113 protein-coding genes, 2 tRNA genes and 11 pseudogenes (2 of these 126 only partly in view) are annotated in these 111,039 nt (G+C 64.9%); 87 read left to right on the forward strand and 39 right to left on the reverse strand.

The genetic code is table 11. The annotated features are described in order from the left end of the window. The 40 genes and pseudogenes from AUC68_RS11995 to AUC68_RS17870 all read left to right on the forward strand — a co-directional run. A protein-coding gene (locus tag AUC68_RS11995; RefSeq protein WP_069437876.1) for a phage portal protein crosses the window boundary here: on the forward strand, window positions 1–599 show its final stretch. The gene continues 619 nt to the left of window position 1, outside the view; 599 of the gene's 1,218 nt are visible here — the last part of the coding sequence; its start codon lies off the left edge, out of view; its stop codon occupies window positions 597–599. A 74-nt stretch (window positions 600–673) separates the two neighbouring features. After that, window positions 674–874 carry a hypothetical protein gene (locus tag AUC68_RS12000; RefSeq protein WP_069437877.1) on the forward strand — a complete coding sequence of 67 codons (201 nt, stop codon included), beginning with the start codon at window positions 674–676 and terminating at the stop codon, window positions 872–874. 82 nt (window positions 875–956) lie between these two features. After that, a complete protein-coding gene (locus AUC68_RS12005; protein ID WP_083240749.1) occupies window positions 957–1,556 on the forward strand; it encodes an HK97 family phage prohead protease in 600 nt (199 codons plus the stop codon). 531 nt (window positions 1,557–2,087) lie between these two features. Continuing rightward, window positions 2,088–3,383 carry a phage major capsid protein gene (locus AUC68_RS12010; protein WP_425283232.1) on the forward strand — a complete coding sequence of 432 codons (1,296 nt, stop codon included), beginning with the start codon at window positions 2,088–2,090 and terminating at the stop codon, window positions 3,381–3,383. Between the two features lie 427 nt (window positions 3,384–3,810). Then, a pseudogene (locus tag AUC68_RS17850) lies at window positions 3,811–4,372 on the forward strand (head-tail connector protein). Window positions 4,373–4,423: 51 nt separating this feature from the next. Beyond that, on the forward strand, window positions 4,424–4,693 hold the full coding sequence (locus tag AUC68_RS12020) for a phage head closure protein (RefSeq protein WP_083240702.1): 270 nt from the start codon (window positions 4,424–4,426) through the stop codon (window positions 4,691–4,693). Further along, window positions 4,690–4,878, forward strand: a complete 189-nt coding sequence (locus AUC68_RS16905; RefSeq protein WP_069437878.1) for a hypothetical protein — start codon at window positions 4,690–4,692, stop codon at window positions 4,876–4,878. The genes AUC68_RS12020 and AUC68_RS16905 overlap by 4 nt, the downstream gene beginning before the upstream one ends. Window positions 4,879–4,886: 8 nt before the next feature. Further along, a complete protein-coding gene (locus AUC68_RS18770) occupies window positions 4,887–5,039 on the forward strand; it encodes an HK97-gp10 family putative phage morphogenesis protein (protein WP_425283233.1) in 153 nt (50 codons plus the stop codon). A gap of 67 nt (window positions 5,040–5,106) precedes the next feature. Next, the gene (locus AUC68_RS12030) at window positions 5,107–5,529 is read left to right on the forward strand and encodes a DUF3168 domain-containing protein (RefSeq protein WP_069437879.1); all 423 of its coding nucleotides are present in this window, start codon (window positions 5,107–5,109) and stop codon (window positions 5,527–5,529) included. Window positions 5,530–5,659: 130 nt separating this feature from the next. Beyond that, window positions 5,660–6,124, forward strand: coding sequence for a tellurite resistance TerB family protein (locus AUC68_RS12035; RefSeq protein ID WP_069437880.1), 465 nt, complete (start codon window positions 5,660–5,662; stop codon window positions 6,122–6,124). 108 nt (window positions 6,125–6,232) lie between these two features. Further along, window positions 6,233–6,639, forward strand: a pseudogene (locus AUC68_RS12040) (phage major tail protein, TP901-1 family); the annotation flags it as partial. A 15-nt stretch (window positions 6,640–6,654) separates the two neighbouring features. Next, complete coding sequence (locus AUC68_RS12045; protein WP_069438166.1) at window positions 6,655–7,047, forward strand: gene transfer agent family protein; 393 nt, start codon at window positions 6,655–6,657, stop codon at window positions 7,045–7,047. Between the two features lie 32 nt (window positions 7,048–7,079). Further along, entirely contained in the window at window positions 7,080–7,226 is a 147-nt protein-coding gene (locus AUC68_RS12050) for a phage tail assembly chaperone (RefSeq protein WP_342027481.1), read from the forward strand. 77 nt (window positions 7,227–7,303) lie between these two features. Then, a pseudogene (locus AUC68_RS12055) lies at window positions 7,304–7,818 on the forward strand (phage tail tape measure protein); the annotation flags it as partial. 30 nt (window positions 7,819–7,848) lie between these two features. Next, window positions 7,849–8,482 (forward strand): annotated as a pseudogene (locus AUC68_RS12060) (phage distal tail protein, Rcc01695 family). Further along, the gene (locus tag AUC68_RS12065) at window positions 8,479–9,363 is read left to right on the forward strand and encodes a DUF2163 domain-containing protein (RefSeq protein ID WP_069437882.1); all 885 of its coding nucleotides are present in this window, start codon (window positions 8,479–8,481) and stop codon (window positions 9,361–9,363) included. Before AUC68_RS12060 ends, AUC68_RS12065 begins: the two are co-directional and overlap by 4 nt. 120 nt (window positions 9,364–9,483) lie before the next feature. Continuing rightward, window positions 9,484–9,981, forward strand: a complete 498-nt coding sequence (locus AUC68_RS12070) for a hypothetical protein (RefSeq protein ID WP_069437883.1) — start codon at window positions 9,484–9,486, stop codon at window positions 9,979–9,981. A 372-nt stretch (window positions 9,982–10,353) separates the two neighbouring features. Beyond that, window positions 10,354–10,824, forward strand: a complete 471-nt coding sequence (locus AUC68_RS16495; RefSeq protein ID WP_141701258.1) for a hypothetical protein — start codon at window positions 10,354–10,356, stop codon at window positions 10,822–10,824. Window positions 10,825–10,863: 39 nt separating this feature from the next. After that, the gene (locus AUC68_RS12080; RefSeq protein ID WP_069437885.1) at window positions 10,864–11,706 is read left to right on the forward strand and encodes a C40 family peptidase; all 843 of its coding nucleotides are present in this window, start codon (window positions 10,864–10,866) and stop codon (window positions 11,704–11,706) included. A 307-nt stretch (window positions 11,707–12,013) separates the two neighbouring features. Continuing rightward, window positions 12,014–12,325, forward strand: coding sequence for a complement resistance protein TraT (locus AUC68_RS18870; RefSeq protein WP_244500513.1), 312 nt, complete (start codon window positions 12,014–12,016; stop codon window positions 12,323–12,325). Next, a complete protein-coding gene (locus AUC68_RS12085) occupies window positions 12,226–14,973 on the forward strand; it encodes a baseplate multidomain protein megatron (protein WP_244500514.1) in 2,748 nt (915 codons plus the stop codon). Before AUC68_RS18870 ends, AUC68_RS12085 begins: the two co-directional genes overlap by 100 nt. Continuing rightward, window positions 14,931–16,085, forward strand: a complete 1,155-nt coding sequence (locus AUC68_RS18875; protein WP_280138557.1) for a GTA baseplate fiber-binding domain-containing protein — start codon at window positions 14,931–14,933, stop codon at window positions 16,083–16,085. The genes AUC68_RS12085 and AUC68_RS18875 overlap by 43 nt, the downstream gene beginning before the upstream one ends. A gap of 15 nt (window positions 16,086–16,100) precedes the next feature. Further along, on the forward strand, window positions 16,101–17,414 hold the full coding sequence (locus tag AUC68_RS12090) for a DUF2793 domain-containing protein (protein WP_069437886.1): 1,314 nt from the start codon (window positions 16,101–16,103) through the stop codon (window positions 17,412–17,414). Window positions 17,415–17,419: 5 nt separating this feature from the next. Then, the gene (locus AUC68_RS12095) at window positions 17,420–17,848 is read left to right on the forward strand and encodes a hypothetical protein (protein WP_069437887.1); all 429 of its coding nucleotides are present in this window, start codon (window positions 17,420–17,422) and stop codon (window positions 17,846–17,848) included. 43 nt (window positions 17,849–17,891) lie between these two features. Further along, on the forward strand, window positions 17,892–18,155 hold the full coding sequence (locus AUC68_RS12100) for a hypothetical protein (protein ID WP_083240703.1): 264 nt from the start codon (window positions 17,892–17,894) through the stop codon (window positions 18,153–18,155). Between the two features lie 93 nt (window positions 18,156–18,248). Beyond that, on the forward strand, window positions 18,249–18,500 hold the full coding sequence (locus AUC68_RS12105; RefSeq protein ID WP_069437889.1) for a hypothetical protein: 252 nt from the start codon (window positions 18,249–18,251) through the stop codon (window positions 18,498–18,500). Window positions 18,501–18,570: 70 nt separating this feature from the next. Then, the gene (locus tag AUC68_RS12110; protein WP_141701259.1) at window positions 18,571–18,870 is read left to right on the forward strand and encodes a PepSY domain-containing protein; all 300 of its coding nucleotides are present in this window, start codon (window positions 18,571–18,573) and stop codon (window positions 18,868–18,870) included. A 107-nt stretch (window positions 18,871–18,977) separates the two neighbouring features. Further along, a complete protein-coding gene (locus AUC68_RS12115; protein WP_069437891.1) occupies window positions 18,978–19,649 on the forward strand; it encodes a response regulator transcription factor in 672 nt (223 codons plus the stop codon). 4 nt (window positions 19,650–19,653) lie between these two features. Continuing rightward, window positions 19,654–21,015 carry an ATP-binding protein gene (locus AUC68_RS12120; RefSeq protein ID WP_069437892.1) on the forward strand — a complete coding sequence of 454 codons (1,362 nt, stop codon included), beginning with the start codon at window positions 19,654–19,656 and terminating at the stop codon, window positions 21,013–21,015. Window positions 21,016–21,147: 132 nt separating this feature from the next. Next, window positions 21,148–21,522, forward strand: coding sequence for a hypothetical protein (locus tag AUC68_RS12125; RefSeq protein WP_069437893.1), 375 nt, complete (start codon window positions 21,148–21,150; stop codon window positions 21,520–21,522). Window positions 21,523–21,642: 120 nt separating this feature from the next. Further along, window positions 21,643–22,794, forward strand: a complete 1,152-nt coding sequence (gene ccmI / locus AUC68_RS12130; protein WP_069437894.1) for a c-type cytochrome biogenesis protein CcmI — start codon at window positions 21,643–21,645, stop codon at window positions 22,792–22,794. After that, window positions 22,791–23,246: a cytochrome c maturation protein CcmE gene (ccmE, locus tag AUC68_RS12135; protein WP_069437895.1), complete on the forward strand. Its 456-nt coding sequence runs from the start codon at window positions 22,791–22,793 to the stop codon at window positions 23,244–23,246. The genes ccmI and ccmE overlap by 4 nt, the downstream gene beginning before the upstream one ends. After that, the gene (locus tag AUC68_RS12140) at window positions 23,243–25,231 is read left to right on the forward strand and encodes a heme lyase CcmF/NrfE family subunit (RefSeq protein ID WP_069437896.1); all 1,989 of its coding nucleotides are present in this window, start codon (window positions 23,243–23,245) and stop codon (window positions 25,229–25,231) included. Before ccmE ends, AUC68_RS12140 begins: the two co-directional genes overlap by 4 nt. A 2-nt stretch (window positions 25,232–25,233) precedes the next feature. After that, window positions 25,234–25,731 carry a cytochrome c-type biogenesis protein gene (locus AUC68_RS12145; protein WP_069437897.1) on the forward strand — a complete coding sequence of 166 codons (498 nt, stop codon included), beginning with the start codon at window positions 25,234–25,236 and terminating at the stop codon, window positions 25,729–25,731. 167 nt (window positions 25,732–25,898) lie between these two features. Further along, a complete protein-coding gene (locus AUC68_RS12150) occupies window positions 25,899–27,464 on the forward strand; it encodes a Do family serine endopeptidase (RefSeq protein WP_069437898.1) in 1,566 nt (521 codons plus the stop codon). A gap of 121 nt (window positions 27,465–27,585) precedes the next feature. Further along, a pseudogene (locus AUC68_RS12155) lies at window positions 27,586–28,265 on the forward strand (response regulator transcription factor). Further along, window positions 28,249–29,706 carry a sensor histidine kinase gene (locus AUC68_RS12160; RefSeq protein ID WP_069437899.1) on the forward strand — a complete coding sequence of 486 codons (1,458 nt, stop codon included), beginning with the start codon at window positions 28,249–28,251 and terminating at the stop codon, window positions 29,704–29,706. Before AUC68_RS12155 ends, AUC68_RS12160 begins: the two are co-directional and overlap by 17 nt. Beyond that, window positions 29,703–30,062 (forward strand): hypothetical protein, encoded by a 360-nt coding sequence (locus AUC68_RS16500; RefSeq protein WP_069437900.1) that lies wholly within the window; start codon window positions 29,703–29,705, stop codon window positions 30,060–30,062. Before AUC68_RS12160 ends, AUC68_RS16500 begins: the two co-directional genes overlap by 4 nt. After that, window positions 30,029–30,718: pseudogene (locus AUC68_RS18775) on the forward strand (bifunctional [glutamine synthetase] adenylyltransferase/[glutamine synthetase]-adenylyl-L-tyrosine phosphorylase); the annotation flags it as partial. The gene AUC68_RS16500 and the pseudogene AUC68_RS18775, both read left to right, overlap by 34 nt. A gap of 160 nt (window positions 30,719–30,878) precedes the next feature. Next, window positions 30,879–32,606, forward strand: a complete 1,728-nt coding sequence (locus AUC68_RS17870; RefSeq protein WP_280138558.1) for a bifunctional [glutamine synthetase] adenylyltransferase/[glutamine synthetase]-adenylyl-L-tyrosine phosphorylase — start codon at window positions 30,879–30,881, stop codon at window positions 32,604–32,606. 18 nt (window positions 32,607–32,624) lie between these two features. Here AUC68_RS17870 and AUC68_RS12180 read toward each other — a convergent pair whose 3' ends face one another. From AUC68_RS12180 to AUC68_RS12190, 3 genes are all read right to left on the reverse strand, one after another. Further along, entirely contained in the window at window positions 32,625–34,916 is a 2,292-nt protein-coding gene (locus AUC68_RS12180; protein WP_083240704.1) for an ATP-binding protein, read from the reverse strand. Between the two features lie 149 nt (window positions 34,917–35,065). Continuing rightward, a complete protein-coding gene (pepN, locus tag AUC68_RS12185; protein WP_069437904.1) occupies window positions 35,066–37,717 on the reverse strand; it encodes an aminopeptidase N in 2,652 nt (883 codons plus the stop codon). A gap of 15 nt (window positions 37,718–37,732) precedes the next feature. Further along, window positions 37,733–40,057 (reverse strand): heavy metal translocating P-type ATPase, encoded by a 2,325-nt coding sequence (locus AUC68_RS12190; RefSeq protein WP_069437905.1) that lies wholly within the window; start codon window positions 40,055–40,057, stop codon window positions 37,733–37,735. Between the two features lie 121 nt (window positions 40,058–40,178). Here AUC68_RS12190 and AUC68_RS16515 point away from each other — a divergent pair, with 121 nt between their 5' ends. The 6 genes from AUC68_RS16515 (at window position 40,179) to dusA (ending at window position 43,912) form a co-directional block, all read left to right on the forward strand. Beyond that, the gene (locus AUC68_RS16515) at window positions 40,179–40,571 is read left to right on the forward strand and encodes a hypothetical protein (protein WP_141701263.1); all 393 of its coding nucleotides are present in this window, start codon (window positions 40,179–40,181) and stop codon (window positions 40,569–40,571) included. Then, window positions 40,505–41,131, forward strand: a complete 627-nt coding sequence (locus tag AUC68_RS12195; RefSeq protein WP_069437906.1) for a c-type cytochrome — start codon at window positions 40,505–40,507, stop codon at window positions 41,129–41,131. The genes AUC68_RS16515 and AUC68_RS12195 overlap by 67 nt, the downstream gene beginning before the upstream one ends. An 87-nt stretch (window positions 41,132–41,218) precedes the next feature. Further along, entirely contained in the window at window positions 41,219–41,566 is a 348-nt protein-coding gene (locus tag AUC68_RS12200) for an ArsR/SmtB family transcription factor (RefSeq protein WP_069437907.1), read from the forward strand. After that, the gene (gene arsC, locus AUC68_RS12205) at window positions 41,563–41,973 is read left to right on the forward strand and encodes an arsenate reductase (glutaredoxin) (RefSeq protein ID WP_069437908.1); all 411 of its coding nucleotides are present in this window, start codon (window positions 41,563–41,565) and stop codon (window positions 41,971–41,973) included. Before AUC68_RS12200 ends, arsC begins: the two co-directional genes overlap by 4 nt. Window positions 41,974–42,033: 60 nt before the next feature. Beyond that, window positions 42,034–42,765, forward strand: coding sequence for an arsenical resistance protein ArsH (gene arsH / locus AUC68_RS12210; protein WP_425283234.1), 732 nt, complete (start codon window positions 42,034–42,036; stop codon window positions 42,763–42,765). Between the two features lie 130 nt (window positions 42,766–42,895). Next, window positions 42,896–43,912, forward strand: coding sequence for a tRNA dihydrouridine(20/20a) synthase DusA (gene dusA, locus AUC68_RS12215; protein WP_083240705.1), 1,017 nt, complete (start codon window positions 42,896–42,898; stop codon window positions 43,910–43,912). A gap of 64 nt (window positions 43,913–43,976) precedes the next feature. Here dusA and AUC68_RS12220 read toward each other — a convergent pair whose 3' ends face one another. The 10 genes and pseudogenes from AUC68_RS12220 to AUC68_RS18785 form a co-directional block, all read right to left on the reverse strand. Next, a complete protein-coding gene (locus AUC68_RS12220) occupies window positions 43,977–44,996 on the reverse strand; it encodes a TerC family protein (RefSeq protein WP_069437909.1) in 1,020 nt (339 codons plus the stop codon). A gap of 36 nt (window positions 44,997–45,032) precedes the next feature. Further along, window positions 45,033–45,971 carry a LysR substrate-binding domain-containing protein gene (locus AUC68_RS12225; protein WP_069438169.1) on the reverse strand — a complete coding sequence of 313 codons (939 nt, stop codon included), beginning with the start codon at window positions 45,969–45,971 and terminating at the stop codon, window positions 45,033–45,035. Window positions 45,972–46,300: 329 nt separating this feature from the next. Beyond that, window positions 46,301–46,924 (reverse strand): methyltransferase family protein, encoded by a 624-nt coding sequence (locus AUC68_RS12230; protein WP_069437910.1) that lies wholly within the window; start codon window positions 46,922–46,924, stop codon window positions 46,301–46,303. An 84-nt stretch (window positions 46,925–47,008) separates the two neighbouring features. Next, complete coding sequence (locus AUC68_RS12235) at window positions 47,009–48,511, reverse strand: phosphomannomutase/phosphoglucomutase (RefSeq protein ID WP_069437911.1); 1,503 nt, start codon at window positions 48,509–48,511, stop codon at window positions 47,009–47,011. 136 nt (window positions 48,512–48,647) lie between these two features. Next, on the reverse strand, window positions 48,648–49,205 hold the full coding sequence (locus AUC68_RS12240; protein ID WP_158008305.1) for a retropepsin-like aspartic protease family protein: 558 nt from the start codon (window positions 49,203–49,205) through the stop codon (window positions 48,648–48,650). Window positions 49,206–49,255: 50 nt separating this feature from the next. Then, window positions 49,256–49,654 carry a retropepsin-like aspartic protease family protein gene (locus tag AUC68_RS16090; RefSeq protein WP_083240708.1) on the reverse strand — a complete coding sequence of 133 codons (399 nt, stop codon included), beginning with the start codon at window positions 49,652–49,654 and terminating at the stop codon, window positions 49,256–49,258. After that, window positions 49,651–49,956: a hypothetical protein gene (locus AUC68_RS16095; RefSeq protein WP_083240709.1), complete on the reverse strand. Its 306-nt coding sequence runs from the start codon at window positions 49,954–49,956 to the stop codon at window positions 49,651–49,653. The genes AUC68_RS16090 and AUC68_RS16095 overlap by 4 nt, the downstream gene beginning before the upstream one ends. Further along, window positions 49,953–50,147, reverse strand: a complete 195-nt coding sequence (locus AUC68_RS12250) for a DUF1289 domain-containing protein (protein WP_069437913.1) — start codon at window positions 50,145–50,147, stop codon at window positions 49,953–49,955. The genes AUC68_RS16095 and AUC68_RS12250 overlap by 4 nt, the downstream gene beginning before the upstream one ends. Before the next feature lie 93 nt (window positions 50,148–50,240). Then, on the reverse strand, window positions 50,241–50,687 hold the full coding sequence (locus AUC68_RS18780) for a sensor histidine kinase (protein ID WP_425283235.1): 447 nt from the start codon (window positions 50,685–50,687) through the stop codon (window positions 50,241–50,243). Window positions 50,688–50,865: 178 nt separating this feature from the next. Continuing rightward, window positions 50,866–51,789, reverse strand: a pseudogene (locus tag AUC68_RS18785) (sensor histidine kinase); the annotation flags it as partial. Between the two features lie 233 nt (window positions 51,790–52,022). Between AUC68_RS18785 and AUC68_RS12260 the strand changes: the two are divergent. From AUC68_RS12260 to AUC68_RS12270, 3 genes are all read left to right on the forward strand, one after another. Next, window positions 52,023–52,766, forward strand: a complete 744-nt coding sequence (locus tag AUC68_RS12260) for an MBL fold metallo-hydrolase (protein WP_069437914.1) — start codon at window positions 52,023–52,025, stop codon at window positions 52,764–52,766. 38 nt (window positions 52,767–52,804) lie between these two features. Next, window positions 52,805–53,416, forward strand: coding sequence for a uracil-DNA glycosylase family protein (locus AUC68_RS12265; protein ID WP_069437915.1), 612 nt, complete (start codon window positions 52,805–52,807; stop codon window positions 53,414–53,416). Between the two features lie 113 nt (window positions 53,417–53,529). Further along, window positions 53,530–54,009, forward strand: coding sequence for an Lrp/AsnC family transcriptional regulator (locus AUC68_RS12270; protein WP_069438170.1), 480 nt, complete (start codon window positions 53,530–53,532; stop codon window positions 54,007–54,009). Between the two features lie 6 nt (window positions 54,010–54,015). Here AUC68_RS12270 and AUC68_RS12275 read toward each other — a convergent pair whose 3' ends face one another. From AUC68_RS12275 to AUC68_RS12290, 4 genes are all read right to left on the reverse strand, one after another. Then, the gene (locus AUC68_RS12275; protein WP_069437916.1) at window positions 54,016–54,897 is read right to left on the reverse strand and encodes an NAD(P)-dependent oxidoreductase; all 882 of its coding nucleotides are present in this window, start codon (window positions 54,895–54,897) and stop codon (window positions 54,016–54,018) included. A gap of 121 nt (window positions 54,898–55,018) precedes the next feature. After that, window positions 55,019–55,717 carry a 2OG-Fe(II) oxygenase family protein gene (locus AUC68_RS12280; protein WP_244500516.1) on the reverse strand — a complete coding sequence of 233 codons (699 nt, stop codon included), beginning with the start codon at window positions 55,715–55,717 and terminating at the stop codon, window positions 55,019–55,021. A 291-nt stretch (window positions 55,718–56,008) separates the two neighbouring features. After that, window positions 56,009–56,188, reverse strand: coding sequence for a hypothetical protein (locus tag AUC68_RS12285; RefSeq protein WP_069437917.1), 180 nt, complete (start codon window positions 56,186–56,188; stop codon window positions 56,009–56,011). A 104-nt stretch (window positions 56,189–56,292) separates the two neighbouring features. Beyond that, window positions 56,293–57,057 carry a DUF1045 domain-containing protein gene (locus AUC68_RS12290; RefSeq protein WP_069437918.1) on the reverse strand — a complete coding sequence of 255 codons (765 nt, stop codon included), beginning with the start codon at window positions 57,055–57,057 and terminating at the stop codon, window positions 56,293–56,295. 173 nt (window positions 57,058–57,230) lie between these two features. Between AUC68_RS12290 and AUC68_RS12295 the strand changes: the two genes are divergently transcribed. From AUC68_RS12295 to AUC68_RS12320, 6 genes are all read left to right on the forward strand, one after another. Beyond that, window positions 57,231–57,860 (forward strand): glutathione S-transferase N-terminal domain-containing protein, encoded by a 630-nt coding sequence (locus AUC68_RS12295; protein WP_069437919.1) that lies wholly within the window; start codon window positions 57,231–57,233, stop codon window positions 57,858–57,860. 79 nt (window positions 57,861–57,939) lie between these two features. After that, the gene (locus AUC68_RS12300; RefSeq protein WP_069437920.1) at window positions 57,940–58,878 is read left to right on the forward strand and encodes a c-type cytochrome; all 939 of its coding nucleotides are present in this window, start codon (window positions 57,940–57,942) and stop codon (window positions 58,876–58,878) included. Between the two features lie 86 nt (window positions 58,879–58,964). Next, complete coding sequence (locus tag AUC68_RS16830; protein WP_158008307.1) at window positions 58,965–59,807, forward strand: hypothetical protein; 843 nt, start codon at window positions 58,965–58,967, stop codon at window positions 59,805–59,807. Further along, a complete protein-coding gene (locus AUC68_RS12310) occupies window positions 59,762–60,430 on the forward strand; it encodes a caspase family protein (RefSeq protein ID WP_069437922.1) in 669 nt (222 codons plus the stop codon). The genes AUC68_RS16830 and AUC68_RS12310 overlap by 46 nt, the downstream gene beginning before the upstream one ends. After that, window positions 60,427–60,762: a hypothetical protein gene (locus AUC68_RS12315; protein WP_069437923.1), complete on the forward strand. Its 336-nt coding sequence runs from the start codon at window positions 60,427–60,429 to the stop codon at window positions 60,760–60,762. Before AUC68_RS12310 ends, AUC68_RS12315 begins: the two co-directional genes overlap by 4 nt. Window positions 60,763–60,896: 134 nt before the next feature. Continuing rightward, on the forward strand, window positions 60,897–62,090 hold the full coding sequence (locus tag AUC68_RS12320) for a type III PLP-dependent enzyme domain-containing protein (RefSeq protein ID WP_069437924.1): 1,194 nt from the start codon (window positions 60,897–60,899) through the stop codon (window positions 62,088–62,090). A 109-nt stretch (window positions 62,091–62,199) separates the two neighbouring features. On the opposite strand, the gene AUC68_RS12325 is transcribed toward AUC68_RS12320, so the two are convergent. Next, window positions 62,200–62,397, reverse strand: coding sequence for a DUF2735 domain-containing protein (locus AUC68_RS12325; protein WP_069437925.1), 198 nt, complete (start codon window positions 62,395–62,397; stop codon window positions 62,200–62,202). A gap of 416 nt (window positions 62,398–62,813) precedes the next feature. Here AUC68_RS12325 and AUC68_RS12330 point away from each other — a divergent pair, with 416 nt between their 5' ends. The 3 genes from AUC68_RS12330 (at window position 62,814) to AUC68_RS12340 (ending at window position 64,766) form a co-directional block, all read left to right on the forward strand. Next, window positions 62,814–63,845 carry a glutamine synthetase beta-grasp domain-containing protein gene (locus tag AUC68_RS12330; RefSeq protein WP_069437926.1) on the forward strand — a complete coding sequence of 344 codons (1,032 nt, stop codon included), beginning with the start codon at window positions 62,814–62,816 and terminating at the stop codon, window positions 63,843–63,845. Between the two features lie 180 nt (window positions 63,846–64,025). Next, window positions 64,026–64,424, forward strand: coding sequence for a DoxX family protein (locus AUC68_RS12335; protein ID WP_069437927.1), 399 nt, complete (start codon window positions 64,026–64,028; stop codon window positions 64,422–64,424). Window positions 64,425–64,526: 102 nt separating this feature from the next. Next, a complete protein-coding gene (locus tag AUC68_RS12340; RefSeq protein WP_141701265.1) occupies window positions 64,527–64,766 on the forward strand; it encodes a hypothetical protein in 240 nt (79 codons plus the stop codon). Window positions 64,767–64,813: 47 nt separating this feature from the next. On the opposite strand, the gene AUC68_RS12345 is transcribed toward AUC68_RS12340, so the two are convergent. The 5 genes from AUC68_RS12345 to AUC68_RS12365 all read right to left on the reverse strand — a co-directional run bounded on the left by AUC68_RS12345 (window position 64,814) and on the right by AUC68_RS12365 (window position 67,531). Continuing rightward, a complete protein-coding gene (locus AUC68_RS12345) occupies window positions 64,814–65,413 on the reverse strand; it encodes a cysteine hydrolase family protein (RefSeq protein ID WP_069437929.1) in 600 nt (199 codons plus the stop codon). Between the two features lie 157 nt (window positions 65,414–65,570). Continuing rightward, entirely contained in the window at window positions 65,571–65,972 is a 402-nt protein-coding gene (locus tag AUC68_RS12350) for a hypothetical protein (protein ID WP_069437930.1), read from the reverse strand. A gap of 149 nt (window positions 65,973–66,121) precedes the next feature. Further along, window positions 66,122–66,197 (reverse strand) — tRNA-Val (locus AUC68_RS12355). Between the two features lie 229 nt (window positions 66,198–66,426). After that, a complete protein-coding gene (locus tag AUC68_RS12360) occupies window positions 66,427–66,732 on the reverse strand; it encodes a hypothetical protein (RefSeq protein ID WP_069437931.1) in 306 nt (101 codons plus the stop codon). A gap of 115 nt (window positions 66,733–66,847) precedes the next feature. Beyond that, complete coding sequence (locus tag AUC68_RS12365; RefSeq protein ID WP_069437932.1) at window positions 66,848–67,531, reverse strand: HAD-IA family hydrolase; 684 nt, start codon at window positions 67,529–67,531, stop codon at window positions 66,848–66,850. A gap of 55 nt (window positions 67,532–67,586) precedes the next feature. Between AUC68_RS12365 and AUC68_RS12370 the strand changes: the two genes are divergently transcribed. The 4 genes from AUC68_RS12370 to AUC68_RS12385 are packed head-to-tail and all read left to right on the forward strand — an operon-like array spanning window position 67,587 to window position 71,941. After that, window positions 67,587–69,038 carry an NAD-dependent succinate-semialdehyde dehydrogenase gene (locus AUC68_RS12370; protein ID WP_069437933.1) on the forward strand — a complete coding sequence of 484 codons (1,452 nt, stop codon included), beginning with the start codon at window positions 67,587–67,589 and terminating at the stop codon, window positions 69,036–69,038. Next, window positions 69,035–69,754, forward strand: a complete 720-nt coding sequence (rpiA, locus tag AUC68_RS12375) for a ribose-5-phosphate isomerase RpiA (protein ID WP_069437934.1) — start codon at window positions 69,035–69,037, stop codon at window positions 69,752–69,754. The genes AUC68_RS12370 and rpiA overlap by 4 nt, the downstream gene beginning before the upstream one ends. A 53-nt stretch (window positions 69,755–69,807) precedes the next feature. Next, complete coding sequence (gene gor, locus AUC68_RS12380; RefSeq protein WP_069437935.1) at window positions 69,808–71,199, forward strand: glutathione-disulfide reductase; 1,392 nt, start codon at window positions 69,808–69,810, stop codon at window positions 71,197–71,199. Beyond that, a complete protein-coding gene (locus AUC68_RS12385) occupies window positions 71,186–71,941 on the forward strand; it encodes an SDR family NAD(P)-dependent oxidoreductase (protein ID WP_069437936.1) in 756 nt (251 codons plus the stop codon). Before gor ends, AUC68_RS12385 begins: the two co-directional genes overlap by 14 nt. Before the next feature lie 12 nt (window positions 71,942–71,953). On the opposite strand, the gene AUC68_RS12390 is transcribed toward AUC68_RS12385, so the two are convergent. Then, on the reverse strand, window positions 71,954–73,129 hold the full coding sequence (locus tag AUC68_RS12390; RefSeq protein WP_141701267.1) for a carboxylate-amine ligase: 1,176 nt from the start codon (window positions 73,127–73,129) through the stop codon (window positions 71,954–71,956). A 97-nt stretch (window positions 73,130–73,226) separates the two neighbouring features. Continuing rightward, complete coding sequence (locus tag AUC68_RS12395; RefSeq protein WP_204377032.1) at window positions 73,227–73,934, reverse strand: VIT1/CCC1 transporter family protein; 708 nt, start codon at window positions 73,932–73,934, stop codon at window positions 73,227–73,229. Window positions 73,935–74,063: 129 nt separating this feature from the next. Between AUC68_RS12395 and AUC68_RS12400 the strand changes: the two genes are divergently transcribed. From AUC68_RS12400 to gltX, 3 genes are read left to right on the forward strand one after another with little or no spacing between them, the layout of a single operon-like run. Continuing rightward, window positions 74,064–75,455, forward strand: a complete 1,392-nt coding sequence (locus AUC68_RS12400) for a class II 3-deoxy-7-phosphoheptulonate synthase (RefSeq protein ID WP_069437937.1) — start codon at window positions 74,064–74,066, stop codon at window positions 75,453–75,455. 57 nt (window positions 75,456–75,512) lie between these two features. Beyond that, the gene (locus AUC68_RS12405) at window positions 75,513–77,198 is read left to right on the forward strand and encodes an NAD+ synthase (RefSeq protein ID WP_069437938.1); all 1,686 of its coding nucleotides are present in this window, start codon (window positions 75,513–75,515) and stop codon (window positions 77,196–77,198) included. Further along, complete coding sequence (gltX, locus tag AUC68_RS12410; protein ID WP_069437939.1) at window positions 77,199–78,536, forward strand: glutamate--tRNA ligase; 1,338 nt, start codon at window positions 77,199–77,201, stop codon at window positions 78,534–78,536. A 320-nt stretch (window positions 78,537–78,856) separates the two neighbouring features. Here gltX and AUC68_RS18790 read toward each other — a convergent pair. Next, window positions 78,857–79,123 (reverse strand): annotated as a pseudogene (locus tag AUC68_RS18790) (DUF2865 domain-containing protein); the annotation flags it as partial. A 346-nt stretch (window positions 79,124–79,469) separates the two neighbouring features. Between AUC68_RS18790 and AUC68_RS12415 the strand changes: the two are divergent. The 6 genes and pseudogenes from AUC68_RS12415 to AUC68_RS12435 all read left to right on the forward strand — a co-directional run bounded on the left by AUC68_RS12415 (window position 79,470) and on the right by AUC68_RS12435 (window position 84,120). Then, window positions 79,470–79,898, forward strand: a complete 429-nt coding sequence (locus AUC68_RS12415) for a hypothetical protein (protein ID WP_069437940.1) — start codon at window positions 79,470–79,472, stop codon at window positions 79,896–79,898. A gap of 89 nt (window positions 79,899–79,987) precedes the next feature. After that, the gene (gene cysS, locus AUC68_RS12420; protein WP_069437941.1) at window positions 79,988–81,433 is read left to right on the forward strand and encodes a cysteine--tRNA ligase; all 1,446 of its coding nucleotides are present in this window, start codon (window positions 79,988–79,990) and stop codon (window positions 81,431–81,433) included. Then, on the forward strand, window positions 81,430–81,936 hold the full coding sequence (locus tag AUC68_RS12425; RefSeq protein WP_069437942.1) for a GNAT family N-acetyltransferase: 507 nt from the start codon (window positions 81,430–81,432) through the stop codon (window positions 81,934–81,936). The genes cysS and AUC68_RS12425 overlap by 4 nt, the downstream gene beginning before the upstream one ends. Further along, a complete protein-coding gene (locus tag AUC68_RS18195) occupies window positions 81,933–82,055 on the forward strand; it encodes a hypothetical protein (protein ID WP_280138555.1) in 123 nt (40 codons plus the stop codon). The genes AUC68_RS12425 and AUC68_RS18195 overlap by 4 nt, the downstream gene beginning before the upstream one ends. A gap of 3 nt (window positions 82,056–82,058) precedes the next feature. Continuing rightward, window positions 82,059–83,656, forward strand: a pseudogene (gene cimA / locus AUC68_RS12430) (citramalate synthase). A gap of 44 nt (window positions 83,657–83,700) precedes the next feature. Continuing rightward, entirely contained in the window at window positions 83,701–84,120 is a 420-nt protein-coding gene (locus tag AUC68_RS12435; protein WP_204377033.1) for a GFA family protein, read from the forward strand. 2 nt (window positions 84,121–84,122) lie between these two features. Here the strand turns inward: AUC68_RS12435 and AUC68_RS12440 are convergent. After that, a pseudogene (locus tag AUC68_RS12440) lies at window positions 84,123–84,735 on the reverse strand (LOG family protein). Between the two features lie 182 nt (window positions 84,736–84,917). On the opposite strand from AUC68_RS12440, the gene AUC68_RS12445 reads away from it, so the two are divergent. From AUC68_RS12445 to cysN, 6 genes are all read left to right on the forward strand, one after another. Beyond that, window positions 84,918–85,394, forward strand: coding sequence for a hypothetical protein (locus tag AUC68_RS12445; protein WP_141701268.1), 477 nt, complete (start codon window positions 84,918–84,920; stop codon window positions 85,392–85,394). 256 nt (window positions 85,395–85,650) lie between these two features. Then, window positions 85,651–87,627 carry an ABCB family ABC transporter ATP-binding protein/permease gene (locus tag AUC68_RS12450; RefSeq protein ID WP_069437944.1) on the forward strand — a complete coding sequence of 659 codons (1,977 nt, stop codon included), beginning with the start codon at window positions 85,651–85,653 and terminating at the stop codon, window positions 87,625–87,627. Between the two features lie 20 nt (window positions 87,628–87,647). Next, window positions 87,648–88,352 (forward strand): phosphatidylserine decarboxylase, encoded by a 705-nt coding sequence (locus AUC68_RS12455; protein WP_069437945.1) that lies wholly within the window; start codon window positions 87,648–87,650, stop codon window positions 88,350–88,352. 6 nt (window positions 88,353–88,358) lie between these two features. After that, complete coding sequence (gene pssA, locus AUC68_RS12460; protein WP_069437946.1) at window positions 88,359–89,243, forward strand: CDP-diacylglycerol--serine O-phosphatidyltransferase; 885 nt, start codon at window positions 88,359–88,361, stop codon at window positions 89,241–89,243. After that, on the forward strand, window positions 89,240–90,148 hold the full coding sequence (gene cysD / locus AUC68_RS12465) for a sulfate adenylyltransferase subunit CysD (RefSeq protein ID WP_069437947.1): 909 nt from the start codon (window positions 89,240–89,242) through the stop codon (window positions 90,146–90,148). Before pssA ends, cysD begins: the two co-directional genes overlap by 4 nt. Further along, window positions 90,148–92,067 (forward strand): sulfate adenylyltransferase subunit CysN, encoded by a 1,920-nt coding sequence (gene cysN, locus AUC68_RS12470; protein WP_069437948.1) that lies wholly within the window; start codon window positions 90,148–90,150, stop codon window positions 92,065–92,067. The genes cysD and cysN overlap by 1 nt, the downstream gene beginning before the upstream one ends. On the opposite strand, the gene AUC68_RS12475 is transcribed toward cysN, so the two are convergent. Both AUC68_RS12475 and AUC68_RS16840 read right to left on the reverse strand, forming a co-directional pair. Continuing rightward, the gene (locus tag AUC68_RS12475; protein ID WP_069437949.1) at window positions 92,045–92,653 is read right to left on the reverse strand and encodes a hypothetical protein; all 609 of its coding nucleotides are present in this window, start codon (window positions 92,651–92,653) and stop codon (window positions 92,045–92,047) included. The two genes, cysN and AUC68_RS12475, sit on opposite strands and share 23 nt — an antisense overlap. A 265-nt stretch (window positions 92,654–92,918) precedes the next feature. After that, entirely contained in the window at window positions 92,919–93,953 is a 1,035-nt protein-coding gene (locus AUC68_RS16840; protein ID WP_069437950.1) for a CFI-box-CTERM domain-containing protein, read from the reverse strand. Window positions 93,954–94,144: 191 nt separating this feature from the next. Between AUC68_RS16840 and AUC68_RS12485 the strand changes: the two genes are divergently transcribed. Together AUC68_RS12485 and AUC68_RS18200 are read left to right on the forward strand one after the other, a co-directional pair. Further along, window positions 94,145–95,266 carry an OprD family outer membrane porin gene (locus AUC68_RS12485; protein WP_069437951.1) on the forward strand — a complete coding sequence of 374 codons (1,122 nt, stop codon included), beginning with the start codon at window positions 94,145–94,147 and terminating at the stop codon, window positions 95,264–95,266. Continuing rightward, complete coding sequence (locus AUC68_RS18200) at window positions 95,191–95,583, forward strand: OprD family outer membrane porin (RefSeq protein ID WP_280138556.1); 393 nt, start codon at window positions 95,191–95,193, stop codon at window positions 95,581–95,583. Before AUC68_RS12485 ends, AUC68_RS18200 begins: the two co-directional genes overlap by 76 nt. 178 nt (window positions 95,584–95,761) lie before the next feature. On the opposite strand, the gene AUC68_RS12495 is transcribed toward AUC68_RS18200, so the two are convergent. Then, a complete protein-coding gene (locus AUC68_RS12495) occupies window positions 95,762–96,553 on the reverse strand; it encodes a class I SAM-dependent methyltransferase (RefSeq protein ID WP_083240715.1) in 792 nt (263 codons plus the stop codon). A 141-nt stretch (window positions 96,554–96,694) separates the two neighbouring features. Further along, window positions 96,695–96,768 (reverse strand) — tRNA-Gln (locus tag AUC68_RS12500). A gap of 249 nt (window positions 96,769–97,017) precedes the next feature. Between AUC68_RS12500 and AUC68_RS12505 the strand changes: the two genes are divergently transcribed. The 3 genes from AUC68_RS12505 to AUC68_RS12515 all read left to right on the forward strand — a co-directional run bounded on the left by AUC68_RS12505 (window position 97,018) and on the right by AUC68_RS12515 (window position 100,219). Further along, window positions 97,018–97,653 carry a hypothetical protein gene (locus AUC68_RS12505; protein ID WP_069437954.1) on the forward strand — a complete coding sequence of 212 codons (636 nt, stop codon included), beginning with the start codon at window positions 97,018–97,020 and terminating at the stop codon, window positions 97,651–97,653. Window positions 97,654–97,746: 93 nt separating this feature from the next. Then, complete coding sequence (locus tag AUC68_RS12510) at window positions 97,747–98,658, forward strand: leucyl/phenylalanyl-tRNA--protein transferase (protein WP_158008310.1); 912 nt, start codon at window positions 97,747–97,749, stop codon at window positions 98,656–98,658. A 445-nt stretch (window positions 98,659–99,103) separates the two neighbouring features. After that, on the forward strand, window positions 99,104–100,219 hold the full coding sequence (locus AUC68_RS12515; RefSeq protein ID WP_342027483.1) for a Ppx/GppA phosphatase family protein: 1,116 nt from the start codon (window positions 99,104–99,106) through the stop codon (window positions 100,217–100,219). A 71-nt stretch (window positions 100,220–100,290) separates the two neighbouring features. Here the strand turns inward: AUC68_RS12515 and AUC68_RS12520 are convergent, their stop codons facing one another. Beyond that, window positions 100,291–101,718 carry a DHA2 family efflux MFS transporter permease subunit gene (locus AUC68_RS12520; RefSeq protein WP_069437956.1) on the reverse strand — a complete coding sequence of 476 codons (1,428 nt, stop codon included), beginning with the start codon at window positions 101,716–101,718 and terminating at the stop codon, window positions 100,291–100,293. Between the two features lie 136 nt (window positions 101,719–101,854). Between AUC68_RS12520 and AUC68_RS12525 the strand changes: the two genes are divergently transcribed. After that, the gene (locus AUC68_RS12525) at window positions 101,855–102,622 is read left to right on the forward strand and encodes an RlmE family RNA methyltransferase (RefSeq protein WP_069437957.1); all 768 of its coding nucleotides are present in this window, start codon (window positions 101,855–101,857) and stop codon (window positions 102,620–102,622) included. Here AUC68_RS12525 and AUC68_RS12530 read toward each other — a convergent pair. Beyond that, complete coding sequence (locus AUC68_RS12530) at window positions 102,609–103,391, reverse strand: hypothetical protein (protein ID WP_069437958.1); 783 nt, start codon at window positions 103,389–103,391, stop codon at window positions 102,609–102,611. The genes AUC68_RS12525 and AUC68_RS12530 overlap by 14 nt on opposite strands. 275 nt (window positions 103,392–103,666) lie before the next feature. Here AUC68_RS12530 and AUC68_RS12535 point away from each other — a divergent pair, with 275 nt between their 5' ends. Then, entirely contained in the window at window positions 103,667–104,719 is a 1,053-nt protein-coding gene (locus tag AUC68_RS12535) for a methyltransferase domain-containing protein (RefSeq protein WP_069437959.1), read from the forward strand. A 17-nt stretch (window positions 104,720–104,736) separates the two neighbouring features. Continuing rightward, a complete protein-coding gene (locus AUC68_RS12540) occupies window positions 104,737–105,420 on the forward strand; it encodes an MIP/aquaporin family protein (RefSeq protein WP_069437960.1) in 684 nt (227 codons plus the stop codon). Here AUC68_RS12540 and AUC68_RS12545 read toward each other — a convergent pair. The 3 genes from AUC68_RS12545 to AUC68_RS12555 are packed head-to-tail and all read right to left on the reverse strand — an operon-like array spanning window position 105,417 to window position 107,122. After that, entirely contained in the window at window positions 105,417–105,848 is a 432-nt protein-coding gene (locus AUC68_RS12545) for a TerB family tellurite resistance protein (RefSeq protein ID WP_083240717.1), read from the reverse strand. The genes AUC68_RS12540 and AUC68_RS12545 overlap by 4 nt on opposite strands. A 24-nt stretch (window positions 105,849–105,872) precedes the next feature. Beyond that, window positions 105,873–106,487 (reverse strand): pyridoxamine 5'-phosphate oxidase family protein, encoded by a 615-nt coding sequence (locus tag AUC68_RS12550; RefSeq protein ID WP_244500517.1) that lies wholly within the window; start codon window positions 106,485–106,487, stop codon window positions 105,873–105,875. Between the two features lie 32 nt (window positions 106,488–106,519). Next, complete coding sequence (locus AUC68_RS12555; RefSeq protein WP_069437963.1) at window positions 106,520–107,122, reverse strand: glutathione S-transferase family protein; 603 nt, start codon at window positions 107,120–107,122, stop codon at window positions 106,520–106,522. Window positions 107,123–107,233: 111 nt separating this feature from the next. Between AUC68_RS12555 and AUC68_RS12560 the strand changes: the two genes are divergently transcribed. Both AUC68_RS12560 and guaB read left to right on the forward strand, forming a co-directional pair. Beyond that, complete coding sequence (locus AUC68_RS12560; protein WP_069437964.1) at window positions 107,234–108,169, forward strand: LysR family transcriptional regulator; 936 nt, start codon at window positions 107,234–107,236, stop codon at window positions 108,167–108,169. Window positions 108,170–108,347: 178 nt separating this feature from the next. Further along, window positions 108,348–109,796 carry an IMP dehydrogenase gene (guaB, locus tag AUC68_RS12565; protein ID WP_069438175.1) on the forward strand — a complete coding sequence of 483 codons (1,449 nt, stop codon included), beginning with the start codon at window positions 108,348–108,350 and terminating at the stop codon, window positions 109,794–109,796. A 7-nt stretch (window positions 109,797–109,803) separates the two neighbouring features. Here guaB and map read toward each other — a convergent pair whose 3' ends face one another. The 3 genes and pseudogenes from map to AUC68_RS12580 all read right to left on the reverse strand — a co-directional run. After that, the gene (gene map, locus AUC68_RS12570; protein ID WP_069437965.1) at window positions 109,804–110,583 is read right to left on the reverse strand and encodes a type I methionyl aminopeptidase; all 780 of its coding nucleotides are present in this window, start codon (window positions 110,581–110,583) and stop codon (window positions 109,804–109,806) included. A gap of 1 nt (window position 110,584) precedes the next feature. Then, window positions 110,585–110,790 (reverse strand): annotated as a pseudogene (locus AUC68_RS12575) (ParD-like family protein). Between the two features lie 107 nt (window positions 110,791–110,897). Beyond that, on the reverse strand, window positions 110,898–111,039 hold the 3' portion of the coding sequence (locus AUC68_RS12580; RefSeq protein ID WP_069437966.1) for a tetratricopeptide repeat protein. The gene runs 737 nt beyond the window's last position; only the last 142 of its 879 coding nucleotides appear in the window; its start codon lies beyond the right edge, outside the window — the gene reads right to left on this strand; its stop codon occupies window positions 110,898–110,900.

Raw genomic sequence — 111,039 nt, forward strand, 5'->3', positions numbered from 1 at the left:
AGGCGCTGCTCGACAATTCGGCCTGCCCCTCCGGCGCGCTTGTCTACACCGCGAAAGACGGGCAGCTGTCGCCGGAACAATACGAGCGGCTGAAGACCGAGCTCGAGGACGGGTTCGCGGGCGCGGCCAACGCAGGCCGGCCGCTGCTGCTCGAAGGCGGGCTCGACTGGAAGGCCATGGGCCTCAGCCCCCGCGACATGGATTTCATCTCCGCGAAGCACGTGGCCGCGCGGGAGGTGGCGCTGGCGCTGGGCGTGCCGCCCATGCTGCTGGGCATCCCCGGCGACAATACTTATGCGAACTACGCGGAGGCCAACCGGTCCTTCTGGCGGCAGACCGTGCTGCCGCTGGTGGCGCGCACGGCCAAGGCGCTGTCGGCCTGGCTTGCGCCCGGGTTCGGTCTCAATGCGGGGCCGGATGCGCCGGCGCTGGAGCTGAAGCCGGATCTCGACGCGGTCGAGGCGCTCTCCACCGAGCGCGAGGCGCTCTGGGCGCGGGTTCAGGCGTCCGACTTCCTGACGATCAACGAAAAGCGCGCGGCCGTCGGCTACGGTGCCATCGATGGTGGCGACGCGTTGTCCGGCGCGCCGCCGCCGTAAGCTGGGCGGTTGCCACCGCGCATGCTAGCCTCCTGCCGGGACTCACTTGATGAGAATCGGCAAGGAGAGGGGCTATGGCAATCCGACTGACACCACCGACCAAGAACGTCTTCTATATTTCCGTCATCTGCGCCGTCGTTGCGTTCGTGCTCTATGTGCTCGGCGTGCTCGGCGTTATCGACGGGGGCTTCGCGACCGTTTCGCATTTCGCCTTTTGGGCGGCCATGCTCGGCTGGGGCATGATGACGGCGGGCGTCGCCATGAAGGGCGTCTGACACAGTTTCAAGCGTGACCCTTGGTCTTCCCTTTGTTGGGCTAGTCCTTCGGGTGGCGCGCCCAACGGGAAAGACCATCACCATGCTGCAACGCTTTGGCGAGCTCGCGCCGGAGCGCGAGGTCAAGTTCGCGCCCGTCAATCTGCAGACCGTCGAGGCGGACGGCACCTTTTCCGGCTATGCGAGCGTGTTCGGCCAGGTGGATCTCGGCCAGGACCTCGTCATGCCCGGCGCGTTCCGGGAGAGCCTTGCAACGCGCGGGGCACGCGGCGTGAAGCTGCTGTTCCAGCACGACCCCAACGAGCCCATCGGCGTGTGGCTGGAGCTGGCCGAGGACGCGCGCGGGTTGTTTGCCAAGGGCCGGCTGATGCCGGAAGTGACGCGCGCGCGCGAGGTGCTGTCGCTCATGCGGGCCGGGGCGCTGGACGGGCTGTCCATCGGCTTCCGCACGGTGCAAGGGCGCACGGACCCGGCGAGCGGTGTGCGCCGTCTCGACAAGATCGATCTGTGGGAAATCTCCGTGGTGACGTTTCCCATGCTGCCGGATGCGCGGGTGAGCGCCGTGAAGCGGCACGCGGCCTCGCCGCTTCCTGACACGCGTCCCCGGCTCCGGGCGCCCGACAATCTGCCCGCCTTCGCCCGGGCCCTGCGCCGCGGCACGCGCATGATGCGCGGATATTAGTCCGCCGACGGACCGCTGACACGGCAATCGAATGGTTTGACCGAGAGACCGGCATGTCCTGTGCCGGCGCCTGACAGGCGTTCGGTCTTTTCGTCATGCCCGGCCATCGTGCCGGGCATTTTTATGTGCGCTAACGGCCTAGCGATCTGCTTGAGCGCTTGTTTGTTTGCGCACCCGCGCGTCGCGCAACTTGAGCGCGGTTTCATTTTCCACCAGCCCCTGACGGTGTCGTCCGTGGTGCGTTTTCCGCGCCGCGGCGTTGCCGCATGGGGCGCTTTCCCGCCCCTGAGAAACAGAGGACTGACCATGGACGAAATGCACGAAAGATTTGCGCCTGAAGACTTGAAGACCGGGGCCTCGGCGCCGGAGGTGCTGGAGACGAAAGCGGTGCTCCGCGCGCCTGAGCCTGACGAGGACCGTGACGACGGCCTGGAGACAGCTTCGCTGGAGACTTCATCTCTGGAGACAGCGTCGTTCGAGACCGCGTCTCTGGAAACCCCTTCGCTCGAAACAAAAGGCCGTTACGGCAAGATGGATGTCGTGGACCCCGGCGCCCTCGGCACCACCATGCCCGCCACCACCGTGGTGACCGCGACGCCGGGCGGCACCGGCGACGACGTGGCGCTTGCCTTCGAGCGCTTCCTGCAGTCCTTCGAGATCTTCAAGCAGGAGAACGACGAGAAGATCCGGGCGCTTCAGCAGGGCATATCCGTCGATGTGGTGACCACCGACAAGATCGACCGCATCAACCAGGCGCTGGACGAGCAGAAGGCGCTTGTGGACCGGCTGACCCTGAAAGGCGCGCGCCCGCGCTTGTCCCATTCGCCGCATTACTCTTCCGGCGCCTCGCTGCAGCACAAGGCCGCGTTCGACGGCTATATGCGCCGGGGCGAGGCGGGCGGCTTCTTGCGCTCGAGCAGAAAGGCTCTGGCGATCTCGACCAATGACGGCGCCGACGGCGGCTATCTGGTGCCGCCGGAAGTGGAGGCGGCGGTGCTGCGCGGCGTGAAGGAGATCTCGCCGATCCGCGCCATCGCCGGCAACCGCACGGTGAGCGCGTCGGTCTACAAGAAGCCGTTCTCCGTCACCGGTCCCGCGACCGGCTGGGTGGCCGAGACCACCACGCGCGACGAGACCAACTCGCCGACGCTGGCCGAGCTCGCCTTCCCGACCATGGAGATCTACGCCATGCCGTCGGCGACCCAGAGCCTGCTCGACGATTCGGCCGTCAATATCGACGAGTGGCTGGCCGAGGAAATCCAGGTGGCGTTCGCTGGGCAGGAAGGTGCGGCCTTCGTCTCCGGCGACGGCAACAACAAGCCCCGTGGCTTCCTCGACTACGACAAGATCGACAACGGCTCCTGGGCCTGGGACAAGATCGGCTACGTGGCCACTGGCAACGACGGCGCCTTCGACGCCTCGCACCCGAGCGACGACCTGATCGACTTCATCTATACGCTGAAGTCCGAATACCGCGCCAACGCCCATTGGGTGATGAACCGGGCGACCCAGGCGACGATCCGCAAGTTCAAGGACACGGACGGCAACTATCTGTGGCAGCCGCCGGAGCGCGCGGACCTATCGCCGACGCTGATGAACTATCCCATTGCTGAAAGTGAAGACATGCCCGACATCGGCACGGACACGTTCTCGATCGCCTTCGGCGACTTCGGCCGCGGTTATCTCGTGGTCGACCGGGCGGGCATCCGCGTGTTGCGCGATCCGTTCTCGGCCAAGCCTTACGTCCTGTTCTACACGACCAAGCGCGTGGGCGGCGGCGTGCAGGACTTCGACGCCATCAAGCTTCTGAAGTTCGGCGAGTCGTAGGCCTCTCTGACGTCACCCCTCGATCGTCATGGCCGGACTTGGCTTGAGCCTGCGCCCGGGCCGGCCAAGCCGGACCCGGGTGGCCATCCACGACTTTCGTCGCTGAGAGTCCCGCGTGGATGCTCGGGTCAAGCCCGAGCATGACGAGGTTCTTGGTCTGGCATCGCGCCTCATCGGTACGAGTCCAGGCCACGCCCGAGAGTCTGAGTTGTGCCCGGCCGGCCGGCGGCCGCTTCGCGCGCCCACCCCCTCCCTCGCGTGAGCGGCCGCCACTTCTTTATTTGCCCTATCGCCTAGCGGCTACTTGAGCGCTTGTTTCGTTGCGCTACCGGCCTAGCGGCCTGCTTGAGCGCTTGTTTCGTTGCGCTACCGGCCTAGCGGCCTGCTTGAGCGCTTGTATCTCCGAAGGCATGTCATGGCACTTGTGATGACGGCTGCGCCGGCCGCCGAACCCATCGGCCTGGCCGAGGCCAAGGCGCATCTGCGCGTAGATGCATCCGACGAGGACACGTTGATCTCCGCGCTGATCGTGGCCGCGCGCCTGCTGGTGGAACGGACCTTGGGTCTCGCACTCATCACGCAGAGCTGGTCGCACTTTCTCGACGCGGTGCCGCAGCGGGGCTGCGTGGCCTTGCCGCTCGCGCCGGTTCAGTCCGTAAGCGCAGTGACCGTGCGACGGTCGGCGGCGCGCGACGGAGGTCGATGCGGGCGGCTACAGCGTGGACGTGCTGTCGGATCCGGCGCGCATCGTGCTGACCGCCATGGTGCCGTCGGTCGGCTTCCGGCCCTTCAGCGGGTTCGAGGTTGCCTTCGTCGCGGGCTTCGGCGATGCGGCGGCGGACGTACCGCAGCCCATCCGCCAGGCGCTGCTGCTGCTCGTGGCCCATTGGTTCGAGCGGCGCGAGCCGGTGGAGCTCGGTCCCGGTCCCCAAGGCGTGCCCGCCGTCGCGGCGGGACTGCTTCAGCCCTATCGCCGGGTGCATCTGTGACGAGCCCCGGCGATTTGCGGCACCGGCTGACGCTCGAAGAGGTGCAGCGCGTTGGCGACGGGGGCCGGCGGCTTCACCACGAGCTGGGCCGGCGTTGCCGATCTGTGGGCGGCGCTGACGCCCACCGGCGGGTCCGAAGGGGTCGAGGCCGGCCGGATCGCGGGGAAGCGCGCCTACGAGATCGTGCTGCGTTACCGGGCGGGCGTCCGGCCCGCCATGCGGTTTCGTCTGGGGTCGCGCATCTTCGAAATCTTGACCGTGACGGACATGGGCGAGCGGCACCGTTGGCTGCGCTGTCTGTGCGAGGAGCGGGACCTGTGACCGCGGTGACGGTCACCGGTCTTGCGGCGCTGCGGCAGCGTCTGACCGCCAAGGGGCTCGATGAGGCCCTGGGGCGGACGCTTGGCAGCGAGGCCGAGGGAATCGCGGCCGGGGCCGCGCGGGCCGCGCCCGGCCGGCTTGGCGAAACGCTGGAGACGGTTGACGAAAGCAAGGCGACCGGCTGACATTCGCGATCGGCACGCCCCACAGGGCCGGGCGTTTCTTGGAGTTCGGGACGCGTCACATGCGGGCACGGCCGTTTCTTTGGCCGGTTTTCCGGGCGCGTTTACCGCGCATTAAGCAAGAGATCACAAATTCTTTACGTGCGCGCTTGGCGAAGCAATGAGGCCAACCATTGCATTCGGCACTGGCGTCCCTACATGCCTGTTAACGTTTTTCCGTGGAGGACAGCAATGACTGCCGCAAGTTGGGCTCTCCAACGCAGCATCTATCAGACGCTTTCCAACGCGCCCGCGCTGACGTCGCTGCTCGGCGGAGCGGCCATCTACAGCAAGGCCCCGCAAGGGCAGGCGCTGCCTTACATCACGCTCGGTCAGACGGTGACTCTCGACTGGAGCACCGGCACGGACGACGGGACCGAGCACGACCTCACGCTCCATGTCTGGACCGACGCGGACAGCGCCGAGAAGGTCCACGAGATCATGGACACGGTGAAGACGCTGCTGCACGACCGGCCGCTCAGCGTGGAGGACCACTACCTGGTCAATCTGCGCCATGAGTTCGCCGAGGCCCGGATCGATCCGGACGGCGAGACCATGCACGGCATCGTGCGCTATCGCGCCGTGACGGAGCCGCTGCAGCAGGCCGCGGCGTAAGTTTCCGATACAGAATTTCGATGCGAAGGCCGGGCTTGTCCCGGCCTTCGTTGTTTTATAGGGATGCGTGCGGAAGGACCGCGCTCCGAGGCGCGGCGTCAGGCAACGCGTTTCTCCGGGAGAGTTTTGAATGTCGCTTTGGACCAGGCTGGTGAATTTCGTCGAGGGCGTCGACGAGGACTCGCAGCTGAAGGATTTGCGCGAAGAGGAACTGCGCATCGCCTCGGCCGCGCTTCTGATCAACGCGGGCAGCATCGACGGCAAGTTCGACAGCACCGAGAAGCAGAAGGTGAAGGCGCTGCTGCAGCGGCGCTTCGACCTGACGCCCGACGAACTGAAGCGCCTGTTCCAGGAGGCGAGCGCGGAGGAGCGCGAGGCGGTGGACCTCTACCGTTTCACCAAGGTGCTCTGCCGCGATCTCGACCAGGACGGCCGCAAGCGCATCGTCGAGATGCTGTGGGAGGTCGTCATGGCCGACGGCGTGATCGACGAGTTCGAGTCGAACCTGGTGTGGCGCGTGGCCGAACTGATCGGCGTGTCCACGCGCGACCGGGCGACCTTGCGCAAGATGGTCGAGGCGCGCCTGACGGGCTGACGCGCCCCACAACAACACGCGCATTTCTTAAGAGCGGTTTTGGAGCGGTCCTTGGGGCCGCTCTTTTTGTTTGTCTCGAACATTCCTGCCAGGACACGAGGAGCCAACATGACGGCGCAAAAGGGCAAGGACCTCTTGTTGAAAGTGGATAGCGACGGCGGCGGCACCTTCGTCACCGTCGGCGGTTTGCGGGCGCGGTCGCTCGCCTTCAACGCGGCCACGGTGGACACGACCGATCAGGAATCCGCCGGGCGCTGGCGCGAGCTGCTGGAGGGTGCAGGGCTCAAGACGGCGCGGATCAGCGGCAGCGGCATCTTCAAGGACGCAAGTTCCGACGAGACGCTGCGGCAGTATTTCTTCGCCGGCACGGTGCGCGACTGGCAGGTGATCGTACCGGATTTCGGCACGGTCGAAGGCGCCTTCCAGATCGTGACCCTGGAATATGGCGGGCGCACGACGGGGAGGTGAGCTTCGAGCTCGGCCTCGAATCCGCCGGCGCGCTGACCTTCACCGCGGCTAAGGGGGCTCCGATGGTCAATCTTCATCGCGGCGAGATCGAAGCCGTCCTGGACGGCAAGAGCTACCGGCTGTGTCTGACGCTCGGCGCGCTCGCGGAGCTCGAACACGCGTTCGGCGAGGACGACATGCTCGCGGTCGCCGAGCGCTTCGAGGCCGGGCGCATCGCCGCGGCCGACGCCATACGCATGATCGGGGCGGGGCTGCGCGGGGCGGGCTACGACATCGACGATGGTGCGGTGGGTGCCATGCGGATCGAGGGCGGTGCCGCGGGCGTCGTCGACATCGTCGCGCGGCTGCTGGCGGCCACCTTCACCGCTTTGCGCGATACCGGCGAGGACGTCGATCACTCAGAAGACAACGCCCAATCGGAGGGCGGCCTCCCTTTGGACCGGCAGACCGCGTAAGCGCCCGCGACCCGTTTTCCTGGCGCACAGCCATGGAGGCGGGGCTCGGCGCGCTTCGCCTCAGCCCGTGCGACTTCTGGGCCATGACCCCGCGCGAACTGGACGCAGCGTTGAAGGGCGCCTTCGGCCCGCGCGCGCGGTATCCGAGCCCTTGTCGCGCGGTGACTTGGCCGCGCTGATGCAACGCTATCCCGATGGAGACCCCCATGGCCGATGATCGCGACGGGCTCTATGTCGTCATCAGCGGCGACATCGCGCCTTTGCGGGCGCGCTCTCCGAGGCGAGCCGGCTCAGTTCCAGCTTCGCCGGAAACCTGACGAGCGCCTTCACCGATGCCACCCTGAAGGGCCGCGAATTGTCGGACGTGGTGCGTTCGCTCGCCCTGTCGCTGTCGCAGGACACGCTGGCGGCCGCGCTCGCACCTCTCAGCAAGACATTCGGCGATGCGCTGGCCGGGCTTCTCACCGGCGCAGGGCTCGGCACCACCTTTCCCGTGCCGTTTGCCAAGGGCGGGGTGATCACCTCACCCGTGACCTTTCCGCTGGGGCAGGGCGGCGGCCGCGGGCTTGCGGGCGAGGCGGGGCCGGAAGCCGTGCTGCCGCTGGCCCGCGGGGCCGACGGGCGGCTTGGCGTGAAGACCCAAGCGCGGCCGGGGGCGTGCATGTGACGTTCAACGTTACCACCCCGGACGCGGAGAGTTTCCGGCGCTCCGAAGGGCAGATCGCGGCGCTGCTCTCGCGCACGGTGGGCCGGGGTCAGCGCAACCTATAGCGGCACGGCATTTGAGCGGAGTACGGACGAATGGCCTTTCACAATGTGCGCTTTCCGAGTGCGGTGGCGCGCGGCGCCCGCGGCGCCGGAGCGGCGGACCGAGATCGTGGTGCTCGGCTCCGGGCACGAGGAGCGCAACAGCCGCTGGGCGGATTCCAAGCGCCGGTACGACGCGGGCTATGGCATCAAGAGCCTGGACGATCTGCACGCTGTCATCGCCTTTTACGAGGAACGGCGCGGACGGCTGCATGCGTTCCGCTGGAAGGACTGGAGCGACTGCAAATCCTGCGCGCCGACGGCGGCACCGTCCGCGCTCGACCAGTTCATCGGCACAGGTAACGGCAGCACCGCATCGTTTCAGCTGAAGAAGACCTATGGCAGTGCCTATGCGCCCTGGACCCGCACGATCTTGTTGCCGGTCGCAGGGACCGTGAAGATCGCCGTCGGCGGGGTGGTCCAGGACGCGGGCGACTTTGGGGTCAATACGGCCACCGGCCTCGTCACCTTCGTGCCCGGGGCGGTGCCGCCCATGGCTGCGCCCGTGACGGCGGGGTTCGAATTCGACGTGCCCGTGCGGTTCGACACGGACCGGCTCGAGATCGACCTCAGCGATTTCGAGGCGGGATCGATCCCGCAAGTTCCGATCGTGGAGGTGCGCCTGTGAGGACGCTGGCGGCGGGGCTGCAGGACCATCTCGACTCGGGCGCCACCACGCTGTGCTGGTGTTGGCGCATCACGCGCAACGACGCGGTCGCTTTCGGGTTCACTGATCACGACCGCGACCTTGCCTTCGACGGCACCACATTCGAGGCCGCGAGCGGCTTCACGGGCTCTGAGATTTCCGGCGCGGTGGGGCTCAACGTGGACACGCTCGACGTGGACGGCGCGCTGAAATCCGACCGGCTGAACGAGGCGGATCTCGCCGCAGGCCTGTTCGACAACGCCCTCATCGAGATCTATCGCGTGAATTGGGCGGACCCGGCCATGCGCGTGCTGATGCGCTACGGGAACCTGGGGGAGGTGTCGCGCGGGGCCCATCATTTCCGCTGCGAGGTGCGCGGGCTCGCCCACGAACTGCAACAGCCCAAGGGCCGCATGATCCAATATGGCTGCGACGCGGATCTCGGGGACGCGCGCTGCGGGGTGAACGTGAACCAGGCGGTCTATGCGGCCAACGGCGGCGTGGCGAGCCTCGGGGCCTCACCCCGGCGCTTCATGGCCTCGGGGCTTGGCGCCTACGCCACGAACTGGTTCACGCGGGGGCTGCTGACCTGGGACTCCGGCGCGAACGACGGCACGACGAGCGAAGTGAAGCTTCACGCCAAGGCTCGAGCGGGGCCATCGAGCTGTGGCAGAGGCCGTCCGAAGCCATCGCGCCCGGCGACGTTCCGCGTCACGGCCGGCTGCGACAAACAGTTTGCGACGTGCCGCGCCAAATTCGCCAACACGGCGAATTTCCGCGGCTTCCCCCACGTGTCCGGCAACGACTTCATGCTCCGCGTCGCGAGCCGGTCGGACCGGAATGATGGAGGGAGGGTGCGGTGAGAGTGCGGGATACCAATAATTCTTGGTTGCGCGGTGCAAGAGACGTGTTTGTTTGGTTGATTTACATTCAGTAACCTGCAGTAGTGGTGGGGACTGGTAATCTCATGGTTGTTGACATATATGCCAACATTGACCAATCTCGTTGACGCTGGGGAATTAGTGCGTGTCGAGGTGGAGCTTGAGGGGGAGTTGCCGTGGAGAACTCTGCTAGGGACCCCGGCTTTTGTTGATTGGATGGCAAACGTTCTGCCAACGCTCGAAAGCACAATTGTTGGGGGCGACATAACGCCCGAAGAGCAAGTATATTCAATTTTCGTCGATTACGTTATTGGCGAACATATACAATTTCACACAGAAGATAGGCGTTTTAAGAAGTTGAACCCTCTCCAGCGTCACGTCTGGGAGTTCAAGACTCTTGATATTAGAGTGATCGGCTGGGTGGCTAGTCGAGATGTATTTATTTGTACATATGGCGAAATGAAGGACGAAATGGAATTGATGCGCTTGTACGATAGATACATTGCATTGACGTTTGGTTTTCGCAATAGACTTGAACTTGATGAGCCTAAGGCAGTTACGGGAGACCAATACGATGACGTCCTATCAGATGCGAATTAGTCCGAAATCCAGGCGTATCGCTCGTTTTGTGACACGTGTGCACAAAGAAATTCAGAAGGCATTCGCTGAATCGGGACTCACGCAGCAAAATGTGGCGAATAGGCTTGAGCTGGAACGCTCGACGGTCAACAAGCGCCTTACGGGGCAGTCCAATCTCACATTGCGTTCGGTTGGGGAGTTGGCGTGGGCTCTCGACAAAAAAATAGTGTTCAGGTTGGTGGACGAAGATGAAGGACACCACAACTACCACTCTGACAGGCATGACCTCAGGATGAAGAGGGCATCTCATTCCATTAGTATGCCAGCCGACTATAGTACTAAGTCTATAGTGCAAAAACACAGCGACACGACTCAGTTAATTGATGAATGTCTATGATGTATCAGCCGTACGGAAATACGCTTTTCTGCGATGATATACGACAGGAGGTCGGCGGAAAGTTCAGTCTTATGGGTGTGTTTGCGGACCATCTTGTTATTAATTCCTCACCTCCTACAGGGGATGATCCTGTTGTCTTGAGCAAAATTGCTGTTTCCTCAATCATCGTAGTGCCCCATGAGTACCCAAGCTATAGCTTAGGAAGGCTGAGAGTTTCTTTGTATGGTGGCGAAAAATCGGAACCTGAGGTTCTTTTCGAGAGGGAGCTTCCAAAGAGAGACTTCGAGACCCCGCCAAGAGGAGATATTTCCAAGTTTGTTGCAAATATCGTTATGTCTCCGGTGGTATTTTCGTCTAGTAATTCGTCTATAAAGGTTAGAGCTTATCTTGACGACATAGAGATTAGGTTGGGAGTTCTAAGAGTATCGTTTTCTGATACAGTTCCAGAAGCAGAATTGACTGAATAGATAGATCTCCATCCACAGCCAGCATCTAACGATGAACGTATGCCCCAACCCGATGCCATCGTTTCGTGCGCGCGCGGCTGGCTCGGCACGCCCTATCACCATCAGGGGAGCGTGCGCGGGGCCGGCTGCGATTGCCTCGGTCTCATTCGCGGGGTGTGGCGCGCGCTGTACGGGCCCGAGCCCGAAACGATGCCGCCTTACTCCCGCGACTGGGGGAACGCGACCGGCTCGGAGACGCTGATCGCGGCCGCGTGCCGGCATCTGGTGCCGCTCGATAGCGTTGGCGATGCGCGGCCCGGCGACGTGCTCGTGTTCCGCATGCGCGACAAGGGCGTCGCCAAGCATGCGGGGATCTTGTCTGCGCTACCGGACGCCACTTTGCCCTACCGGCCTTCGGCCTACTTGAGGGCGGGCCTACTTGAGCGCGAATTGAGCGCCGTTCCGTGCTCATCGTCCGGCTACGAACCATTCTCTGCTCGTGACCCCCGGGCTTGTCCCGGGGGTCCACGTCTTGGAGATGATGCACAGCCTTTCGTGGATGCCCGGAACAGATTCATTAGCGCTACCGCTTCGCTACTTGAGCGCACATCCGGGCATGACGAGGGTGGGGGCGTTGGAGCCGGCGCGCGTGGTACGAGGCCCGGCCGTCCTTCGAGGCTCGCTGCGCTCGCACCTCAGGATGACGGCCGGGCCTCGAAGGATGGCCGGGCACCTCACCATGACGATGCGCATGAGGGGCCTCAGATGATCCACGCCCAGGAGGGGCTCGGCGTGGTCGAGATCCCCCTGGCGTCTGGTGGCGCCGTCGCGCGGTGGCTGCGTTTCGGTTTCCGGGCGACAACGAACATCGTCATCGCCCGGCTTGACCGGGCGATCCAGTAACCACCGGTCTTCGTGATGCGATAGGGCGCTCATTACTGGATGCCCGCCTGCGCGGGCATGACGAGGGTGGTGATCGCCGCTCCCAATTGGATGCCCGGATCATCTTGATTTGCGCTACGGGCTTCTCCTTTGTCCTATCGCTTCGCTGCTTGAGGACGAAAGCCTACTTGAGCGCATTTGTGTTTGCGCTACCGGCCTAGCGGCCTGCTTGAGCGCAAGTCCGGGCATGACGAGTCTGAGATTGTTGCCGGGCTCTGCCTGGACGCGCCCGCGGGCATAGTCAGCATAGAACGAGAGAGACACTCGCATGGCGACACTGGTTCTCGGTGCCGTGGGATCGGCTATTGGCGGCGCGATCTTTCCCGGCAGCGTGCTCGGCACGGCCTTGACCGGCGCGACCATCGGCGGCGCGGTGGGCTCGATCGCGGGCTCGCTGGTCGATAAGGCGCTGCTGGCGCCGCTGGCCGCAAGTTCCGGCGAGACGCGCGTGGCCGAGGCCCGCGCCTGTCCGATGTACAGGTGGGCGCGTCCGCTGAGGGCGTGCCGCTGCCGCGCGTCTATGGGCGCGCGCGCCTGCCGGGCCATCTCATCTGGGCCACACGCTTCAACGAGGTGGTGACCGTCACCACCCAGACCACGGGCGGCGGGCAGACCTCAGGCGGCGGCAAGAATCTGTTCGGCGGCGGCGGGTCCGGCCAGTCGAGCCAGTCCAGCCAGGGCGCGCAGAGCACGGTGAAGACGGTCGAGTACAGCTATTTCGCCAACGCGGCCTATGCGGTGTGCGAAGGGCCGGTCACGCGGATCGGGCGCATCTGGGCCGACGGCAAGGAGCTGCGCCAGTCGGACTACACGATCCGCGTCTATCTCGGCACGGAGTCCCAAGCCCGCGACGGGCTGATCGTGGGCAAGCAGGGCGGGGCGGCCCAGGTGCCCGCCTATCGCGGCACGGCCTATGTCGTGTTCGAGAACCTGGCCCTGGAGCGCTTCGGCAACCGGCTGCCCCAGTTCAATTTCGAAGTGTTCCGCGCCGTGGACGATTTCGAGAAGGAGGTCAAGGCCGTCAATCTGATCCCGAGCGCGGGCGAGTTCGTCTATGACAACGACCGCGTGGTGCGGATCGAGAACGGCACATCGGTCTCCGAAAATCTGCATACGGCCCTTGGCGGCACGGATTGGACGATCGCGCTCGGCCAGCTCGAAGCGCAGCTGCCCAATGTGGGAGACGTGTCGCTGGTGGTGAGCTGGTTCGGCACGGATTTGCGCATCGGTCTGTGCGAGGTGAAGCCCGGCGTGGAGGTCGCGAACAAGAAGACCTGGCCCTACGAGTGGTCCGTCGGCGGACTGTCCCGCGCAGGCGCGCATGTGGTCAGCCAAGAGAACGGGCGCCCGGCCTATGGCGGCACGCCTTCGGACGCCGCCGTGGTCGCCGCCATCCAGGACCTGAAGGCGCGAGGGCTGCGGGTCACCTTCTATCCCTTCATCTCGATGGACGTGCCGTCGGACAATGCGCTGCCCGATCCCTATTCGGACGCCTCGAGCCAGCCGCCTTATCCCTGGCGCGGGCGCATCACCTGCGATCCGGCGCCGGGCGAGGCGGGCAGCCCCGACAAGACATCGGCGTGTGCGACCCAGGTCGCAGGCTTCGTGGGCGCGGCCCAAGCGGGCCATTTCGCGATCGCCGGCGAGAGCGTGTCCTATGCGGGGCCGGCCGAATGGTCCTTCCGCCGCTTCATTCTGCACTACGCGCATCTGTGCAAGGCGGCAGGGGGCGTCGATGCCTTCCTGATCGGCTCGGAGATGCGCGGGGCGACGTCACTGCGGTCGAACGGGAGCAACTTTCCCTTCGTCAATGCGCTGGTGACTCTCGCCGCCGATGTGAGCGGTGTGCTGGGCGGCGGCACGCTGATCACCTACGGCGCGGACTGGACCGAGTATCGGGGCTATCAGCCGCAAGACGGCACGGGCGATGTCTATTTCCACCTCGACCCGCTCTGGAGCTCGCCCCATATCGACGCGGTCGGGATCGACGTCTATTGGCCGCTTGCGGACTGGCGCGACGGAGAGACCCATATCGACCGTCAGGCGGGCTGGGAGTCGATCTACGACCTCGATTACTTGCGGAGCAACATCCGCGGCGGCGAGGGCTTCGACTGGTACTACCCGGCGGCGGGTGCGACCGGCAACGAAGCGAGCCCCGAGCGTCTTGCCCAAACACGCCTGCCCATCACCGACGGCGCCTACGGCAAGCCGTGGATCTACAAGACCAAGGCGATCTTGGAGTGGTGGCAGAACGTCCATCACAATCGTCCGGGCGGCGTCGAGAGCGGCGGGCATACGGCCTGGGTGCCCCAATCCAAGCCGATCTGGTTCACGGAGGTGGGATGCCCCGCCGTGGACAAGGGCCCGAACCAGCCCAACGTCTTCATCGATCCGAAGAGCTCGGAGTCCTTCGCGCCGTATTTCTCGCGGGCCGTGCGCGACGATCTGGTGCAGCGCCGCTACATCCAGGCGATCCAGAGTTATTTCGATCCCGCCCACGAGGACTACGTCGCCGGACAGAATCCGGTCTCGAGCGTCTATGGCGGGACGATGGTCGATGCCTCGCGCATCTTCGTCTACACCTGGGACGCGCGGCCTTACCCTGCGTTCCCGTACGCCTCGTCGGTCTGGGCCGACGGCGGCAATTGGGAGCTCGGCCACTGGCTGACCGGGCGTGTGGGCGGCGGCGCGCTCGCGGCGATCGTGCGCCAGATCCTCGAAGACTACGGCTTCTTCCGCTACGACGTGACGAAGCTCTACGGTTTCCTCGACGGGTTCGTGATCGACCGCATCATGTCGGTGCGCGAGGCCTTGCAGCCGCTCGGGCTCGCCTTTCTGTTCGATGCGTCCGAGTCCGGCGGGCTGATCCAGTTCGCCCATCGCGGCACTCTGGGCTCGGTCGCCTCGCTCGTTCCCGACGCGCTCGTGGAGACGGATCCGGAGGCGCCGCTCTACACGCTGACGCGCGGCCAGGAGACGGAGCTGCCGCTCGCGGCGAAGATCACCTTTATCGACGGCAATCACGACTACGCTCAAGGCGCGGTCGAAGCGCGGCGGCTCGGCAGCCGGAGCGACCGGGCGGCAGCGGCGGAACTGCCGATCGTCATGGGGCAGGGCAAAGCGCTCGCGATTGCCGAGAGCTGGCTGCGCGATGCCTGGGCCGCGCGGGAGCGGGCGCCTTCGCGCTGCCGCCGAGCCGGCTGGCGCTGGAGCCGGGCGACGTGGTGACGCTGTCGTCGGGGGGCCGGGACAGGCTTCTGCGGCTGACGGAAACGCGGGACGCCACGTTCAAGGATATCGACACACGGTCCGTCGAGCCGTTCAATCTCGACGCGGTGGTGGCGCCGGACAAGGAGCGGGCGTTCGATCCGGTCGTCGTGTTCGGGCCGACCGATGCGGTGTTCATGGACCTGCCGCTCCTGCGGGGCGACGAGGTTCCCTACACGAGCTACGTGGCGGCCAATGCCGATCCGTGGTCGGGGGCGGTCGCCATATACCGTTCGCCGTCGACGAGCGGCTATGAGCTGAACACGTTCGTGCCGGCGCGCGCGACCCTGGGCCGAACCGTGTTCGATGTCTATTCGGGACCGCTCCACCGCTTCGACAAAAGCAACGTCTTGCGCGTCGCGCTGGACCATGGCGCGCTCGAGTCCGTGAGCGAGGAGGCGCTGCTCAACGGCGCCAACTATGCCGCCGTACAGAATGCGGACGGCGCCTTCGAGCTGATCCAGTTCCAGATGGCGACGCTGGTCGAGGTGGGAACCTACGAGCTGTCGATCCTGCTGCGCGGCCTGAACGGGACCGAGGGCGCCATGCGCGATCCCGTTCCGGCGGGCGCGCGCTTCGTCCTGATCAACAGTGCCGTGACGGCGCTGAACCTGCGTCCCGACGAGATCGGCCTCGCGCTGAACTACAAATACGGGCCCGTGAGCGAAAGCCTCGAGTCCGACACGTATGAAAGCACGGTCTATGCCGCGCGGGGCCTCGGGCTGCGGCCCCTCTCGCCCGTGCATCTACAGGGCAAGCGCGATCCGGCGACCGGCGACTGGACGCTTCTGTGGATCCGGCGGACGCGCGTCGGCGGCGATAGCTGGGAAAGCTACGAAGTGCCCCTGGCCGAGGCCGCGGAACGCTACCGGCTCCACATTCTCGACGGGCCGGGCGGCGCCGTCCTGCGCTCGGTCGAGCTGACCGTGCCGACGTTCCTCTACACGGCGGCGATGCAGACGGCCGATTTCGGGGCGCCGCAGTTCAACGTCTCGATGCGCGTGGCGCAGGTGTCGCCCTATTACGGGCCGGGCCCGGCCGCCGAACAGCTCACCTACGATTATCAGCACTGAAGGAGCGAGGGTTAGATGGCCGAAGAAAGCGCGAAGCTACGCATCCCGTATATCGCGGCCGCGCAGGCGCAGAAGCACGTCACCCACAACGAGGCGATGACGTTGCTCGACACGCTGGTGCAGCTCAGCGTGATCGACAAGGACTTGCTGGGCCCGCCGGGCGGCCCGTCGGAAGGCGACTGCTACATCGTCGCCGGCGGCGGCGGCACGGCGACCGGCGCTTGGGCGGGCTGGGAGAAGCGCGTCGCCCGCTACATAGACGGCGAATGGCGGTCCTATCTGCCCGGAGAGGGAAGCGGCGACGGCTGGCTGGCCTGGGTCCAAGACGAAGACGCGATGTACCGGTTCGACGGCGCCGCGTGGGCGCTGGCCGGCATCGAGGGCCCGCAAGGGCCGCTCGGTCCCGCCTACCAGCCCAATGCCGTGGTCGATGCGATCGCCGGGCGCGCGGCCTATGACGACGAGGCGGCGGCCTTCTCCGTCGTCGTCGTGGCCGATAGCGGCAACGACGATCTGCCGACGCTCTATTTCAAGCTCTCGGCCGGCAGCGCCGATTGGTCCGCCGGGATCACCTGGCTGCCGGAAGCGATCGTGCCCCCGCGCGGGCATCTGTTCGGCGGAACCCTGTCCTATGTGAACGCGGCGACGTTCGGCGTCGGGGTGTGCGAGGCGGCATCGGACGACGCCGTGCCCGTGCGCCTGGCGCTGGCGACCGCCATGACGAAGACGCTGGCATCCTGGTCCGCCGGCACCGGCAACGGCGCGCTCGACACCGGCTCTGAGGCAAATTCGACGTTCTACTTCGTGTTCGTGATCGCCAAGCCGGACGGCACGACGGACATCCTCGCCTCGACGAGCCCGACCGCACCGGCGATGCCGAGCGGCTATACGTACAAGAGGCGCCTGCCGGGAGCGATCTGCAACGACAGCGGCGGTGACATCAAGAACTTCGCGATGTTCGGGCGCATGCTGCTTTGGGTGTCCCGCGTGGTGGAGTTCAACTCGGTCGCTGCACAGGCAGAGACCTTATGGACACTGAGCGTGCCGACCGGGATCGTGGTCCAGCCGTGTCTCGACTTCTTGATCTATTCGCTCTCTGTGCAGCTTAACGTTCAAGTCAAGATTGGGAGCGCGTTTTCCGGGACGGCCTTGACCATGGCAGCACGGGCTTTGTCCTCGAGCGCAAGTCACAGCACTGCGCAGCAATCCTTCTTCGGCGGCATCTTCACGAATACAAGTGGCCAAATCTATTTCAGCCAGACGCTCCTGTCCGGCGCACCGACGCTCAGCCAGATGTTTTCGACCGGCTTTATCGACCACGGAGCTTAAGACCCATGCCTTACGTGAAACGCGACACAGCCGGTGCCGTCACCGGCTATTCGGAAACCAAACAGCCCGGCATCATGGACGAGTTCGTCGCCGACGACGATGCGGACCTGCGCGCGCTGCGGCAGGTGCAAGATCGCGCCGCATCCGTACCGGCCACCATCACCCCGCGCCAATTGCTGATCGGGCTCGTCTTGCATGGGACGATCACGGACGAAGAGGCGGTCGATGCGGCGCGCACCGGCGCCGTGCCCGGCAAGGTCCAGGCGATCTTCGATGCGCTGCCAACGCCGCAAGAGAAGACGGCCGCCGCGATCACTTGGGCGAAGATGGGCGTCGTCGAGCGCGATCATCCCTTGGTCGCCGCGCTTGCTTCGGCCAACGGCATGAGCGACGCGGACGTGGACGCTTTCTTCGCGGCCTGCGCCGATATCTGAGAGGCGCGAGGACCCACATGGCGGCAGCGGACTGCAATACCCATTGGTCTTTGGACCGGCGCGTTCCCGTGGCCTGATTCTGTCCATCGTGCTCCAATCGGCGGGGCTGTTCATGTGGGTCGGGGCTCTGACCAGCCGCGTCTCGGAGCTCGAGACAAAGGCCGTCCGTGCCATCGACGCCGGTGAGCGGGTGATCGGCCTCGAGGCCGAGATGCGCGAGGTGCGCCGCGTCTTGCAGCGTATCGAGGCCAAGCTGGACCGGCGGGCAGCGAACGCGGACGCCGGTCCGCCGCCGCCGCTGCCCTGACACGAGCGAGGCTCTCGCTCGGCCCCGTGAATGGCCGGCACGCGACCGCGGCACCGACTCGCCTGTTCTTCCCCGACCAAAAGGAGACGACCCATGACGACTTTCGCTTGGCTGATCACCGGTGGCTTCGCCAAAGGCTATCGCACGCAGATTCTCGGGATCACGGCCGCACTGTCCGCCGTCGGCCTATGGGCGGCCGGCGATCTGACCCTGGCCCAACTCCTCAGCGAGATTCCGATCATTCTGGGCGGCTTGGGGCTTGCGGCGCTGGGCGCCAAGGTGGACGATGCTGCCGCGAAAGGGCCCCGAGACCCGCGCGACGGCGATACGCGCGGACCAGCCTAGGGGGGTGTTCAGGCGCCGTTCATGGGCGCTGCCGTAAGGTGGCGTCCATGATGAGATGTGTGGGGCTGAGATGACCTGTCAGGCGTTTAAGACCGTAGCGGCGATCGGGCTCGCCGCGTTTGCCAGTTTCGCGGCAATGGCACCAGCCCATGCGGGGTGCATGCCCTTGGGCGCGGCCGGCGGGCTGATCGCCAAGAACAAGCTGATTCCGGGCACGGTCGCGGTGAACAAGGCTCAGGCCAAGGGCGGCGGGAAGGTGATCAAGATCGTCCTTTGCCAGAACGGCAATAGTTTCGTTTATCGGGCCACCGTCCTCGGCAATCAGGGGGCCGTAAAGACGGTTACGGTGAATGCGAAGACGGGCCAGTAGAACTTTCGTCCGGCACGCATCGGTGCGGGCGTCCCAAGAATCGCCACGGGTCTGATGCACATCTTGTAGAAACCGCTGCAACGAAGACGCCAAGGGAGGGCAGTTCTTTGAGGCTTCTCGTCGTCGAGGACGATCCAGATCTCAACCGTCAACTTGTGACCGCGCTCGGTGAGGCCGGCTATGCCGTCGACACCGCGTTCGACGGCGAGGAAGGACATTTCCTCGGCGATACGGAGCCCTATGACGCGGTCGTTCTCGATATCGGGTTGCCGAAAAAGGACGGCCTGTCCGTGCTGGAGGAATGGCGGCGCGACGAGCGCAAGATGCCGGTTCTGATCCTGACGGCGCGCGAACGCTGGAGCGACAAGGTCGCGGGCATGGACGCGGGCGCGGACGACTACGTCGCCAAGCCGTTCCACATGGAGGAAGTGCTTGCGCGATTGCGCGCGCTCCTGCGCCGCTCTGCGGGGCATGCGAGCAACGACCTTGTCTGCGGCCCGCTCGTTCTCGATACCAAGGCCGCGCGGGTCACGGTCGACGGACAGGCCATCAAGCTCACATCGCATGAATACCGCGTGCTGCATTACCTGATGATGCAGCGCGACCGCGTGGTGTCGCGCACCGAACTCGTCGAGCATCTCTACGAGCAAGACTTCGACCGGGACTCGAATACCGTCGAGGTCTTTATCGGCCGCTTGCGTAAGAAGCTGCCCGCGGATCTGATCAAGACCGTGCGCGGGCTGGGCTACCGCCTCACGGAAAATCCCGACGGGGCCTAGCCCGATGGGGCCGAAATCTCTCGCCTTCCGACTGTTCGTCTCCGCCGCCGCGTGGGTGCTCGTCGTCATTCCCATCGCCGCGATTCTGCTGACCTCGCTCTACCGCCAAAGTATCGAGCGCAATTTCGATGCGCGCCTGGACGTCTATATGACGAGCCTCGTGGCCGCGAGCACGGCCGAGGGCGGCGACGTACCCGAAACGCCGGAGAGCCTGGGTGCGCCCATCTTCGACATCCCGTTTTCCGGCTGGTACTGGCAGATCAAGGCGCTGAAGGGGGCCGAGCGTCCGCTGTTCGTGTCGGATTCGCTGCTCGATCAGCAGCTCGACCTGCCGAGCCAGGAGGGGGTTCCCCCCGACGACACATTGACGCGGCGCAGCTACGGGTCGGGGCCGGAAGGCGAGCGCCTGCGCATGGTCGAGCGCGAGATCAGACCAGGCGGCGATCAGTCCCCCGGCTACTCCTATGCGGTCGCCGGCGACTCGGCCGAGATCGACGCCGATCTCGCCCAGTTCACGACCATGCTGGTCCTGGCGCTGGTCATTCTCGGCGTCGGCCTCACCGTGGCGACCTTCTTCCAGGTGCGTTTCGGGCTTCTGCCCTTGCGGGCCATCCGTCACGACCTGGCGGCGATCCGCTCGGGCGACGCCGAGAAGCTGGAAGGCGAACTCCCCGACGAGATCAAGCCGCTGCAGACCGAGCTGAACGCGCTCATCCAATCCAATCGCGACGTGGTGGAGCGGGCGCGAACCCATGTGGGCAATCTGGCCCATGCCCTGAAGACGCCCCTCAGCGTGATCAGCAACGAAGCGCGGGCCCATGACGGGCCTCTGTCCGACAAGGTGGTCGAGCAGGCGGAGATCATGCGGACCCAGATCACGCACCATCTCGACCGGGCGCGGGTCGCGGCGCGGTCCGGCGTCATCGGCGGGGTGACGGACGTCGAGCCCACGCTCATGGCGTTGAAGCGGGCGCTCGGCCGCATCTACGGCGAGAAGGGGATCGCCTTGCGCGTCTCCGTCGACAAGGGCCTCAAATTCCAAGGCGAGAAGCAGGATTTCGAGGAGATGACCGGCAACCTCATGGACAATGCCTGCAAATGGGCCAAGGGGTCCGTGGCCGTCACCGCGAGGCGCCTGAGCGACGACACGATCTCCGTGTCCGTGGACGACGACGGGCCCGGCCTGACCAAGGCCGAACGGGAAAAGGCCGTCGAACGCGCCCAGCGCCTCGACGAAAGCAAGCCCGGGTCGGGCCTCGGCCTTTCTATCGTCGCGGACCTGGCCCATCTCTACAAAGGGCGCTTCGCCCTTGAGAAGGCTGCTGGCGGCGGGCTGAGCGCCCGCTTAACCTTGCCTGCTGCTTGAGTTTTTCAGCGCAGCCAAAGGCAACCTAATTTGGCCAGATTTGTTATTCTTAACACTCTAATGAGAGGTTACACTTATATGTTCAGCCTCTAGCAAAGGGACTGCGACGTCCTTTTGCGCTGGGGAAGACCGATGAGAGTTATTTTTGCGATTGCCTTTTTGCCGCTTGGACTTGCGGCCTGCGGAACCGGCGGGAACCTCGGCACCGATGCCCTGTGGGGCTCGATGACGGGCAATTCCGGGCCAGCGGCCATGGACGCGCAAGACCAAAGACTGGCCGCGGAGGCGCAGCAGAAAGCCCTGGAATTCGGCCAGGCGGGTCAGGCGACTTCGTGGAGCAATCCGGCGAACCAGCACAACGGCCAGATCGTGCCCGGCACGCCTTACAAGAAGGGCAGTTCCTTCTGCCGGCCGTTCACCCATACGATGTTCATCGACGGGCAGCCCAATACGACCAACGGTACGGCTTGCCGGCAGCCTGACGGGCGCTGGAGCCAGGTCGGCTAGGGCCCGGTTGGCGAAACATTGCCGCGATTTCATCTTTCCAGCCGCGCCTTCGTCTTGCTCTGGCAAGCGCCCTTGGCCTATGCCTAGCGACCGTTTGAATTCTGAGGTTAGGACCTCCTCGTGCTGCTGTGGGTCATCCTGGCGGCCCTTACCGCCGTCGTCTTGTCCTTCCTGCTGTATCCGCTCGTCGGCGGCCGGGCGGCCGACGATGAACGCGATGCTTTCAACGCCGCGGTCTATCGGGATCAGCTCGAGGAGATCGAGGCGGACCGCGCCCGCGGGCTGATCGGCGAGGCAGAGGCGGAGGCCGCGCGGCTCGAGGTCGCGCGCCGGTTACTCGCCGCGGACGAAAACGGGGCCTCGGCCTCCGGAGGGGGCGCGCGCCGCGCGCTTCCCAGAGCCGCCTTCCTTGTCGTCGCGGTCTGCCTGCCGCTCGCCGTGCTCGGCATCTACCTGTTCTACGGCTCACCCCGACTTCCCGACCAGCCTTTGGCCGCGCGCCTGACCGATCCGGCGAAAGAGAAAGACATCGCCGTTCTGGTCGCCCGCGTGGAAGCGCGTTTGCGCGCCCATCCCGACGAGGGCGCCGGCTGGGACGCCATCGCGCCGATCTATCTGGGCGGCCGGCGCTACGCGGACGCGGCCGAAGCCTACCGCCAGGCGATCCGGCTGCTCGGCCCGTCGGCCACGCGCCTGTCCGGCCTCGGCCAGGCGCTCGTGCTGGAACAGCAGGGGCTGGTGACGGAACCGGCCCGCATTGCGCTCGCCGAAGCGCTGAAGCAGGACGGGACGCTGGTGGAGCCCCGCATTCTCCTTGCAGTCGCCAAAGAGCAGGACGGCAACTTGGCCGGCGCGCTGGCGGACTGGCGCGGCCTGTTGGAGCTCAAAGGCGGCGACGAGCGTTGGCGCGCCATGGTCGAGGCGCGGATCGCGAGCGCCGAGGGGCGGCTCTCAGGCGATGCGCCCGCAGGCGTGACGGCGCAGACGCCTAAAGGGGGCCCCACGGCGGCCGATGTCGCCGCCGCGCAATCCATGAGCCCGGCCGAGCGCCAAGCCATGGTCGACGGCATGGTCAAGAAGCTCGCCGCCCGGCTCGATGCGAACGGCGACGATTTGCCGGGCTGGCTCCGTCTCGTGCGCGCCTATACGGTTCTGGGCCGAAGCGGCGATGCGAAGGATGCCCTTGCCAAGGCAAAGGATCAGTTCGCCGGAAATGCACAAGCGATCGAGCAGCTCGACACGCTGGCGGCGGAGCTAGGATTGACGTCATGACACGGAAACAACGCAGAGGCGTCTTGATCGGAACCTGCCTCGTGGTTCTGGGCGTGGCCGTGGGCCTCGTGCTCTACGCCATGCGGGATTCGATCGTGTTCTTCTACAGCCCGAGCGACATCGCCAAGATGGAGATCGCGCCAGGCCAGCGCATCCGCCTTGGCGGCCTCGTCGAGACAGGCAGCGTGACGCGCGACCAAGCACCACCGTCCACTTCGCCGCCGATGGCGCAAGCGTTGCCGGTGACCTTTACCGGAGTTCTGCCCGACCTGTTCCGGGAGGGGCAGGGGGTGGTGACGGAAGGCGCGCTTCAACCCGACGGGACCTTCAAAGCCGACAGCGTGCTGGCCAAGCATGACGAGAACTACATGCCGCCGGAGGTTGCCGCGAAGCTGAAAGAGCAAGGCGTTTGGCGCGAGGGCGCCGCCGCCGGCGGGGTGACAACCCAATGATCGCGGAGACCGGCCACTACGCTCTCATTCTCGCGCTCGGTGTCGCCATCGTTCAAATGGTGTTGCCGGTGATCGGCACGCGTTTCAACGATCCCCGCCTGGCTGCGGTCTCCGTCCCCGCGGCGCAAGCGCAGTTCATCCTCATCTGCATCGCCTTCTCGGCTCTGACCGCCGCCTATGTCACGTCCGACTTCTCGATCCTGAACGTGTGGCAGAATTCCCATTCGGCCAAGCCGATGCTCTACAAGATCTCGGCCGTGTGGGGGAACCACGAAGGCTCGATGGTCCTGTGGGTGTTGATCCTCGCCCTGTTCGGCGCCGCGGTCGCGACATTCGGGTCCAACCTGCCGCGTCAATTGCAGGCGAACGTGCTGGCGGTGCAGGGCTCGATCGCCGTGGCGTTCCTGCTCTTCATCGTCACCACGTCCAATCCGTTCCTGCGCGTCGACCCCGCGCCGTTCGACGGGCAGGGGCTGAACCCCGTCCTGCAAGACCCCGCGCTCGCCTTCCATCCCCCCTTCCTCTATGCGGGCTATGTGGGATTCTCCATGGCCTTCTCCTTCGCGGTCGCCGCGCTGATCGACGGGCGTATCGATGCGGCCTGGGCGCGCTGGGTGCGGCCGTGGACGCTGCTTGCCTGGATGTGCCTGACGCTTGGAATCGCGATGGGCTCCTGGTGGGCCTATTACGAGCTCGGCTGGGGCGGGTTCTGGTTCTGGGACCCGGTCGAGAACGCTTCGTTCATGCCGTGGCTTGCCGGCACCGCCCTGCTGCATTCGGCGCTGGTGATGGAGAAACGCGACGCGTTGAAGGTTTGGACGATTCTGCTCGCCATCATCACCTTCTCCTTGAGCCTCATGGGGACGTTCCTGGTGCGCTCGGGCGTGCTGACCTCCGTGCACGCCTTTGCGGTGGATCCCGCGCGCGGCGTGTTCATTCTCGGCATCATGTCCGTTTTCATCGGCGGCTCCTTCGCGCTGTTCGCCTGGCGCGCGCCGCTTCTGTCGCAAGGCGGATTGTTCGCGCCCATCAGCCGCGAAGGTGCCTGGGTACTCAACAACCTTCTGCTGACGGTGGCCTGCGCGGCCGTCTTTGTCGGTACGCTCTACCCGCTCGCCTTGGAGGCCGTCACCGGCGAGAAGATCTCTGTGGGAGCGCCGTTCTTCAACCTGACCTTCGTGCCGCTGATCGTGCCGCTTCTCATTGCCGTGCCGTTCGGCCCGCTACTTGCGTGGAAACGCGGCGATCTGCTTGGCGCCGCGCAGCGGCTGACGGTTGCGGCGCTCGTCAGCCTCGCAGCGATCATTGGCGTGCTCGCCCTGCACCAAAGCGGCCCCTGGCTTGCTCCGCTCGGCATCGGGCTCGGGCTGTGGCTGATCATGGGGGCGCTAACGGAGCTCGCCACGCGGTCGAAACTGTTCGAGGCGTCCTGGGCCGAAAGCCGGCGGCGCCTGCGCAACCTGCCCCGCGCCGCCTACGGCACGGCGCTCGCGCATGCGGGGCTTGGCGTCATGGTGCTTGGGCTCGTGGCGACGACCGCCTGGCGGAGCGAACGGATCGAAGCGCTGGCGCCGGGCGGGACCGTGGACATCGCCGGCTATCAGCTCACCTTCGAAGGGGTGAAGGAAGGGCAGGGCCCCAACTACAAGGAGCTGGCCGGCATCTTCCAGGTGACGCGGGACGGTCAGCCCGTCACGACGCTTGTTCCGTCGAAGCGCGCCTATTCGGTGGAGAAAAGCGCGACCACGGAAGCCGGCATTCACAATAGCTGGCGGGGCGACCTCTATCTGGTCCTCGGCGATCCGCTCAAGGACGGTGCGTACAGCGTGCGGGCCTATTTCAACCCGATGGTGCGGCTGATCTGGCTCGGCGCCTTGTTCATGTTCTTCGGCGGCGCCGTGTCGCTGTCGGACCGCCGCCTGCGGGTCGGCGCGCCAAAACGTGCCAAGGCGAAGACGCCAACGGCCGTGGCGGCGGGCGAGTGACGATGCGCTTCCGCCGGTTCGTGCTCGCCGCTCTTCTTGCGGTTTTTGCACTTCATGCATCGAGCGCGCACGCCGTACAGCCGGACGAGGTGCTGGACGATCCGGCGCTTGAGGCGCGGGCACGGGCACTGTCGGCGGGGCTGCGCTGCCTGGTGTGTCAGAACCAGTCGATCGACGACTCCGATGCGCCGCTGGCCAAGGACTTGCGCGTGCTCGTGCGCGAACGGCTGAAAGCGGGCGACAGCGACGCGGAGATCATCGCCTTCGTGGTTTCGCGTTACGGGGAGTTCGTGCTGCTGAAACCGCGTTTCACGCCCCACACCTGGTTGTTGTGGCTCGCAACGCCACTGCTGTTCCTCTTGGCCCTTGGCGGCATTGTCTATGCCTACCGCCGAAGGTCGGCCTCCTCGGCGGCGCCCCGGGCCCTGACCGCGAGCGAACAGGCCCATCTTGCGCGCCTCCTGGACGAGGAAACGCCGCAGGACGGCGGCAAACTCTGAACCCCCCGTTTTTGCGGGGCGGGTCACGCGCACCGAACCTTACCGAAAATTAATGCCGCTGAAACCGCAGCGTAATTGGCGGCTCCCTATATTCCGATTCACATGATCGCTCTGCACTGCCGGAGCATGACCGGAACAGATTTGCCGTCCCAAGAGAGGGGAATCGAATGACAACTGATACGAACCCAGCAGCAAACGAGAGCAAGCGGCCGCGGAAAAGCGACCGGAGGCCCGCGCTCCTCGCCGCGGCTGCACTGGTTGCCGCCGGGGCGATCGGGCTTTCGTTCAACTCGGCCGTGCCGGAAGCCGTTGCGGAAACGGTTCAGACGCAGCAGACCATCGAGACGCCCTATGGCCGGGCGCCGCTCTCCTTCGCCGATCTCGTGGCCAAGGTGAGCCCCGCCGTGGTCAGCATCAATGTGAAGGGTGAGCTCAAGACGGCGCAAAATGACGGTTCGCCCATTCCCGGGATGCCGAACGTGCCCGAGGACAATCCGCTGCACGACTTCTTCGAGCAGTTCCGCAAGGGTATGCCGAAGCCGCCGTCCAAGCATACGCCGAGCCTGGCGCAAGGGTCCGGTTTCTTCATTTCGGAAGACGGTTACGTCGTCACCAACAACCATGTGGTTGAGGACGCCGAGAATATCACCGTCACCATGGAGGACGGCGAGAAGTTCGATGCCAAGCTGATCGGAACCGATCCGCGCACGGATCTTGCGCTCATCAAGGTGACGGAAGAGACGAGCAAGAAGTTCCCGTTCGTCGAGCTGTCCGACAAGCGCCCGCGCGTTGGCGATTGGGTTCTGGCGGTCGGCAATCCGTTCGGCCTCGGCGGGACGGTGACGGCCGGCATCATCTCGGCCCACAACCGCGACATCGGCTCTGGTCCATACGACTATCTCCAGATCGACGCGGCGGTGAACCGCGGTAACTCCGGTGGACCGAGCTTCGATCTCGACGGCCATGTGGTTGGCGTCAACACCGCGATCTTCTCCCCGTCCGGCGGCAATGTCGGTATCGCGTTTGCCGTTCCGGCCGCGCTTGTGAAGCAGGTGGTGGCCGACCTCAAGGACGACGGTAGCGTCGATCGCGGCTGGCTCGGTGTCGTGATCCAGAACGTCAACGACGACATTGCCGATTCGATCGGACTGGCAGCGCCGAAGGGTGCCATGATCACCAAGGTGACCGAGGACGGTCCTGCCGCGAAGGAGGACATCAAGGCCGGTGACGTCATTGTCGAGGTGAACGGCAACGAAGTGAAGGACTCGCGCGACCTTGCCCGCAAGATCGCCGATCTCGAGCCTGACACCGACGTGAAGCTCGCCATCGTCCGTTATGGCGACAAGCGTGAAGTCGCCATGAAGTTGGGCTCGTTCCCGAGCGCAAAGAAGCTGGCCTCGCTCCAGAAGGAAGAGCCCGCCGACCAGATCGAGCAGATGGACAAGCTGGGCCTGTCGCTTGCGCCCTCGGCCACGATCCCGGGCGCCGGCGAGGAGGGTGTCGTCATCACCGAAGTCGACACCGATAGCGATGCCGCCGACAAGGGCCTGAAGCCTGGCGACATCATCCTCCAGGTGGCTGGCGTCGACGTCTCGACCCCGAGCGATGTCGCCAAGGGCCTCGCCAAGGCGACCGAATCCGCCAAGGGCGACAAGGACACGGTCAAGGTCCTGTTGCAGGTCAAGACCGGCGACCAAACGCGGTTTGTCGCGCTTTCGCAGAAGAAGGGGTAATATCGCCTTCTTCTGCTGGAGGGCGGCGCGGTTTTCCCCCCAAACTGCGCCGCCCGCCCCTTTTTTATTTCCGGCCGTGTTTCCGGATGTCTTTCCGAACCAACGAGCGAGCAGAGGCGATATGCGGGTCCTGGTGATCGAGGATGATCAAGAGACGGCAGCCTTTCTCAAGCGGGCGCTCAAGGAATCGGGGCATATCGCCGAGCACGCGCCGATGGCGAGGCCGGTCTCGACTCCGCCAGAACGAATGCCTACGACGTGCTCATTGTGGATCGCATGCTGCCGAAACTGGACGGGCTCGGCGTCATCAAATCCTTACGCACGGAAGAGATCCATACGCCGGCGCTGATCTTGTCGGCTCTGGGCGAGGTGGACGACCGGGTCAAGGGATTGCGGGCCGGCGGCGACGACTATCTCACCAAGCCCTACGCGTTCAGCGAGTTGTTGGCGCGCATCGAAGTGCTGGCGCGCCGCACCTCGCCGGAAGAGGGCTCGACGCGGCTCGCCGTTGGCGATCTCGTGCTCGACCGTCTGTCCCACAAGGTCACGCGCGCGGGCGAGGCCATCCTGCTGCAGCCGCGTGAATTCCGGCTGCTCGAATATTTGATGAAGCACGCGGGTCAGGTGGTGACGCGCACGATGTTGCTCGAGAACGTTTGGGACTATCACTTCGACCCGCAGACCAATGTCATCGACGTCCACATTTCGAGACTCCGGTCGAAGATCGACAAGAACTTCGAACAGCCGCTCCTGCATACGGTTCGCGGTGCCGGTTACACGATCCGTGACAGCGCTCACTAAGCTCTTCCGCACGACCACCTTCCGCCTGTCGCTGACCTATTTCGCGCTGTTCAGCGCGGCCGCCATCGTTGCCATCGTCTATCTGTACTGGAACACGACGGTCCTGCTCTCGCGGCAGCTCAATCAGACCATCGATGCGGAGCTCAAGGGCCTCGCCGAGCAGTACAGGGCCGGCGGACGCGACCAGCTCGTTCGCACCGTCGCGCAACGGAGCCGCACGCCCGGCAACAGTCTTTATCTCGTCGCCGACAGGAACGAGAAGCAGCTCGCTGGAAACTTGCGTGCCGTGTCGCCGCAGCTTTGGGACAGTGTCGGGCCGGTCGAGTTCTTCTACAGCCGGCCTGCGCCCGGAGGCACGGAGCAGCGGCTGGCCTTTGCGAATGTGTTCCGGCTTCCCGGCGGCGACCGTCTGATCGTCGGCCGCGACATCGAGGACCGGCGCGAGCTGTCGCGCCTCATTCGCTCGACCATGCTGTGGGGCCTGGGCGTCATGGCGCTGGTCGGGATTGGCGGCGGCTATTGGGTGAGCCGCAGACTGCTCGCCCGGGTCGACAACCTCTCCGACACCACGCGGACGATCATGGCGGGCGACCTCTCCCGCCGCTTGCCTGTGAGCGGATCGGGCGATGAGTTGGATCGCTTGGCCCAGAGCCTCAATCTGATGCTCGGCCGCATCGAGCAACTCATGGCCGGCATGCGGGAAGTCTCCGACAATATCGCGCACGACCTGAAGACGCCCCTGAACCGCCTGCGCAACCGTGTCGAGGAGGCGTTGCGCGAACCGCCGGACGAGGTCGCCTACCGGGACGCGTTGGAGCGGACCATCGAGGAGGCCGACGGCCTCATCAAGACGTTCAACGCCCTGCTTTCGATTGCCCGGCTCGAAGCCGGGGCGGGCGGGGACGACCGCGACAGTCTCGATCTTTCGGCGCTTGTGAGCGACGTGGCCGAACTCTACGAACCGGTCGCCGAGGAGCGCGGCATCACGCTAAGAGCCGATGTGGCGGCCTTCGTTCCCGTGCGCGGCAACCGGCAGCTTCTGGGGCAGGCGCTCGCCAATCTCATCGACAATGCTCTGAAATATGGCGTGCCCCCCGCCGCCAAAGGCAATGGCCATGCGGCCGAGGTCGTTGTCCGGACGTCCCAACATGACGGGATCGCAGAAATCGCCGTCACCGACCGCGGACCCGGCGTTCCGGCCTCGGAACGGGAGCGCGTTCTGGCCCGTTTCGTGCGCCTCGAGGCCAGCCGTTCGGAGCCCGGAAGCGGTCTTGGATTGAGCCTTGTCGCGGCTGTGGCGAGGCTGCATGGTGGGGCCGTGAGGCTCGAGGACAATGCACCCGGCCTCCGCGTCGTCGTCAGCCTTCCGCTGGAGACGAACGCGCAGGGAACAAAGACGGCAGACAGACCGTCGCCAGGAGGAGAGCTGAGGCCGACGTGACGGCGTTCGCCGAACGGATTCGCGAAATCCCCGAAATCTTCGACGCCGAGCGCGGCGGCGACGTTCTTGCGTCGGTGCAAAAGGCGCTGGAGCAGGATTCCGGCTGCGCGCGGGCGGTGGAGATTCTGCGCGCGCCCAAGGTCGCGGCGTTTCTGACCGCCGTCTTCTCCGGCTCGCCCTTTCTCGCCGCTCTCTGCGAGCGCAACCCCACGCTTCTGGCTGCGTGCCTCGCCGAGGATCCAGAGACCTCTTTGCCCGAGGCCGCGGCACGGCTGGAGGCCGCCATGGCGCAGGCGGCGTCCGAGGCGGAGGCTTGGCGAGTTTGCGCACGTTCAAACAGCACAGCGCACTACTGACGGCGCTCGCCGATCTCGGCGGCGTCTGGACGACGGCCGAGACGCTGACCGGTTTGAGCGAAGCGGCCGATACGGCGATCCGGGCCGCGGTCGGCTATCTGTTCCGCAAGGCCTTTGCCGCCGGGAAGGTCACGTCGCACGAGCCGGACGGCTATTTCGTGATCGCCATGGGCAAGCTCGGCGCCATGGAGCTGAACTACTCGTCCGACGTCGACTTCATGGTGTTCTACGACCCCGAACGGGCACGGCTCGCCGAGGGCGTGGAGCCGTCGGCCTTCTTCGTGCGGCTGACACGCGACCTGGTGCGCCTCCTGCAGGAGCAGACCAAGGACGGCTATGTCTACCGGACGGATTTGCGGCTCAGGCCCGATCCCGGCGCGACGCAGATCGCGCTCTCGACCGAAGCCGCCTTGATCTACTACGAGAGCTTCGGCCAGAACTGGGAACGGGCGGCGCTGATCAAGGCGCGTATCGCGGCGGGCGACCGCGCCCTCGGCGAGGCCTTTCTCGAGCACCTGTCGCCCTTCGTCTGGCGGCGATATCTGGACTTCGCCGCGGTGGCCGACATCCATGCCATGAAGCGGCGCGTGCACGAGTTCAAGGGCCATGGGGCGATCGCCGTGGGCGGCCACGACATCAAGCTGGGCCGGGGCGGCATCCGCGATATCGAGTTCTTCGCGCAGACGCAGCAATTGATCGCGGGCGGGCGCCATCCGGAGCTGCGCATGCGCGGGACGCTGGAAACCTCGCGGGGCTTGCCGAAGGCGACTGGATCGAAGCCGGCGTGGCGCAGGAGCTCTCGGAAGCTATCTGTTCCTGCGCCGGGTGGAGAACCGCATTCAGATGGTGGGCGATCAGCAGACCCACATTATTCCGGCCGAACAACGCGAACTCGACCGGCTCGCACGGTTGTGCGGTTTCGCCGATACGGACGCGTTCGGCGATGCGCTCCTGGCGCGCTTCCGGTGCGTGGAGAGGCATTACGGTGCCTTGTTCGAGAAGATTCCCCTGCCGCCATCCTCCGTACCCGGACTTGTGTTCGGGGACGAGGCGGATCCGGAAACCCGCGCAGCGCTGGAGGATCTCGGTTTCGAAAATCCTCGCGCGGCCATCGAAGCGATCAAGGCCTGGCAGGCGGGCCGCTATCCGGCGACGCGCAGCGCCAAGGCGCGCGAGCGCCTGATCGAATTTCTCCCCCATCTTCTGGAAGCCTTCAGCCGGACGGCGCAGCCCGATCTCGCTTTGTCGACCTTCGACAAGGTCATGGCCAACATGCCGGCGGGTTTGCCGCTCTTCTCGTTGCTGGCGGCCAATCCCAGCCTGTTGCGCCTCGTTGCCGACATCATGGGGACCGCGCCGCGGCTTGCGAAGATCATCGGCCGCCGTCCAAGGCTGCTGGATGCCGTGCTGGATCCCGGCTTCTTCGGAGACACGCCGACCAAGGCGCAGTTGAAAGAGGTCGTCGGCGGCGCGCTTGCGCTCGCCACCCACTATGAGGATGCGCTGGACCGGGCGCGCATCGTCGGACGCGAGCAGAGCTTTCTCATCGGCGTGCGCGTGATCTCCGGGACCATCTCCGCCGGGCAGGCCGGCGAGGCCTATGCCGCGCTCGCCGATACGCTGATCCAGGCCCTGTCCGATCGTGTCAGCGACGAACTGACGGCGCAGCACGGGCATCTGCCGAACGGCATGGCGGCGGTGCTCGCGATGGGCAAGCTGGGCGGCGAGGAGATGACGGCCGCGTCCGACCTCGATCTCATCACGGTCTACGATTATGCCGGTCAGGACGCGAAGTCCGACGGGGAGCGCAGCCTTCCCGGCCCGCAATACTACACGCGGTTTACGCAACGGCTGATCGCGGCGCTCTCGGCCCAGACGTCGGAGGGCGCGCTCTACGAAGTCGATATGCGGCTCAGGCCATCGGGCAGTCAGGGCCCGGTCGCCACCAAGCTCTCCGGCTTCATCGACTATCAGGAGCGGTCCGCGTGGATCTGGGAGCACCTGGCGCTGACGCGCGCGCGGGTTGTCTCGGGACCCGAGGCCATGCGCGAAGCGATCGAGACGAGCATCCGCTCCGTGCTCACGAGGCCGCGCGACCGGACTGCCGTCGCCGGCGAGGTTCACGAGATGCGCCGCAAGATCGCGGCCGAGAAAGGCACGGAGGACATCTGGGATCTGAAACAGGTTCGGGGCGGAATCGTCGATCTCGAATTCATCGCGCAGTACCTCCAGCTCGTGAACGCGGCAGAGCGGCCCGACGTGCTCGATCAGAACACGGAAGCCGGTCTCACCAAGCTCGCGGAGGCGGGCATCCTCGACCGGGCGGATGCGGAACTGTTGATCCCGGCGGCGCGGCTCTACCAATCGCTCACGCAGATCTTGCGGCTGTGCCTCGAGCAAGGCTTCGATGCCAACGATGCGCCGCAAGCCTTGCGGGAGCTCTTGGCCCGGTCGGCGGACATGCCCGATTTCGCAACGTTGGAGGCAACGCTGAAGGAGACGTTGTCGGGCGTGCACAACGCCTTCAACCGTCTCGTGGCTTGAGTCCCGTTGGACGCTCCGTCAAGCGCTCTGCGCAAGCGGCTCTTCAATGTCGGCGGGGCGGGGCGTGCGAATGGGCAGCGCGCAGGTCACGGTCGTGCCGGAGCCCTCGCGGCTCTTGATCTCGAGCGTGCCCCCGTGCAGTTCGACCAGGGCGCGCGAGATGGCAAGGCCAAGGCCACTGCCCTGATGGCTCTTGGAGAACTGGTTCTCGACCTGCTCGAAGGGACGGCCGAGCTTGGCGATGTGGGCCTGAGCGATGCCGATGCCCGTATCCTTGATGGCGATTTTGAGCTTGCCGTTGGCGCGCGCCAGATGCACGTCGACGCGCCCGCCCTCGCGCGAGAACTTCACCGCGTTGGAGAGCAGGTTGAGGAAGATCTGCTTGAGGTAACGCCGGTCCGCTTCGATGGGGAAGCGCTTCGGGCCGTGGCGCTCGAGCACGATGCCGCGTTCGGCGGCCGTCTGGCTCACGACCTTCATGCTGTCGTCGACGATCTCCGCCACATCCACGTTGCCGAGATCGAGCGTCATGCGGCCGGCTTCGATCTTCGACATATCGAGAATGTCGTTGATCACTTCCAGCAGATAGGCGCCGCTCGAATAGATGTCGCGTGCATATTCCTGATATTTCTCGTGCCCGAGCGGGCCGAACAGCGATTGCTGCATGACCTCGGAGAAGCCGATGATGGCGTTCAGAGGCGTGCGCAGTTCGTGGCTGATATTGGCGAGAAACTCGGACTTGGCCCGGTTCGCCGCTTCCGCGCGATTCTTTTCGAGCGCGTATTTCTCGGCCAGGTCCACGAGCTGTTGCTTCTGGTGTTCGAGCTCGCGCCGCGACAGGCGCAGCTCGGCGACGGAGGCGCGAAGCTGCTGCTCGCTCTCGGCGTTCTTGGTCTGGCTTTCCTTGAGATCGGTGATATCGGTGCCGACGCTCACATAGCCGCCATCGCGCGTGCGGCGCTCGTTGATGTGCAGCCAGCGGCCGTCTTCCAGCTGCGCCTCGTAGGTGCGCGATTGCCGGTCGGCCTTGCCGGCCACGGCGTAGCGCTTGGAGACGATGGGTTCGGACGCCGCCGCGATGACCTCGTCGTAGGAACTGCCGGGCTGCACCATGTCGTCGGCAAGGCCGTGGAACTGCTGGTACTTGCTGTTGCACATGACCAGCTTGTTGTGATTGTCCCACAGCACGAAGGCCTCTGAGATGGTCTCGACCGCATCGCGCAGCCGCGCATTCGCATCGGCGGCGCCCGGGACCGCGTTGGGATCGGCGAGCACGGCCATGCCGGTGAGGTAGGGCTCGCCGGTGCTCACGTCCCGGGTGATGTGGCCGCGCAGGCGGATCGTGACCCAATGCCCATCCGCATGGCGCATGCGGAAGCACTGATCGAACACGCTCATGCCGTCGCGGAGGTGAGCGTCGATTTCGGCACGCAGATCGTCGTCTCGGTGCAGCCTGTTGGCGAGCATGCCGTAAGACACGACCCCGGATGCGGGCTCCAGGCCGAGTAGCGCGTACATCGGCCGGGACCACTCCACGTGACCGCGTGCGAGGTTCCAGCGCCACACGCCGCAGCCGGGCAGGGCCTCGGTGAGCTCGCGCGTAAGCGTGTTGGAGTCCTCCGGGCGCCCGAACGGCGTCAGATACCAGAAGGCTCCCGCGAACAGCATCAGGATCAGCCCGCCGGCGACGAGCAGCGTCACTTCGAGAAGCGTATGGCTTTGCCATCCCGCGAGCGCGCTCGCGACGGGCTGGATGAACGTGAGTTGGGCGTCGGTGCGGGGGACATTGCGCACGGTCACCAAGGCATCGGTGCCGTCGTTCAAGGTCACGCGCATCACGCCGGCATCGGCGCCCATGATCGTCAGGGGCTGACCGGGACCGAGGACCGTGAGGAGATTTCCGCGGAAATCGCTGCCGAACGGGACCCGCGCCTGGATGCCGCCTTCGGCGTCGGACAAAAGGACCACGCGGCCGTCGCGGGCGGCGCTGTAGGGAAGGCTCCGCGCCAGCTCTCCCTGCCAATCGGCGCTGGAGGCGAGGACTTCGCCGCTGAGTTTCAGCGAGGCGACATCGGCGTTCAGGGCGAGCTGCCGCCGCGCCCCCGTCAGGGCCGCGTCCTTCCCGCTACTGATCTGATAGTAGAAGCCCAGGCACGCGACCAGGGCGAAGCAGACCAGGAAAACCGGGACGAGCTGGCGCAACCTCTCCGGCGAGGGGATATGTTGGTCGACGAGCGCGCGGATGTCCTGCCATCGTGGCCCTGCGATGGAATAGATTCCCGCACCTCGCGCAGGACGAGCCCGCGCCATTCGGTCCCCCTTCTTCTCCTAATCATCGTCCCGGAGAAGTTGCCGCATCTCCGAATCGCTTCTGTCCATGGAATCGAGGACTGAAGCTTCTGTCTAGTAAAAACCTGTGGAAATTACGTTAACAAGTCGTTGACAGGAGAAGGCCGATTCTAGGCCGTGCCCAACGTCTTGGTGACGATTTCGTATGCGTCTGTGGACAGTTCCTGGCGGGCGAGGTCCTGAAGGGCGGCTCTTGCGAGGGCTTGCCGTCGCGGTTCCAGGGTTTTCCAGCTTTCGAACGCGCCGAGCAGGCGCGCGGCCACATGCGGGTTGAACCCGTCGATCTTGAGGGCCTGGTCGGCGAGAAAACGGTAGCCCGCGCCGTCGGCCCGGTTGAAGCCGGACGGGTTGGCCATGGCGAAGGACCCGATCAGCGCCCGGACGCGGTTGGGGTTCTTCAGCGAGAACTTCGGATGGCTGAGAAGCTCATGCACGGTCTCGACCGAATCCGGCCGTGCCGCGCGGGCCTGTACCGCGAACCATTTGTCGAGCACGAGCGGATCGTCCTGCCAGCGCGCATAGAAATCCGCGAGGGCCTCGTCGCGGGCGGCCGACGGGATCTGCGACAGGATCGACAGGGCGGTGATCGCGTCCGTCATGTTCGTGGCGTCGCGATAATGGCGCAAGGCGCGGTCCGTGGCTTCGTCGGTTCCGGTGGCGCTCATCAGGTCGAGCGCGGCGTTCCGGAGCGCGCGCAAGCCCGCGCTGTCCGGGTCCGGCGAGAACGCACCGTCCGTGGCCGTGGTGTCATAGATCTCCGACAGCGTGTCCGCCATGGCCGCGCTGACATTGGTGCGTAAGGTGTCGCGCGCCGTCAGGATGGCGTCGGTGTCGACATTGCGCCCGAGTTCGCGTGCGATGTCGGACTCGCTCGGGAGCTTCAGCGTTTCGGCGCGGTAGGTGGGTGCGAGAGTCTCCGTCGCGCAAGGTCGGCTCCAGGCCTTGCGCAAGGCGGCCGGCCTGGGTCGGGCCGACCGGGCCGAGGTCGAGCCCGTCCCGCGCGCCGATGCGATCAGATCGGTGGCGTAGGTCTGCGCCGCCTGCCAGCGATTGAACGGATCGCTGTCGTGGATCATCAAGAACTCGATCTGCTCCGGCTTGAGGCTCGTGGTCACGCGTACGGGCGCCGAGAAATCCCGCAGGATCGACGGGGTCGGCGGGGCGGGGATGTCCTCGAACTCGAACACCTGCTCGCGTTCGGTGACCTCCAGTAGCCCGTCCGGAACCAGCTCGCCCTTGAGCTTGAGCGGCAGTTCGTCGCCATTGGCGCCGATGAGGCCGACTTTCAGCGGGATATGCATCGGCTCCTTGCTGCCTTGACCGGGCGTGGGCGGGACGACCTGGTTCACCCTCAGCCGCGCGGTCTTGGCGTGGGGATCGTAGTCGAGCGAACAGGCGATCTCCGGCGTGCCGGCTTGCGTGTACCAGCGCATGAATTGGGAGAGGTCGCGGCCCGAAGCGTCGGCCATAGCGTTGACGAAGTTCTCGACCGTCGCCGCCTCGCCGTCGTGACGCTCGAAGTAGAGCGCGATGCCGTTGCGGAAGGCGTCCTGCCCGAGAAGCGTCTGCAGCATGCGGCAGAGTTCCGCGCCCTTCTCGTAGACCGTCGCCGTGTAGAAATTGTTGATCTCGATATAGGAGGCAGGACGCACCGGGTGGGAGAGGGGGCCCGCATCCTCCGGGAACTGTCGTGCTTTGAGCAGCCGCGCGGTCAGAATCCGCATGACGGGCCCCATGCGCACGTCGCCCGTGAATTCCTGATCACGGAAGACGGTGAGGCCTTCCTTCAGGCAGAGCTGGAACCAGTCGCGGCAAGTGACGCGGTTGCCCGTCCAGTTGTGGAAATATTCGTGGGCGATCACGCTCTCGATCGAGGTGTAGTCCGCGTCGCTCGCCGTATCGGGCCGCGCGAGTACGAGCTTGTCGTTGAAGATGTTGAGGCCCTTGTTCTCCATCGCGCCCATGTTGAAGTCGGACACGGCGACGATGTTGAACACGTCGAGATCGTATTCGAGACCAAACCGTTCCTCGTCCCAGCGCATGGCGCGCTTCAGCGACTCCATGGCCCAATCGCAACGGTCTTCCTTGCCGGGTTCGACATAGATGCCGAGCGCGACCTCGCGGCCGGACGCGGTCGTGAAGCTGTCGTGGATCGAGGCGAGGTTGCCGCCGACCAGCGCGAACAGGTAGGACGGCTTGGGATGGGGATCGTGCCAGACGGCGTAATGCCGGCCGGTCCCTTCGATCGCGCCGCTCTCGACCGGATTGCCGTTGGACAGGAGCACCGGCGCGGTCTCGCGATCCGCCTCGATGCGAACCGTGTACGTGGCCAGAACGTCCGGGCGGTCGACGAAATAGGTGATGCGGCGAAAGCCCTCCGGCTCGCACTGGGTGCAGTAGGTGCCGTTGGACAGGTACAGCCCCGACAGTTCCGTGTTGGCCTCGGGGTCGCAGAGCGTGACGATGTCGAGGGTGAACGGCCCCACGGGCGGATTGGTGATGGTGAGTTTGCCGGGTGTCACCGTGTAACGGTTGGCCTCGAGATCGTCTCCGTTGAGAGCGATGCTTTCGAGCCTGAGCGCGTCGCCGTCCAGAACCAGCGGCGTTCCGGCCACCGTGCTGGAATTGGGCTCGATCGAAAGCAGCGAGGCGATACGGGCGCCTTTCGGCGCAAGCGTCACGTCGAGCGAGACGTCCTTGATGAGATAGTCCGGCGGCGCATAGTCCTTGAGGAACTTCGTGCTTCGGCTCTCGTCGTTCATCCTTGGGGTCTCCGGTTACAGTTCAACACGGCGCAGGCGTAACGCGTTCCCCACGACGGAAACGGACGACAGACTCATCGCGGCTGCGGCGATCATCGGCGATAGCATAATTCCGGCGACAGGGTAGACCACACCGGCCGCCAGGGGCACGCCAATCGCATTGTAGAAGAATGCGAAGAAGAGATTCTGCTTGATATTGGCCATGGTCGCGCGGGCAAGTTTCACCCCGCGCACCACGCCGCGGAGATCGCTCTTGAGCAGGGTCATGTCCGCGCTCTCGACGGCGACGTCGGCGCCCGTCCCCATGGCGATCCCCACATCGGCCTTGGCCAGCGCCGGTGCGTCGTTGATCCCGTCTCCTGCCATGGCCACGACGGCGCCGGATTTCTCCAGCTCCTCCACCAATTCGAGCTTTTCGCCGGGGGTGAGCCCCGCATGAACCTCGTCGACACCGAGCTGGTCCGCCACGGACCTCGCCGTCGTGACGTTGTCGCCCGTCGCCATCACGAGGCGCAGGCCGAGACCGTGCAGGGCGGCGACCGTCTCCTTGGCGCTCTCGCGGATCGGGTCGGTGACGGCGAGGATACCCGCGAGCCGGTTGTCGACGGCCAGATACACCACGGTCTTGCCCTCCTTGCGCAGGCGCGTGACCGTGTCCTCGACGCTGAGAATGTTGATGCGGTGGTCGTCCATCAACTGGGCGTTGCCGAGCCGCACCGCGTGTCCGCCTATGGTGCCGCCCACGCGCCCGACGACGCCCTTGCCGGTCACGGCCTCGAAGTCGCGCGCCTTCTCGACTTTGACGCTTCGGTCCTCGGCGCCCTTCAGGATCGCGGCCGCGAGCGGATGCTCGCTGCCGGCCTCGAGCGCCGCGGCAAATCCGAGAACCTTGGTCTTGGTGTAGCCGTTCGCCGCTTCGACGTCGGTCAGCGTGGGCTTGCCCTCGGTCAGCGTGCCGGTCTTGTCCACGACGAGGGTGTCGACCTTGGCGAGGCGCTCCAGGGCTGCCGCGTTGCGGATGAGGACCCCGGCCTGAGCGCCGCGGCCCGTTGCGACCATGATCGAGATCGGTGTCGCGAGCCCCAGCGCGCACGGGCAGGCGATGATCAGGACGCTGACCGCGGCGACCAGGGCATAGGCGAGCGGGGGCGCGGGTCCGACAAGGAGCCACACGACGAAGGCGACGACGGCGACGGCGATCACGGCCGGGACGAAGTAGCCGGCGACGGCATCGGCCAGGCGCTGGATCGGCGCGCGAGAGCGCTGGGCCTCGGCGACCATATGCACGACCTGGGACAGGGTCGTCTCGGCGCCGGTCCGGTCCACGCGCATGTCGAAGCTGCCCGTGCCATTCAAGGTCCCGCCGGTGACCGTATCGTTCGCCGTCTTGGCGACGGGAACCGGCTCGCCGGTCAGCATGGATTCGTCGACCTGGCTGCGGCCGTCGATCACGGTGCCGTCGATGGGCACCTGGTCGCCGGGCCGGACGCGGAGGACGTCGCCAACCTGCACTTCGGCGAGCGGAACGGTTTCGGTCTCGCCGCCGTCGCGGACGCGCAAGGCGGTCTTGGGGGCGAGGTCGAGCAGGGCGCGGATGGCGCCGCCCGTCTTCTCGCGGGCGCGCAGCTCCAACACCTGACCCAGCAGCACCAGCGCGACGATGACGGCGGCGGCCTCGAAATAGACCGGCACCAGCCCGTGCGCGTCCCGCATGCTTTCCGGGAACAGGCTTGGCGCGAACGTGCCGACCACGCTGTAGAGATACGCCGCGCCCGTGCCGAGGCCGATCAGCGTGAACATGTTCAGGTGACCGGTGCGCAAGGACTGCATGCCGCGTACGAAGAACGGCCAGCCGCACCACAGAACGACGGGGGTGGCCAGTGCGAACAGCAGCCATTGTTTGGCGGGCGGCGACAGGAATGGCAACAGGTCCAGCCCGAAGAGATGTCCGCTCATCTCGATCGCGGCCACGACAAGCGCGAGCGGGGCCGCAACCCAAAGGCGCCGGGTGAAGTCGATCAGCTCTTCGTTGGGCGCATCTTCCGCGGGAATCCCCATGGGCTCCAGCGCCATGCCGCAAATGGGACAGGCGCCCGGGCCCTCCTGGACGACCTCCGGATGCATGGGGCAGGTGTAGAGCGTGCCGGGCGGGGCCGGCTCCGGCGCGCCGTTCAGATAGCGCTCGGGATCCGCAGTGAACTTCTCCCGGCAACCGTTCGAGCAGAAGTGATATGTTGTGCCGTCATGCTCGGCGCTGGGCTTGCCGGCCTGGAGGTCGACCGTCATGCCGCACACGGGGTCGACGGCGGTCTCGGCGGGTTGGGGGGGTGTGTCAGTCATGCTTTCAAGATCGTGATCGCGTTAGGCTCATATACTCGTTCACGAGCGTCCGTGCATCTGCTAGGCGGAAAGGGGACGCGCGTCATGCTGACCCTACTGGGGTGATGGGGGACCGTTCAGCTTGAGAACAGTTGCATGGGAATTGTGCATCGCCTTGGCGGCGGTGGTCGGCGTCGGCGCAGGATATCTGCTCTCGGAGGGAAGCACCACGGCGGGCTACCCCTCCAACCTGGCAGATGAGCTTGCCAAGTTAAAGCCGGGACCCGAGACCGATCTGATCCGCTATGGCCGGGATCTGGTCGAGGATACGCCGCGCCTGATCGGCAGGAGCGCGCTCAATCCCGCCATGGCCTATGGCGGCAACGATCTGTCCTGCCAGAGCTGCCATTTGAACAGCGGCCTCAAGCCCTACGCGGGCCCTTTGTCTCGACGGCCGCGACGTTTCCGATGCTGGTGGACAACAAGGCCGTCACGCTGCCCGACCGCATCAATTCGTGCATCCGGCTCGGCCTGAACGGAAAGCCGCTGCCCGAAGACAGCCGCGAGATGACGGCCTTGATCGCCTATCTCGAATTCGTGGGCAAGGACGTGCCCGAGGGCGTGCGGCTGCCGGGCTCGGGGCTGCTGCCGGTCGCGCTGCCGGGCGAGGTGCCAAGCGCCCGGCGCGGCGCGGACGTCTATGCGCAACACTGCGTGAGCTGTCATGGTGAGGACGGGCAGGGCGCGCCGAGGCTTCCGCCGGAAGTGGGCTATTACGTTCCGCCGCTTTGGGGGCCTGACAGTTTCAACGGCGGTGCGGGCATGGGCCAGATCGCCTATGCCGCCGCGTATATCCGCGCCAACATGCCCGTGGGCGTCGACTACAAGAACCCGCTCCTGAGCGTGCAGGACGCCTGGGACGTCGCCGCCTATATGATCGCCCATCCCCGGCCGATCGCGCCCGCGAACCCGCCCGTCGTGCCGATGGTGATCGAAGATCTGCCGATCGAGCCCCCGCCGGACGCAGAAGCCGCGCTGCCGGGCCAAGAACTCACGCCGGATTTGACGACCCAGCCGGGTGGCCGCGCGCCCTAGCGCGGTGCCCCGCGGTGCGGTGTCGCAGGCGCCATCGGACCCGCGGACAATCCTTGCATTGGCTCTTAGTTCGAATATTCTCGATATATGGATTTCAATCAGAGTCTCGTCGCGCTCTCGGCTCTCGGTCAGGAGACGCGATTGCACGTGTTCCGCCTCCTGATCAAGGCCGGCCCTCAAGGGTTGCAGGCCGGGGAGATCAGCGACGCGCTGAATGTGCGGCAGAACACGATGTCGGCCAATCTCAGCGTCCTGATGCGGGCGGGCCTCATCCGCAATACGCGCGAGGGCCGGACGATCCGGTATTTTGCCGACTTCGACGGGATCCGGGGCCTTCTCGAGTTCCTGATGGAGGATTGCTGCGGGGGCAATGCGGATCTGTGCAAATCCGTCCTGGACGAGATCGCGTGCGACTGTTGGGAGCGCGTTCCGTGACCGCCATTATCTATCACAACCCGGACTGCGGCACGTCCCGCAACACGTTGAAGATGATCGAGGCCTCTGGCGAAGAGGTTGAGGTGATCGCGTATCTGGACACGGGCTGGACCCGGCCGCAGCTGCTCGCGCTGTTTGCCGGCGCCTCGCTGACGCCGCGTACGGCCTTGCGCGTCAGCAAGTCTCCGGCCGAGGAACTCGGCCTGACGGATCCTACGGTGTCCGACGAGGACCTGCTGGAGGCCATGATCGCGCATCCGATCCTGGTCAACCGCCCCATCGTCGTGACGCCCAAAGGCATTCGTCTGTGCCGTCCGAGCGAAACCGTTCTCGAGCTCCTGGAGAATCCGCATTTCGGCGTTTTCACCAAAGAGGATGGCGAGCGGATCGATACGGGAAGGGCCTGAGCTTTGACGAAGAAGGCCAACGGGCAAGACTTGCCCAACCAAGACTTGCCCAACCAAGACTTGCCCAACCACGACCTGCCCAACGTCGACCTGCCCAACGTCGATTTCACGCAGATGCAGCCGGTCGACGCGGACTACTATGCCGGCGCCGACGATCCGGGGCACCCGCCGCGCATCCTCCTGCTCTACGGTTCGCTGCGGCCACGCTCGTTTTCGAAGCTCGTGGCCCTCGAAGCCGAACGCCTCCTGAAGTGGCACGGCTGCGAAACCCGCATGTTCGATCCGCGCGGGTTGCCGCTGCCGGACTCGGAGGACATCGATCATCCGAAAGTTCAGGAGCTGAGGGAGCTCGCCGCGTGGTCCGAAGGGATGGTCTGGGTCTCGCCGGAACGCCACGGGGCCATGACCGGCATCATGAAGGCGCAGATCGACTGGATTCCGCTCGCGCTGGGGGCCGTGCGCCCGACGCAAGGCAAGACGCTTGCCGTGATGCAAGTCTGCGGCGGCTCGCAGAGCTTCAACACGGTCAACCAGATGCGCGTGCTCGGGCGCTGGATGCGCATGGTCACGATTCCGAACCAGTCGTCCGTGGCGAAGGCGTTCCTGGAGTTCGACGACAACGACCGCATGAAGCCGTCGGCCTATTACAACAGGATCGTCGACGTGATCGAGGAACTGGTGAAGTTCACCTATCTGGTGCGCGGGCGCGCGGGGCCGCTCGTCGATCGGTATTCGGAACGGGTCGAAAGCGCCGAGGCGTTGTCAAAGCGGGTCAATCAGCGCAGTCTTTAAGACGTTCTTCGTAAGGACGTGCTTTGTAACGACTTGCGCATATTCCCTCGCAACGGCCAATTGCTGCCTTGCGATTGCCGCACTGCATCACCACGTTTCGGACTTGTCATCAGTCAGTGAGCCTAAGTCGTTGAAACCAGACTCGCATCGTTTCTGCGTCGCACCGATGATGGAGTGGACCGACCGTCATTGCCGCGCATTCTTGCGGCTGATCTCCGCGCGCGCGTTTCTCTACACCGAGATGGTGACGGCCGATGCCGTTCTTCACGGCGATCGCCTGCGCGTGCTCGGCTTCAATGCGGTCGAGCATCCCGTCGGACTCCAGCTGGGCGGCAGCGATCCGGCCGGGCTCGCCGAGGCCGCGCGTATCGGCGCCGACTGGGGGTACGACGAGATCAACCTGAATGTCGGCTGCCCGTCGGACCGCGTGCAGTCCGGCCGCTTCGGTGCCTGTCTCATGGACGAGCCTGCGCTGGTCGCCGAGTGCATCCACGCGATGGCGGAAGCGGTTCGCGTGCCCGTGACCGTCAAATGCCGGATCGGCATCGACGATCAGGATACGGAAGAAAGTCTCGATCGATTCATCGACACGGTCGCCGATGCCGGTTGCACGATGTTCATCGTCCACGCCCGCAAGGCCTGGCTCGACGGCCTGAGCCCCAAGGAAAACCGGGACGTCCCGCCTTTGGATTACGATCGCGTGCATCGCCTGAAGACGCGGCGCAGCGATCTCGCCATCATCATCAATGGCGGTCTCACGTCGCTGGCGAACGCGGCGCCGCATCTCGTTCATGTGGACGGCGTGATGCTGGGCCGGGCGGCCTATGCCGACCCGTATCTCTTGGCGGAGGTGGACCGGACCCTCTACGGGGAGGCCGAGCCGCCGCTCTCACGCCTCGCCGTGCTCGACCGGTTCATCGATTACGTTCAGGGCGAACGCGATCGCGGCGTTCGGCTGAATGCCATGACCCGCCATGTGCTGGGTCTGTTTCACGGTCAGCCGCGTGCCCGTGCGTTCCGGCGCCATATCGCCGAACACGCGCACCTTCCCGGCGCGGGCATCGAGGTGCTTCGGCGGGCCCGCGATATCGTCAGTGGCGATGCCCCGGCCGCGGACGCGGCGGAGAAGAGATCCGCCGCCGCTTAGGACCGCGTCCTGTGCGTTGTGCCGCCCGCGTAACACGGGATTTTCAAGGTTTCCGCTCCCGCGCCTAGAGGTCGCCCGTCTTCGCGTCTTGCACCTTGTCGTCTCGCTGCGTATCCGCGGGATCGCGTTGCGTGCGCCATAGCGAGTAGAGGATGCCGCCCGCGATCAGGGCCACGGTCACGCTGAGCGAAACCGTTGAGGGAAACTTCTCCCATCCCGCCAAATCCGCAACGAAGATCTTGGAGCCGATGAACACCAGGATCATGGCCAGGGCGGGCTTCAGGTAGACGAAACGGTCGATGACGGCCGCAAGCGCGAAATAGAGCGCGCGTAAGCCAAGGATGGCGAAGATATTGGACGTGTAGACGACAAACGTATCGGTGGTGATCGCGAAGATGGCCGGGATACTGTCGAGGGCGAAGATCACGTCGACGATCTCGATCAGGATCATGGCGACGAACAACGGCGTCACCCAGGTTACGATCGCGCCTGTCTTCGTGTCGGGCTCGCGGACGAAGAAGCGTTGCTCGCGCAGCTTGGGCGTGATGCGCAAGAAGCGCCGCATGAGCTTCAGCGCGGGGTTGTCCTTGATGTCCGGCTCGTCGTCGCCGGGAAGCAGCATCTTGATCCCGGTAAAGATCAGCAGCAGCGCGAAGATGTACAGAACCCAGTGGAAGCTTGCGACCAGCCACGCGCCGATGCCGATGACAATGCCGCGCAACACGATGACCCCGAGAATGCCGTAGAACAGCACGCGATGCTGATAGAGTCGGGGGATGCCGAAATAGGTGAAGATCAGTGACATGACGAAGATGTTGTCCATGGACAACGTCTTCTCCACGAGGAAACCGGTGAGATATTCTTTGCCGCTGGTGGGGCCCGCATAGACCCAAACCCAGGCGCCGAAGGCGAGACCGATCGTGATTGTAAAAGGCGCTGAGGACGAGGCTTTCCTTGACCCCGATCTCGCGGGCCTGCGGTGAAAAAGCCCCAGGTCGAGGGCGAGTAGAATGACCACGATGGCCATGAAAATACCCCACATCCATAGGGGCGTGCCCATGACCAGGGTGTCGGTAAACTCCATCAAGAAAAACTCCGGAAAGTCGGGATAGTAGCGCCTCTAGGCGACAGGCTGTGCCTGTGTCTTAGCATGGTTGGCGCCAAATTCATCCGTTACGATATTCCGGATTAATACGGCAAGATTGTCGAAATTGTGCTGCGCGTTTTTGGTCTTCCGCCAGAGCATGCCGATGGTCCGGCTGAGGCCGCGGTTGCCGATGTCGTAGGTCTTGAAGCGCGGGTCCTTGCTGACGACGCTGCGCGCGTAAAGCCCCGGCATCAAGCTCACGCCAAGACCCGTGGCCATCATTTCGCGCAAGGTGTCGAGGCTGGTGCCTTCGTAGTCGTAGCGGAGGTTGGCGCCGCACTCGGCCGCGAGATTGACAACGATATCGCGGAGTTGGTGCCCAGGTCCGAGCGCCAACAGGTCGACGCCCTCGAGGTCCGCCGCCGTGATGCTGGGCTTGTTCGCCAGCTCATGGTCGACCGGGACGGCGAGATAAAGCGGCTCGTCGAAGAGGACGGCCTCCTTGAGACCGCTCTGGGTCACGGGGAGAGGGGCGATGACCACATCGTGCAGGCCCTCGGCCAGTTCGCGGGGCAGAGCATGCGGGAGTTCCTCACGCACGTAGAGCTTGAGTTTGGGATAGGTGGCGTGGAGGCTGGGCGCCACACGCGGGAGCAGGTAGGGGCCGATCGTGGGCGGAAGGCCGAGCCGGACCACACCGGCGATGCCCGCGCCGAGCTGGCCCGTGATGTCGACGATGCGCTGGGCGTCGCGCAGCATGCGCCGCGCGATCTCGACGACTTCGAAGCCAAGCGGAGTCACGACGACGTTGGAGCGGGAGCGTTCGACGAGCTGAACACCGAGGCGTTGCTCCAGTGTCCGCAACTGCTCGCTTAAGGTCGGCTGTGTGACATTGACCCTCTCGGCGGCCCGTCCGAAATGACGGTTGTCGGCCACGGCCACCAAATATTCCAATTGCCTCAATGTCGGCATGGCGTTTCCCCATTCCATACGCGGATGTAGGGTACCGTTTTTTCTATGGAACGATCATCGAAAATTCCTATCAGCGTTATGGATTTTTCCTCTCGAAGGCCTGCCGCGCCATCGAAGACGGGCGACGCCGCGTCCCGGGAGCCATCCAGCCGCCGTTGCCGTCATAGGGATGACATGGCCGCGGGCGCTCCCATGGCCGCGGATGCTCCCATGGCCGCGGGCGCTCCGTGGACCGCGATGCTCCGATCGTCAGGACCGACATCCCTGCCGCAACGGCAGACTTATGCTTCGGATGGCTTCCGGCTTCGCGCGGCGCTTGTCGGGATGGCTTAGCTGGTACGGCGGGACGGCTGGGTCTTGTCGAGCAGATACTGCATGAAGCCCGGCAGGTCGAAGAAGCGCGCCGTGCGCTGCTTATATTCTTCGTAGGTCGCGCCGTAGCGGTCTTCGAGCCATTGCTCCTCGGTCAGCGCCATCAGCACGTACACGCAGCTCGCCGAGAAGGCCAACGGGATCGTGAGCCACGAGTCGGCCATGATGACGGTGCCGATCAGCCCCAGGATCGACGAGGCATATTGCGGGTTCCGGCTGAAGCGGTAAAGGCCGTGGCTCACCAAGCCGTCGGCCCCGCAATAGGTGTTGCCGAGGCCGAGGTTGAAATAGCCGAAGACCGTAATGCCGAAGCCAACAAGGAACAGCGGAAGGCCAATGATCAGTCGACTGAGGTCGATGAGGCCAGCGCTATTCCAATCCAAAATCGCGATGACGAAGGTCAGCACCATGCCGGCGCGGAACAACGTCCAGAAGGTGACACTCTGCCAGGTTCCCGGCCCAGGCGTCGGCCAGATCCGGAAGGGCGGGAAGAAGAGGGTCCTCAGCATCAGAGCGTTCAGCGTGATGCCGACGATCAGACCCACTACGAAAACGGCGTGTGTGTAGGTGAAATCAATCATGACAAGCGCGGAACAGACCAGACTCGGATTGCAAATTTGCGACAGTACGCTAACGGTTTTGTTGCGTTGTCGCGCGACGGTTTTCTAGATCTTCTGGTTATATTCGCCCACTTCGGGCTGTTTGGCGAGTTCCTTGTCGATCTCGGCGAAGATCGCGCGCATGTTGGCCTCCGACGTGGGGCTCTCGACCACGACCACCAGTTCCGGCTTGTTCGAGGACGCGCGCACCAGGCCCCAGGTCCCATCCTCCAGGACGATGCGAATCCCGTTCACGGTGATCAGTTCACGGATTTTCTGACCGGCCAGCGTCTCGCCGCGCTCCGCAGCCCCTTCGAAGTGTTTCACGATCCGGTCGACCACGCCGTATTTGGTCTCGTCCTCGCAATGGGGCGACATGGTGGGGGATTGCCAGGTCTTCGGCAGCGCGTCCTTGAGTTCGGCGAGTGTCTTGCCCGGGTTCCGCTCGAGCATGTCAAGCACCGCGATGGCCGAGACGAGGCCGTCGTCATAGCCCCGGCCGATCGGCTTGTTGAAGAAGAAGTGCCCGGATTTCTCGAAGCCCACCAGCGCGCCGTGCTCGTGGCTGTAGCGCTTGATGTAGGAGTGCCCCGTCTTCCAATAGGCCGTCTCGGCGCCGTTCTGGATGAGCACCGGATCCGTTTTGAACAGGCCGGTGGACTTCACGTCCACGACGAAATGGGCGTTGGGGTGAAGGGCCGAGATGTCCCGCGCGAGCATCACGCCGACCTTGTCGGCGAAGATCGCTTCGCCCGTATTGTCGACCACGCCGCAACGATCACCGTCCCCGTCGAAGACGAGGGCCAGATCGGCCTTGTGCTCCAGGACCGCATCGCGCGTGGCGTTCAGCATGGCGAGGTCTTCCGGATTGGGATTGTGTGCCGGAAAGCTGTGATCGAGGGTGCAGTTCAGCGGGACGACATCGCAGCCAAGCTCGGCAAGCACGTGCGGCGCGAACGCGGCCGCCGTGCCGTTGCCGCAGGACACGACCACCTTCATCTTGCGCTCGTATTTCGGATGCTGCAGCAGGTCCGCCATATACCGCTCCGGCAAATCCGGGACGTAGATGTAGCTGCCGCCGCCCCCGTTGTGGCTGAAGTCCGCGTTCATCACGATCTCTTTCAGCCGGCTCATGTCTTCGGGCGCGAAGGTCAGCGGACGGTCGATGCCCATCTTGATGCCCGTCCAGCCATTGTCGTTGTGGCTCGCCGTGACCATCGCCACACCTTCCACGTCGAGCTCGAACTGGGCGAAATAGGCCATGGGCGAGAGGGCGAGACCGATGTCGTGGACTTCCGCGCCGCCCGCCAGCAGGCCGGTCATGAGCGCGGATTTGATGGCCGAGGAATAGGAGCGGAAGTCGTGCCCGACAACGATCCGCAAAGGTACGCCGCGTTCGCGCATCAGCGTCGTGAGCCCCATGCCGACCGCTTCCATGCCGAGAAGGTTGATCTCGTCCGGGAACAGCCAGCGGGCGTCGTATTCGCGAAACCCGGTGGCTTTCACGAGGGGAAGGCGCTCGAACGCGGCGGTGTTGGGAACGAGATCCTGGCGGGGCTTCGGGAACATTCTGTCTCCTTGGGAATGGCGGGCAGGCATGGCGGCCCGGAGGAAAGGCCGGATTGGGAAAGGCCATAGCAGATTTACCCTCGCGTTCACTAGCCCTGTCCGCGCGACGGGTGCGAAGGTGCCGATTGGATGGCGCCTATTGGATCAGGATCAGCTCGTCGCCGCGGAGGTTGAAGCTGTCGAGACGGCCGAGAAAGCTCATGCCGAGGAGATTGACGTCGAGCGCGCCCTTCTCGGCGATGGCTGCCTGGACGTTGCGGAGCGTGATGCTGCCCACGCGGACGCGCGACAAGATCACGGGCGCGACCCTGGCGGTACCGTTGGCCGTGGCCACCCGCGCGCTGAAGTCGAGCGTGGCGGGCGACAGGCCGGCCCGCCGCGCGTCCTCGTAGGTGAGGGCAATGACCGAGGCGCCGGTATCGGCCATGAAGGTCAGCGGGCGACCGTCCACGTCGCCCGTGAAAACGAAATGGCCGCGCTTGTCGGCCTTGAGGCGCACTTCGCCGGAAAAGCCCGGTTTCGCGTTCGGCTCAGGCCTGGTTTGCGAGGCAAAGACGAGCGGCGCATCGCCCTCGGACGGAACGACTAAGCTTTTGATATCGTTATAGAAGTATGCGCATACCGAGAGCGCCGCGCCGACCAGGATCCACTGCGCCGCCTCTTGGAGCAAATGTCTGTTCGCCGACCGCAACACGCGCCTCGCCGTCTCGAGTGTCCGGTTTCGGGGGCTGCCTGCGGCTTTGGTCAGCCGCGCAAGGTCAGAAAGTCCCCGGAGAACTCATAGGAGCGCAGGCGGCTTAAGAAACTCATACCAAGCAGGCTCTGGGACAGCGCCCCGGGCTGGGCGATGAGGGCCTCGACGCGGGTGCGGTCCAGCGGGCCGATGGCGACGTCCTCCAGCCAGATGCGCGCCGCCATGGTGCGGCCGTTGGCGGTCAGCACGGGCACGCGAAAGGTCATCTCGTCCACGTCGATCCCGGCGGCTTGTGCATCCTCCGGGGTCAGAACGATGGAGGAGGCGCCCGTATCCACAATCATGGACACCGGCATGCCGTTGACCTCGACCTTGGCGGTGAAATGGCCGTTCAACCGCTTGCGGATCTTGACCTCGGTCAGGCCACCCGCGCTCGTCTCGACCGTCATGGCGGTGCCGGGGAGGAGTTCGCCGAGACCCGCGTCGCGATCGGCGTCAGTTCCTCTTTGTAGGCATAGAGCGTGACCAGGCCGAGACCGAGCGCGAGCCAGGTCACCGCGTCCCGCACGATGGTCGCCGCTCCGCCGCCGTAATGGCTGAGCAGGCCGCTGGCCAGGTAGACCAGGAGCGCCAGCAGGAACGCGCCGTAGCCGAACGTCGTGACGTCGAGGCCCGCGATCATCCCCGAGTCGTTGCTGACCAGCATCATGCCGCCAAGCGCGAGGATGAACAGGGCGACCCACGTGGTCATGACGCGGCCTCGCTGGGTGCGGCTTCTTCTTCCAGCCGCTTCAGTCGCTCGGGCAGCGTGTCCATGATCGCCCGCCGCTCGGCGGGTGTCATGCCGGCCCAGCCGGCGATTTCGTCGCCGCTGCGGCCGCAGCCGATACAAAGCCCCGACTGAGGGTCGAGCATGCAGATATTGACGCAAGGCGTTTCCAAGCGGTCCTCGCCTGATAAGGGTCTGAACTCTCTATGTAGTCTGTGGGAAGACGCAGGGCAATCGGCGGAGGGTCGGCCGGGGCCCTGCAGGTCCTAGCTCGCGCGCTTGTGGGCGTCGGGCTGTCCGCCCTCGTCGGGTGCGGGTTCGCCGGGTTCGGTGAGCCTCGGCAGCGCCTCCATGATGCGGCTCGGCGGCAGGGTGACCGTCACTTCGGTGCCGTAGCGCAGCTTGCTCTTGAGCTCGAAACTGCCGCCATGCAGCTCGATCAAGCCCTTGGTGATGGGCAGACCGAGCCCGGTTCCGCCCTCGGCGGTCTGGTGCGCGAGCGAGCCCTGACCGAAACTCCGCAAGACGCGGGGGATCTCGTCGTCGGGAATGCCCGGCCCCGTGTCCTTGACGCTGAGCGCCAGGCCGCCGGCCTTCGTCCGCGCGACCTTGAGCGTGACGGTCCCGTTCGATGGCGTGAACTTGATGGCATTGGAGAGGAGGTTGAGGCAGACCTGCCGCAAGGCCCGTTCGTCCGCCCACGCTTTCGGCAAGCCCTCCTCGAGGCTGGGTGATCTTGAGGCCCTTGTTGTCGGCGCGCACCCGCATGAGCCGGTGGCATTCCTCGGCGATCTCCGTGAGCGAGACGGGCGTCTCGTTGAGCTCGTAGCGCCCGGCTTCGATCCGGCTGATATCGAGGATCTCGTCGATCAGGGTGAGAAGGTGCTGGCCGCTCTCGTGAATGTCGTTCGCATATTCCTTGTAGGTCGGATTGGCGTGGGGGCCGAAGGCCTCGTCCCGCATGATCTCGGAGAATCCCAGGATCGCATTGAGCGGCGTGCGCAATTCGTGGCTCATGGTCGCCAGGAACCGCGACTTGGCGAGGTTGGCTTCTTCGGCGCGCAAACGCGCCTCGTCGGAGATGGCCTTCGACTGTTCGAGTTCGCCGATCAGAGCGTCCTTCTCGGCGCGAAACTCGAGCATGGACACGACGGTGCTGTTGAAGCCGTTCATCAGCCAGATGAAGTAGAGGTGGACGGCGACGGCCATGGCGGCCATGGCCCAGTAGAACGGATCGTTGAGCAGCGCGAAGCGGATGACGATCGCCGCCGTCATGGGCAGCGTGCCCGCGTAGACGATCGGCATGACGGTCGAGGCGAACAGCATGCGCATCGAGATCACGACCAGCACGGCCGCGAAGATGAACGTATAACCGGCGACGCCTTCCGTCAGTGGACTGATGAAGACCACCGACGCCCAGGTCACGCCGTAGAGGAATTCAGCCGCCGTGATCTTGGCGCGCCAAGTCGCGACATTCACCTCGTCGCGGGGCTGCTTGGCGAACTGCTTGCAGATGCCGACCAGGATGCCCTTGGTGACGAAGATGCAGCACAACCACAGCAGCAATTCGTCGACCGGGGACCAGAACATCGCGCCCACGGCGACGACGACGGCGAGGAGCGGGGTGGTGATCGCGGCCGAGAGCTCGTTCTTCACGAACATCATCAGCAGTTCGTAGTCGAACTCCAATCCGCCGGAGGACTTGTAGGTGAGCTTCTCGCGGGCTTCCTGAACGCTGCGGAAGGCGCGCCGCTTCTGCCCGCTCACCGAGCTGGAGGCGGCCACGGGGGCCTCGGCTGACGCACCACTCACCATCACTTATGAAACCCGCAACCCGACCGCAGACGACAACACACGCGGGACGGCGTGGACAGCCGATTGCGGCCAGCCCGCCCCCCGAACTTAGGCTTAACAAGAAGTATCCGGCCAAAGTCCTAACGAGGCGTTTACCCACGCCCCGAGCTGGCACCGGTCTTGACGTATGTGATCGAGAAACCACATGAATTCGATACCCGAGATTCGGGCAGGGGGGATGAAATGGAAGAACAATGCAACTGACCGTTGTCGGGTGCGGCGATGCGTTCGGGGCCGGAAACCGCCTTCAAACCGCGTATTTTGTCAAATCGAAAGCGTCGACGTTCCTGATCGACTGCGGGGCGACAACGCTGATCGGCCTGCAGAGGCTGGGCCTGTCGCCGAACGATATCGACACGGTGTTCGTGTCGCATCTGCACGGGGACCACATTGGCGGTCTGCCGTGGCTGCTGATCCACGCCAAATATATCGGCCTGCGGACGCGGCCCTTGGTCGTGGTGGGGCCGGAAACGATCGAGGAACGTTTCGTGACGCTGACCGAGGCCGTCTATCCTGGCACGCTGGACAGCGGCATCAATTTCGATCTCGTTTTCGTGGAGCATGAGAAGCGGGTGCCGCGCGAGCAGGACGGCGTCACGGTCACGCCCTTCGAGGTGTACCACCCGTCCGGCGCGCCGCCCTATGCGATGCGCTTCGACATCGAGGGCAAGGTCCTCTCCTTCACCGGCGATACCGGCTGGGTGGATGTCCTGCCCGAGGTCTCGCGGGACGCCGATCTCTTCATCTCCGAGTGCTTCCAGTACGACCACGCAATGCCGATGCATCTCGACTACAAGACCATCGATGCGAATTACGAGCGCTTTGCGGCCAAGCGGGTCTTGTTGACCCATATGGGCCAGGAGATGCTCGATGCGCGTTCGGAAGTGGATCTCACGCGCTATGCGCTTGCCGAAGACGGTATGATCATCGATCTCTGATCGATGCGGCCTCTTGGCTGCGGTGGCCCAGGTGCCCGATGCCCGAATTGACCGCGATTGTGCGTGCCATCCGGCGTTGCCGCGTTTGCGTGACGGCGCCGCGCGGCCAGCCGCTGCCCCATGAGCCGCGTCCGGTGCTGCGCGCGAGCGCGACGGCGCGCCTTGCGATCTGCGGTCAGGCGCCGGGGACGCGCGTGCACCGGTCGGGCAGGCCCTTTTCCGACCCATCGGGCGACCGGCTGCGATCCTGGCTGAACATGCCGGCCGACTTGTTCTACGACGAGGCGCGCGTCGCCATCGTTCCCATGGGGTTCTGCTTTCCGGGACACGATGCGAAAGGGGGCGATCTGCCGCCACGGCGCGAGTGCGCCGCTCAATGGCATCGCGATCTGTTCGCCGCGATGCCGCAGGTCGAACTCGTCCTGGCGGTCGGCGCCTATGCGCAGGCCTTTCATCTGGGCGCGGCGCGCGGCAAGACCTTGCAGGAGACGATGCTGAACTGGCGGGCGCATCTCGAGGCGCCCCGGTCCCCGCGGGTGTTCCCGCTGCCGCACCCGTCCTGGCGCAACAATGCCTGGCTCAAGAAGAACCCCTGGTTCGAGGTGGAGCTGCTTCCGGCGCTGCGCCGCGAGGTCGGCAAAGTCTTGTGAGCCGGCTTGCGGGGCGTGGAACAATAATCTACCTTCACCATCCAATCAGCCGATATTTAGAACGAGGTTTCTTCTGCGGCTGCGTTTCTTCAAAATTTTGTCGGATGGTTTGGATGCTGGATCGGATGGACCGTAAGATCCTGGAAATCTTGCAGGAGGACTGCACCTTGCCGGTCGCCGAGATCGGCAAGCGGATCGGCCTGTCCACGACCCCGTGCTGGCGGCGCATCCAGAAGCTCGAAGAGCAGGGTGTGATCGAACGGCGTGTGGCGCTGCTCGACCCCAAGCTGGTCAATGCCGGGGTGACGGTTTTCGTCTCCATTACGACCAGCAACCACACCAAGGAGTGGCTCGAGCGCTTTCACGCGGCGCTCGCGGATTTCCCGGAGGTGGTCGAGTTCTACCGCATGAGCGGCCAGATCGATTATCTGCTGCGCGTGGTGGTGCCGGACATCGAACGCTACGACGCGTTCTATAAGCGGCTTATCGCCAAGATCGAACTCTCCGACGTGAGCTCGGCCTTCGCCATGGAGCAGATCAAGTTCACGACATCCTTGCCGCTCGGCTACGCCGCCGAGGAGAAGCGCGCTTAAGCGCCGCTAGCGCTTCGGCCGGTCGCGGTTCAGCCGGGCGATGAGGCTCGACGTATCCCAGCGCCGACCGCCCATCTCCTGAACTTCGGCATAGAACTGATCGACCAGCGCGGTCACGGGCAGGCTCGCGCCGTTGCGGCGCGCCTCGTCGAAACAGATGCCGAAGTCTTTGCGCACCCAATCGACGGCGAAGCCGTAATCGAACTTGCCGGCGATCATGGTCTCCCAGCGATTGTCCATCTGCCAGGACTGCGCGGCGCCCTTGGAAAGGGTGGCGATGACCTTCTCCATGTCGAGACCGGCGCGCATGCCGAAATTGAGCGCTTCGGCCAGGCCTTCGATCAGTCCGGCAATGCAGATCTGGTTGACCATCTTGGTGAGCTGGCCGGCTCCCGCGGGGCCGATGAGATTGACGGCATGGGCGTAGGACTCGATCGCGGGCTTCGCCTTGGAGAAGTCCGCCTCCTCGCCGCCGACCATCACGGTGAGCTTGCCGCTCTCGGCGCCCGCCTGTCCGCCCGAGACGGGGGCATCGAGCGCAGATGCGTTGTGGCGCGTTGCCGCCTGGGAAAGCGCGCGCGCGATCTCGGCCGAGGCGGTGGTATGGTCCACATGGACCGCGCCCGGCTTCAGACCCGGATAGACTCCGTCGGGGCCAAGGGTCACCGCGCGCAGATCGTCGTCGTTGCCCACACAGGTGAAGACGAAGTCCGCGCCGGCGGCGGCTTCCGCCGGGGTGGGCCTGTGGGCGCCCCCGTATTCCGCCACCCATTTTTCGGCTTTCGCAGGGGTGCGGTTGAACACGGTCACGTCGTGTCCGGCAGCCTTGAGATGGCCGGCCATCGGATAGCCCATCACGCCCAGTCCGATCCACGCGACTTTGCTCATGCGGTGTCCTCGTTCCTTCAATCCCGTTTCGTGGCGACCCTAAAGGAAATGGCCGGGGCGAACCCGGCCATTGTCTTCTGCCGCGCAAGCGCTGCGGCCGGCAGCCCCGTCGTTCGCTCCGTTAGGCGATCGGAGTCTCGGGAAAGGCGAGTTGCTCGCGGGCGCGCCACTCGTCGGTGACGTAGTTGATGATCAGCGACTTGCGGACGCCCTTGATCGGCCGTCTTTCGAAGCCGTGATAGGTGTTGTCGCCCGGCACGAAGATGAAGGCGAGGTTCGGCGCGAACGGCGAACGCGCGACATGGCTCTTGTCGGCGTCGTAGACGTCGGTGCCGAGATTGTCGTGCCCTTCTTCGTCGGAGAGGTACAGAAGCATGGTGAAGGACTTCACGCCGAGATCGGTGTGCGGCTCAAGCCAAAAACCATCCGTATCCTGAGCGAATTCGATGCGCAGATAGGTGCCGGCGAGATCGGTGCCGAACGTGTTCTCGATCAGGTCGGTGATGCGCTCGTCCTGGAACGCCTCGGCAACGGCGTTCACCGATGCGAACGCTTCCCGGTTCTCGACGTCGAAATATTTGCGCGTGTTGTTGTGCAGTTCGCGCTTGCCCGATACGCCCTCGAGCGAGGGGGCGGGGAAGGGAAGGCCGAGAATGTCCGCGATGGTATCGTCGGGGAAACATTTCTTCAGCACCCAATGCGGATACGGCGCGTCGCTGTGATCGCCATTGGCCACACTCTCGGTGAAGGTGCGAACGATGTCCTCGGAGGAACTCTTCGCGTCGACATCCGCCTGCTTCAAGGCTGCGCTATCCCTCATAATGTCGGTCAACTCCTAAAGATTGGGTCGAAACATGCTGGTTTCTCCAGCGCCCAGGCGATCCCATCCAGTTGCTCAGTTAGCACTCTAAGGCCCTTACGTGCAAACGAACCCGTCCGTACGATCGAGGAGCTTGCGCGCAGGCATGCGCCTCGGGGTGCGGATCGAAGCCTCCGGCGATTGGAGCGGGCAAGCGTTGATGCGGCTCAAACCCCGCGAAAAAGAAGACCCCGTCAGGACCCGCCCCGTCAGGACCTATGGCGTCGGGGCCGCGGCCGCACCCGCCCGGGCTCAGTTGATCGAGATTCCGGTGATATCCCCGAAATCTGCGAAATCGTCATCGGTGACGACCTGCTCGTTCCGCAGGCATCTGGCCAGTAGTTCCAGCAGCGAAGCGTGAAGTTCGCACTCGCCTTCAAGCTGTGGAGGGTTTTCGGCGAGAAACGCCAGTATTTCCGCATAATTCGGCATTGGAATCCCCTGTGCCCCCATTGGCCCGAAATTGGCGGACGCCTGTGTCAAAACTGAGGCTGGTAGGCGGGGGCCCACACCCGTCCCGGCAGGGCTTAGGGGGATTATCCTGCCAGGGGGTAGCGGCCGAGGAGACGGGCGGATGGGCCGGGATTTTGGCCGCTTCCGGCGGCGCTCCGTGTGCCGATCAGCGACAGCCCATCGACGCAAACGCCCTCGGCGCAGAGTCCGGCAATCAGGGGGGCCAGGGCCTCGGACAGGCGGTCGAGTTGCTGGGGGTCGAGGGGCCCGGCAAGCCTCATGGAGAAGCGGTACTCGCTCATCACGTTGGGCTGGCCGAAGCTCTTGAGAAGCAGCCGCTGATAGGGGCTCAGATGGGGGTGTCCGTCTTCCGCGGTTTCGGACATCGCCGCAAACGAATCGAAGGCGTTGAAGCACTGAAGCGCAAGCCAATCGAGCTCGGGACGCGGGTTCGCGGGCCGGAGCACGAGGGCACGGCGGGCGCGCATCAGTTTCAGCGGGCCGGTCTCGATGGCTTTGCGGTGGGCGGCGAAGTGCGCAAGGCGCGTTTTGATGTCCTCGAGGCGCGCATGCTCGCGGAGCGTCAACGGCGAGAAGAACGGTGCGTGCAGTCCCAGATAACGATCGGGGGTTGTCGTGATTCCATCCGGAGCGCCGCTGCCTAGCCCCGACAAGGAGAACGCTTGAAGCGTCGTCCCATCATTGGCCCGGCCGAACCAGGACCGGCCGAAGGAGGCAAGCGCGCTTCCGGGGCGCGGCGTGTAGCAAATTGAAAACTGCGTCAGGCGCGGCTCGTCGGACAGCGGCTTTGCGTCGTGCTGCAGGGCATGTTGCGTGGCGTCGAGCATTCCGTCTCCCTCAAGACTGCCGTCCCGTCATCGGGCCGTGACCAACACGTAACGAGCCGCTGTGACCTTGACGCGACCGGTTTCGGGCGATAGGGCGGCGCTGCCATGAAGACTTGGTGACTCAAGGCGCAGGTTTGTGAATCGATGGCTGAGACGTGAAAGGAAGTGACCGCGTGATCGACCTCTACACATGGATGACGCCGAACGGACAGAAGGTCTCGATCATGCTCGAGGAAGTGGAACTGCCCTATCGGGTGCACCGCATCGACATCGAGAAGGGCGCGCAGTTCGACCCCGAATTCCTCAAGATCTCGCCGAACAACAAGATCCCAGCCATCGTGGACCATGACACCGGCCTGCAACTGATGGAGTCGGGGGCGATCCTTCTCTATCTCGCCGAGAAGACGGGCCGGCTGCTGCCGCAGGACTTCGAGGCCAAGTGGCGCACCATTGAATGGCTGATGTGGCAGATGGGCGGCGCGGGACCGTTTCTCGGCCAGGTGCATCATTTTGTGGCCTACAATCCGGGCAAGAGCCCTTACGGCGAGGCGCGGTATACGAAGGAGGCGCGCCGCCTCTGGCGGGTTCTGGAGACCCGCTTGGGCGACGTCGAGTATGTGGCCGGGGACTATTCCATTGCCGACATCTCGATCTGGCCCTGGATTGCGCGCTACCCGATCCAGCCCGTGGAGATGGACGAGCATCCCAACATCAAGCGCTGGTACCATGCCATTGCGGCGCGCCCGGCGGTGCAGCGCGGCTGGGACGTGGTCGGCGCGGGGCGGAAGCTGCCGTTGCCCTAGCGGTCGTTGCCGCAGCTGTGGTTGCCGCAGCTGTGGTTGCCGTACGTGACGCGTGCCGGGCTTGATGGAGGCGAGAGAGATGGTACGGAAGGCTCTTCTTCTTGCGGTCGCGCTGTTGTTGGCGGCCGGTCTCGCCTTCTACCTGCTCACAAGGCCCGTGACGTTTTCCGCAAGCGACCTGCCCGATCACACACCGGATGTGGCCAACGGCAAGCTCATGTTCACCGCCGGCGGGTGCGCGGAGTGTCATGCGGCGCCCGCAAAAGGCTGCGACGATCTCGAGATCGAGGACGAGACCCGGCTCGCGGGCGGCCGCTGCCTCAAGACCGATGTGGGGATCTTCTACGTGCCCAACATCTCGCCCGACGAAGAGAGCGGGATTGGGGGCTGGTCGACGCTCGACTTCGTCAATGCGATGAAGCGCGGCGTGGCGCCCGGCGGCGTGCATCTCTACCCGGCCTTTCCCTATACGTCCTATCAGCGCATGCGCTTCGAGGACATCATCGACCTCAAGGCCTATCTCGATACGCTGCCGCCTGTGCGCAGCACGGTGCCTGCGAACGATCTCCGCTTCCCCTACAGCGTCCGCCGCGGCGTGGGCCTGTTTCAGCGCCTCTATGTGGACGGCAAGACGTTTGCGCCGGACCCGAAGGCGAGCGAGGCGGTGAACCGGGGCGGGTATCTCGTCGAGGGGCCGGGCCATTGCACCGAGTGCCACAGCCCCCGCAACGCGCTTGGCGGCATCATCGCCCATGAGGCCTTTGCCGGTGCCGTCAGTCCCGAAGGGAAGGGCGATGCACCCAACATCACCCCGAGCGAGGATGGCCTCGGCGATTGGAGCGCCGAGGACATCGCCTATTTCCTGGAGACTGGATCGACGCCGGATTTCGATGTGGTGGGCGAATCCATGGTGCCGGTCCAGGAGAACATGGCGCAGTTGCCGCCCGGCGATCGCGAGGCCATCGCCGCCTACCTGAAGACCCTGCCGCCCCGGCCGGACCCAAGCAGCACGCCATGACGGCGATGCGCTTTGACAGGACTTTCCTTGAAGAGTTGGGGCCCGCGATCTAGCGTGGGCGCTTCAGTACCGTGTTGAGGATTGGAATGGCGGGGAAATTTCGAAGCCGGTCTCGGCTGGCGATGGGGCTCGCTTTCGCCGTTGCCGTTGCCGCCGGGGCACCGGGTTTGGCGCATGCCGCACCGCCGGCGCGCACCGGCGCGATCGTCGTCGCGGTGGCGACGCCGGAGAACGAGGCTGCCGCGCCGCGCCACCCCGAACCGCTCGACAAGAAGTCCCTCACCGAAAAGGTGCAGCGCTGCTACGCCAAGCTCGGCTACTACAAGGGTCCTATCGACGGGAAGGCCAACAAGGCAACCTGGACGGCCCACTGGCATTTCAAGAACGAGCACGGGCTGAAGGCCCACGGGGACTTCCTCGCCAAGCCGGTCCTCGCGAAGATCGGGGCCCTCTGCAAGGACGAGGAACCGCAAATGGCCGGGACGGAGGGCGCGGTCAGCGGCGAGGCGGCGACCGCGACGGTCGTGGCGGAGCTGGCGTCTGAAACGGACTCCTTGATGGAACCAACGCCGCAAGCTCTGTCCGAGGCGGTCACCGCGTCCGAAGTCACCGCGTCCGAAGTCGCCGTGTCCGAAGTCGCCGCGTCTGAAGGGGCCACGCCTGAAGGCTCCGCGCCCGACGACTCCGCCCCCACGCCCGCGAGCGATGTGGCCCCGCCGCGCGCGCGCAGCGACATCGAATGTCTGCCCGAAGACCTGCTTGCGGCCCTGCGCGCGGCCCATGGGCCGGGCGTGACCGCAAGAGCCTGTGCGCCGGGATGTCTGCCGGCGCGTCGGGCCTCAGTCAACAGCAGCTGGACGAGCTTTACGGCCGCTACGGGGTCGTGTGGTGCCGCTCCTGCGTTCAGATCGAGGGGCATCTTTCGCTGAAGGATATCCGGCGTATCGAGCGGGCCGGCAATCTCGATCTGTGCACGACGCCGCCGCGCCAGATGCCGCGGCCCGGCAGCGCCCACGGGAATGTGGTGAAGTCGTTCAGCCGCATTCGCGAGTTGTATCGGGCCTTGCCGACCATGCCCGAAGACGAGAATGCCATTGCCGTCATCATCGGCAATACGACCTATGACAATCTGCCGGCAGCGCGGACGGCCAGGAACGACGCCGGCGCCATGTACTTCTTCCTGACCGAGCATATGGGCTTCCGGCAGGACCAGGTGATCGATCTGCGCAATGCGGAACGGGCGGACCTGGAGCGTGTCTTCGGCCCGGTGCCCGGCTCCGACGGGGAGTTGAAGCGCTTGGTCCAGGCCCGGCCCAATGCCAAGGTCGTCGTCTTCTATTCCGGTCACGGCGCCGTCAACGCCACCCAGGACGAAGCCTATCTCCTGCCCGTGGACGCCGAGCCCTATCGCGAAGAGCGGCGCGGCTACCCGCTGTCCACGCTCTACGCCAATCTCGCGGGCCTCGGCGCAGATCAGGTCCTGGTGCTCCTCGAGAGTTCGTTCGGCCGGGACCACGGGACTATATTCTGCCGCCCAATATTCCGGAGATGAAACGCAGCGCGCTGCCCGAGCAGCCTCGCGCCGACATGACGGTTCTGGCTTCCGCCGATCGCGGTCAGCGGGCGCTGATCGACCCCGACTACGATGTCGGGCTGTTCACCCGCTATCTGATCGAGGGCCTTGCGGGCAGCGCCGATCTCGCGCCCGTCGGCAACGGGGACGGGGAGATCGACAGCGCCGAGCTCTATGCCTACACGGCCGCCTTGGTCCGGCTCGGGGCGCGCAAGACCTTCGGCCTGCTCCAAAGCCCGGTGCTTTCGAGCGCCGAAACGGAGGTCTTGAAGGCGCCGAAGGCCGCTGACGAGAGCGCCAAGCAAGGTTAGCGCCGCAGGCGCCGAAAGTCTCTTTACAAGGTGGGCCGAACCCCATACGCAAAGCAGCCCCGCGCGCCGGTATGTGCACCGGTGAGTCCGGCCGGCAGTTTCGTGTCTTGGTCCGCATGGATGAGAGTTGTTGGATGAAGGCTTACCCGACGGCCGCGGAATATCTGCGCCATCACCGCCCCGAACGGCCGGTGCTCGCCCTGCGGCCGCATGCGTTGGCGCGCGCGGCCGATTGGTTCGTGGCGAATTTTCCAGGGCGCGTGCTCTACGCGACCAAGGCCAACGACGCGCCGCCGGTCCTCGCCGCGCTTGCCGAGGCTGGCATCCGGGCCTTCGACGTGGCCTCGCTGCCCGAGATGGAACGGGTTCGGCAGGTCGCCGACGCCGAGCTGTATTACATGAACCCGATCAAGTCCCGCAGCGCGATCGCGCGCGCCTATGGCGACTTCGGCGTGCGCTGTTTCGCGTTCGACTCGCATGACGAGCTGGAGAAGATCCTGGCCGAGACGAACGGCGCGGACGATCTCACGCTGTTCCTGCGCATCGCCTGTCCCAACACCCATAGTCTCATCCCGCTGGAGGGCAAGTACGGCGCGAGCGCCGAGGAGGCCCCGGCGCTGCTCTTGAGGGCGCGGCAGCGTGCCACGCGGCTCGGCATCACCTTCCATGTGGGCTCCCAGGCCGTGGTCCCGGCCGCGTTTGGCGAGGCGTTGACCCAGGTGGGCCAACTCATCGTGTCGTCCGGCGTGCTGGTGGACGCCGTCGATATCGGCGGCGGCTTTCCGGCCCGCTACCCTCACTCGGAGCCGCCTGGCCTCGATTGCTACATGGAGGAGATCGTGCGGGCGGCGGATGCGCTCGCGGTCAAGCATTCTTGCGAACTCCTGTGCGAGCCGGGCCGCGCCCTGGTTGCGGACGCGGAGGCCGTGATCGTCCGCGTCGACGCACGGCGCGGCAACGCGCTTTACATCAATGACGGCGCGTTCGGCGCGTTGTTCGACGCGGCCTTCTCGGGCTTCCGGTTTCCGGTGCGCTGCGTGACGCCGGGGCGCGAGGATCTGGGGCCGGCGGACCGGCGTTCGCGTTTTTACGGCCCACCTGCTGACATCGCCGACTATCTCCCAGGTCCTTTCGTCTTGCCGGAGCGGATCGGGGAGGGCGACTATTTGGAGATCGGCCAGGTGGGCGCCTATGGCCGCGTACTGGCGAACCGGTTCAACGGTTTCGGCGCCTTCGACGAGATTGTCCTGAGGGACGAGCCCATGCTGTCGATGTTCGGTGAGCGCCAGCGCGACGATGGGGAGGATGCGCGCTCCATACGTCTCTAGGACGTCGTTAGGGCCTGCGGGCGCGCGCCGACAAACCCTACAAATGAAAAGAGGGCCTCACTTCGTCCGAAGCGGGCCCTCTCAGCCGGTCGTACAGTCTGTCTGTCCGTCAGTGCTCATGGGACCGCTGCGCGTCACGGATGGCGGCGTCGTGATAGGAGCCGCTGCCATAGTCCACATACCCAACCTGCAATGACGTCAGGAGATCGTCTGCGCGTGGGCCGTAATGGCTTCCGCTCAGTCCCGAGCGGCCGCCCTTCGGGAACGGAATGACCTTCGCCGTCCCTTCATGCGTATTTGCCGTCATGGCTTACTCCTCTGTCTTCTGTGCGCCACCGCAGAATCGCGATCGCGTACCTTGAGTCTCCTATATAGAAACGCTGCAGCGCCTTGCATAAAAAAAACGCTAAGTGACGAACATTTAAGCAGCAATTCTTCTGCCGCTTTGCGTGGCATCGCCGGACTGCCTTCGGATTGACCATCTCGCGCCGAATGATCGTAGAAAAGGCGCATCCGGAGCCGATGCCTTAAGCCGCTAAGATTATTACCGAAAAGTGTACATGCATGCGGTGCCGCATGGGCCCGTGGCCTAGCGCTGCGGCCGGCCCCGCCCGAAATGTTCGCATTGGCACAAAAACTGCTTTCAGGAGGTATTGGCCGCCAGCCTCTCGCGGCCTCGGAGGGATTCATCCGTACAGTCGCTAAAACTCAAAAGGACTCACAATGACCAAGTACAAGCTCGAGTACATTTGGCTCGACGGTTACACACCCGTGCCGAACCTGCGTGGTAAGACACTGATCAAAGAGTACGATAGCTTTCCGACACTGGAAGACCTTCCCGATTGGGGTTTCGACGGCAGCTCGACCATGCAGGCCGAAGGCAGCAACTCCGACTGCGTTCTGAAGCCGATCCGCGTTTTTGCAGACCCCGCGCGCACGAATGGCGCCTTGGTTCTTTGCGAAGTGATGCTCCCGGACGGCACCCCGCACCCCTCGAACAAGCGCGCGACCATCCTGGATGACGACGGCACGTGGTTCGGCTTCGAGCAAGAGTACTTCTTCTACAAGGACGGCCGCCCGCTGGGCTTCCCGGAGCACGGCTATCCGGAGCCGCAAGGCAAGTACTACACCGGCGTCGGCTACAAGCAGGTCGGTTCGGTCGCCCGTCAGATCGTCGAGGAACATCTCGACCTGTGCCTCGAGTGCGGCATCAACCACGAAGGCATCAATGCCGAGGTCGCCAAAGGCCAGTGGGAGTTCCAGATCTTCGGCAAGGGTTCCAAGAAGGCCGCCGACGAGATGTGGATGGCCCGCTACCTGCTGGAGCGCCTGACCGAGAAATACGGCGTCGACATCGAGTATCACTGTAAGCCGCTTGGCGACACGGACTGGAACGGCTCCGGCATGCACGCCAACTTCTCGACCCAGTATCTTCGTGAAGTCGGCGGCGAGGCGTACTTCAAGGCGCTGATGGCCCAGTTCGAGAAGAACCTGCAGGACCACATCGACGTCTATGGTCCGGACAACCACATGCGTCTGACCGGCAAGCACGAGACGGCGCCGTGGAACGAGTTCAGCTACGGCGTCGCCGACCGTGGCGCTTCGATCCGCGTGCCGAACAGCTTCCCGAAGAACGGCTACAAGGGCTATCTCGAGGACCGTCGTCCGAACTCGCAAGGCGACCCCTACCAGATCGCCTCGCAGATCCTGAAGACCATCTCCGAGGTTCCGACGGCTGCAAGCGCGGCGGCGTAAGGCCCGTCCGTGCCGTTTCGGCGCGGGTAACGCTTCAGAAGACTGCAAGGGGGAGTCCTTCGAGGCTCCCCTTTTTCATGTCGGATTTGCCTGAACCTCTCAAGGTCGTGACATGACGGTCCCCTTCCGGCGCGATAAGCTCGCCCGCCGCTTTATGGACCAACGGGAGGAAACGCCGAAATGGCAGATCGACTTCAAACGGAATGGGCACCGCGCATCTTGAGCATCGTGCGCATCGTGGCCGCGCTGATCTTCATGGCGCATGGCACCGCGAAGCTGCTCGGATTTCCCGCAACGGAAATGCCGACACCCGAATTCATGTCTCTGTCCTGGATCGGCGGGATGTTGGAATTGGTCGGCGGCGCGTTGCTCGCCATTGGCCTGTTCACACGGCCGGTCGCCTTCATCCTCTCCGGCGAGATGGCGGTCGCCTATTGGATGTTCCATGCGCCCAACAGCGTCTTCCCGCTCGTGAACCACGGGGACGCGGCGATCCTGTACTGCTTCCTCTTTCTGTACATCGCGTTCGCGGGCGGCGGACCCTGGAGCGTCGACGAGATGTTGCGGCGCAAAGCCTGACGGTCTCGGCTCAGCGTAAATGGATTATTAAGCAAGTCTCTAAACTGGCTGTTCATCGGAGCCGAATCACACTCGGCGGCGATGAACACAGGCCGGCATATCATGGTGGGAGTCTTGGCCGTCACGCTGACGGGCCTGCTCGGTGCGACTGCGGCCAAGGATCTGGCGCCCGGGTCCGGTGCCGAGCAGAGCGAAAACGAGTTCTGGATCAAGACCAAGCTCGCGGACGATTTGCTGGCCGGGCGTCTCAACGTGACCAATGTCGCCAAGTCGCCGGCCGGAATTCCCGTTCCCGTCCGGTCGCCCCGCAAGCGCGCACGCACGGCGCAGCTGACGCGCTAGGCGGGCGTGTAGAGAAATCTTTCCTTCATGCGCGTTGCGTGCGCGTCCTAGTCCGGCACGCTCTTACCGTCGGCGACGACAACCGCAAACATGTCGCCGAGCGCGGACAGGCTCGCGCCTTGCAAGTCTTTCGCAGGCACGTCCTCGCCGGTCGCGGGATTTGGGATCGCACGCGTCGCCGTGGCCCCGGCGACCACGGTGTTCGCGTAGCCACGGTTGAACGAGGCCCGGGCGGTCGAGTTCACGCACATATGGGTCATGAAGCCCACATACACGACATTCTCGATTCCTTGCTTCTTGAGTTCCCAATCCAGTTCCGTCTGCTCAAAGGCCGACGGGAAATGCTTGACGATGACCGTCTCACCCTCGAGGGGAGACACGATATCGGCGATTTGGCCGATCGGCGCTCCGACGTCGTAAGGCGTTCCGGCACCGGCATCGTGCACGATGTGGATGACCGGGCGTCCCGCCTCCCGGAATCGCCGAAGGAGCTCCGCCGCTTCCTTCAGCGCCGCCTCGACGTCCTCGAGCTGCATGACACCCTCGCGATAGGTCTGCTGACAATCGATCAGCACCAGCGCGCTTTCAGAGATGGGCGCGGGGTCCGGGTTCATGCCTGTGAGTTCGCGAAGCGTCGGATTCGACATTTGTTTCCTCCTTTGGATCAGCCCGTGCGCCGTGGCGTCCGCTCAGGTGCCGATGTGGCCTGTCATGGCCGGCCCCGCGCTTGGCCCATGCCGCACGAGGTCGAGGATGGCAGGACGCCAGCCGGTGCGCCAGTGTCGTCGAGCGGCGGCGGGCCGCTTACGGGCGCAACGGGAACGGGATCACGGTCTGCATGCGCGCTTCGAGCTCGGGGGAACGCGCATCGACGTGATGCCAAACGATCTCGGAGTCCGTGCGATACCCCGCCTCGGCAAGCCGGATGCCGCAGCTCCGCGCCATGTGCAGCGCGTCCAGTTGGCAGTTGATCGTGTTGGCGCGCACTTCGCCATGCGCAATGACGTAATGCTCCTTGAGGCAATCGATCATGGTCTCGACTCTCCCGGCGGGGCGCCCCGTGAAGTCGGCCACTTTCCGAACGGGTAGCCCGTTCACGCGCCAGGATCTCTCGTCGGCGGACCAGATCAGGAAAGCGCCGACGGCCTTGGCCTCGGTCGGCAGTTCCCGGGTGGAAAGCCAGAACAGCAGGACTTGCTTCAACATCGGGTTCGTCTTCCTCCTCGGTCCGGGGCGCTGCGACAGGCTTGTCGTCCCGGCACTATACGCGCTCCGGCGCCGGTTGTGCCGCCGGCATGATCGGCGGTCTCGCCAGCGCGCCATGGGCATTTCATGCATCGGAACAAAGGAAGGAATGGTGGGCGGTACTGGACTTGAACCAGTGACCCCTGCGATGTGAACACAGTGCTCTACCAGCTGAGCTAACCGCCCGTGCGGGGCGCTCTTGGGAGTCGCGCCCAGGCCAAATCGCGTCCTCGCCTCGGAAGGTTCGAGGGGCCGCGACGGCAAGCGCGCATTTAGCGAACGGGTCCCTTCGAAGTCAAGGAGACTTAACCCGAGGAGACTTGAGCCGAGAAGATCTGAGCCGAGGAGCCCTAAACCAAAGAGTCTTGAGTCATGCCGCGTTGCCGGCGCAACGCGGCGCGGTCCGCGACGAGGTCTACTGGGCCGTCTCTTCCGCCGCCGCCGCCGGGGCCGGGGCCTCCTTCAGCATGGTCTTGACCTTGGCCAAGGTCGTCTTGGCCTTCTCGTAGTCCCCGTTGGTGCAGGCCGTGTCCGCCTCGTCGAGAAGCCAGTTCACCTCTTCGACGTCGCCCTCGTCGAGCGCCTTGGAGTTGACCGTCTCGTCCACGAGGCTTTCCGTTTGGGAAAGCTGGTCCACGCAGGCCTGTCCGGCATCTTCGGCAAGGGCGGGTCCGCCCATCAGCAAGACGATGCAAGCGCTGATCACAATGCGTTCGCGCATTCCATTTCTCCTTGGCGCAACAAGCTCAGTTCCCTACCTAGCGCGCAATTATGGCTGTTGGTTGCGGTCGATATGGCGATTGGGGCGGCATTCTGGCGCAATAGCCCGGGCGCTATTAGGAGGGGGTCGGATCGTGTTCTGTCAAGCGTTTGAGGAGGATTTCGGCTTGCGCCTCCAGGGCCGCGAAACCGTCGATGACCGCGCTGGGGTGCGGGCCCTCCGGCGGCGGCGGGCTGTAGCCGAAGGAGACGAGGATCGAGGGGATGCCCGCCCCTTGGGCCGCCTGAATGTCGACGGCGCTGTCTCCGACCATGACCGCCTGCGTCCGGTCGCCGCCACTCGCGGCAATGGCGCCGAGAAGATGTCCCGGATGGGGCTTGGACGTTTCGAACGTGTCGCGGCCCGCGACCGCCGCGAAATGGTGGTGAATCTCGAGCGCTTCGAGCAGGAGATTGGCCAGGTGCGCGCGCTTGTTGGTGCAGACCGCGAGCCGCGCGCCGCGCGCCGTCAATCGATCCAGCATGGCCACGGCACCGGGAAAGGGGCGGCTCTCGGCGGCGATATTGGCCTCGTAGTGGACGAGAAAGTCGTCGAGCATCGTCTGCGGATCGGGCTCTGTGCCAAGCGCCTCGCGGATCATGGCCAAGGCACCGCGACCCACCGCCTCGCGGACGCGTGCCGCCTCAACGGGGCGGTGTCCGTGCAGCCTCAGGGCATGGTTGAGCGCGTTGGTGAGGTCGGGCGCGGTGTCCACCAGCGTGCCGTCCAGATCGAAAACAATTGTCGCACCTTCGAGCATGCGCCTCTCCACACGTGACTTGCCGTTGCGCAAGCAGCGGCGTAGAGAGCGGGACATGCAGCTCAAAACACCGACCCTCATCAAGGACCAATGCTTGATCGGCGGCGTGTGGACCGGCACGCCGAAAGACGACGTGACGAACCCGGCGACGGGCGCGGCGGTCGGACGGGTGCCCCGTCTGGGCGCCGCGGAGACCCGCGCGGCCATCGAAGCGGCGCATGGTGCGTTCGCCGCCTGGAGCGGTTTGCTGGCCAAGGAGCGGGCGCAAATTCTGCGCGCCTGGTACGAGCTCCAGCAGGCCCATGCCGAAGACCTTGCACATCTCATGACGGCCGAGCAGGGCAAGCCCCTGGCCGAGGCGCGCGCGGAAGTGGATTACGGGTCCGCGTTCACCGAGTTCTACGCCGAGGAGGCGCGGCGCGTTCTGGGCGAGATCATCCCTACGCCGAAGCAGAGCGGCCGCATGCTCGTCCTGAAACAGCCGGTCGGGGTCGTCGGCGCCATCACCCCGTGGAACTTCCCGTTCGCCATGATCACGCGCAAGATCTCGCCCGCCTTGGCGGCGGGGTGCACCGTGGTCGTGAAGCCCGCGCCCGAAACGCCGCTCACCGCGCTTGCGCTGGCGGAACTGGCCTGCCAGGCCGGGTTCCCGCCCGGTGTCCTGAACGTGGTCACGGGCGATGCCGAAGCCATTGGCGGCGAGCTGACTTCGAACCCCCTTGTCCGCATGATCACCTTCACCGGGTCGACCGCGGTGGGCAAGCTGCTGATGCGCCAGTCCGCCGACACGGTGAAGAAGCTCTCCTTGGAACTCGGCGGCAACGCGCCCTTCATCGTCTTCGACGACGCCGATCTCGATGCGGCGGTGGCCGGCGCGGTCGCATCCAAGTTCCGCAATTCCGGACAGACCTGCGTCAGCGCCAACCGCATCCTCGTACAGGGCGGCATCTATGAGCGCTTCGCCGAACGGCTCACGGAGGCCGTCTCGGCGCTCAAAGTGGGCGCCGGCACCGAACCGGGCGTGGCGCAAGGGCCCCTCATCAACGAGGCGGGGCTTGCGAAAGTCGAGGCCCATGTGCGCGACGCGGTCGCCCAAGGCGCCAAGGTTCTGGCCGGCGGCGTGCGCCACGAACTGGGGCGGACCTTCTTCGAGCCCACGGTCTTGACCGAGGTGACGCCTCGAATGCAGATCGCGCGCGAAGAGACCTTCGGCCCCGTCGCGGCGCTGTTCCGCTTCGAGACCGAGGACGAGGCCGTTGCTCTGGCCAACGACACGCCGTTCGGCCTCGCGGCCTATTTCTTCACACGGGACATTTCGCGCGCCTGGCGGGTGGCCGAGGCGCTCGAATATGGCATGATCGGCGTCAATGAAGGCATGATCTCTTCGGAGCTGGCCCCGTTCGGCGGCGTGAAGGAATCGGGCCAGGGCCGCGAAGGCTCCCACCACGGAATCGAAGAATTCTTGGAGCTGAAATACGTCATGATGGGAGGGCTCGGCGGCCGATGACGGACAGCGCGGCGACGGTCGCAGGCTATAAGGCGGCGGCCGCGAAGGCGGCCATCGACCTGGTCAAGCCGGGCATGCGGCTCGGCCTCGGCACGGGGACGACGGCCGCCCCCTTCGTCGAGGAGGTCGGCGCCCGTGTGCGGGAGGGTCTCGAGGTCATTTGCGTGCCGACGTCCGAGGCGACACGCGCGCACGCGGCGGCACTGAACATTCCGCTCACCACGCTGGACGACACGCCGCATCTGGATCTGACGGTCGACGGCGCCGACGAGATCGACGACCAGCTCCGCCTGATCAAGGGCGGCGGCGGGGCGCTGCTCCGGGAAAAGATCGTCGCGACGGCGTCTGAGCGCATGGTGGTCATCGCCGACGACAGCAAGCTCTCCAAGACACTCGGCTCTCATCCGCTGCCCATCGAAGTGGTGCGGTTCGGCCTCAATCCGACGATGCTGCTCATTCAGGCGCTTGCCGCGGAAGCCGGATGCGAAGGCGAAATCCGGTTGCGTCGCGGCGAGGGCGATCGTCCCTTTGTCACCGATCAGGGAAATCTGATCGTCGACTGCGCGTTCCCGAGAATCGCGGAGCCCGAAGTGCTGGCCTTCGCCCTGGCGCGCGTGCCGGGCGTGGTCGAGCACGGGCTTTTTCTTGGACTTTGCGATATGGCAATTGTGGCCGGCGCCAACGGCGTCAAAATCTACCGGCACCCCGGCGCGTAGCCGCACCGGCGCCATGTCATCCTCTAAGACATCAATCGGAGCATCGATCAAAAGTGTCTGACTACGACTACGATCTGTTTGTCATCGGCGGGGGCTCCGGCGGTGTGCGGGCCGCGCGGCTCGCCGCGCAGCTCGGCAAGCGCGTTGCCATCGCCGAGGAGTACCGTATCGGCGGCACCTGCGTCATTCGCGGCTGCGTGCCGAAGAAGCTGCTGGTCTACGGCAGCCGCTACGGTGCGGAAATCGCCGATGCCGCGGCCTTCGGTTGGTCCCACAGGGACCTCGCGTTCGATTGGCCGACGCTGATCCACAACGTGCAGCGCGAGGTCGACCGGCTGAACGGAGTCTACACCCGCACGCTCGAGAACGCGGGCGTCGATCGCTTCCTGACGCGGGCGACGTTGGACGGCCCCCATAGGGTGAAACTCGAGGATCGCGCCGCCTCCGTGTCGGCGGAATACATTCTGGTCGCGACGGGGTCGGTGCCGTCCTTGCCTGACATACCGGGTACGGAACATTTCATCTCGTCGAACGAGTGCTTCCAATTGGAGGCGCTGCCCGAAAGCATCGTCATCCTTGGCGCTGGCTATATCGGGATGGAGTTCGCCTCGATCTTCGCAGGGCTCGGCGTTGCGGTCACCGTGGTCCATCGCGGCGACCAGATCCTGAGAGGATTCGACATCGATCTGTGCGATATTGTCGCCGAAGCCTTGCGGGATCGGGGGGTCGATTTGCGAATGTGCACGAACATCACCTCGATCGAAAAGGATGGCGACGAATACCAGGTCGTGCTGACCGATGGCGATGTCCTTCACGCATCCACCGTGATGGCCGCGACGGGGCGGACGCCCAACACGAAGGGGTTGGGACTCGAAGCCGCCGGCGTGGCGCTTGGCAAGAATGGCCAGATCCTGGTCGACGCCTATTCCAAGACAGGCATCGACAATATTTATGCGGTGGGCGACGTGACCAATCGCGCCAACCTCACGCCCGTGGCAATCCGCGAGGGCACGGCCTTTGTCGAGACCGTCTTTGAGGGACGACCCAAGGCGATGGACTATGGTTTCATTCCGACGGCAGTCTTCACCGAGCCTGAGATCGGCACGGTGGGTCTGACGGAAGAGGAGGCGCGCAAGGACCATGCGGTCGACGTCTACAAGACGAGCTTCCGGCCCATGCGCGCGACGATCAGCGGCCGTGGCGAGAAGGTGTTCATGAAACTTGTCGTGGACGCGGAGACAGACAAGGTGCTCGGCCTGCACATGGTCGGTCCGGACGCGGCCGAGATCGTCCAGATGGCGGCGATCCCGTTGCGGCTCGGCGCGACCAAGGCCGATTTCGATGCCACCATGGCGCTTCATCCCAGCATGGCGGAAGAGTTCGTCACCCTGCGGCAGAAATGGGAGCCACCCGTTCCGATCAAGGGGTCCGATGCGGCGGCTTGAGGCAAAGATCGCGCTCGTCACGGGCGGTGGCGCCGGGATCGGGCGGGCCATTTGCGAGACCTTCGCGCGCGAAGGGGCGCAGGTTCTGGTCGCGGATATCGACGGCGATGCGGCCAAGGAGACGGCCGAGCAAATCGTCAAGGCGAACGGCGCTGCTACGGCGCACACGGTCGACATCACCGACACCGCGCAGGTCAAGGCGCTGATGCAAACCATCAAGGACGCCCATGGGCGGCTCGACGTGTTGGTCAACAATGCCGGCGTCGGCGCCCGTGCGGACTTCCGCCATCTCACCGACGTGGAATGGGACACGGTCTGGTCGGTAAATCTCGACGGGACCGTGAAGTGCGCACGTGAGGCGTTCGACCTGATGCGGGCCTCCGGCAAAGCCTCGATCGTCAATCTGTCCTCGGTGATGTCCGCGAAGCACACGCGGCAGATGGCCGTCTATTCGGCGACCAAAGGCGCGGTGTCTGCCCTGTCGCGCAGTCTCGCCGTGGAATACGCGCCGTACGGCATCCGCGTGAATACGTTGCTGCCAGGCTATGTGGAGACGGCGCTGATCGGCCGCTATCTGAAGAACCCGGGGATCGCCAAGGCGCTGCTCACCCAGACGCCGCTTCGCCGGTTCGGGACGCCCGAGGATATCGCCAATGCCGCGCTGTTCCTGGCCTCGGACGAGGCGGCCTATATCACCGGGGCCGCTCTCAACGTCGACGGCGGGATGCAGACGACGCTCTAAGGCTGCGGTGCCTTAAGCGCTTTCGCCTTCGAGCACGGCCGCCGTATTCGCGCCAGGCACGGCGGCGGTCTCCACCACGAGTTCGTCGACAACGGCGATGAGCGCGTCGTGCTCCGAGCCGCCTTCGGCCTTCACCTTGGCATAGCGCTTCAACTGCCGGTCCGCGCTGGTGCCACGCTGGAGAATGGTGCGCGCATGGGCGACTTCGGGCGCGCAGCCGAAATAGGCGGCGTCCTCGGCCACGAGTTCGAACAATTCCTCGAGCAAATGCGAGAAGGGCACCATGGCGCCCCGGCCGAAATCCACCATGCCTTCCTCGATGCCGTAGCGTTGCGCGCGCCAGCGGTTTTCGCGGATCAGGAAGGGCGGGTAGTGGCGCCAGCGCTGGTTCTGCCGGCGTAGGCGATAGAGCAGGCGGATGATGCACTGGTAGAGCGCGGCGATGGCGATGGCGTCCTCGATCAGCGGACAGACATCGGTGATCCGCATCTCCAGCGTCGGGAAGCGCGCCGAGGGGCGCAGGTCCCACCAGATCTTCGTCGCATCCTCGATGAGCCCCGCGCTGACCATGAGCTCGATCGTGCGCTCGTATTCGCTGTAGCTGGAGAAGCTGTGCGGAATGCCGGTGCGCGGCAATTCGTCGAACACGGAGAGCCGGTAGGATTTGAGGCCCGTCGGCTCGCCTTGCCAGAAGGGCGAGGACGTGGACAGCGCCAAAAGGTGCGGCAGGAAATAAGGCGCCTGGCCGAGGAGGTCGATCCGCAAATCGTCGTCCTCGATGCCGATATGCACGTGCATGCCGCAAATCAGCATGCGGCGGATGACGTGCTGGAAATCCTTGGCGAGAACGTTGTAGCGCTCCTTGTTGGTGTGGTGCTGGCTCTCCCAATGGGCGAAGGGATGCGTCGAGGCCGCGATGGGCGCGAGGCCGAACTCGCCGGCGATGCGGCCGATCGTGGCGCGCAACTCGATCAGCTGGTCGCGCGCCTCCTGGACCGAGCGGCAAACCCGGGTGCCGACCTCGATCTGCGAGCGGAGGAACTCGGGGCTGACCTGTCCCTTGATGGCGCCTTCGGCCTTGGTCAGCAAGGCGGCCGGCGGCTCCGGGACGAGATCGCGCGTCTGCTTGTCGACGAGGAGATATTCTTCCTCGATGCCGATGCTGAATTTGGGTTCCTGTATCGCCATGGGGCTCGGCTCGTGTGCGACGTGCGATTCACAATTGCGGCGATAGTTGCACGATCGCCGGGACCGGCGAAAGCGAAAGGCGCTCAGATCAGCCCTTTTAGCCAAGAGCCGATGACATAGGCGACGCTCGCGGCCAGCACGCCGATGACGAGGGTCTCGAAGCCGGCGAGCCACCATGCTTCGGCGACCAACGGCTCCGGAACGAGCCGATGGCGAAGAACGTCGCGGCGGTCATGATCGCCGAGGGCCATTCCGGGTTGCTCAGCCCCGCGAGATAGGGCAGGAGCGGGACGCTGCCGCAAAGCACGAAGGCAACGAAGGTATTGAGCGCGGCGTGGATCGGGGAGCGGACGACGGCGGGCATGCCGTGCTCTTCGCGCATCATGGTCTCGATCCAGCTGCTGCGATGCTGGGTCAGAACGCTGACGACGCTTTCGAGCGTGTCGCCCTCAAAGCCCTTGGCCCGGAAGATTTGCCGGATTTCCTCCCGTTCGCCCTCGGGCGCGAGGTCGACATGGCGCTCCTCCATGCGGCGCAACTGTTCGTACTCGTCGCGCTCCGCCTTGGTCCCGGTGAAATTGCCGGCAGCCATGGAGAACCCGTCGGCGAGAAGATTGGCGACGCCGAGGATGACAACGACCGCGGGGGAGAGGTTGGCGCCGACCACGCCCGCCATGATGGCGAATGTGGTGACCGTGCCGTCGATGCCACCATAGATCCAGTCTCGCAAATAGCTGACCTTCGGCCCCCGGCGAAGCCGCTTGGCGATGTCGCGGGGCTTGTGGCTATGTTCAAGTAAAGGCAATGGTTTCTGTTCCTCCCCGCGCCATTATCGGCTATGACGCAGGCCCGCGATAGACAGGCCGTCGCGATCCCCGGCTAGCCACAGTCATTTCAAATGCTTATATAGCGGGGACTTGAGTGGAGATTGAAAATGGCACCGCGTTGGAGCCCCGATAGCTGGCGTTCAAAGCCGATTGAGCAGGTCCCGGACTACCGGGACGCCGCAGCCCTTGCCGAAGTCGAGCGGCAGCTCGCCTCGTTCCCGCCGCTGGTTTTTGCAGGCGAGGCGCGGGAGCTGAAGGCCAAGCTCGCCCGCGTCGCGCAAGGGGAGGCCTTTTTGCTGCAAGGCGGCGACTGCGCGGAGAGTTTCGCGGAGCACGGTCCGGACACGATCCGCGACTTCTTCCGCGTATTCCTGCAGATGGCGGTGGTGCTCACCTATGCCGGCGGATCGCCCGTGGTGAAAGTCGGCCGTATCGCCGGCCAGTTCGCCAAGCCGCGGTCCTCGCCCACCGAATCGCAGGATGGTGTCGATCTGCCGAGCTATCGCGGCGACATCATCAACGACATCAACTTCTCGGAGGAGGAGCGCGAGCCCGATCCTCAGCGCATGCACATGGCCTACCGCCAGGCGGCGGCGACGCTCAATCTGCTGCGTGCGTTCTCGCAAGGCGGTTACGCGAATCTGGAGCACGTGCATCAGTGGAATCTCGGCTTCGTCGAGGACAGCCCGGCGGGACACCGCTACCGGGAGCTCTCCGATCACATCGCCGAAACGCTGCGCTTCATGCGGGCCATTGGGCTTACGCCCGAAAACACCCCGCAGCTTCGGTCGACGAGCCTCTACACGAGCCACGAAGCGCTGCTGCTGGGATACGAGCAGGCGCTGACCCGGATCGATTCCACCTCGGGCGACTGGTACGCCACATCGGGCCACTTCCTGTGGGCCGGCGACCGCACGCGTCAGCTCGATCATGCGCATCTCGAATTCCTGCGCGGGGTCAAGAACCCGATCGGCGTGAAATGCGGACCGAGCCTTGCGCCGGACGAACTGCTGAAGCTGATCGACCTGCTCAGCCCGCAGAACGAGCCGGGACGCCTGACGCTGATCTGCCGCTTCGGGGCGGACAAGGTGGGCGATCATCTGCCGGCGCTGATCCGCGCGGTGGAGCGGGAAGGCAAATCGGTGGTGTGGACCTGCGACCCGATGCACGGCAACACTATCAAGGCGGGCAGCGGCTACAAGACGCGGCCGTTCGACCTGATCCTCAAGGAGGCCGAGGCGTTCTTCGACGTGCATCGCGCCGAAGGGACCCATGCGGGCGGCATCCACGTGGAGATGACCGGCAACAACGTCACCGAATGTGTCGGCGGCGCCAAGGCCGTCACCGAAACGGATCTGTCGGACCGCTACCACACCCATTGCGATCCCCGGCTCAACGCCGATCAGTCGATCGAGCTGGCCTTTATCGTGGCCGAGCGCCTGCGCCGCGAGCGGGAAGGGCGGCCCGCGCCCAAAATTTCAGTCGCGGCTGGCGAGTAGGCTTCCATGCGGCGGGCGGGCCCCGATCGGCGCGTTTCATCGATTTGAGATCGTTCCATGGCCGGTGAAACCAAGGACTCCTTCAAGCTCGCGCTCGCGCAGGCCAATCCGGTGATGGGCGATCTGGACGGCAATCTCGAAACCGCGTTGCGCTTGCGCGATCGGTTTGCCGCCGACGGTGCGGATCTCGTCGTCTTCTCGGAGCTGTTTCTGACCGGCTATCCGCTGGAGGACCTGGTGCTGAAGCCGGCCTTGCAGCGAGCCGCGCGCGAGGCCTGCGAGGCGCTGGCCGAGCGGACGGGCGATGGCGGGCCGGCCATTCTCATGGGGCTCCCATGGGCAGATGGCTCGGGCAACGGCGGCAAGGTCTACAACGCCGTGGCCCTGCTGGCGGAGGGCGGTATCGCCGCCGTGCGCACCAAGCATGTTCTGCCGAACTATGGCGTGTTCGACGAGAAGCGGGTGTTCGCGCCCGGTCCGATCCCCGAGCCGATTCCCTTCGGCGGACTGAACCTCGGCGTCCCCATTTGCGAGGACATCTGGGAGGAGGACGTTTGCGCGGCCTTGGCCCGGGCCGGCGCCGATCTTCTGATCGTGCCCAATGGTTCGCCCTATTGGATGGGGAAACAGGCGATCCGTTACGGCGTGGTGGGTGCCCGCGTCGCGGAGACGAAGTGCCCGCTCGTCTATCTCAACCAGTTCGGCGGGCAGGACGAGCTCGTGTTCGACGGGGCCTCGTTCGTGTTCAATGCGGACGGTTCCTGCGCGGTGCAGATGCCGGCCTGGGAGGACGCGGGTCTTGTCACGGAGTGGCGCAGCGAGGCCGACGGCTGGCATTGCGTTCCGGGCGAGATCGTCCCGATCGAGGCGGGCGAGGCGGCTAATTATCTCGCCTGCGTGACGGGGCTCCGGGACTACATCAACAAGAACGGATTTCCGGGGGTCGTCCTCGGCCTGTCGGGCGGGATCGATTCGGCGCTTTGCGCGGCCATGGCCGTGGATGCGCTGGGCGCCGACCGCGTCCATTGCATCATGCTGCCTTACGCCTATACGAGCAGCGCGAGTCTCATCGATGCGGAACAGATCGCGAAGGCCCTCGGCGTCCGCTACGACACGATGCCGATCCATGGCGGCGTCGACGGTCTGGGGGCCTGTCTGACCGGCGTGCTGGGGGGCATGCCGGACGGCTTCACGGCCGAGAACCTGCAGTCGCGCACGCGCGGGACGCTTCTGATGGCGGTCTCCAACAAGCTCGGGCCGCTGGTGCTGACCACGGGAAATAAGTCAGAGGTTTCAGTCGGTTATGCGACGCTCTATGGGGACATGAATGGCGGGTTCAATCCCATCAAGGACCTCTACAAGGGACAGGTCTATGCCCTGTCGCGCTACCGCAACAAGAACCGGCCAAAGGGCTGTCTCGGGCCCGAAGGCGTCATCATTCCGGAGAACGTCCTGACCAAGGATCCGTCCGCCGAGCTGAAGCCGGACCAGCGGGACGTGGATACCTTGCCGCCTTATCCGGTGCTTGACGACATTCTCAATTGTCTCGTCGAACAGGAACTCTCGGTGCCGGAGATCATTGCGCGCGGCCACCCGGCCGAGACCGTGAAGAAGGTCGAGCGGATGCTCTATCTCGCCGAGTACAAGCGCCGCCAGGCCGCGCCCGGCGTGAAGATCACCGAACGCAATTTCGGCCGCGACCGCCGCTACCCGATCACCAACAAATTCCGCGAGACCGTTTAGATGACCGTCACCGTCCGCTTCGCGCCGAGCCCCACGGGACGGCTGCATGCCGGCAATATCCGCACGGCGATCATCAACGCGCTGTTCGCCCGAAGATCCGGGGGAGATTTCATCTTGCGCCTCGACGACACGGACAAGGAACGCTCCACGAAAGAGTTCGCGCGCGGCATCGAGGAAGACGTCGCTTGGCTGGGTCTTGCCTGGTCGTCGCTTGTCCATCAGTCCGACCGGCTCGCGCTCTACGCCGCCGCCGTCGAAAAGCTGAAAGAGAAGGGCCGTCTTTACCCGGCCTATGAGACGCCGGAGGAACTCGAGCTCAAACGCAAACGCCAGCTCGCGCGCGGCAAGCCGCCCGTCTACGACCGCGCGGCGCTCGATCTCACCGACGACGAGAAGGCGGCTTTCGAGGCCGAAGGGCGCAAGCCCCATTGGCGCTTCAAACTGGAGCCGGTCGACGTGGTTTGGGACGACCTCGTGCGCGGGCGGCAGCACGTGGACGCCGGTTCTCTGTCGGACCCGGTGCTGATCCGGGGCGACGGGACCTTCCTCTACACGCTGCCGAGCGTCGTGGATGATATTGATCTCGGCGTGACCCATGTCATTCGCGGCGAGGACCATGTGGCCAATACGGCGCCGCAGATCCAGCTCTTCGAAGCGCTGGGCGCGTCCGCGCCGTCCTTCGGGCACCACAATCTTCTCGTGGGCGCTGACGGGCAGGCACTGTCGAAGCGGGACCGGGCCCTGTCCATCCAGGGCATGCGCGCGGAGGGGCTCGAACCGATGGCTGTGGTCAGCTATGCGGCGACCATCGGCACGAGCGACCCCATCGCGGCGCATGAGAGCCTGGATGAACTGGCCGAGGCGTTCGACTTCGCCAAGCTGTCGCGGGCGCCGGCGCGATTCGATCCGCACGAACTGCGCCTCCTGAATGCCAAGCTCCTGCACGAGCGTCCCTATGGGGCCGTGGCCGGGCGGCTCGAGGCCTTGGGCGTGGGGGGAGGCCAGGCGTTCTGGGAGGCCGTTCGGGGCAATCTCAGCGTGCTCGAGGACGCCAAGGACTGGTGGACGGTCGTGACGGGGCCGCTCGAGCCCGTGATCGAAGACCGAGGCTTCTGCGACGCGGCGGCCAAGCTGCTGCCGCCGGAACCGTGGGGCGAGGAGAGCTGGGGCGCGTGGACCGCCGCCGTGAAGGCGGAGACGGGCGCCAAGGGTAAGGCGCTGTTCCAGCCGCTCCGTCTCGCGCTTACCGGGCTGGCCCACGGGCCCGAACTGAAGCAGCTCCTGCCGATGATCGGCCGGGAGCGGGTGCTTAGCCGGCTTCTGGGCGAGACGGCGTAAGGCGATCCGCTAGTTCGCGCTCGGCGCCGATTCTTGACGAACGAGGACTGTCCCTGCGCCGGGGCTTGCGCTGCCGCTGGCGGCGCGGCAGGCGGGGCCTGGAAGCCCGGAGGCCCCGGGACCTGCAGAGACGGCGCGCCTTGCTGTGCCGCCTGTGGCGGCGGCGCGATCTGCAGCTCGGAAGGCGATGTTTGGTCGAGGTCGAGATTGAGCTGAGGCGGCGGACCGCTCGGCGCGGGCTGGGCCTGCGGCGCGGGAGCCGCGGAGGCCTGGGCCGCGCCCTCCGGCGGAATGCCTTGCGCTTTCTTGTTAGCGGCCTCGATTTCCATCGGGTTGTACTCGGCTGTCTTGCAGGAACAGCCTTTCACGAACTCTTTGCGGTAGCGCAGCGCCACGGGCAGATCCATATAGGGCGACCCGCTTAGCGAGATCGCCTGTTCGATTTCCTGACCCGGGTTGCGATAGACGTAGAGTTCGGCGGGGGCTGCGCAGCTGGCCTGGCACTTCTGGGCGTCCTCGGCCGCGTTGCGGCCGTAGGTCGAATAGTGGATCGGGAAGTAGAAGCCGTCGCAGAGCCGCACGCACACGGTCCGGTACCGCCGCCGGGATTGATGCTGCGATAGATCGGCGTCTGGTATTCCTGGCGCGGGCCGCCGAAGAAATCGAACAGACCGCCGCCCGGTTCGGAGGCGCCGCTACAGCCATTACGCTGCATGGCGCGCTGAAGCTCTTGTATCCGCCGCCGGTTGCCGCCGCCGCCGAGCGAGGTCCGTTGCGCCTTGAGGCGTTCGGAGTGCCGGCGCGCGTCCTCGACGCGGGCGTCAAGCTCAGGCAGCGCGGCGTCCGTTTCAGGGCCCGGCCGAAGATGAGCATGCGCTCGTAGCAGCCGGCCCGATCCATCTCCGACTTCGCGGCGCGATAGACCTGGGTGGCTTGCGCGATTTCCTGGTTGAGGGCGGCGAGTTCCGGCTGGTTGGCGCCGCCGCCGCTCGCCGCGTTGATCTCCTGCTGCAACTGCATGCACCGGATATCCTGCTCGCTCTGAGCAAACCCGTCGCCGGAGAAGGCCAGGCAGCCCAAGACGAGCGCGGTCAGGCCGGCAAACGCCCGCGCGCCGAACGGCGCGGGACGTGCCGCGCATGGCGCCAGAACGCGCGCAAAACCGCGATGGACCCTCACGACAATCGTTCCAATCCTTGGGGAAACCTCAATAATGCATTATGCGCGCTCAGAATCTGCGGTCAATGCGGCATGAATAAGATGGTTTGCTTGACGATTTGGCAGTTTGACGCCATAAGCGGAGCCAAGATGACGTACCTGCAATCGAACCTTAGCATTTCGGGCTGCATTATTCCGCGCTAGCAAAATAGCTCGCACGGGTCGTTCTTCTTTTACCTATCCAATCATCACCGACGAACATCCGGCGGGCCTCAAGCCGAAGGGGCTTGTCAGTGTCGCTTACGATCTACAATACGCTCACCCGCCGGAAAGAGCTCTTCGAGCCTCTCGATCCGGGCAATGTGCGCCTCTATGTCTGCGGGCCGACGGTCTACGACTACGCCCATATCGGCAATGCGCGGCCCGTCATCGTGTTCGATGTGCTGTTCCGCCTGCTGCGGCACGTCTACGGGCCCGATCATGTGACCTATGTCCGCAACATCACGGACGTGGACGACAAGATCAACGCGCGGGCGGCACGCGACTATCCGGACCTGCCGCTGAACGAGGCGATTCGCAAGGTCACGGAGAAGACCGAGGCGCAGTTCCACGACGACATGCATGCGCTCGGCGCGCTGGACCCCACGGTCGAGCCGCGCGCCACGGAGCACATCGAGCAGATGCGCGCCATGATCGACCGCTTGATCGCCAAGGGCGCGGCCTATGTGGCCGAGGATCACGTGCTGTTCCGCGTGGCGTCCATGGCCGATTACGGGAAGCTTTCGGGACGGTCGCTGGACGAGATGCTGGCGGGTGCGCGGGTCGAGGTGGCGCCCTTCAAGCAAGACCCGATGGACTTCGTGCTGTGGAAGCCCTCCAAGCCGGGTGAGCCCTCATGGCCGTCGCCGGGCGGGATCGAGAGACCGGGCCGGCCGGGCTGGCATATCGAATGCTCGGCCATGTCTGCGGCGCATCTGGGCGAAGTGTTCGACATTCACGGCGGCGGCATCGACCTCGTCTTCCCGCACCATGAGAACGAGATCGCCCAATCGCGCTGCGCCCACGGCACCGACGTCATGGCGAAGGTGTGGATGCATAACGGCTTCCTGCAGGTGGAAGGCGAGAAGATGTCGAAGAGCCTCGGCAATTTCGTCACCGTGCATGAGCTGCTGACCGGGTGGCAGGGCTATGCCTGGCCGGGCGAGGCGCTGCGCTTCAACATGTTCCGCACCCATTACCGCCAGCCGCTCGACTGGACGCTTGTGAGCCTCGACGAGGCCCACAAGACGCTGTGGGATTGGTATGGCGATGTGGAGGCCTTCGAGCCGGCGCCCGAGGTTCCGCCCGCGATCGTGGACGCGTTGTCCGACGATCTGAACACGCCGAAGGTCATCGCCGAGCTGCACAAGCTTCATGGCGCCAAGGAGCATGCGCAACTCCGCGCGGCGCTTGGCTTCCTTGGCTTCTCGGGCAAGCGTGAAAACATCAAGCGGAACGTCGTAATCGACGTGCCTTCTGTAGCTATCGAGGTTCACGCCTTACCGCCCTCGATTGAGGCTGGCCCGTCAGACAAGCAAGTCAATGAGCGGGTCGCTGCACGTCTCGCCGCCCGCAAAGAGAAGAACTTCGCGGAAGCCGACCGCATTCGCGACGAACTCGAGGCCATGGGTATTGTCTTGATGGACGCGAAGGATCCGGAGACCGGCGAACTCGTGACCACGTGGGAGGTCGCGCGATGAGTGCCGAAGCGAACCCACAACTGGCGCTGCGCCCCATGCTGCCGGGCGAGGCGCAGCTGCTCGCCGAGATCTTCCGCGCCAGTATCCGGGAACTCACCCAGGACGACTACGAAGAAGAGCAGCAGGAAGCCTGGGTTGCCGCTGCCAACGACGAGGCGGCCTTCGCCAAGACGCTGGCCGATCACACCACCATCGTCGCGACCATGGGCGGATCGCCCGTGGGCTTCGCGTCGCTGGAGTCGGACGACAAGGTCGGCTTCCTCTACGTGCACCCCGCCGCGGTCGAGCGCGGTGTCGGCACCTTGCTGGCCGATGCGCTCGAGAAGATCGCGGGCGGACGCGGGGCGAAGGATCTGAGCGTCGATGCGAGCGACAGCGCCTACGACTTCTTCAGCAAGCGCGGCTACGCCGCCCAGCAGCGCAACAGCGTCCGCCGCGGCGATGAGTGGCTCTCCAACACAACCATGAAGAAGACCCTGCCGGGTCCGGAGACGGTACAATGAGCGATTTTCTGAAAGACACCCCGTTCAAGGGCTCGCGCCGCGTCTATCTCGTGATCAAGATCGCGGTGCTGGTGCTCGCCGTGCTGCTGGCCCTGCGCTACCTGTTCGGGGTGGTCTAGGCTATGACGCGCGAAACCCTTTCCCTTTACGATACGACTTTGCGGGACGGCGCCCAGACCCAAGCGTCGACTTCTCGCTCGAGGAAAAATTGCTGATCGCCGAACAGCTCGACCGGCTTGGCATCGACTATGTGGAAGCCGGCTATCCGGGCGCGAACCCCATCGACACGGATCTGTTCGGGCAAGACCGCAAGCTCGGCGCCAAGGTCACCGCCTTCGGCATGACGAAGCGGCCCGGCCGGTCGATCTCGAACGATCCCGGCTTCCAGGCGCTTCTGTCGGCGGAGGCGGACGCGATCTGCCTCGTGGGCAAGACCTGGGACTTCCATGTGGACGTGGCGCTCGGCGTCACGCTCGAGGAGAACCTCGCCGGCATCAAGGAGTCCGTCGAGGCCGTGGTGGCCTCGGGCCGCGAGGCGCTGCTCGACTGCGAGCATTTCTTCGACGGCTACAAGGCCAACCCGGACTACGCGCTGTCCTGCGCCAAGACCGCCTACGAGGCGGGAGCCCGCTGGGTCGTGTTGTGCGATACCAATGGCGGCACGTTGCCGGAGGAGGTCGAGGCCATCGTCACGGAGGTCGTCGCGCATGTCCCGGGCGATCACGTCGGCATTCACGTGCACAACGACACGGATAACGGCGTCGCCAATTCGCTCGCGGCGGTGCGCGCCGGCGCGCGGCAAATTCAAGGGACGCTGAACGGTCTCGGGGAGCGCTGCGGCAACGCCAATCTAACGTCGATCATCCCCACGCTGTTGCTCAAGGGCGGTTACGCCGACCGGTTCGAAACCAAGATCACGCCGGAGAAACTCGGCACGCTGACCCATGCCTCGCGCGTTCTCGACGAGATGCTGAACCAGGCCCCGGACCGGCACGCACCTTATGTGGGCGAGGCGGCGTTCGCGCATAAGGGCGGCATCCACGTTTCGGCCGTGCAGAAGGACCCGCGCACCTACGAACACGTGCCGCCGGAGACGGTCGGCAATGCGCGTAAGCTGCTGGTCTCGAACCAGGGCGGCCGCTCCAACGTCCTCGCGCAGCTGGAAAGCATCGGGCTCGCCGTGCCCAAGGACGATCCGCGGGTGGTGCGGCTGGTCGACCTGGTGAAGGAGCGCGAGGCCGTCGGGTACGCCTATGAGGCGGCCGAGGCCTCGTTCGAACTCCTGGCGCGGCGCATGCTGGACACGGTGCCGCAGTTCTTCGAGGTTGACTCGTTCCGGGTCATGGTCGAGCGGCGTCACAATGCTGTGGGCGCGCTCGTGACCGTATCGGAGGCGACGGTCAAGGCGCGTGTCGACGGCAACACGGTGATGTCGGTCGGAGAGGGCAACGGTCCCGTCAACGCGCTGGACAATGCGCTGCGCAAGGATCTCGGGCCGTATCAAAGCTATATCGACGACCTGAAGCTCGTGGACTACAAAGTCCGTATCCTGACGGGCGGCACGGACGCGGTCACGCGCGTCCTCATCGAAAGCCGCGACGGCGAAGGGCGGCGCTGGTTCACGGTCGGCGTGTCGCCGAATATCGTCGATGCCTCCTTCGAGGCCTTGCTCGACTCGATCAACTACAAGCTGATCCGCGACGGCGCGCCGGCGCCTTGAGCCAGGGCGTGGTTATGGGAGGAGCGCTCTTGGGAGGAGCGGCTATGGGACACGAAAGCGACGAACGGATGCGAACCGCGCATTGCGCTTGCGGTGCCATGACCGTGTCGACGCGCGGCGAGCCGGCCGATGTCTATCTGTGCAGTTGCCTCGACTGCCAGCGCGGGACGGGAAGCGCGTTCTCCTACGGGGCGCTCTTTCCGGAGCCTGCCGTCCGCATGGCGGGCGAAACCCGCACGTACACGCATCGCGCGGAGTCCGGCCGGTCCGTCGTGAGCTGGTTCTGCCCCACGTGCGGCACGACGGTCGCGTTCCGGGCCGAAGGCCTGCCGGGCATGGTCGGGGTTCCGGCCGGCTGCTTCGCCGATCCCGGCTTCGCAAAGCCCACGAAGTTGTTCTGGGCCTCGCGGCGGCATCATTGGCTCGACTTGCCGGACGATATCGCGCCGATCGAAACCCAGTAGGCTCAGAACTTCGCCACCGCCGGCGCTTCGGCCTCCGGCCCCGGTTCCAACTCGGCCAGAGACCGGTGGATGACCGGCAGCACGTCATGAGCGCTGTCGGCGACGCTCATCTTCAGTTCGAATCCGGAGCGGATGAAGTTGTGCTCCGTCATCTTGTCGAACAGGTCGAGCAGGGGATCCCAGAAGCCCTCAATGTTCACGAGCACGATCGGCTTGCGGTGCCGGCCGAGCTGCGACCAGGTGAGTTGTTCGACAAATTCCTCGAGCGTGCCGAGGCCGCCGGGCAGGGCGACGAAGGCGTCCGACTTCTCGAACATGAGATGCTTGCGCTCGTGCATGGTTTCGACCACGACGAGTTCTTGCACGTCGAGGAGCATGCGTTCGCGCCCGTGGAGGAATCCGGGCATGATCCCGGTAACGTGGCCGCCGTGCTTCAGGACCGCGCGGGCGACGATGCCCATGAGCCCCAGGTCGCCGCCGCCATAGACAAGCCGCGTGTCGGTGGAGGCCAGCGCCTGGCCGAGCTCGCGGGCGGCTCGGCAAGGCCGGGTTCTGCCCGGCACCGGATCCGCAATAAACACAGACGGTTTCAACTCTGCGACGGCGCTCCGTCATGAAAACTCCCGCGATCCGCGCCCCTTCCAGTCTCGGGGGCCATCTGGCATCGGGCGACGCGAGTCGTCAAGAATCGCGACGGCGCGCGGTTCTTGCCGATCGTTGTGGCAGTGGCATGAACGATTGGCTAGGGTTCGCCCCCGCATGGCCGGCAGAGCCATGGCCCCGGCAACGACAATGCATTGAGTGAGGACGTGATCACGATGATGGGCTGCAGTTTCCTGGTTCGAATGGCGGCGATCGCCGCCGCTTTGAGTGTCTTTCCGGTCGCGCCTGCCCTGGCCGAGGATGCGGCGCCGGACGCGGATGTCGTTGGCAAGGCCTCGTCGCCGTCGCACAAGGCGCCGATCAAAGTGGAGGTGGTGGACTACAAGCGCGGCGAGGACGGTCCCGGAACCTTGAAAATGTCAGGCAAGGCCATTCCGGGCCTCGATCTCCACGTCTTCGTGGACGATAGACCCTTCGCTTTGGTCAAGATGGCCGAAGGAGAAGGAACGTGGAGCACCGAGGATCAGATCCAGCTCAGCGAGGACGTTCATGTGGTGCGCATCCAACAATTCGACGAGAAGACCCAAATGCCGGCGGCGACAGCAATGTTCAGGCTAAAGCTGACTCCCCCGAGCCCGGAGGATCTGGCTGCGCCGCCGCCGAGCCGGTAGCCGGGGATATTCCGGTCCGGTCTTTCGGGCGTCGGTGAGCCAAACGCCAGGGGGCCGATGCGTGCCTGTGCACTTGGCGCTGGCGCGCCCGCAGGCTATATCGATGGGGATGGAGGGGGCGGCCATGACGGCGCGCCCCTTTTCCGATGCGCGACCGGTCCTCTCGGCTCAGGCGCCGCCTCTTTCGCCCCTTGAACCTCCGGCCGGTCCGATTGAACGCGTTGCGCGATAGCGCTCTGAAAGAAAAGCCTTTTTTATGAGAGATCGGCTGCCGCAATCCACCAGCGATGTCCTGCTATCGGCAAGGGCCGGCCAGGCGTCCGTCCTGCGGGAGCTGTTGCCCTATGTCTGGCAGGAGGGGCGGCCGGATCTGCATCGGCGTGTCGTGCTGGCCTTTATCGCGCTGATCCTGGCTAAGGCGGTCACGCTGGCGGTGCCGATCGCCTACAAGAATGCGGTCGACTATCTGACCGGCCAAGGTCCCGCAGGCGCCGAGGCGGGCAGCACGTTTCTCGGCCTCGCACTCGTCCCGATCATGCTCATCGTGGCCTATGGCGTGGGGCGCGTCCTCATGGTGCTGTTTGCCCAGCTCCGGGACATGATCTTCACGGTCGTGACGCAAAATGCCGTGCGTCAGCTCGCGAACCGGACCTTCCGCCATCTGCACAGCCTGTCCCTCAAGTTTCATCTGGAGCGGCGTACGGGCGGGCTGAACCGGGTCATCGAACGCGGCGTCAACGGCGTCGACACGATCCTGCGCATGGCGATCTTGAACATGATCCCGACCGCGGTCGAACTCGTCATGATCGCCGGCCTCGTGGCCTGGTATTTCGGCTGGATCTACGTGGGGGTCCTGTTGGCCATGGTCGTGGCCTATGTCTGGTTCACGTTCTTCGCCACCGAGAAACGCATCGCCATTCGCCGGGACATGAACGAGAGCGATACGGAGGCGAACTCGAAGGCGGTCGACAGCCTGCTCAATTTCGAGACCGTCAAATATTTCGGCAACGAGGACTTGGAGGCGCGGCGCTTCGATGCCTCCATGGCGCGCTACGAGAAGGCGGCGGTTCGCACCTATACGACGCTCGGCTTTCTGAACTCCGGTCAGGCCGTCATCTTCAGCACCGGCATGGTCGTGTGCATGCTGCTGGCCGCGCGCGACGTGTCGCAAGGGGTTCTGACCGTCGGCGACTTCGTGATGATCAACGCCATTCTGATCCAGCTTTTCATGCCGCTGAACTTCATGGGCATGGTCTATCGCGAGATCAAGCAGGGGCTCGTGGATATGGAAACCATGTTCGCGCTGTTGAAGGAGCCGGCCGAGATCGTCGATCGGCCCGGCGCCAAGCCCTTGCGCGTGGACAACGGCGCGATCTCGTTCAAGAACGTCTCCTTCGCCTACGAGCCCGGGCGGCCCATCCTGAAAGACATCTCCTTCGACGTGCCCCCGGGGAAGATGGTGGCGATCGTCGGTCCCTCCGGGGCGGGCAAGTCGACGATCTCGCGCATCCTGTTCCGCTTCTACGACGTGAACCAAGGCACGGTCGCGATCGACGGGCAGAACATCCAGGACGTGACCCAAAGCTCGCTGCGCGCGGCGATCGGCATGGTTCCGCAGGACACGGTGCTGTTCAACGACACGATCGAATACAATATCCGTTACGGGCGCCCGGACGCGACCGAGGCCGAGGTTCACGAGGCGGCGCGCATGGCGCAGATCGACGATTTCATCCTGGCGCTGCCGCTCGGCTACGACTCGCTCGTCGGCGAGCGCGGCCTGAAGCTGTCCGGCGGCGAGAAGCAGCGCGTGGCGATCGCCCGGACCATCCTGAAATCGCCGCCGATCCTGATGCTGGACGAGGCGACGTCCGCGCTCGACAGCCACACCGAAAAAGAGATTCAGGACGCGCTCGAGCAGGTGGCCCGCGACCGTACGAGTCTCGTCATCGCCCACCGGCTGTCGACCGTCGTCCATGCAGACAACATCATCGTGCTCGAACAGGGCCGCATCGTGGAGCAGGGGCGGCACGCGGAGCTTCTGGCGCGGGACGGGCTCTATGCCAGCCTGTGGGCGCGTCAGCGCGAGGCCGACGAGGCCCGCGAGATTTTGGCGCACGCCCAGGAGGCCGAAGAGGTGGATGATAAGGGCGCCGGGCGCCGGGGTGCGGACGCGCCGGCGTCGTCCATGGCCGACGATTGGCTCGATGAGGACGAAGTGTTGGCGTCAAGCTGACGATCGAAACGGGGAAACGTATGGACGACCGGCATAACCTGCTTGATACGATCGCGAACGCGTTCGTGCCGATTCATCCGGACGGCTACAAATTCGTGGCCATCGGTGCGATCGCGACGCTGTTCCTTTTTCTGTTCGCGCCGACGTTGGGCTGGCTGTGTGCGCTCGGCACCGTGTTCTGCGCCTATTTCTTCCGCGATCCCGAACGGGTGACGCCAGACCGGCCGGGCCTCGTCGTGAGCGCGGCCGACGGCAAGGTCTCCGCCGTGGTCGAAGACGCCATGGCGCCGCGCGAGCTGGCGCTGGGGACGGCCACGCTGACGCGCATCTCCGTCTTCCTGTCGGTCTTCGACGTGCACATCGTGCGCGCGCCCGTCGGCGGAAAGATCATCCATAGCGCCTACGTCCATGGGGCCTTCCTCAACGCCGAGCTCGACAAGGCGAGCGAGGAGAACGAGCGGCAGGCCTTCGTCATCGAGACCAAGTCCGGCGTGAAGATCGGCGTCGTGCTGATCGCGGGGCTCGTGGCCCGGCGGATCGTGCCCTTCGTGGGCGACGGCGACAGCCTCGAGGCCGGGCAGCGCATGGGCCTGATCCGCTTCGGCAGCCGCGTCGACCTGTACCTGCCGCCGGACACCGATACCTTGGCCGAGATCGGCCAGACGGCCATTGCCGGCGAAACCGTGCTCGCCCATCTTGCGGGCGAGGCGAAGGGGAGGGCCTGACAACAGATGTTTCCGCCCTTCGATCCGGAACGGGACGACAAGAAGCTGCGGCAACGGCTTCTCGTGCGCGGCGAGGTTCCCATCCGCGTTCTCATTCCGAATATCTTTACGCTCGTCGGGCTGTGCGCGGGGCTGACCGCGATCCGTATGGGGATCGAGCATCGCTGGGACATGGCGGTGGCGGCGCTCGTGTTCGCGGCTTTTCTGGACGGGATCGACGGCCATGTGGCGCGGCTGTTGAAGGCCTCGACGCGCTTCGGCGCGGAACTGGACAGCCTCGCCGACTTCGTGAATTTCGGCGTGGCGCCGGCCATCATCCTGTTCGCGTGGTCGCTTGAAGACCTGCGCAGCTTGGGCTGGATCGCCGTCCTTGTCTTCGCGGTCTGTTCGGCCTTGCGCCTCGCGCGTTTCAATGTCTCGCTCAATCAGACCGACCAGCCGGTCTGGAAGAAATCCTTCTTCGTGGGCGTGCCGGCCCCGGCGGGCGCCATCATCGTTCTCCTGCCGATCTATGCCCAGGATCTCGGGATTCATTGGCCGAGCCTCACGCCGCTCGTGCTGCTCTATACGATCGCCGTGGCGCTGCTGATGGTCTCGAACGTGCCCACCTTCTCCATCAAGATGCTCGGACAGCGGATTCACCGCGAGTACGTGCCCCCGCTTTTTGTCCTGGCGGCCCTTTTCATTGCCTTGCTTTTGACCTATCCAGCTCACACCCTGTTCGTGGGGTCCTTGGTCTATTTGGCTCTGATGCCCGTCAGCGCATACCGCTATGTCCTTGCAAAACGGAAGGCAGACGCTTACGCCAAATCCCACAACGGCGCGGGTGCCGAAGCCGATACGGGCTCGGACAACGAGTCTGAAACGACACGTATGAGTACGGATTTATGAAGCAGGTTCTTTCGTCTTATCTCCGCCAGCTCGAGGCGGAAAGCATCTACATCATGCGCGAGGTTGCCGCGGAGTTCCGCAATCCGGTGATGCTCTATTCCATCGGCAAGGACTCCGCCGTCTTGCTGCATCTCGCCATGAAAGCGTTCTACCCCGGAAAGCCGCCATTCCCGCTGCTCCATGTCGACACGACCTGGAAGTTCAAGGAGATGATCACGTTCCGGGATGCGGAGGCCGAGCGCCTCGGGATCGATCTCACGGTCCACATCAACGAGGAAGGCGTCCGGAACGGCATCTCGCCCATCTCGCACGGAAGCGCTCTGCATACGGATATTATGAAGACCGAAGCCTTGAAGCAGGCCTTCGCCAAGTTCGGCTTCGACGCGGCCTTCGGCGGCGCGCGCCGCGACGAGGAGAAGTCGCGCGCGAAGGAGCGCGTGTTCTCGTTCCGCAACGCATCGCATAATTGGGATCCGAAGCGTCAGCGGCCGGAGCTTTGGCATCTGGCCAACACCAAGGTGAATCCCGGCGAGAGCATGCGGGTGTTCCCCCTGTCGAATTGGACCGAGCTCGACGTGTGGACCTATATCTATCTGGAAGACATTCCGGTGGTCCCACTCTACTTCGCGAAGGAACGCCCCGTGGTCGAGCGCGACGGCACGCTGATCATGGTGGACGACGACCGTCTGCCCATCGAGGAGGGCGAGGTGCCGCAGATGCGCAAGGTGCGCTTCCGCACGCTGGGCTGCTATCCGCTCACCGGCGCCATCGAATCCAATGCCACGACGTTGCCCGAGATCATCGAAGAGTTGATCGCTTCCCGCCATTCGGAGCGGCAAGGGCGCGTCATCGACCACGACCAGGTCGGGTCGATGGAGAAGAAGAAGCAAGAGGGGTACTTCTAATGGCACGTCTCAGTGTTGTTGGGGGCACGAACGACAGTGCCAGCGATCGTCTCGCCGCCCGCCTCGTCGCCGAGGAGGATCGCGGGCTGCTGCGGTTTCTGACCTGCGGCAGCGTGGACGACGGCAAGAGCACGTTGATCGGCCGGCTCTTGTACGATTCCCAGCTCGTCTTCGAGGACCAGCTGAAGAACGTCCAACGGGAATCCAAACGTCCCAATTCCACCTTGGGGGCGGAGATCGATCTATCGCTGCTTGTTGACGGCCTTCAGGCCGAGCGCGAGCAGGGCATTACGATCGATGTGGCGTATCGTTATTTCTCGACGCCCCGGCGAAAGTTCATCGTTGCAGATACGCCCGGCCATGTTCAGTACACGCGCAATATGGCGACGGGCGCGTCCAACTGCGATTTCGGCGTTCTGCTGATCGATGCGCGCCAGGGCGTGCTGACCCAGACGCGGCGGCATGCGTGCATCCTGTCGCTGCTCGGTATCAAGAAGGTCGCGCTGGCCATCAACAAGATGGATCTGATCGACTTCGATCAGGAGATCTACGATGCGATCGTCGACGATTTTGTCTCCTTCGCCGAGCCCTTGGGCTTTGAGTCCATCGAGCCCATCCCGGTTTCGGCGCTGAAGGGCGACAACGTCACGACGCCCAGCGCCCATATGCATTGGTATCACGGGCCGACCCTGCTCGGGCATTTGGAAACGGTCGAGGTCGGACATGACCGGGATTTGGGTCCGTTCCGCTTCCCCGTGCAATGGGTGAACCGGCCGCATCTGGACTTCCGCGGCGTGTCGGGGACCGTCGCGGGCGGACAGATCAAGCCTGGAGACGAGGTTGTCATTCACCCGTCCGGCAAGCGTGTGCATGTGGCGCGGATCGTGACGGCCGACGGCGACCTCGACGTCGCGCGCGAAGGCGACGCGGTGACTCTGACCTTCGCCGAGGAAGTCGACGCGAGCCGCGGCGACGTAATCACGACGCCCGACAACGAGCCGTCCGTGGCCGATCAGCTCGCGGCCAAGATCATCTGGTTCGACGAAGAGGCCATGTTGCCCGGCCGCACCTATACGATCCGGTGTGGAACGCAGACCTCGACGGCGACGGTCTCGACGCTCAAGTACAAGCTCAACGTGGACAATCTGGACCACGTCGCGGGCAAGACCTTGGAGATGAACGAGGTGGGGCTGTGCAATCTCAGCATGACCCGGCCGGTCGTCTTCGACCCTTACGGCGACAATCCCGAGACGGGCAGCTTCATCCTGGTCGATCGTTTCACCAATGCGACCGTGGCGGCCGGCATGGTCGAATTCGGCCTGCGCCGCGCGACGAACGTCAAGTGGCAGGAACTGTCCGTCGACAAGACTTCCCGTGCGAGCCTCAAGGGTCAAAGGCCTTGCGTGCTGTGGTTCACGGGCCTTTCAGGCTCCGGCAAGTCGACCATCGCCAATGCCCTGGAGAAGCGTCTGCATGCGCTCGGCCGTCACACCTACATGCTGGACGGCGACAATATCCGGCACGGGCTGAACAAGGACCTCGGTTTCACGGACGCGGATCGAGTGGAGAATATCCGGCGCGTGGCGGAAGCGGCACGGCTGTTCGTGGATGCGGGTCTCATCGTCATGGTGTCGTTCATCTCGCCGTTCCGGTCGGAGCGCCGCATGGCGCGCGAGATGGTCGGCGACGGCGAATTCATCGAGATCTATGTCGATACGCCGCTCGAGATCTGCGAGGCGCGCGATCCCAAGGGGCTGTACCGCAAGGCGCGCCGCGGCCTGATCAAGAACTTCACCGGTATCGACTCGAGCTATGAGCAACCGGAGTCTCCGGAGCTCGACTTGAACACGAGCGACTTGGCGCCGGAGACCCTTGCCGAACGCGTGCTGGAAGAGCTCAGGCGCCGGAACGTGGTGTAGCGGCGACGTCGCGTGCGGGGGCGGCGTCGCGTCCCACGCTCTCGTGGACCGTCGCCCCGTCCGTCGCCGCTGCCACGAACAGCAGGGCGATGGCCAGGAAGGTCAGCGTCACAGCGGCGGTGATCGAACCGGCCACGATCAGGCCCGCCCGGCGCTGGCGTTCCTTGAAATCCCGAATCAGGCCTCGAAGCTGCCTTTCGGCCCCATTGTCCGGTGCCGTATCTTTGCCGCCGCCGTGCGGATCGGTACCCGGCAGACCGTTATGAGGGCCGTCCTGGCCACGAGGGCTCTCCTGGCCGGGGCCTTCCGTTCCGGTGCCCGGTGTCCCGAGATAGGCCCCGACAAAGGCGAGATTGCTGGGCGGGGAAACGAAGTCCGCCATCTCGTAAGCCTCCACGAAGACCTCGGCGGAGGGCGGCGAGGACAGGCGATGAATGCCGCGAACCTCGCCGAATTCCTGGGTGAAGGTGGCGCGCCTCGACCCATGGAGGGCTTTCCGGAGCAGGGCCGTTGCACGATGCACGGGATGGGTGGTCAGCGCCGCGCGAGACGATCCTGTCGACATTGGCAGGGTGAATTCGGTCATTGAAGAAGCTCCCTCTCTTGACGCCCCAGGCCCAAGGCCGACAAGCGTCCGAAACCCCCGTTCCCCGAACCGTCAAAGCCAATACGCGCGGCAGCCAAGGCCTCTTCATGGTGTCGCGCGCGGGCTGGCTGACAGCCGTTGAAGACCCCGCCGCGGCTCTCCCGGTAGACGGCGCTCCAAAGACCAAATGCGCGAACGGGGCCATGGGTTCCCGAGACTGAAACGGGTGTTCGATTTTCGTGCGCTGGTTGTTCGGCGGGCGCGGCTACGCCCTGAAGGACGGCCCGCAAGACGCGTGCGACAGGGCCGTCAGCATCCGCCGGTAGAGGCGGTAGGCGAGCCTGTCGAGGCCGAAGCGCGCCGCGAGCGCCGCAGGCAGGACGTAACGGGCATAGATGCCGAGCAGGACCCTGTCGGGGTCCGTAGCGTTGGCCCGGAGGCGTGCCAGGAGAGCGGGCGCGAGCTCATAATAGCGTGCGATTTCGGCGCCGCCTCCCGGGCGCTTGGCGAGAACCTGATCGCGATAGCGGCGCAGGGTCCTGAGCTCGAAACAGTCGTCGCCGAGACCGAGAACCTCGCAGCAGGCGGTCGTGATGAAGCAGCTCTCGGCGGAAACGCACTGTTTGTTGTCTCTCTCGGTGGCGAGCGCGTCCCGCCGCGCCGTGGCCCAATCCAGGGCTTGCCGCATGGTGGCGCAATCGAGGGTGAAGCGGCACTCGTCGTCAGCGCCGGCGAAGTGCAGCACAAGGTCCATGCTGTCCTCGTCGCGGAGCAGGGGCGCCGTTGCCAGCGGCAGCACGATCCCGACCGTGTTGTCGTAAATGTCCGTGCAGTTGCCGCAGAGCGGCGTGTTCACGGCGGTCGCGCCGCCGTACGCTGTGGCCATGAACCGGCTCTCGGGGTTGCGCAGGAGCGCGTCCGGCAAGGGCGTGCCTTCGGCGCTGCCTTCGACAAAAATCCGCGCGGCGAAGTCGGATCCGACCTCGATGCTGAGCAACAGATCGCAGGTCCGCGGATCGACGGCCGGGACTTCGTTCTGGATCACGCCGGCGCTGATGTCGCTCGCCTGCGCGGTCCACCGGCCGAAGTCCTTGGTATCGTAGCAGTCCGGCTCGGACGGAGACTCCTCGTTCGGGCTGTCGTCCTCCGGCGCGTCGTCGTCCGGCCCGTCGTCCTTCGGCGCGTCATCTTCCGGCGCGTCGTCCTGCGCCAGGGCGGGCAGCGGCGAGGCGAACAAGCGGGCGCCGGCGATGGTGCCGATGAGAAGGCCGAGCGCGCGGCGGCGGGTCTGTTTGAGCATGCGGCAATCTTCTGGAGACATTGGCGAAATCGATGGCGCTACCCTAGCAAAGCGCGGGATCGAACGGGAGTTTTCGAACCGGAACGGGGGTGGCAGACCATCCTCTCAAGATGGCTTTATGGAGGCCCGGAAGGCGCACCGTACGGTAGAGTGCCTGGTGTGATGGGCGAGAATCAGAAGCGGGCAAGCCAATGATACGGCATCTTCCGGGCCGGGCCGTTGCAGGTCTCGTCCTGTCCGCGTCGGCGCTTCTTCTCCTCGCCCAACCGCCGCGGGCGTGGGCGCAAGGCGCGCACGACTATCCAGTCCCCTCGTCGGCCAGCGAAGCCTTCAGCCCGATCCGCGAAGGGTTCACCGTTCCGCTCCATCCGCGGGACGATCTGCGGGGGCCTGTGCCGATCGACGATTGGCGCGAGGACCGGCTCGAGGCTGCGCGGCAGACGCGCTGGTCGAACCTGCCGGCCTTCTTCCGGGACGCCGCCGTGCGCCTCGACAGCCGGACCTATTGGTTCGACGAGGACGATTTCGGCTACGACGAGCCGAAGGCCTTCACGACCGGCGGCTCGCTGTCCTTCGAGTCCGGCTATCTCGCCGACTTCTTTCAATTGCGGAGCGTTCTGTATACGACCCAGCCGCTCTATGCGAATGCGGACGCAGGGCAGTCGCTGAACCTGACGTGGGACGGCGATCAGATCACGACGCTTGGCCAGCTCAGCGGGCGCCTGCTGTTTGCCGGCCAGCAGGTCACGGTGGGACGCCAGCTCGTGCGGACGCCCTATATCAACCCCTACGATTCGCGGATGATTCCGATCACGTACGAAGGCGTCGTGCTGGTGCCCGAGCACCAGGGGCCAGACGAGACGATCGACTATATCGGCGCCTATCTCTCACGCTACAAGCCACGCGAGCAGGCCGGCTTCGAGCCCTTGAGCCATGGGCTTGGAGTGTCGCAGGACGAAGGCGTTCTCATCACCGGTGCGAGCTACCACCGGAACGGCTTCAACATCGGCGCCTCCAATTACTGGATCAAGGACACGCTCAACACGGCCTATGGCGAGATCGACTACCTGCTGCCGTTTGGGACAGCCGGCGACGACGGTCCGCAGCTGCGCATCGGCGCCAATATCCAGGATCAGCGCACGGTTGGCGCGGAGCTGATCGCGGGCGCGCCCTACGAGACCATCAGGCGTCCGCGCGCCTCGCCGCCAGCTATCAAGGCTTCGTGTTCGAGGGCTCCGTGTCGAAGGTCGGCGAGGAGGCGAGCATTCAGAAGCCGTTCGGGTTCAGTCCGTCCTACACGGCGACGATGGTGACCAGCTTCCAGCAGGCCGGCGTCGAGGCCTATCTCGTGTCCCTGACCTACGATTTCGCAAAACTCGGGCTGGAGGGCGTCAAGTTCAGGGCCGCCTGGGGCCAGGGCTGGGGCCGCAACGATCCCGTCACAAACGGAGATTTTGCGAACCAGGAGGAGTTGGATCTCCGGTTCGTCTACGCGCCGCCCCGTGGGCCTCTGCAGGGCCTGCGGGTCGAAGTGGAATATATCGACTGGACCGTCTACGACGACGCCCTGCCGAGCGAGGACCTGACCCAGTTCCGGACGATCGTGAACTACAGCGTGCCGTTGCTGTGAGTCTTGCGCGCGCGCGTGTTCTGCGCAGCGCACGAGCACGACGGGCCGTTTGCAGGAATCGATCGTTCCGGCGGCGGTCGATCCGACCGCGCGCGTTCGGGTCGATCACGTCGATCAGAGAGTCCCGCACGAAAAGACGCTGCCCTTCCTCCAAGGGCCGGCCCGACTGTTCAAGCCATCAAGCCCTTGGCAAGACCACGCCGACATATTTGCCGTCATGTCCAAAGACGCGGGCGCGGTCGGCAAGCCCTTCGCGTGCGATGTAGTCCCGGAAATGGAAATTGTCCTGAATGTCGTCGAACACGATCACGACGTCCGGGGCAAACTTGCCTTGCGCCTGTCGCAGCACGCGCTCTCTGGCCTCATAGGTCTTGTCGCTGTCGTAGTGGAAGAGGTCTATGCGATTCACCTGACCGAGGATCTCCGGCACATTCTTCCGGTCGCCCTTTAGAAGCATCGTCCACCGCGTGCGCAGCTCCGGCTCCACGAGGTGGCCGGAAAAACGCTCCGGGTTCGGCAGGCGGAAATAGGGCAGTTCACTCGACCACAAGTGTCCACCGTTGTTGTGGTGCATCGCCGTCAGGATCGCCCGGCTTGAAAAGCCTGAGGCGACACCCGTCTCGAAAGCGACCTGCGGCTGGTAGTAGCGGACCAGGAAGTAGAGCAGGGCATGGTGACCGCCGCCGCCAAGCGTGATCCCTTGATCGGCAAGGGCGCGCAGTTTTCCATCGGCGGTTGCGGTGGCCTCCGCGTCATAGGCCGTCGCCTGGTTCCAAAGGTCGCTGTCAAGGGCACGGGCAAAGGCCTCGTCGCTCTCCACGTTCGACGCCGCCCATTCGTTCGCCATGGGCTTCGTGTCGGTGCTGACGATCTTGAGTCCCTTTTGATAGATCTTGAACAGGCCCTGCGACACCATGGATGGGCGTGTAAGGTTAACCAGAGTATTCGTGATGCTTTGAATATTCACCATGGCGTTTTTCTCCTGAATCCTGGGCGTTACTCTACGATACGGCGGCGTTCCGGAACAGACACTTCACTAGTCATGGTGAAGGTGTTCACGAAAGGCGCGCACGGGTTGCACGAACAAATAGATTGGAGAAATGAAATCAGGTGGCTGGGAGACTAGGATTCGAACCTAGATTGACGGAGTCAGAGTCCGCTGTCCTACCATTAGACGATCTCCCACCAGCCGTGGTGGGTGCAGGCCGTGTTCGGCCGCCTCCTGATCCGAAGCACGGATTTGGGCGTTTCTTCTAGTCGCTGGGGCGCCCGCTTGGCAAGACCAACTGTGTGATAAGTCCGTCCGCGCGGCAAACCCGGCTCCACAGGTGATGTTCGCGACAGGCGATGTTCGCGCCGTGACAGGCTATCCAGGGTGCCGAAATAGGGCTCCCGGTAACACATTGTCCAGAAACTGGGCCTATCCTGCCGCGTATGAGCCAGATTTCACCATCCGCCAACCGGATTTCTGCGGCGCTTCGCGCGCTCCGGCAGGTCTATGAGGACAGTGCCGCCGACAAATCGGTTCTCGGACTGAAATGCCTGCAGGCGGTGATGGCCGAGCTCGCGGCGGATGGCGTACCGGCCGACGATCTGAAGCCGCTCGCCGAGCTCGAAGCGCTGATCGGCGCGTCGACGGCCGCGCCCGCGTCCGTTTCGGCCGGCGCACCGGAGCCGGCGCCGGGTTTGGACGGCCGCCAGCGCGATCGCCGGCGCAGGGCCGCGCCAAGTCAGACCCTTCTTGCCCGGTCCGCCGTCTTGATCGACCTTCTCGTGAAGGACGGGCAAGGCGAGGAGCGGGCGGCGCAGACGGTGATGCGGCACCTGCTCTTGGCGGGCGTGCCGGCACCGGAGAGAGGCGGCGATTCCCGCGGATGGCGCCGGCTGCTCGAGTTTCGCAACACGCTGCATCAGGGCCGCGGCCCGGAAGAGGCCCGCGTGAGTACGAGGCGTTCGGTCGGGAAGTGGATGAGATCCCCGCGGCAACGCGTGTCGACGCCGTGCTCACCGAACGGCTTTGGGACCGCCGTCGTCAGGCCAGACGTCACGCCGGCTGACCGGTACGATTAACGCTGTTCCGTATGCGGAGCAGGTGCGATGGATATCCCCTGTTAAGGTTGTCTTAGGCATGAGCGTCCAGGGACGGCCGCGAGGGACATGGGTTTGATCGAGCAACCGGCGAGTTTGGAGGCGCAATCGGTGTCTCCCCGCAAGGCGCCCGCGAAGGGTCCGAACGCGGAGCGGCGTGCCGCGCTCTTCCGGGAAACACCCTTGGCCGTTGTCCGGCGCTGGTTTGTCGGCACCGCCTGGGCGTTGCGTCCGAAGCGGATCGCGATGCTTCTGCCGGTCGCGCGGGTGACCTTTGCCCATCTCCTCAATCCAAGCCGTGCGCTGCCTGATACGGCCGCTCTCGCGCCGGATGCGGAGATCGCCGGTCTCATCACGGATCTTTCGCCGGCAACGCTCATGGACGCATATGCGCGCGGGCTCTTTCCACACGGGCATATCCGTCCGCTGAAATGGGTCTGCCCGCCGACCCGGGCGGTGGTGCGGCCCGCCGACTTTCACATCTCGAGCCGGCTGCGCGGCCTCATGCGGCAGGGCTGTTACCGCGTGACCTTCGACACCGATTTCGAGGGTGTGATCGTGGGCTGCGCCGCCCCGCGCAGGCGCTGGCTCAATCTCACCTGGATCACGCCATACATCATGGCCGCCTATGGGAGGCTGTTCGACGAAGGCCATGTCCATTCCTTCGAGGTTTGGAACAGGGACGGCGAGCTGGTCGGCGGCGGCTATGGCGTGGCGGTGGGCCGGGTGTTCGTGATCGAGTCCCAGTTCTATCGGGAGTCCAACGCGTCGAAAATCGGCTTCGCGGTCCTTGCCTGGCATCTGGCGAAATGGGGCTTCGTCCTTGTGGACAACAAATGGCTGACGCCTGCCACGGCACACGCGGGCTTCCGGGAAATTCCCCGCAGCGCGTATCTTGGGCAGTTGCCGGAGCATTGGGGCGAGCCGGTGCATCCCGGGCGGTGGCAGACCGAAGCCGATATCAAGACCGTCGCCGGCTCGAGGTGATTCCGGGACGCCTGGACCGCGATAACCCCGAACGGGCACGCACCGGCGGCCGGCCCTGTCTGTCCGGCGTGGCTGCCTGGGGTTTACCTGCCCGAACAGGTTGCTAGATTAGTCACATAGGACCAACACCGCAGCCTTCGGAGCGGGCGAGAAAGCGCCCGACGAAGGGCTCGAAAGGTTGAACATTGTGACTGGGCCGAGCGGAAATTCCCGCACGGCTGCCGGGAATCCGCGCCGCGAGGAGCCGGCGCGTGGTCCCGATCTTCCGCGTGACGCCGGCGCGCTGCCTTGCGCCACTGCCATGCGGAGCGATGCCGGCGAGTGCGGCGCCATGAGCACCGCGGCGCCAGGGATGTCCGTTGATGCGGGCCTTCCGGCTGCGAGCCCTGCCGGGGCAGCCAGCGATTTGGGCAAAGCCGTGCGCGACGCGGGTGCACCGTCACGCGTGAGTCAGACCGTTTACGGCGCGCTCGACCTTGGAACCAACAATTGCCGTTTGCTCGTGGCCAAGCCGTCGCGGCGCGGCTTCGTGGTGGTCGATGCGTTTTCCAGGATCATTCGGCTGGGCGAGGGCGTCCAGGCGACGGGCCAGCTCTCCGAAAGCGCTCAGAAGCGAACCATTGCGGCGCTTCGAGTCTGCGCGGACAAGATGCGCCGCCGCGGCGTCGCCCGTTCGCGCCTGATCGCCACCGAGGCCTGCCGGATCGCCACCAATGGTGCGTCCTTTATCGACCGCGTCGAGAATGAAACGGGCCTCGTGCTGGAGATCGTCGGCCGCGAGACCGAGGCCAAGCTTGCGGTCTCGGGCTGCGCCTCTCTGCTGGACAGTACCTGCGATTGGGCGCTGGTGTTCGACATTGGCGGCGGGAGCTCGGAACTGATCTGGCTCGATCTCCGTCGGATCGGCACGGACTGGAAGCGTTCGCTCCAGAGCCGCGCCAGCATTCAGGATGCCATCGCGGCGTGGACGTCCTTGCCGCTCGGTGTCGTGAACCTCGCCGAGCGCCACGGCGGGCGCGACGTCACGATCGAGAACTACGAGGCCATGGTCGAGGACGTGGCGATCGCGCTGGACGGCTTCGAATCCCAATACCGGTTCGGCGAACGGGTGGCGCCCGAGCGGGCGCATTTCCTCGGCACCTCCGGGACGGTCACGACCATTTCCGGCATCCATCTGGGGCTGTCCCGTTACGATCGCGCGCGGGTCGACGGCTGTTGGCTCAAATCCACCGATGTACGCCGGGTCTCGAGCAGCCTCATCGGCATGAGCTATGCCGAGCGTATCGCCCAGCCCTGTATCGGACAGGAGCGCGCCGATCTCGTATTGGCCGGGTGTGCCATTCTCGAGGCGTTGCTCAGGACCTGGCCGTGTCAGCGCCTGCGCGTGGCCGACAGGGGCTTGCGCGAAGGGATTCTCACGACCCTCATGGCCGAGGATGGGCACGACCGAAAGACCCCGCGCCGCCGGCGCCGGAGAGGGCGGGGCGGCGGCAGGGCCTCGGCCGGCAATCCTGCGAACGACACGTCGCCCAACGGCAAGCGGTCGGCTTTCGAAGGCTGAGCGGCCTTCGGATGTCCGCCGCGCGACGGAGTCGGTCGTCCGAAACGGCGGGGACGTCGCCGATCGCCGCTCTAGTCCTCGGGCACCAGATCGCGCTGTCGCTCCGGCTCGCCCAAGGCGTGGGCTTTTCGGGAGAGGCTTGACCCCGCGTCTTTCGGCAAGCGCAGGAAGATCAGCGCCGAACTCGCGGCGAAGGCGCCGACGATCAGGAAGGCGAGGTGGAAATCGCTCGCCAGAACCTCGTGACCGGCGCGGCCCATACGCTGGAGTTCGAGCACCAGCGCGCCGACCGCAACGCCTGCCGACATGGAGAGCTGCTGCGAGACGCTGGCGAAGCTCGTCGCCTTGCTCATCTCGTGCTCGCCGATATCCGCATAGGCGATCGTGTTGATCGCGGTGAATTCGAGCGAGCGGAAGAAGCCTCCCACGAGGAGTGTGGCCAGGATCAGCGCGTGCGGGGTCGCGGCCGTGAACAGGGCGCAGACGGCGATGAAGCCGGCCGTGATGAGCGCGTTCCATATGAGTACGGGCCTGTATCCGAACCGCCGGAGGATCGGGGCCGCTGTGGTCTTCATCGCCACGGCGCCGACGGCGATGGAGAAGGTGAGCAGCCCCGATTGCAGCGGGGTCATGCCGAATCCGAGTTGGAAATAGAGCGGCAACAGGAAGGGCGTCGCGCCGACGCCGATCCGGAACAGGAACCCGCCGGCGATATTGGCGAAGAACGTATCGATCTTCAGCAGGCGCAGGTCGAGCAGGGGGGCGGGAATAGCGAAGGCATGACGCACGTAGAGCGCACAAGACGCGGCGCCCACCGCGAGGAGCCCGGCCACGACCCAGGGCGGAAACAGAGGCTGGCCGATAATGGTGAAGCCGAAGGCGAGGCCCGCGAGCCCGATGCCGGACAGGAAGAAGCCCTTGAGGTCGAGCGGCGGGACGGTGTCCTCGCGGAAGTTCTCGATGAAGCGGGTGGCGAGATAGACGCCGAGAATCCCGACCGGAATGTTGATCCAGAAGATCCAGCGCCAGGAAAACACCGTGGTGATGAACCCGCCGAGCGGCGGACCGATGACCGGCCCCATCAGCGCGGGCACGGTGAGCCAGGCCAGCGCCGAGATCAGCTCTGCCTTCGGGACGGAGCGCAGGATCACCAGCCGCCCGACCGGCACCATCATGGCCCCGCCCATGCCTTGCACGATGCGGAACAGGATGAAGTCCAGGAGCGAGGTGGCGAAACCGCAGGCGGCCGAGCCCAGCGTGAAGACGACAATGGCGGCACGGAACACGGTTCTGGCACCGAAGCGGTCGGCCATCCAGCCGCTGATTGGTATAAAGACCGCCAGCGACAGCAGGTAGGATGTCAGCGCCAGCTTCAGCGCGATGGGGTCTTCACCCAGATCGGCCGCGATCGCGGGCAGCGACGTGGCGATGATGGTCGAGTCCATGGTCTCCATGAACAGGGCGACCGCGACGATCAGGGTAATGAAGTAGCGGGGCATGAGGCAGGTGCTAAAAGAGTGGTGAGCACGACATGCGCTCCCGGCCTCTTCCGGTCAAGTGCGCGCGGGTCACGGGTGTGCGGCGATTGGGCGAGACGGTCCGGTAGACCGAAACAGCGGCGATAAGACGGGCGATATGGCAAGAGGCGGGAAAAGCGGTCCGAGGGGCAGTGCGGGCCGGCGCGGTCTGACGGTGCGCGTCAAGACCGCGAAGGGGCGGAAGCTCGCCTCCACGCGCTGGCTGCAGCGGCAGTTGAACGACCCCTATGTGGAGGAGGCCAAGCGCCAGGGCTATCGCAGCCGGGCGGCCTTCAAGCTTCTGGAAATGGACGACAAGCACCATTTGCTGAAGCCGGGCGGCGTGGTGGTCGATCTGGGCGCGGCGCCGGGCGGCTGGAGCCAGGTGGCGGTCGCGCGCGTGAAGGCGGACGTGGGCGAAGGCGAAGCGAGCGGCGGCAAGGACGGCAAGGAGGGCCCTAGAGGCCGCGTCATCGCCGCCGATCTCAACGAGATCGAGCCGGTTCCGGGCGCGGCGTTCATGCAGCTGGACGTGACCGACGCGGAGGCCGGCGAGACGATCCGCGCCGCGCTCGGCAGCGCGCGTGTGGACGTGGTGCTGTCGGACATGGCCGCGTCGTCCACCGGGCACCGCCAGACGGACCATCTGCGCGTGATCGCCCTGGCCGAGGCCGCGCTCGACATCGCCGAGGACGTGCTGAAGCCGGGCGGCGCCTATCTCGCCAAGGTGTTGCAGGGCGGGGCGAGCGGCGATCTGCTCAACCGGCTGCGCAAGAACTTCGCCAAGGTCGCCCATGTGAAGCCCAAGGCCAGCCGGCAGGATTCGTCCGAAGTCTACGTGCTCGCGAAAGGCTATCGCGGGGAGGCGCCCACTAAGGCTTTTTGAACTTCGCTATTGGCTCAGAGGCCGAATACTGAGCAAATAGCTCCTCTCCACCGGTTTCACGCACGAGATAACTGTCACCTAAGGCCTCGGCGTAGTCACCCCAGGCAGCGCCAATCGCGTTCACGAAATCTGAGAAATCTTCGCTCCCTACATTATATATCGGAGTCCAGAGTGTGTACGCGATACCGTCCCCGCGGTCATGATAGACGTTTGGTGTGAAGTAGACGACGCAGTCAGTATGGCAAGGCGATAGTTGTGGGAATGCTTTGCAGATGATGGCCATCATCTGCCGCGGATCAAATCCAAGATTTCGATCGTTGGCTAGTAGCACTAGGCCCTCGGCATTCTGTTTATCCAGGATCTGCTTCGTCGAGCCAATTTGCTTATTTGCCTTCTTGATGGCGTCGACGATTGATCGTGCGCGGATCGAGGCCAAGCGTCGAGCCACGCGGTCAGGTACGGGTTTTCCTCGAAGGATGCAGTCGAGGAGCGCATCGCCGCTGTATCCAAAGTGCTTGAAGCATGCGACGACTCTTTTGGCTTGGGACGTCGCATCTGCCGAATCAGTCTCAAGACACTTGAGTTCGGCAATGACATGGTCTTGAGGGAAGTAGAAGTCAGCGTTGAGTGCTCCTTCGGGAATTGGCACGCCCACGTCTGTGACCTTGGTCCCCTGTCTGAATGTCCCGACAAAATCTGTGAACTGCGCCTCAATGTCGATGAAGCTTGGTTGCCAACCTTCCTTGTCATTGTCAGCAGGTATTACCATGGTCGATTATACGTTCTCTTGGCGTAGCGGTCGGCGACCTCTCTAGCCCGTACACTTGGTAATCCTAGCGGCTATAGACAAGCGTCCAAACACCTCGGTTCAGTCGCAATCAGATGCTCAGTCCTAGTGTTGCAGAGGGGACGGCGGCACTTTCTCCATGGTCTGTTCACGCGACTGTGCAGTCGCGTGTGCTGCCGCGCGTGTCCGAGTCTTGATAGGGTGCCACCATTGGACCGGCCTGGAATGGGACGGGCAGGGGATTCCGGAGCGATGCCATGAATGTCGAGGTGGTGAAGGACTATTACGGCAAGGTTCTGAAAGGCTCGGGCGATCTGCAGACCAGCGCCTGTTGCGATGGCGCCGAGATGCCGGGCTATCTCGCGTCCCTGATCGCCAACGTCCATGAGGAGGTGGTCGCGCGCTATTACGGCTGCGGGCTGTGCATCCCGACCGCGCTCCAGGATTGCAACGTGCTGGACCTGGGCTCGGGTGCCGGGCGCGACGTCTACATCCTGTCGCAGCTCGTCGGCGAGAACGGATCGGTCGCGGGCGTCGACATGACCGCGGAGCAGCTCGCCACCGCCGAAGCGCACAAGGATTGGCATACGCAGAAATTCGGCTACGCCAAGTCCAACGTGCGCTTTCTGGAAGGCTATCTGGAAAAGCTCGACGCGCTCGATCTCGAACCCGGCGGCTTCGACGTGATCGTGTCGAACTGCGTCATCAATCTCTGCACGGACAAGCCGGCGGTGCTGCGCGGCGCCTACAATCTCCTGCGCCAAGGCGGCGAACTCTATTTCGCCGACGTCTATTGCGATCGGCGGCTCCCCGATGACGTGCGTGCCGATCCGCTGCTCTATGGCGAGTGCCTGGGCGGCGCGCTCTACTGGAACGACTTCCTGCCCATGGCGAAGGAGGCCGGCTTCCTGGATCCGCGCCTTGTCAGCAGCCAGCCCATCGAAATCGAGAACCCGGAGATGGCAGAGAAGCTCGGCAATGCGCGCTTCTTCTCCGCCACGTACCGCCTGTTCAAACTCGACGATCTGGAGCCGGCTTGCGAGGACTACGGCCAGGCGGTGATCTATCGCGGCGGCATCGCCGAACAGCCGGAGACGTTCGTCCTCGACGACCACCACAGGATCGAGCGCGGCCGGGTCTTTCCGGTGTGCGGCAATGTCTGGCGCATGCTTGCCGGTACGCGCTTTGCGCCTTATTTCGACTTCGTCGGTGACTTTTCCAGACATTTCGGTATCTTCCCGGGCTGCGGAACGCCGTCGCCATTCGAGCAAACGGACAACGCGGGGAACGGATCAGTCAGCTGCTGCTAGCGCGGCAAACCGGGGGGATGATGACGTTCGATCTCACGCGGCGGCTCGGCGCCGAGGCCTTAGGCACGTTCTTTCTCGTGATGGCGGTCGTCGGGTCGGGCATCATGGCGGAGACCCTCGCGGGCGGGAACGTCGCGCTGGCCCTGCTCTGCAATACCGTGGCGACGGGCGCGGTCCTGTTCGTGATCATCACGATCTTCATCCAGGTGTCGGGGGCGCATTTCAACCCGGCCGTGAGCATGGCGATGCTCTTGCGCGGGTCGCTGCCGGCGGGGGAAGTCCTGCCCTATGTCGTGGTCCAAATCGCCGGGGGGTGTTTGGGGGCCGTCGCGGCCCATCTGATGTTCGGTCTCGATCCGGTCCAGATCAGTCAGCACGCCCGGACCGGATTTGGACAATGGCTCGGCGAGTTCATCGCGACGTTCGGGCTTGTCGGCACGATTCTCGGCTGCGTCCGCTTCAATGTCGCCGCGATCCCGGCGGCGGTTGGCCTCTATATTTCCAGCGCGTACTGGTTCACCTCGTCCACGTCCTTCGCCAACCCGGCCGTGACGATCGCCCGTGCCGTCACCGACACCTTCTCCGGCATCGCACCGGCCCACGTGCCGGCTTTTCTGGTGGCGCAGCTCGTGGGTTCGGCCGCCGCCGTGCTCCTGTTCGGCTGGCTCCTCCGGCCGGGCTCGGAGACTGAAAAAAACTAGGCCTCTTTCGTCCGGGCGAGGATCGCGTCCAACGCGGACGGCGAAAGCCGGAGTGCGAGCGCTAGGCGGTCGAGCGTGTTCTGTTCGGCGTCCGAGATGTGGCCGTTGACGAGGAGGGTCCGGTAGGCCCCTTCCATGATGGCGGCCTTGGTGTCCGGGGTGAGGCCGCCCGCAACCTCGGACAGTTCCTCGATCACGTCTTTTCGCGCATAGATCTGCACCGCGGAAACGACGCCGCTCACATCCACCGGCCGGCCCGTCAGCTCCTCGTACACGCGCTGGATGAGATCCACCTCCCGGGCATCGAGCCGCTGGTCGGCCGCCGCCATGGCCGCCATGGTCTTGAGAACCCAATCCGCCTCGATCGTTGTCGCCATCGTGAGCCGCTCCACCACGCACTGCACACCCAGGCTGGGAGTGTGACCCATGATTTTTGCATTTCTAGGGTCGGATCAAGGGCGATCGGGGGTGGCAACAGGAGCTTCGGCAAGTTGGTTGCGCAGCCGCGCGTTCTCCGCTTCCAGCGCGGCGAGGCTATCGGTAAGCGCCTCGACGTCCTCGGCGAACACCATCGTCGGAATGTGCTGCGGACAGTTGGTGTCCCAGGACTCGACAGAGAAGACGATGGCCGCCTCCGCGCGCGCCGCATAGCGCTCGGGCATCAGCGTTCGGGTGAGCGCGGCGTCGTCTTCGATGACGCGCGCGGTGCCCCAGATCTTCACCCGGTGCCGCGTGCGGTAATCCATGATGAAGATCATCGCCTTCGGGTTCTCGTCCAGATTGCCGGTCGAGATGTACTGACGGTTTCCCGCGAAATCGGCGAAGGCGAGCGTTCGCTGGTCGAGGACGTGCAGGAAGCCCGGAGGCCCCCCGCGATGCTGGATGTAGGGCTGGCCGTTGCTGCTGGCCGTCGCCAGATAGAACGACCGCGCGGTCCCGACGAACGCCGCAAACCCCGCGTCGATCGCGGTTCGCGCGGTGCCTTTGACCGCCTTGCGCGCATAGGCATCGCGCGAGCCCCGGCGGGTCTGCGCGGCCCTGACCGAAGGCGTGAAGGCGATGTCCATCCAGGAGGCCATGGTGGTGCCCTTGACCGGACCTAGAGCGCGGGCATGGAGATGAAGCCGGGAAGAGCCTTGATCCGGCCGACCCAGGCGCGGATCGCGGGGTAGGCCTCCAGCGTGACGCCGCCTTCATGGCCGAGCGCCACATAGGGCATGCAGGCAATGTCGGCGATGGTCGGGCGGTCCAACGCCAGCCATTCGTTGTCGGTGAGCTGGGTTTCAATCAGGCCCAGGATGCGTGCCGCCTTTTCGCGCGCGTTCTCCACGTCGATGGGGAACCCGAACTTGTCGTGGAGGCGGGCGTCGCCGGGTCCGCGCGCAATCTCGTTCTCCGCCACCATCAGCCAATTGACGACGCTCGCCATGCCGGCCGGGTCGGTGGGGAGCCAGGACTCGCCCCCATATTTGCGGGCGAGATAGACGAGGATCGCCTGCGAATCCCGCAGGACGTTGCCGTCGTCCTCGAGCACCGGAACCTGGCCGAACGGGTTCAGGTCGATGAACGGACTCTCCTTGTGGGCGCCGGCCATCAGATCGACGGGCGCGATCTCGAGATCGAGTCCGAGCAGGGCGCAAAAGAGCCGGACTTTGTAGCAATTCCCCGAGAGTTCCATGTCGTGCAGCGTGCGAGCGGTCATTGGGCGGTTCCTCCGTGCCTCCTGCCTGTGTCGCCCTCCATATGGCTTATTCCAATTGATTGCGGTATGGGTCAATTGATGGAGATATCTTTCCAAATATTGGAAGAATAGATGGACCGCCTCGCCGCCATTCGGGTCTTTGCGGCCATCGCCGATGCGGGCTCGCTGTCGGCCGCGGGCGAACGGCTCGGCATGCCGCTGACGACGGTCAGCCGACACCTCAAAGCCTTGGAAGAGGCGCTCAAGACGCGTCTTCTGACCCGGACCACGCGGCGCCTGGCCTTGACCGAACCCGGCCGGACCTATTTGGAAACCTGCCGCCGGGTGCTCGACGATCTCGACATGGCCGAGCGTCATTTGGCGGGCGAGAAGGCGGAACCGCATGGGCAGCTTGCGCTGACCGCACCCAGTCTCTTCGGCCGGTTGCATGTGCGGCCCGTGGTGAACGCCTATCTGGACGCATACCCGCAAGTGAGCGTGCGGATGCTGCTGGTGAACCGGGTGGTCAATCTCGTGGAGGAGGGCCTCGATCTCGGCATCCGCATCGGCCATCTCCCGGATTCGGCCATGCGCGCCACTACGCTGGGCACGGTCCGGCTGATCTGCTGTGCGAGCCCCGCCTATCTGGAGACTGCCGGTGTGCCGCCCGAGCCAAGGGCACTTCTTGAGCACTCCTGCATTACCTTCACCTCGTTCTCGCAGCCCGACCGGTGGGGGTTTCCCGGCGCCGCCACGCGGGAGAAGGGTCATGCGGGACACGAGAAACGGCGGGCCCAGAACGTTCCGGTTCGCCCGCGCCTGATCGTCAATACCGCAGAGGCAGCCATCGACGCCGCGAAGGCCGGGCTCGGGATCGTGCGCGTCCTGTCCTATCAGGCGCAGGAGGCCCTCAAGGACGGGTCGATGCGCCGCATCCTGGAGGCGTACGAGCCGGAGCCGATCCCGGTCAGTCTGGTCCACCGGGAGGACCGCCTGCCGCAGGCAAAAGTGCAAAGCTTTGTGGAACTTGCGGTGCCACTGCTGCGGAAGGCGCTCAGGGCGATATGAAGTCTGAGGGTAACGCCGCGCCATGGCTTTCCAAGGAGCGGGCAAGCTGATATGGAACGCCGTCAACCGGCCCCGCGTTCGGCTACTCCGCCGGCGCGGGCATTTCACATTCATAAGAGGTTGGCCTATGCCCGACGGGCAGTCTTCTCACGAAAATTCCCGTTTTCCCGACAGCGCCATGGCGCTGACATTCGATGACGTGCTGATCCGTCCGGGTCCATCGGACGTGCTCCCGAACGAGGTGCAGGTCTCCTCGAAAGTCACGAAATCCATTTCGGTGAACATTCCGATCCTCTCCTCCGCGATGGACACGGTCACCGAATCCCGGCTCGCCATCGCCATGGCCCAGGCAGGGGGTATCGGCGTCATTCACCGCAACATGGACGCCGAGCTGCAGGCCGCCGAGGTCGCGCAGGTGAAGAAGTTCGAATCCGGCATGGTGGTCAATCCCGTCACGACCAACCCCGAGGCGCGCCTGGCGGATGCCCTGAACCTGATGGCGCACTACAGCATCTCCGGCATCCCCGTGGTCGAGCCCGGATCGGGACGTCTCGTCGGTATCGTCACCAACCGCGACGTGCGCTTTGCCACCAATGAGGCCCAGCCCGTGTCCGAGCTGATGACCAAGGATCTGGTCACGGTGACGGACAACGTGGATATGGAGGAGGCGAAGCGGCTTCTCCACCAGCATCGCATCGAGAAATTGCTCGTTGTCGACGACGAGCATCGCTGCATCGGCCTGATCACGGTGAAGGACATCGAGAAGGCCCGCGCGCACCCGAACGCCTGCAAGGACGATCAGGGACGCTTGCGCGTGGCGGCCGCGACCAGCGTGGGGGATTCCGGCTTCGAGCGCGCCGAGCAGTTGATCGATGCGGGCGTCGACCTCATCGTGGTGGACACGGCCCATGGCCATTCGCGGCTCGTCCTGGATCAGGTTGGCCGCATCAAGCGCAGGTCGAATGCGGTGCAGGTCGTGGCGGGTAACGTCGCAACGGCCGAAGGCACCAAGGCGCTGATCGATGCGGGGCCGGATGCGATCAAGGTCGGCATCGGTCCGGGTTCGATCTGCACCACCCGCATTGTCGCGGGCGTAGGCGTGCCGCAATTCAGCGCCCTGCTGGAATCGGTCGAGGAGGCCAACAAGGCCGGCGTGCCGGTGATCTCCGACGGCGGCATCCGTTATTCGGGCGATCTCGCCAAGGCGCTGGCCGCCGGCGCCGACTGCGTCATGCTCGGCTCGCTGCTGGCGGGGACCGACGAAAGCCCGGGCGAGGTGTTCCTCTACCAGGGGCGATCCTACAAGTCCTATCGCGGCATGGGCTCGATCAGCGCCATGGCCCGCGGCTCTGCTGACCGCTATTTCCAGCAGGAGATCAAGGACACGCTGAAGCTGGTGCCCGAGGGCATCGAGGGGCAGGTGCCTTACAAAGGGCCGGCCGGCAGCGTGTTGCACCAGCTCATCGGGGCTTTGCGCGCCTCCATGGGCTATACGGGCTCGCGCACGATCGCGGACTTCCAGGCGCGGACCCAGTTCATCCGCATCTCGACGGCGAGCTTCCGCGAAAGCCACGTCCATGACGTGACGATCACGCGGGAATCGCCCAACTATCCGCGCGAGAACTAGGCTTCCGTCAGAAGCCACGCTTGAGCATCGGCGTTTCGTCGCGGCGCAAGGTCAGCACCTCGAAGCCGGTCTTCGTGACAGCGACCGTATGCTCGAATTGTGCGGAGAGCTTCCGGTCGCCGGTCACGACCATCCATCCGTCGCTTCCGGTCGCCACCTTGCGGGTCCCTTGATTCACCATTGGCTCGATGGTGAAGACCATGCCCTCGCGCAGCCTCAGGCCCGTTCCCGGCCGTCCGAAATTCAGCACTTGCGGTTCCTCGTGCATGGCCCGTCCAATGCCGTGCCCGCAATATTCGCGCACGACCGAGTAGCCGCTCCGTTTGGCATGCCGTTCGATCGCGAAGCCGATGTCTCCGAGATAGGCGCCAGGCCGGACCTGGCCAATGCCTTGCCACATCGCCCCTTGCGCAACGCGTACGAGCCGCCGCGCCGCAGGCGATGCATTGCCGACCAGGTAGGTCTTGCTCGAATCCGCGATGAAGCCGTTCTTTTCGAGTGTGATGTCGAGATTGACGATGTCGCCGTCGCGGATGATCTCGCTTGAGTCGGGTACGCCGTGGCAGACCACATGATTGATCGAGCAGTTCAGGACATGTTTGAAACCGTATTGCCCCTTGCTCGCCGGCCGGGCGGCAAGGTCCACGGTGATGAAGGTCTCGACTAGATCGTTGACCTGTAACGTCGACATGCCGGCGAGGTCGAGCCGGTCCAGCATCTCGAACACGGACGCCAGCAACCTCCCCGAGACGCGCATGAGCGCCACTTCGTCCGGCGTCTTCACCATGTCAGGCGGCTGCGACCTCCGCGGGACGCACTTGCGCCGCCTCGAACTGCATCTTCATGATGTCGTTGAAGGACAGGGCCGGATTGGCCTCGGCAAGCATGCCGATCTTCATCCAGAATTCGGCCTGCGCATTGATGGACCGGCACATGACCGTGCTGGCCCGGCGGATTTCCTCGTGCAGGCGTCGTCGATCTTCACAATGCCCATGGACGTCTCCCATAACCGATGAATATACGAACCATATACGATTCGTATATCTCAATCAATCGGTGTCGGGAGACGTTGCGGACCTGTCCAGACCGCTCCGTTACGCGCTATTTGACGCCGAGCGCGCGGACCTGTTCGAAAATGCCCGGCTCGAGCTTCTCAGCCATTCGGAGGTCGGCACTGCCGTCGGTGGGATCCCCGGAGCGGCTTTTCACGACGCCGCGGCCGACCAGGGCCAATGCGTTGTTG

Origin of the sequence: Methyloceanibacter methanicus, assembly GCF_001723285.1 — a bacterium.
Classification (GTDB): Bacteria; Pseudomonadota; Alphaproteobacteria; order Rhizobiales; family Methyloligellaceae; genus Methyloceanibacter; species Methyloceanibacter methanicus.

Excerpts from the sequence above, each read along its gene's own strand:
- gltX (WP_069437939.1), top strand. The coding sequence starts at position 77,199 with ATGACCGTCACCGTCCGCTTCGCGCCGAGCCCCACGGGACGGCTGCAT.
- AUC68_RS12035 (WP_069437880.1), top strand. The coding sequence starts at position 5,660 with ATGTCGCTTTGGACCAGGCTGGTGAATTTCGTCGAGGGCGTCGACGAG.
- AUC68_RS12090 (WP_069437886.1), top strand. The coding sequence starts at position 16,101 with ATGGCCGAAGAAAGCGCGAAGCTACGCATCCCGTATATCGCGGCCGCG.
- ccmE (WP_069437895.1), top strand. The coding sequence starts at position 22,791 with ATGACACGGAAACAACGCAGAGGCGTCTTGATCGGAACCTGCCTCGTG.
- AUC68_RS12195 (WP_069437906.1), top strand. The coding sequence starts at position 40,505 with ATGCTGGTGGACAACAAGGCCGTCACGCTGCCCGACCGCATCAATTCG.
- AUC68_RS12405 (WP_069437938.1), top strand. The coding sequence starts at position 75,513 with ATGGCCGGTGAAACCAAGGACTCCTTCAAGCTCGCGCTCGCGCAGGCC.
- guaB (WP_069438175.1), top strand. The coding sequence starts at position 108,348 with ATGGCGCTGACATTCGATGACGTGCTGATCCGTCCGGGTCCATCGGAC.
- AUC68_RS12200 (WP_069437907.1), top strand. The coding sequence starts at position 41,219 with ATGGATTTCAATCAGAGTCTCGTCGCGCTCTCGGCTCTCGGTCAGGAG.
- AUC68_RS12555 (WP_069437963.1), bottom strand. The coding sequence starts at position 107,122 with ATGACCGCTCGCACGCTGCACGACATGGAACTCTCGGGGAATTGCTAC.
- AUC68_RS12425 (WP_069437942.1), top strand. The coding sequence starts at position 81,430 with ATGAGTGCCGAAGCGAACCCACAACTGGCGCTGCGCCCCATGCTGCCG.
- pssA (WP_069437946.1), top strand. The coding sequence starts at position 88,359 with ATGTTTCCGCCCTTCGATCCGGAACGGGACGACAAGAAGCTGCGGCAA.
- AUC68_RS12120 (WP_069437892.1), top strand. The coding sequence starts at position 19,654 with ATGGGGCCGAAATCTCTCGCCTTCCGACTGTTCGTCTCCGCCGCCGCG.
- AUC68_RS12265 (WP_069437915.1), top strand. The coding sequence starts at position 52,805 with ATGCCCGAATTGACCGCGATTGTGCGTGCCATCCGGCGTTGCCGCGTT.
- AUC68_RS12450 (WP_069437944.1), top strand. The coding sequence starts at position 85,651 with ATGAGAGATCGGCTGCCGCAATCCACCAGCGATGTCCTGCTATCGGCA.
- AUC68_RS12485 (WP_069437951.1), top strand. The coding sequence starts at position 94,145 with ATGATACGGCATCTTCCGGGCCGGGCCGTTGCAGGTCTCGTCCTGTCC.
- AUC68_RS12345 (WP_069437929.1), bottom strand. The coding sequence starts at position 65,413 with ATGTCGAATCCGACGCTTCGCGAACTCACAGGCATGAACCCGGACCCC.
- AUC68_RS12275 (WP_069437916.1), bottom strand. The coding sequence starts at position 54,897 with ATGAGCAAAGTCGCGTGGATCGGACTGGGCGTGATGGGCTATCCGATG.
- AUC68_RS12535 (WP_069437959.1), top strand. The coding sequence starts at position 103,667 with ATGAATGTCGAGGTGGTGAAGGACTATTACGGCAAGGTTCTGAAAGGC.
- AUC68_RS16495 (WP_141701258.1), top strand. The coding sequence starts at position 10,354 with ATGATGTATCAGCCGTACGGAAATACGCTTTTCTGCGATGATATACGA.
- AUC68_RS12125 (WP_069437893.1), top strand. The coding sequence starts at position 21,148 with ATGAGAGTTATTTTTGCGATTGCCTTTTTGCCGCTTGGACTTGCGGCC.
- AUC68_RS12370 (WP_069437933.1), top strand. The coding sequence starts at position 67,587 with ATGCAGCTCAAAACACCGACCCTCATCAAGGACCAATGCTTGATCGGC.
- AUC68_RS12520 (WP_069437956.1), bottom strand. The coding sequence starts at position 101,718 with ATGCCCCGCTACTTCATTACCCTGATCGTCGCGGTCGCCCTGTTCATG.
- AUC68_RS12180 (WP_083240704.1), bottom strand. The coding sequence starts at position 34,916 with ATGGCGCGGGCTCGTCCTGCGCGAGGTGCGGGAATCTATTCCATCGCA.
- AUC68_RS12220 (WP_069437909.1), bottom strand. The coding sequence starts at position 44,996 with ATGGAGTTTACCGACACCCTGGTCATGGGCACGCCCCTATGGATGTGG.
- AUC68_RS12365 (WP_069437932.1), bottom strand. The coding sequence starts at position 67,531 with ATGCTCGAAGGTGCGACAATTGTTTTCGATCTGGACGGCACGCTGGTG.
- AUC68_RS12390 (WP_141701267.1), bottom strand. The coding sequence starts at position 73,129 with ATGGCGATACAGGAACCCAAATTCAGCATCGGCATCGAGGAAGAATAT.
- AUC68_RS12150 (WP_069437898.1), top strand. The coding sequence starts at position 25,899 with ATGACAACTGATACGAACCCAGCAGCAAACGAGAGCAAGCGGCCGCGG.
- AUC68_RS12140 (WP_069437896.1), top strand. The coding sequence starts at position 23,243 with ATGATCGCGGAGACCGGCCACTACGCTCTCATTCTCGCGCTCGGTGTC.
- AUC68_RS12290 (WP_069437918.1), bottom strand. The coding sequence starts at position 57,057 with ATGCTCGACGCCACGCAACATGCCCTGCAGCACGACGCAAAGCCGCTG.
- AUC68_RS12225 (WP_069438169.1), bottom strand. The coding sequence starts at position 45,971 with ATGCCGACATTGAGGCAATTGGAATATTTGGTGGCCGTGGCCGACAAC.
- AUC68_RS12230 (WP_069437910.1), bottom strand. The coding sequence starts at position 46,924 with ATGATTGATTTCACCTACACACACGCCGTTTTCGTAGTGGGTCTGATC.
- AUC68_RS12400 (WP_069437937.1), top strand. The coding sequence starts at position 74,064 with ATGGCACCGCGTTGGAGCCCCGATAGCTGGCGTTCAAAGCCGATTGAG.
- cysN (WP_069437948.1), top strand. The coding sequence starts at position 90,148 with ATGGCACGTCTCAGTGTTGTTGGGGGCACGAACGACAGTGCCAGCGAT.
- AUC68_RS12300 (WP_069437920.1), top strand. The coding sequence starts at position 57,940 with ATGGTACGGAAGGCTCTTCTTCTTGCGGTCGCGCTGTTGTTGGCGGCC.
- AUC68_RS12550 (WP_244500517.1), bottom strand. The coding sequence starts at position 106,487 with ATGGACATCGCCTTCACGCCTTCGGTCAGGGCCGCGCAGACCCGCCGG.
- AUC68_RS16830 (WP_158008307.1), top strand. The coding sequence starts at position 58,965 with ATGGCGGGGAAATTTCGAAGCCGGTCTCGGCTGGCGATGGGGCTCGCT.
- AUC68_RS12190 (WP_069437905.1), bottom strand. The coding sequence starts at position 40,057 with ATGACTGACACACCCCCCCAACCCGCCGAGACCGCCGTCGACCCCGTG.
- AUC68_RS12545 (WP_083240717.1), bottom strand. The coding sequence starts at position 105,848 with ATGGGTCACACTCCCAGCCTGGGTGTGCAGTGCGTGGTGGAGCGGCTC.
- AUC68_RS12315 (WP_069437923.1), top strand. The coding sequence starts at position 60,427 with ATGAAACGCAGCGCGCTGCCCGAGCAGCCTCGCGCCGACATGACGGTT.
- AUC68_RS12325 (WP_069437925.1), bottom strand. The coding sequence starts at position 62,397 with ATGACGGCAAATACGCATGAAGGGACGGCGAAGGTCATTCCGTTCCCG.
- AUC68_RS12260 (WP_069437914.1), top strand. The coding sequence starts at position 52,023 with ATGCAACTGACCGTTGTCGGGTGCGGCGATGCGTTCGGGGCCGGAAAC.
- AUC68_RS12080 (WP_069437885.1), top strand. The coding sequence starts at position 10,864 with ATGCCCCAACCCGATGCCATCGTTTCGTGCGCGCGCGGCTGGCTCGGC.
- cysD (WP_069437947.1), top strand. The coding sequence starts at position 89,240 with ATGAAGCAGGTTCTTTCGTCTTATCTCCGCCAGCTCGAGGCGGAAAGC.
- AUC68_RS12030 (WP_069437879.1), top strand. The coding sequence starts at position 5,107 with ATGACTGCCGCAAGTTGGGCTCTCCAACGCAGCATCTATCAGACGCTT.
- AUC68_RS12005 (WP_083240749.1), top strand. The coding sequence starts at position 957 with ATGCTGCAACGCTTTGGCGAGCTCGCGCCGGAGCGCGAGGTCAAGTTC.
- AUC68_RS12495 (WP_083240715.1), bottom strand. The coding sequence starts at position 96,553 with ATGGTGAATATTCAAAGCATCACGAATACTCTGGTTAACCTTACACGC.
- AUC68_RS12340 (WP_141701265.1), top strand. The coding sequence starts at position 64,527 with ATGGTGGGAGTCTTGGCCGTCACGCTGACGGGCCTGCTCGGTGCGACT.
- AUC68_RS12350 (WP_069437930.1), bottom strand. The coding sequence starts at position 65,972 with ATGTTGAAGCAAGTCCTGCTGTTCTGGCTTTCCACCCGGGAACTGCCG.
- AUC68_RS12560 (WP_069437964.1), top strand. The coding sequence starts at position 107,234 with ATGGACCGCCTCGCCGCCATTCGGGTCTTTGCGGCCATCGCCGATGCG.
- AUC68_RS12320 (WP_069437924.1), top strand. The coding sequence starts at position 60,897 with ATGAAGGCTTACCCGACGGCCGCGGAATATCTGCGCCATCACCGCCCC.
- AUC68_RS16090 (WP_083240708.1), bottom strand. The coding sequence starts at position 49,654 with ATGACGGTCGAGACGAGCGCGGGTGGCCTGACCGAGGTCAAGATCCGC.
- AUC68_RS12050 (WP_342027481.1), top strand. The coding sequence starts at position 7,080 with ATGGAGGCGGGGCTCGGCGCGCTTCGCCTCAGCCCGTGCGACTTCTGG.
- AUC68_RS12455 (WP_069437945.1), top strand. The coding sequence starts at position 87,648 with ATGGACGACCGGCATAACCTGCTTGATACGATCGCGAACGCGTTCGTG.
- AUC68_RS12285 (WP_069437917.1), bottom strand. The coding sequence starts at position 56,188 with ATGCCGAATTATGCGGAAATACTGGCGTTTCTCGCCGAAAACCCTCCA.
- AUC68_RS12540 (WP_069437960.1), top strand. The coding sequence starts at position 104,737 with ATGATGACGTTCGATCTCACGCGGCGGCTCGGCGCCGAGGCCTTAGGC.
- AUC68_RS18870 (WP_244500513.1), top strand. The coding sequence starts at position 12,014 with ATGGCGACACTGGTTCTCGGTGCCGTGGGATCGGCTATTGGCGGCGCG.
- AUC68_RS12385 (WP_069437936.1), top strand. The coding sequence starts at position 71,186 with ATGCGGCGGCTTGAGGCAAAGATCGCGCTCGTCACGGGCGGTGGCGCC.
- AUC68_RS12525 (WP_069437957.1), top strand. The coding sequence starts at position 101,855 with ATGGCAAGAGGCGGGAAAAGCGGTCCGAGGGGCAGTGCGGGCCGGCGC.
- AUC68_RS12360 (WP_069437931.1), bottom strand. The coding sequence starts at position 66,732 with ATGCGCGAACGCATTGTGATCAGCGCTTGCATCGTCTTGCTGATGGGC.
- pepN (WP_069437904.1), bottom strand. The coding sequence starts at position 37,717 with ATGAACGACGAGAGCCGAAGCACGAAGTTCCTCAAGGACTATGCGCCG.
- AUC68_RS12335 (WP_069437927.1), top strand. The coding sequence starts at position 64,026 with ATGGCAGATCGACTTCAAACGGAATGGGCACCGCGCATCTTGAGCATC.
- AUC68_RS12530 (WP_069437958.1), bottom strand. The coding sequence starts at position 103,391 with ATGGTAATACCTGCTGACAATGACAAGGAAGGTTGGCAACCAAGCTTC.
- AUC68_RS12145 (WP_069437897.1), top strand. The coding sequence starts at position 25,234 with ATGCGCTTCCGCCGGTTCGTGCTCGCCGCTCTTCTTGCGGTTTTTGCA.
- AUC68_RS12095 (WP_069437887.1), top strand. The coding sequence starts at position 17,420 with ATGCCTTACGTGAAACGCGACACAGCCGGTGCCGTCACCGGCTATTCG.
- AUC68_RS12435 (WP_204377033.1), top strand. The coding sequence starts at position 83,701 with ATGGGACACGAAAGCGACGAACGGATGCGAACCGCGCATTGCGCTTGC.
- AUC68_RS12045 (WP_069438166.1), top strand. The coding sequence starts at position 6,655 with ATGGTCAATCTTCATCGCGGCGAGATCGAAGCCGTCCTGGACGGCAAG.
- rpiA (WP_069437934.1), top strand. The coding sequence starts at position 69,035 with ATGACGGACAGCGCGGCGACGGTCGCAGGCTATAAGGCGGCGGCCGCG.
- AUC68_RS16840 (WP_069437950.1), bottom strand. The coding sequence starts at position 93,953 with ATGCTCAAACAGACCCGCCGCCGCGCGCTCGGCCTTCTCATCGGCACC.
- AUC68_RS12280 (WP_244500516.1), bottom strand. The coding sequence starts at position 55,717 with ATGAGGGATAGCGCAGCCTTGAAGCAGGCGGATGTCGACGCGAAGAGT.
- AUC68_RS12270 (WP_069438170.1), top strand. The coding sequence starts at position 53,530 with ATGCTGGATCGGATGGACCGTAAGATCCTGGAAATCTTGCAGGAGGAC.
- AUC68_RS12070 (WP_069437883.1), top strand. The coding sequence starts at position 9,484 with ATGCCAACATTGACCAATCTCGTTGACGCTGGGGAATTAGTGCGTGTC.
- map (WP_069437965.1), bottom strand. The coding sequence starts at position 110,583 with ATGGTGAAGACGCCGGACGAAGTGGCGCTCATGCGCGTCTCGGGGAGG.
- AUC68_RS12105 (WP_069437889.1), top strand. The coding sequence starts at position 18,249 with ATGACGACTTTCGCTTGGCTGATCACCGGTGGCTTCGCCAAAGGCTAT.
- AUC68_RS12010 (WP_425283232.1), top strand. The coding sequence starts at position 2,088 with ATGGATGTCGTGGACCCCGGCGCCCTCGGCACCACCATGCCCGCCACC.
- AUC68_RS12110 (WP_141701259.1), top strand. The coding sequence starts at position 18,571 with ATGACCTGTCAGGCGTTTAAGACCGTAGCGGCGATCGGGCTCGCCGCG.
- AUC68_RS12475 (WP_069437949.1), bottom strand. The coding sequence starts at position 92,653 with ATGACCGAATTCACCCTGCCAATGTCGACAGGATCGTCTCGCGCGGCG.
- AUC68_RS12235 (WP_069437911.1), bottom strand. The coding sequence starts at position 48,511 with ATGTTCCCGAAGCCCCGCCAGGATCTCGTTCCCAACACCGCCGCGTTC.
- AUC68_RS16095 (WP_083240709.1), bottom strand. The coding sequence starts at position 49,956 with ATGACCACGTGGGTCGCCCTGTTCATCCTCGCGCTTGGCGGCATGATG.
- AUC68_RS12330 (WP_069437926.1), top strand. The coding sequence starts at position 62,814 with ATGACCAAGTACAAGCTCGAGTACATTTGGCTCGACGGTTACACACCC.
- AUC68_RS12000 (WP_069437877.1), top strand. The coding sequence starts at position 674 with ATGGCAATCCGACTGACACCACCGACCAAGAACGTCTTCTATATTTCC.
- AUC68_RS18195 (WP_280138555.1), top strand. The coding sequence starts at position 81,933 with ATGAGCGATTTTCTGAAAGACACCCCGTTCAAGGGCTCGCGCCGCGTC.
- AUC68_RS12505 (WP_069437954.1), top strand. The coding sequence starts at position 97,018 with ATGAGCCAGATTTCACCATCCGCCAACCGGATTTCTGCGGCGCTTCGC.